Genomic DNA, 112,366 nt, shown 5'->3' on the forward strand with positions numbered 1-112,366 from the left:
CTGGCCGAACTCGTCCACGCCGAGCGGCACCGCCGGTGCGCCGACCGCCGAACCGAGCCAGGCCATCGCGTGCGACGCGGCGTCGTGCACTGTCACCACCGGCACCCGATCGGCGAACGCGGACCGCAGCGCGCCCGGCACGCTGGGCACCGTGGCCGTCCGTACGCCCTGGCGAAGGGTGCGCTGCCAGGCCCGGTAGAGCCGGTCCAGCGAGGTCACGTCCACCACGTGCGCGGCGATGCCCTCGTCGGCCAGCTCCGCCGCGGCGGCCAGCACCTCGGGCAGCACCGCGCCGGAGGCGGCCAGCTGCACCACCGGGGCGTCGACCAGGTGCGGGTACGCCTGGTGCGCGTCGACCAGCCGGTACGCCCCGGCGACGACCTGCCGGCGCAGCACCGCGTCGCCGAGCCGGGCCCGGGCCGCCTCGAACGGCGTCTGGTCCAGCGGTCGGGTGCTCAACCGGAAGTAGTACGCGCCGTCCTCGGCGGGTGCGGCGGTCGCGGTCGGGGCCGGCCCGCCGGCGATCTGACCGAGCGCGTCGCAGAGCAGCCAGTCGAGGGTGGCCGCGTACGCCGGCTCGACGAAGGTCACCCCGGGCAGCTCCAGGCCGACCGACGCGGTGATCGTGGACTGGTGGGCGCCGCCCTCCGGGGCGAGGGTGATGCCGGACGGGGTGCCCGCCACCACGAACCGGGAGCCGGAGTAGGTGCCGTACAGGAACGCGTCGAGGCCGCGCAGCACGAACGGGTCGTAGACCGTGCCCACCGGCAGCAGCGGCTGCCCGGACAGGTCCCAGGACAGCCCGAGCTGGCCGAGCAGCAGGAACAGGTTCATCTCCGAGATGCCCAGCTCGATGTGCTGCCCGGCGGGGCTCTCCGTCCAGCGCAGCATCCGGTCCTCGGTCCAGGAACGCTGCTCGGTCGGGGCGAACACCCCGGTCTTGTTGATGAACCCGGCGAGGTTGGTGGAGGTGGCCACGTCCGGGGCGGTGGTGACCAGGTAGCGGCCCACCTCCCGGTCCCGCGCCAGGTCCACCAGAACCCGACCGAAGACCTCCTGGGTGGAGATCGGCTTGTTGGCGCGTACTCCAGTGCTTTCCGGAACGGTGACCCCCAGCGCACGCTCGCGCGGCGCGCGGGACAGCGCCTCCCGGCGGGCGCCGGCCCGGATCCCGGCGGGCGACGCCGGATCGAGGCGGTCCCACTCGGTCTCGGCGGTCAACCCCTGCGCGGCGCGCAGCGTGTCGACCTGCTCCGAGCTGAGCAGCGCGGAATGGTTGCGCGGATTGCCGGCGATGGGCAATCCCCAACCCTTCACGGTGTACGCGAAGACGACGCTGGGCCGGTCGGTGACCGCGTCGCACTGGGCGTACGCGTCCAGCATCGCCTGAAGGTCGTGCCCGCCCAGGTCGGTGACGAGCGGGCCGAGCTCCTCGTCGGAGACGTCGGCGATCAGCTCGGCGATGCCGGCCGGAGCGCCGTCCAGGAACTGCTTGCGCAGCGCCGGCCCGACCAGCCCGAACAGCGACTGGTACTGCTCGTTCGGCATCGCGTCGATCCAGTCGCGCAGCGCCTCGCCGCCCGGCCGGGCGTACGCCTCGGCGAGCCGGCGGCCGTACTTGACCTCCACGACGTGCCAGCCGGCCGCCTCGAACTGGCCCCGCCACTGGTTGATCCGGATGCCGGGGACCACCCGGTCCAGCGACTGGCGGTTGAAGTCGACGAGCCACATGACGTTGCCCAGCCCGGTGGTCGCCGGGTCGGCCACCGCCTCCCAGATGTTGCCCTCGTCCAGCTCGGCGTCGCCGATCAACGCCACGAACCGGGAGTGCGGGCGGGCCCCGAAGTGCGCGTCGACGTACCGCCGGGTGGCGGCGGCGAAGAGCGGCGCCGCCGCGCCCAGGCCGACCGAACCGGTGGAGAAGTCCACCTCGTCCGGGTCCTTGGTGCGCGACGGGTACGACTGGAGGCCGCCACGGGCCCGCAGCCGGGGCAGGTAGGAGCGGTCCAGGTTGCCGAGCAGGTACTGGATGGCGTGGAACACCGGGGACGCGTGCGGCTTCACGGCGACCCGGTCCTCGGCGTCCAGGTGCGCGAACCAGAGCGCGGTCATCGCCGTGACCAGGGAGGCGCTGGACGCCTGGTGGCCGCCGACCTTCACACCGTCGCCGGTGGCCCGGTCATGGTTGGCGGCGTCCACGATCCGGGTGGCGAGCCAGAGCACCCGCCGCTGGATCTCGTCGAGGACATCGAGGTCGTGCTCGGTCACGGTGGCTCCATCCAGGCGTCGCCGTTGACGCCCTCGCGAGGGGTGCGGGGTGGCCGCGTAGTCGGCAGGGGGTGGCGGAAGGCCGCCGCCGGGTCGCGGCGGCGGCCTGCTCCGGGCGGGTCTCAGCCCTGGACGCCGAGGCGCTCCAGGATCAGCTCACGCAGGGTCTTCGCGTCGGCCTGACCACGGGTGGTCTTCATGACCGCGCCGACCAGCGCGCCGACCGCCGCGACCTTGCCGCTGCGGATCTTGTCGGCGATGCCGGGGTTCGCGGCGATCGCCTCGTCCACGGCGGCGGTGAGCGCGCCAGTGTCCGACACGACCTCCAGGCCCCGGTTGGTCATGATCTCGGTGGGCGAGCCCTCACCGTCGACCACGCCCTCCAGCACCGTGCGGGCCATCTTGTCGTTGAGCTTGCCGGCGTCGACCAGCCCCTGAAGCTCGGCGACCTGGGCGGGGGTGGCACCGATCTCGGCCAGCTCCACGCCACTCTCGTTGGCCCGGCGGGACAGCTCACCCAGCCACCACTTGCGGGCCGCGGCCGGGGTGGTGCCGGCGGCCACGGTGGCCTCGATCAGCTCGACCGCGCCGGCGTTCAGCACCGACTGCATGTCCAGGTCGGAGAGGCCCCACTGCTGCTGGAGGCGACGCCGGTGCACCCGGGGCAGCTCCGGCAGGGCGGCCTTCAGCTCGGCGACCCAGGCCGGGTCCGGGGCGATCGGCACCAGATCCGGCTCGGGGAAGTACCGGTAGTCGGTGGCCGTCTCCTTCGAGCGACCCGGGGTGGTGTCACCGGTGTCCTCGTGGAAGTGGCGCGTCTCCTGGGTGATCCGGCCGCCCGCGTCGAGCACCGACGCCTGCCGCAGCATCTCCGAGCGGACCGCCCGCTCCACCGACCGCAGCGAGTTGACGTTCTTGGTCTCGGTACGGGTGCCCCACTCCGCGCCCGGCAGGTTGAGCGAGGTGTTCACGTCACAGCGCAGCGAACCCTCCTCCATCCGCACGTCGGAGACGCCGAGGGTGCGGATCACGTCGCGCAGCTCGGCGACGTACGCCTTGGCCACGTCGGGGGCGAGCGCACCGGTGCCCGTGATCGGCTTGGTGACGATCTCGACCAGCGGGATGCCGGCCCGGTTGTAGTCGACGAGCGACTCCGTCGCGCCGTGGATGCGGCCGGTGGCGCCGCCGACGTGCAGCGTCTTGCCGGTGTCCTCCTCGAGGTGCACCCGCTCGATCTCGATCCGTACCGTCTCGCCGCCCACCTCGACGTCCAGGTAACCGTCGACGCAGATCGGCTCGTCGTACTGGCTGATCTGGAAGTTCTTCGGCATGTCCGGGTAGAAGTAGTTCTTCCGGGCGAACCGGCACCACTCGGCGATCGAGCAGTTCAACGCCAGGCCGATCCGGATGATCGCCTCGATGGCCGCCTTGTTGGCCACCGGCAGCGAACCGGGCAGGCCCAGGCACACCGGGCAGACCCGGGTGTTCGGCTCGCCGCCGAAGTCGGTCGGGCAACCGCAGAACATCTTGGTGTTCGTGCCCAGCTCGACGTGGGTCTCCAGGCCGATCACCGGTTCGAAGCGCGCAACGACCTCGTCGTACGCGGGCAGTGTCGTGGTCATGAGACGCTCCAGGCGCGATCCGGACAGAACCTGTCCAGCCTAATGGGGTTGCCCGATCAATCCTCGGCCGGGTTTCGTCCGGCGTGCGTGGCGTCACCGACGGCAGGGTACGGAGCGACCATGACGAATACGGGGAGAGAGCGAGGAGTGCAGGTCCGGCCGGTGCTCGTCGGGGTGGTCGCGGTGTGGGCGGTGGCCGTGGTGGTGACCCTGATCAGCTGGTTCGCCTCCGGGGTGGACCGCCAGCCGGACACGACCACCGAATTGGTGATCGGCATGGTGCTGCCCGGGGTGGTGGCGGTGGTGATCGCGTACGCAGTGGTGCACCTGGTGAACCGGCGTCGTCGGAATCGGGGGCGGCCGTGACGGGCGAGGGACGTGTCGCCGCTGACGAACAGGTGACGCGGGGGCGGCAACGCCGCAGCACCTACGTCGTCGCCGCGGTCGTCGTGGTCGGCGCGGCCGTGATGGGCACCGCCGCGATGACCGACGGCGACAGCGGGCGGTCCGACCTCCTCGTGTCGTTCGGGCTGATGCTCATCCCGCCGTTGGTCGGCGCGGTCGTCGCCCTCGCCTTCGGCCGCCGGCTGATCAGGCGGATACCTCGCCGGGCCGCCGAGCCAGCCCTGATCGACGCCCGAACCGTACAGACGCGCGATCGGCGCCGAGGGACATGTCCCTCGGCGCCGATGCGGTGACATCCGGTCTAGAGCGCCGGCGGGGTGAACGTGCCGACGGCGGACTCCAACGCGGCGGCGACCCGGTACATCCGGTCGTCGGCCATCGTCGGGGCCATCACCTGCAGACCGACCGGCAGCCCCTCGGAGAGCCCACAGGGCACCGAGATGCCCGGCCCGCCGTACAGGTTCGTCGGGATCGTGTAGAGGTCGGCCAGGTACATCTGGTACGGGTCCGCGGTCCGCGCACCCATCGGGAACGCCACCGACGGGGTGGTCGGCGAGATCAGCGCGTCGACCCGCTCGAACGCGGCGTTGAAATCCCGGGTGATCAGCGTCCGGACCTTCTGCGCCTGCCCGTAGTACGCGTCGTAGTAACCCGACGACAACGCGTACGTGCCGATCATGATGCGGCGCTTGACCTCCGGGCCGAAGCCGGCCTCCCTGGTCAGCGACATGACCTCCTCCAGCGACCGGTTGCCGTCGTCGCCGACCCGCAGGCCGAACCGGACGCCGTCGAACCGGGCCAGGTTGGAGGAGCACTCGCTCGGGGCGATCAGGTAGTACGCCGGCAGGGCGTACGCGAACGTCGGGCAGGACACCTCGACGACCTCGGCACCCATCTTGGTCAGCGCGTCCACCGACTCACGGAACGCGGCCATCACGCCCGGCTCGGCGCCCTCGCCCACGAACTCGGTCACGATGCCGAGCCGCACACCGGTCAGGTCGCCGGTAGCGCCGAGCTTCGCCGCCGCCACCACGTCCGGCACCGGCTGCGGGATCGAGGTGGAGTCGCGCGGGTCGTGCCCGCCGATCACCTGGTGCAGCAGGGCCGCGTCGAGCACCGTACGGGCACACGGGCCGGGGGTGTCGAGCGACGAGGAGAAGGCCACCAGCCCGTAACGGGAGGTGCCGCCGTAGGTGGGCTTGGCGCCCACGGTGCCGGTGACCGCGCCGGGCTGGCGGATCGAGCCGCCGGTGTCCGAGCCGATCGCCAGCGGCGCCTCGTACGCGGCCAGCGCGGCGGCGCTGCCACCACCCGAACCACCCGGGATCCGGCTCAGGTCCCACGGGTTGTGCGTCGGGCCGTACGCCGAGTATTCGGTGGAGGAGCCCATCGCGAACTCGTCCATGTTGGTCTTGCCGAGCATCACCGTGCCGGCCTCCCGCAGCCGCTGCACGATCGTCGCGTCGTACGGCGGGCGCCAGCCCTCCAGGATCTTCGACCCCACGGTGGTCGGTACGCCCCGGGTGGCGAGCACGTCCTTGACCGCGACCGGCACACCGGCGAGCGGGCCCAGCTCCTCGCCGGCGGCCCGGCGCTCGTCCACCGCGCGGGCCGCGGCGAGCGCGCCCTCGGTGTCGACGTGCAGGAAGGCGTGCACCCGGTCGTCGACCGCGGCGATCCGATCCAGATGCGCCTGGGTCACCTCGACGGCGGAGGTCTCGCCCCCGGCGACCAGGGCCGCGATCTCCGTCGCGGTCATGCTGATCAGATCGCTCATGCCGTCACTCCGCTTCGCTCCGCGACGCCATGAGGCACCACGGCGCTGCACTGCTGATTCGCTCGCTGGCGCTCGCTCATGAGGCCACATCCTCGGTCAGGATCCGCGGTACGCGGAACCGCTGGTCCTCGGCGTCGGGCGCGCCCGACAGCGCTTCCTCCGGGGTCAGGCACGGCGTGACGACGTCCTCGCGGAAGATGTTGGTCAGCGGCACCGAGTGCGAGGTCGGCGGGATGTCCGCGGCGGCGACCTCGCCAACCTGGGCGACCGCCTGGAGGATCACGTCGAGCTGGCCGGCGAACGTGTCCAGCTCCTCCTCGGTGACGGCGAGCCGCGACAGGCGCGCCAGGTGCGCGACCTCCTCGCGGGAGATGGCGGCCATCCGTGCCCCCTTCTGAATTCCTGCTGATCGGGCGGTGTGCCGGCCGCGCGACAGGTGGAGCGTGACACGCGGTGACCGGAGCGAGTCTATTGTTCCGCTCCGGTGCCGCGTCCCCGACTCCCCCTCCAGCGACCCTCGTGCCGGGTCAGCGGGTGGGGCGGCGAGCGACATCCGGCTGCGGGTGCCCGCCGGTCGGGCGGACCGGCCGGTACCGGGCCAGCCAGGTGACCAACTCCTCGGCCGGCATCGGCCGGGCGTAGAACCAGCCCTGGGCGGCGTCGCAGCCGGCGGCGTGCAGCATCCGCCAGGTCCGTTCGTCCTCGACACCCTCGGCCACCACCCGCAGCCCCAGCGCGCCGGCCAGCTCGATCATCGACCGGACGATCGCCGCGTCGTCGGCGTCGTCGGCCATGCCGAGGACGAACGACCGGTCCACCTTCACCTCGGACAGCGGCAGGCGGCGCAGGTGCTGGAGCGAGGAGTAGCCGGTGCCGAAGTCGTCCAGCGCGATGGCCACCCCGATCCGGTGCAGGCGGGAGATGGTGGCCAGCACCCGGCGCGGGTCGGCCATCAACGCGCCCTCGGTGATCTCGACCTGAAGCCGCTCGGCCGGCACCCCGTAGCGGGCCAGCCGGTCGGCGATCTGGTCGGCGATCTCGCCGGTGTGCAGGTCGCGCACGCTCACGTTCAGCGCCGCGCGCAGGCCGATGCCGGCCGCCGACCACTTGGCGAGCTGCTCCACCACGTCGTCGACGACACGGCGGGTGAGCAGTCGCATCACGGCGCTCTGCTCGGCGACCCGGATGAGTTCCTCCGGGTCGACCATGCCCCGCCGGGGGTGCCGCCACCGCAACAGGGCCTCGACACCGACCACCTCGCCGGTCGCGATGGCGATCTGCGGCTGGTAGTACATGGTGATTTCCCCGGCGTCGTCGGCCGGCTCATCGTCCGCGTGCGCCCACCCGGTCGATTCGAGTGGCTGCCCTGGCGTACCCGGCCCGACGTCCCGCCGAGCCCCGTTGCGCCCCTTGCCCGCCGCGCCCCCGTTCGGGGACCGCCGACCGATGCCGCCCTCGGCGCGCCGCTCCCGGACCGGGCCGGAACGGGCGCCGGCGACCGTGGCACGGGCGTTGCGGCCCCGGATCGGGTCGGCTCCGGTGGCGATCCGATTGATCAGCTCATCGGAGTGCACCAGCTCGGCGTCGGCGCGCCGACGGCGTGCCCACCACCGGGCAGCTCCCGGCCGTGCTGTGGCGACCGCCGACGCCGGGTCCGCCGCTGGCGCGGACCGGTCCGACGCCGCGGTGGGCAGCGCGCCCTCGGCCGGGGCGCCGGTGGGCAGCGCCGCCCCGTCACCGCCGCGAACCTCCGCCGACCCGACAAGGGGTACGTCGGCAGTCCGCTCGGCGTCGCTCGGCACGCCGTGCCGGCCGTTCCCGTCCGGCTGCGCACCCTCGCCCTGCCCCTGAACCGCCGACTCGGCGTCGGCGTCGAACGGCCCCTCGGCCGAGGGGCTGGTCTCCAGTACGCGGCGCAGGTCGGCGAGGAGGCCGAGTCGCTCGGCGGAATTGTGGTCGGACTCCGGGGCGTACACGGCCACCGTGTCGTTGCGGTGTTTGGCGTCGTACATCGCGACGTCGGCGTGCCGCATGAGGGTGGCGAAGTCCTCGCCGTGCTCCGGGAAGAAGGCGATCCCGATCGACCCGCCCACGTCCAACGGCAGCCCGTCGAGCGGCACCGGCTCGGCCAGCGCCTCAACCACCCGCTCGGCCAACTCCCGCGCCTGCCCGACGTCGGTCAGCCCGGTCATCACGATGGCGAACTCGTCACCGCCCAGCCGGGCGATCATCTGTGGTCGGGGCTGCATGTCGGTGAGCCGGGCGCTGACCTCGACCAGCAGCCGGTCGCCCACGGCGTGCCCGAGGGCGTCGTTGACGTTCTTGAAACGGTCCAGGTCGATCAGCAGGAGCGCGAGCTGCCCGTCGGGTTCACCACGGGCGGTCCGCTCGGCATGCAGGTGCACCTGCTCGGCCACCTCGGCCAGCAGGGCCTTGCGGTTGGGCAGCCCGGTCAGCGGGTCGGCGGCGGCGAGGTGCTGCTGTTCGTTTGTCAACCGCGCCATCCGGTAGACGGCGAAGAGCGGCACCAGCACCAGCGGGATCAGCGCGGCGCTGACCCGCGCCGCCGCGACCAGCACCGGGGCGAGCAGCAGCAGTGAGCCGGTGGAGAGCAACTCGAAGCCGAGGCCCTGGCGGACGGTGGGCCACCAGCGGTCCCCGAACCGCAGCCGCACCGCCCAGCTGACCAACCCGTAGTTGACGACGAACCAGGCCAGCGCGGCACCGCCGACGGCCGCCACGTCGGTCCAGTGCAACCGCCCACCGGAGAAGATGGTGCCCGAGCCGAGCTGGATCACCCCGTAGGCGGCGGCGAGGGCGCACGCGTACTGGCCGACGTTGAACGCCGTGCGCCACGCGGCGTGCCGCATCCGCCAACCCGAGACGACGACGCCCACCGCCTGCACCACCACCGCCGGGCCGAGACCCCAGCCGAGCAGGATCGCGAAGGTGAAGCAGGTGGACGGGAACACCGCCGAGGTCTGCCGGCGCCCCGGTGGCACGAACGGGCGCGCGTCGCAGACCACGGCGAGCGCGGCCATCGTCCAGAACGCCACCGGCAACTGGGACAACTCGCCGGGGAGCGTCGCGAGTGGAACGGCAGCGGTCAGCGCGGCGACCGCCAGGATGCCGGCGACGAAGGCAGCGAACGGTGCGACCCGTCCCGCAGGAAGCGAGTTGCGTGGGTCGGCGACCTCCACCACACCTCCCGACCGACCATCGGCGTGCCGGTGCGCGCGCCGTGACCCAATGAAACGCCCTCGGCCCCCAGTTTCCCGGTATGACAGTCACGAATCGGTCGTAGTCGTAATTAAGTTGGTATACGCGGTCAGTCGCCGTGCCCGGCCGCCGGCGGGGTCAGCCGCCCAGCTGAGCGACCCCCCGGGCGGCGTCCGGGCCCGCGTCCAGCAGGAGCCGGAACCCGTCCTCGTCGAGCACCGGCACCTTGAGACTGGCGGCCTTGTCGGCCTTCGACCCGGGGTTGTCCCCCACCACCACGAAGCTCGTCTTCTTGGAGACCGACCCGCTGACCTTGCCGCCCCGGCTCTGCACGGCCTCGGCGGCCTGGTCACGCGAATAGCCGGCGAGGGTGCCGGTCACCACCACTGTCAACCCCTCCAACGGGCGCGGCCCCTCGTCGACCGCCTCCTCGGCCATCCGTACGCCGGCCTCGGCCCACTTGCGGACCACCTCGCGGTGCCAGTCCACAGCGAACCACTCCCGGATGCTGGCCGCGATCGTCGGCCCGACTCCGTCGACCGAGGACAGCTCCTCCTCGGTGGCCGCGTCGATGGCGTCCATCGAGCGGAAGTGCCGGGCGAGCGCCTGGGCCGCGGTCGGGCCGACGTGCCGGATGGAGAGCGCCACCAGCACCCGCCACAGGTCCCGTTCCCGGGCGACCGCGAGATTGTCCAGCAACTTGGTGGCGTTGCTGCCCAGGCTGCCGTCCTTGTTGACGAAGAACGGCGACCGGGACAGCTGCTCGGCGTCGAGCTGGAAGAGGTCCCCCTCGTCGCTGATGATCTCCGCGTCGAGCAGGGCGGCCGCGCCCTTGTAGCCGAGCACCTCGATGTCGAACCCACCCCGGCCGGCGAGATGGAACACCCGCTCCCGCAACTGCGCCGGGCAGCTGCGGGTGTTGGGGCAACGGATGTCCACGTCGCCCTCCTTCGACGGTGCGAGCGGGGTGCCGCAGGCCGGGCAACTGGTCGGCATGACGAACGGCCGGGCATCGGCGGGCCGCAGGTCGACCACCGGGCCGAGCACCTCGGGAATCACGTCGCCGGCCTTGCGCAGCACCACCGTGTCGCCGATCAGTACCCCCTTGCGCTCCACCTCGCGGGCGTTGTGCAGGGTGGCGAGCGCGACAGTGGAACCGGCCACGCGCACCGGCTCGAGCACGGCGAACGGGGTGACCCGGCCGGTGCGCCCCACGTTGACGTCGATGTCGAGCAGCTTGGTGGTGACCTCCTCCGGCGGGTACTTGAAGGCGATCGCCCAGCGGGGGGCACGACTGGTGGACCCGAGCCGGCCCTGGATGGAGACCGGATCGACCTTGACCACCACACCGTCGATCTCGTGCTCGACGTCGTGCCGGTGCTCGGCGTAGTAGGCGATGAACTCCGCCACGCCGGCCAGGTCCGGGACGACCCGCCACCGGTCGCTGGTCGGCAAACCCCACGACTTGAGTGCCGCGTACGACTCGGACTGCGCCGTGGGCTGGAACCCACGGCGGGCGCCGATGCCGTGCACCACCAGGCGCAGCGGTCGGGTGGCGGTGACCCGTGGATCCTTCTGTCGCAAGCTGCCGGCGGCGGCGTTGCGGGGGTTGGCGAAGGGCGCCTTGCCCTGCTCCACCAGACCCGCGTTGAGGTCGGCGAACGCAGCGATCGGGAAGTAGATCTCGCCCCGGACCTCCACCAGCTCGGGAACGTCCGGGAATTCGGCGGACGGTACGAGCTGGCTGGGCACGTCCCGGATGCTGCGCACGTTTGCCGTGACATCCTCACCGGTGCGCCCGTCGCCTCGGGTGGCGGCCCGGACCAGCCGGCCGTTCTCGTAGGTCAGGTTGATCGCCAGCCCGTCGACCTTCAGCTCGCACAGGTAGGGCACCGGGCCGCCCGCGTCCCGTTCGACCCGCTCGGCCCAGGCCGCCAGCTCCTCGTCGGCGAAGGCGTTGTCGAGCGAGAGCATCCGTTCGGCATGGGTGACCGGGGTGAAGTCGGTGGAGAACGTGCCACCCACCCGCTGGGTCGGCGAGTCGGGCGTCCGCAGCGCCGGAAACTCCTCCTCCAGTGCCTCCAGCTCGCGCAACTGCCTGTCGAAATCGGCGTCGGGGATGGTCGGCGCGTCCAGCACGTAGTAGCGGTACTGGTGCTCGGTCAACTCCTGACTGAGCGCGGCATGCCGTTCCCGGGCCTGCGGCGTGGGCTCAGCCCCGGCCGCCGCCTCCTGCGCCGGGCTGACCTGCTGACCGATCTGTTCCTCGGACACACCGCCACCTTCGGACACGCCTGCGACCTCCCTGATCACGCTACTCCGGCACCGTATCGGGCCGGTGGGACAATCCGCCGCCCACCCGCGCCCGAAGCGACGTCGCCCTCAGCCGCATCCGGTGATCACGTGATGCTCAGTAGCCGTCGACGGGCCGATCCAGCTACTGACCATCAAGTGATCAAGGGTGACGGTCGAGTGCCAACGGGCGGCACGGGCGGCGGCGGTGTGGTTGGCGGGCGGCAAGGGCGGCGGCGTGCAAGGATCGCCGGACGGTGCGACCGGCGGGTCGCCGGGACGCGGAGGTACGGATGCCCGAGGCACTGCTCTGGGCGGTGGCGATCCTGCTGGCCGTCGCCGCCGGCTGGGCGTGGAACAGTTGGCGGCACCGGGTGGCCAACCGGCGTCCCGGTACCCGGCCAGGTCGGGGCGGCACCGGTGGCCGCCGTTCCACCCCGCCGCGGCCCCGTGGCGCCGAACGGCCGTCCACCAAACCCCGCTCACGCGACACCGACCGGCGCGGCGACGCCCCGGCGCCCGGCGATATCTGGTGGGCCGACGTGCCGTACGCCGACGGCAGCGGGTCGAAGGTGCGCCCGTGCCTGGTGCTGCGCGCCGACTCCCGGGGTGCCGACGTCCTGAAGATCACCAGCCAGGACAAGAGCGACCGGGACGACCACGTGCGGATTCCCACCCGGGACTGGGACCCGGGCGCGGAGCACGACAGCTACCTCAGCCTCACCGAGCCGATCCGACTCAGCTCGGCCGCCTTCGCCGACCACGCCGGCCGCTGCGACCCCGACCTGTGGCGAAAAGTGCGCAGCCTGCGCCACCTCCCCACCTCCTGACCACCCCTCGCGGCCGCCCGCCGACCACCCCTTCCCATCCTCGCGACGGGTGGCGTTCATGATCAACTCGGGTTCCTGGAAGTCGCGGTGTCCTGAGCTCCGGGATACCCCGGTCTACAGAAACCCGAGTTGATCATGTCGACGGGCCGCGGCAGGCCGGCCAGCCGACCAGGCGGGGCAGGCCGAGCCAAGCCGAGCCAGGCCGAGCCGAGCCAGGCCGAGCCGAGCCAGGCCGAGCCGAGCCAGGCCGAGCCGAGCCAGGCCGAGCCGAGCCGGGTCAGTCCCAGGTCGCGCCGAGCGTGGCCAGCTGGTCCGCGTACTCGATGCGGTTGGCCCAGTCGCGCGGCCAGGCGGTCATGCCGACGGCCGCGCCCACGAACGCGCCGGCCAGGGCGGCGATCGAGTCGGAGTCGCCGGCGGTGGTCGCGCCGCGGGCCAGCGCCGCCACCGGGTCGTCGGCGTGCCGTACGGCGCAGAGCAGCGCGGTGGCCAGCGCCTCCTCGGCCACCCAACCCTCCCCGGTGGCCTGACACGGGTCACCACCGTCGTCGGGTAGCGCCAGGGTGTTGGTCAGTCGGCCCAGCACCGCCAGACACTCGTCCCAGCCCTGGGCGATGAACTCCTGCGGAGAACCGGACCCGGCGCGCTGCCAGAGGTCTCCCAGCCACCGCTCGCGGTAGACCAGGCGCTGGGACAGTGCCCGCTCGGTGAGCAGCGCGGGAAGGTCGGGCAGCGAGGTGCCCGTGCGCAGCGCGAAGACCGCGTACGCGGTGAGTTCGCTGGCGGCCAGCCCGGTCGGGTGGCCGTGGGTCAGCCCGGCCTGCAACTGGGCCAACCCGGCGAGCGTGTCGAGGTCCACGTCGAGCAACCCGACCGGGGTGACCCGCATGTTCGCCCCGCAGCCCTTCGAGGCGACCACCGTCGCCTCCTGCCAGCGCACCCCACGGCTCAGCTCGGCGCAGGCGCGCAGGCACGTCATGCCCGGGGCACGGTTGTTGTCCGGACTGACCGCCCAGGCCAGGAAGCGTTGCCGTAGCAGTGGCTCCACCGCCTCCGGCGTGAACGACGGTGCCTCGTGCAGCGCCCAACCCACCGCCAGCGCCATCTGGGTGTCGTCGGTGACCAGTGCCGGCTCGCCGGACAGGTCACGCGGACCGGCCGGGCCGTACCGGCGCTCGATCTCGGCGACGGTCAGGAACTCGGTCGGCTTGCCCAGCGCGTCACCGTAGGCGAGGCCGAAGAGCGAACCGGAGGCGCGAAGCGCAGAGGTGGGGATCACGGCGGCCATGATGCCCGGCCGCCGCAACCCACGGCTCAGTCCCAGCAGAGGCAGAACGGGTGGCCGGCCGGATCGGCGTAGACCCGGAAGCCCTCGCCCTCACCTGGCAGCCGCCGAGCACCCAGCGCGAGCGCCGCCTTCTCGGCGGCCTCGATGTCGTCCACCGTCACGTCGAGGTGGAACTGCTGTGGGCGCTCGGGATCCGGCCAGGCCGGTGGGCGCAGGTTGAGCGCCTGTTGGAAGGCGAGGCGCGGCTGGTGACCGGGTGGGCCGCCCAGCACCACCCAGTCGTCATCGGAGTCGCCCTCGGCGAGCGGTACGCCGAGCAGCTCGGCATAGAACGCCGCCAACGCCCGCGGATCCGGGCAGTCGATCACCACTGAACGCAGCTGTCCAATCATGACCGTCATCCTGCCCACCGGGTACGACAGGAAACCTCAGTCCTCGGCGAGGCGCCGGCCGGCGTCCCGGCACGCGGCGAGCACCGCCCGCGCGTACTCCGGGGTGGCGCCGGCGAGGCCGCAGGCCGGGGTGATCACCACCTGCTCGGCGAGTTGGCGACGAGGGAAGCCGAGGCGGTCCCAGACCTGGCGTACCCGGTCGGCGATCTGCGCGGAGGTCGGCGCGCCACCGGCCGACGGCGGCCGGGTCGGCGCGGCCCCGGCCAGCAGCCCGAGGCCGGCGTCGATCGCCTCGCCCAGCGGGTCGAGCTTGGTGACCAGGTCCAGGTCGAGGGCGACCGCGACGGCGCCGGTGGAGCGGATCAGCTCCAGCGGCACGTCCGGGGCGCAGCAGTGCACCAGCGTCGGCACGCCGACCGCCTCGACGACGGTGCGCAGCAGGGCGGCGGCGTCCACCGAGTCGACCGCCCGGTACGCGCCCAGACCGCTCTCGGTCGGCACCCGCCCGGCCAGCACGGTCGGCAGTGACGGCTCGTCCAGTTGCAGCAGCACCGACGCCTGGGGCAGCCGGCGGGCGACCGCCGCGACGTGCGCGCGCAGCCCTTCGGCGAGGGAGCCGGTCAGGTCGCGGACCGCGCCGGGATCGCGCAGCAGTCGGCCGCCGATCGGCAACTCCAGGGAGGCGGCCAGCGTGAGCGGGCCGGCGGCCTGCACCTTGATCGGCCCGGCGTACCCCTCGGCCTGCTCGGCGAGCTGGTCCAGGTCGCGTTCCATCAGGTCACGGGCCCGGCGCAGGTCGCGGCCCGGGCGTGGGGCGACCCGCCACCGCCCCGCGTACACCTCGACCGGCAGCTCGACGAGCAGCCCGGCGGACCGGCCGATCATGTCCGCTCCGGGGCCACGGGCCGGCAACTCGGGCAGGTGGGGCAGCTCGGGAAGCTCACCGAGGACCACCCGCTGAGCCTCGCCGATGTCGGTGCCGGGCAGCGAACCAATTCCGGTTGCCGCGCCGGCCGGCCAGGGCCACGCCTGATCTGTCACGGGCGAAGGCTATCCCGCGAACACCCGGGCCGTGCGGTCAGCCGGTGATGGTCGCGGAGCCGAGGACCACGTCGCCGGCCGGGTCCGGTCGGTACGCCACCACTGCCTGACCGGCGGCGACGCCGCGAACCGGTCGGCGCAGCTCGGCGTGCAGCCGGTCACCGTCGAGGGCGACGGTCGCCGGCACCACGTCGCCGTGCGCGCGCAACTGCACCTCGCACTCGACCGGGGCGTCCGGGCGGGCGCCGCCGGTCCAGACCGGACGTACGGCGTGCACGTCGGACACGTCCAAGGCCTCGGCCGGGCCGACAGTCACCGTGTTGGTCTTCGGCGTGATGGAGAGCACGTAGCGTGGCCGGCCGTCCGCGGCGGGCCGGTCCAGGTGCAGCCCGCGACGCTGCCCCACCGTGTACGCGTACGCGCCGCTGTGACTGCCGACGACCGCGCCGGTGGACGCGTCCACCACGTCGCCGGGCGCCTCACCGAGCCGGCCGGCCAGGAAGCCGCGGGTATCCCCGTCGGCGATGAAGCAGATGTCGTGTGAGTCCGGCTTGTCGGCAACCGCCAGGCCGCGCTCGGCGGCCTCGGCGCGGACCTGCGCCTTGGTCGAGTCACCGAGCGGGAAGATCGACCGGTCGAGCTGCTCGCGGGTGAGCACGGCGAGCACGTACGACTGGTCCTTGGCCAGGTCGACACTGCGCCGCAGCAGCCCGTCCGCCCCGAGGCGGGCGTGGTGCCCGGTCACCACCGCGTCGAAGCCCAGCGCCACCGCCCGGTCCAGCACCGCCGCGAACTTGATCTTCTCGTTGCAGCGCAGGCAGGGGTTCGGCGTACGACCGGCGGCGTACTCGGCGACGAAGTCGTCGACCACGTCCTCGTGGAAGCGGTCGGCCATGTCCCACACGTAGAACGGGATGCCGATCACGTCGGCCGCCCGGCGGGCGTCCCGGGAATCCTCCAGGGTGCAGCAGCCGCGCGCCCCGGTCCGATAGGTCTGTGGGTTACGGGCGAGCGCCAGGTGCACGCCGGTCACATCGTGCCCGGCCGCCACCGCCCGCGCCGCCGCCACTGCCGAGTCAACCCCACCCGACATCGCCGCCAGAACCCTCACCGACCCACTCCCCTTCCCCGTCCCCACCACAACCCTATCCACCAGTCCCGCAAACCCCCCGAACAGCCGTGCCCGCCCAGCCCACCCACCTTCGCGATCGTGCAGTTTCTGCGGTGACATACGCCGCGCAAGGCGCGAAGCGCCAACCGAAAGTGCAAGATCGCGTGGGCTGGGCCCGGGTCAGCGGGGGGTGCGGAGGGCGGCGGCTCGGCGGGCTCGGTCGACCGCTGCCGGGAGGGCCGCGATGAGGGCGTCGATGTCGGCCTGGGTGCTGGTGTGGCCCACTGTGAAGCGCAGCGAGGAGCGGGCGCGGTCGTCGTCGGCGCCCATCGCCAGCAGCACGTGCGAGGGCTGGGCCACCCCGGCCGAGCAGGCGGAGCCGGTCGAGCAGGCGATCCCCTGCGCGTCGAGCAGGAGCAGCAGGGCGTCGCCCTCGCAGCCGGGGAATGAGAAGTGCGCGTTGCCGGGCAGCCGGTCGGTCGGGTCACCGTTGTAGATCACCTCGGGCACCGCCTGGCGGACCCGCTCGATCAGGTCGTCGCGGAGCGCGGCCACCCGGGCCGCGTACTCCTGCTGACCCTTCACGGCCGTCTCCACGGCGACCGCGAAGGCGACGATGCCGGCGGTGTCGAGGGTGCCGGAGCGGATGTCGCGTTCCTGGCCGCCGCCGTGCAGTAGCGGCGTGGCCGGCACGTCCCGGGCGAGCAGCAGCGCGCCCACCCCGGTCGGGCCGCCCAGCTTGTGCCCGGTGACGGTCAGTGCGGCGACCCCGCTGGCGCCGAAGTCGACGGGCACCTGACCGACCGCCTGGATGGCGTCGGTGTGGAAGGGCACACCGTGTTCGGCGGCGACGGCGGCCAGCTCGGCCACCGGCTGGACGGTGCCCACCTCGTTGTTCGCCCACATCGCGGTGACCACGGCCACCTGGTCGGCGTGCGCGTCCAGCTCGGCGCGCAGGGTCTGCGGGTCGAGCCGACCGACGGCGTCCACCGGCAGCCAGCCGACCTCGGCGCCCTCGTGCTGGGCCAGCCAGTCGACCGCGTCCAGCACCGCGTGGTGCTCGACGGCGCTGGAGACCACCCTGCGGCGGTCGGGCCGGGCTGCTCGCCGGGCCCAGAAGATGCCCTTGACCGCGAGGTTGTCGCTCTCCGTGCCACCACCGGTGAAGATCACCTCAGAGGGCCGGGCGCCCAGCACCGCGGCCACCCGTTCGCGTGACTCTTCGACCCGGCGACGGGCACGGCGGCCCGCCGCGTGCAGGGAGGACGCGTTGCCAACCTCGCGGGCGGTGGCGACGTACGCCTCCAGTGCCTCATCGAGCATGGGAGTCGTCGCCGCGTGATCCAGGTAAGCCATCGCCGTTCAGCGTACGGCCGACACCTTGGGGACCGGATGCCGGAGGGGACCGCACGCAAAGGCCGGGGTGGAACTCCACCCCGGCCCGATGCGCGCGGACCCGCTCAGGCGGGCACCGCGGTGACGACGATGTTGTCCCGGTACTTGCGCGCCTTGGCGTCGAACGGCCCACCACAGGTGATCAGGGTCAGCCGCGGCTTGCCGTCGCGGGCGAAGTACCGGTCCAGCGGGATCTTGGTCTTGGCGTACTCCTCCCGGGCGACGACCCGGTAGCGCCGCGCCTCGCCGTCGCTGCCGGTAGCGGTCAACGTGTCGCCCTGGTCCAGCTCACGCAGCCGGAAGAACGCCCCCTTGCCCTGTTTGGCGCTGTCCACGTGACCGGCGATGACCACCGAGCCGGCCTCCGTCTCCAGGCCGGGGCCGTAGCGGTACCAGCCGATCTGGTCGACGCTCGGCGGCACCTCGAACTCGTTGGTCCGCTCGTTGATGCCGACCGCGTTGACGGTGGCGGTGACGCCGATCTCCGGGATCAGCAGCCGCACCGGCGGAATGATCTTCGGACCGGCGGGCAGTTCACCCGCGGTCACCGGCACCGACGGGGCATTGGCAACCGACGGTGCGGGGCTGGCCAACGTGGTCGCCTCCTCGGCCCCCACCGTCCCGGCCGGCTGGTTGGCGCACGCCACCAGAGCGGCGGCGGTGAGCGCGGCAACGCCGGCGGCCAGGGCCGCCAGCGCGCCGCGATTGCGCACCGTCACTTGCGGCCGGTCCGCGCGGTCGCCATCCGCACCCCACCACCAAGCAGCAGGAGTACGCCGGCACCGGTGAGCACGTACCACCAGGTGTCCACGCCCGTGCCGGCCTGGCCGCCGTCACCGCTGGGCACGCCGCCCGGGGCGGAGTGCAGGCCGGTGATGGTCTGGGCCACCACGCCGAGGGTCTTGCCCTCGGCGGAGCCGATGGCGTAGACGATCGTGGCGGTGCCCTCCTTGAGGTTGAGGTCCGCCGGGCCGATGGCCACGGTGTCGGTGCCGGCCAGCACCACGTCCGCCTTCACCTCGCCCGCGTCGACGTCGCCCTTGGCCTCGTTCGGGTTGGTCAGGCCCTCGAAGACCGGGGTGCCACCGGCGCGGACGTCGACCGCCGGGGCGGCGGCGGTGTGCCGGACGATCAGCCGGGCCTTGCCGGCGTCGACCTTCGAGACGTCGTTCACGAACGGAGTGATCTTCGGCTGGCCGGCGGCGTCGAGGTGGGCCGCGATGCTGATGTTCGCACCGCCCGGCACCGCGGCGTTGTCGGCCTTGAGGATCGCGCTGCCGATCGGCTCGCCCGGCTTGGTGAGCGCGATGTCGTAGTCGCCCTCCTCCAGGTTCAGCGGGCCGGCGACGTCGCCGGGCTTGAAGTTGTCCAGCGTCTTCTTGCCGTTGACGTAGACGTCGACCGGGGTGTCCGGGATGCCGTGCACGACGGAGACCTTCGACGTGGCGGCGTACGCGGGGCCGGCGGCGAGGGCGCCGACACCGGCGAAGGCCAGCGCGGCGACCGCGCCGCCCGCGGCGACCCGACGGAAGTACGAGAACTGCATGTCTGCCTCCTGATATTTGGTGCTGATTCGTCAGGCCTGGCTTGCAGAACGGGTTACGCCGACTGTCGGACGGGTGGATGCGCCCCGGAGGCACTTTTCTTTTCCGGCCCAGACCGCATCCGGAACGGGGTCGGGAGACGAAGAGCTGGTGAGATGACATCGACCGGGGAAGTGGGGCGGGGACTGTGGCAGCTACAGTCGGGCATGCCCCATCGAAGGCGAGCCGCCCGATGACGGCGCTACGACAGGAACCGGACCCTCCGGTGGACGACCTCGACCGCAGGTTCCGCGCCGGTGACGACGTGGCGCTCCGCGAGGCGTACGACCGCTACGGTCGTGCCGTGCTCCACCTGGCCACGTCCATGCTGGCGAACCGCAGCGACGCCGAGGACGTCACCCAGGCGACGTTCGTCGCCGCCTGGCTGGGTCGCGACACGTTCGACCCGGCCAAGGGGTCGCTGATCGGCTGGTTGCTCGGCATCGGCCGGCGGAAGGTGATCGACCGGATGCGCGCCTCGGCCCGGGAGACCCGGGTGGTGGAGACGGTCCGGCAACTGCCCGAGCCGGCGCAGACCGAGCCGGATCCGGACCGCGTGGTGGACCGGTTGGTGATCGCCGACGAACTGGCTCGTCTCCCGGACGACCAGCGACGGATGCTGGAGCTGGCCTTCTACGACGACCTGACACACCAGCAGATAGCCACGGTGACAGGCGTGCCGTTGGGCACGGTGAAGAGTCACATCCGACGCGGTATGGCGAGCTTGAAGCGCAGATGGGAGGTGGACGGTGCAGCACCTGGACCACGACCGGCTGGTATTTCTGGCACTCGGTGAGAGCGAGGCGGACAACGGGGAGAGCACCCACCTCGGCACCTGCGCGCTCTGCCGGGCGGAGGTCGCGAGCCTTCGGCAGGTGGCGGGGCTCGGCACCGAGACGCAGGGCCTGGCCGACCTGCCCGACCCGCCGGAGCACGTCTGGCAGGGCATCGAAGCCCAGGTCAGGGCCGCGGAGGCCGGGCCGTTGCTGACCGAGACCCGTCGACACCGGGTGCCCGAGCAGCCCGACACCACGACGGCCGAGCAGACCGACGCCACGACGGCCGAGCAGACTTTCGGTGCGGCGGCCGAGTCGACGGTGACCCGACTGGACCCGACGCGGCGATCCCGTCGGAGTCGCGGCTGGTCCGGTTGGGTGGCCACCGCGGTGACCGCGGCCGCCGCCGCGGCGGTCGGCGTGGTGGGCACCGTCTCGGTGCTCCGACCGGACGATCCGACGCCCACCCCGCCGCCGGTGGTGGTGGCGAGCGCGCCGCTGGCGGCGTACGGGGCGACCCCGCCGACGGCCAAGGGTGACGCCCGGGTTTTGAAGGACGGCCAACTACATCTGCATGTGGCGAATCTCCCGAGCGTCGCGGGGTACTACGAGGTCTGGCTCATCAATCCGACGACGATGGAGATGTTCTCGGTCGGCACCCTGGGTGGCGGCTCGGACGCGCTGCTACCCCTGCCCCCGAATGTCGACCTCAAGAGCTACTCGGTGGTCGACGTCTCCGCCGAGCAGTACGACAACAACACCCGCCACTCGGGCGACAGTCTGCTGAGGGGCTCCCTGACGGGCTGATCGGCGGGCCGGCTCAGCTCCCCGGCTCGCCGATCAGCTCCCCATACGGCAGTGGCCGCCCGTTCGCACGGGCGGCCACTGACGTATCGCTGGCTTACTTGCGCTTGCGGATCTCCTCGGCGGCCTGCGGGACGATCTTGAACAGGTCGCCCACCACCCCGAAGTCGGCCAGCTCGAAGATCGGCGCCTCGCCGTCCTTGTTGACCGCGACGATGGTCTTCGAGGTCTGCATGCCGGCCCGGTGCTGGATGGCACCGGAGATGCCGAGGGCGACGTAGAGCTGCGGGGAGACCGTCTTACCGGTCTGGCCCACCTGGAACTGGTGTGGGTAGAAGCCGGAGTCGACGGCCGCGCGGGACGCGCCGACGGCGCCGCCGAGCAGGTCGGCCAGCTCCTCGACCAGCTTGAAGTTGTCGGCGTTGCCGACGCCGCGACCGCCGGAGACGACCACGCCGGCCTCGGTCAGCTCGGGGCGGGAGCCCTTCTGCTCGGCGACCCGCTCGACGACAGTGGCCAGCTTGTCGGTGTCGGTGACCGACACGCTGAGCTGCTCGATCGCCGGGGTGGCCGCCGCCGGGGCGGGGGTGACCGAGTTGGGCCGGACGGTGACCAACGGCAGGCCCTTGGTGACCTTGGACTTGACGATGGTGGAGCCGGCGAAGGCGACCTGGGTCGCGGTGCCGTCGGCGTCCAGGCCGACCACGTCGGTCAGGATGCCGTTGTCGAGCTTGACGGCGAGCCGGGCGGCGATCTCCTTGCCCTCCTGGGCCGACGCCAGCAGCACGGCGGCCGGCTGCACCCGCTTGACCAACTCGGCCAGCACTGTCGCCTTGGGGGCCACCAGGTAGCCGTCGATCTCGTCACCCTCGGCGGCGTAGATCTTCTCCGCGCCGTACTCGCCCAGCTTGCCGCTCAGCGCCTCGGCTGCGCCGGCGCCGCCCAGCACCACCGCGCTCGGGGTGCCCAGCTCACGCGCGAGGGTGAGCATTTCCAGGGTGACCTTCTTGACGCCGAATTCCTTGGTGGCTTCGACGACGACGAGAACCTCGGACATGTCAGACCCCCCTCTCACACGAACTTCTCGGTGGCGAGGAACTCGACCAGCTTGACGCCGCCCTCGCCCTCATCAGTGATCTTGGCGCCGCCGGAGCGCGGGGGGCGCTTGGTGTGCTCGACGACGGCACTGGTGGCGCCGTCGAAGCCCACCTCGTCGGCCGCGACCCCGAGGTCGGCCAGCGAGAGCGTCTGCACCGGCTTCTTCTTGGCGGCCATGATGCCCTTGAAGGAGGGGTAGCGCGGCTCGTTGATGGTGTCCCAGACGGAGACCACGGCCGGGGTGGCAGCGGTGACCACCTCGTAGCCCTCCTCGGTCTGCCGCTCGACGGTCAGCGTCGCGCCGTCGACGGTGAGCTTGCGGGCACCGGTGAGCGCCGCGACGCCCAGTCGCTCGGCGATCATGTGCGGCATGACCTGGACCCGACCGTCGGTGGACTCGGCACCGCAGATGACCAGGTCAGCATTGAGCTGACCGAGAGTGGCGGCGAGCACCTTCGAGGTGGCGACGGCGCACGAGCCGTGCAGGGCGTCGTCCAACACGTGCACGGCCTTGTCCGGGCCCATGGAGAGCGCCTTGCGGATCGACTCGGTCGCCCGGTCCGGACCCATGGTCAGGATGGTGACCTCGCCACCGTGCGCCTCCTTGATCTTCAGCGCCTCCTCGATGGCGTACTCGTCCATCTCGTTGATCACGTTGTTCGCCGAACCGCGGTCGACGGTGTTGTCGTCATTGCGCAGGTTGCGGTCCGCGCCCGAATCAGGCACCTGCTTGACGAGTACGACGATGTTCATCGCGCTTCGACGACCCTCCTGTGTGGTGTTGCGATTCGCTCGCCCGGTCTGGGGCGCAGCGTCGCGCGTCGGTCGACGCCAGGTCAACCGCGGGCGGTTGTGCAGTTGCCCACGGCGCAATGTTACCTGCCAGTAGGTTGCGCTCCCGCAGCACTCAGAGTGACACAGCTCACCGACGGGCAGCCGGTCAGGCCGGCTCGGTCAACGCGGCCCGGATCTGGTCGATGGCCGCCGCCTCGGCGGGCGCCACCCCGTCGTGCGCGCGGGCCACCTGGTCGGCCGCGGCCAACACCAGTTCGCGGTACGCGTCCACGTCCCGTGGGGACTTCTCGCGCAGGATCCGCACCGCCTGTCCCAGCGCCGGCAGCACCACCGACTCGATCTCCAGCTGCGAGTCCCGGGGAAGTCGCGGCAGCGGGCCGGTGGTCAACGCCTCCTTGACCGTGCCACTGGCGTCGGCCAGCGCGCCGGACGCGGCGATGCTCTCCCGGATCACTCCCAGGACACCGGGGTCGGCGTTGGAGACCAGGAAGACGGCGCCGAAGGCACCGGTCTTGAGGGTCAACCGCTCCTCGTCCGTCAACCGCTGCTCCATGATCACGGAGTGTAGACGTACGGGGTGGTGGTGGTGATCGGGACGAGGCCGAGTCGCTCCAGGATCGGCCGGCTGTCCTCGGAACAGTCGACCTGCATGAGCGTCCGACCTCGCTGCTCGGCCAGTCGCGCCCGGTAGTTGACCAACGCCCGGTAGATGCCCCTGCGCCGCCACTGCGGCAGGGTCGAGCCGCCCCACATGGTGGCGAAGCCGGTGTTCGCCGGGAACCGCACCCAGCCGGCACTCACCACCGTCTCGTCCGCCTCGGCCACCACGACGGTGATCGAGTTGGGGTCGGCGTCGATCTCCTTGGCCAGGCCCCACACCAGGTGCGAGCGGTCCTCCTGCCAGACCTCCTCCTCCATGGCGGCGATCCGCTCCAGGTCCTCCCGGGAGGTCACCTCACGCAGGCGTACCCCCTCGGGGGCGACGGGCAGCGCGGCGGCGAGCGGCGCGACCGGGCCGACCACGACGGTCTCCCGGTCCTCCGGCACGAAGCCGGCCGCGCGCAGCCGGTCCGCCAGGTCCGCCGGTTCGTCGTGCTCGTTGAGCTTCCACTCCGCCGACTCGCTCCGCTCACGGCACAAGCGCACCTGCCGGGCGATCAGCTCGTCCAGTGCGTCGCCGGTCAACCCGCCCAGGTCGCGGTAGGTGATGAAACCACCGGCATCGAGCCCGGAGATCCGGACCAACGGCCCGTCCCGCTCCACCGTGACCCCGGCCGGAACCGGGTCGGGAATCTCCGGGCGGAGCTGGTTGTCGTAGGCGGTCCGCAGCGTCTGTACGTCGAGATCAGTCACCGGCCCAGGCTAAGCCGGATGGGAAGCGGATAATCTCCCACTGTGTGGGAGGCGATCAGGCGGTGGTTCGACCCGGCGGAGCTGGGCTCGGTCGGTGAAACACCGGACTACCGCTTCTCCCTGGCCAACGAACGGACCTTCCTCGCCTGGCTGCGCACCGGGTTGGCGCTGGTCGGAGGCGGGTTGGCCGCCGCGCAGTTCCTGCCACCCCTGCCGATGAGCCACCTGCGCGAGGTGATCGCGGTGGCGTTGCTGCTGCTCGGCGCGGCGGTCGCGGTCCGCGCTGTGGACCACTGGGCGCGTACCGAGCGGGCCATCCGGCTCGGTCAGGAACTGCCCGCGTCCCGGTTCCCCGCCATCCTGGCGCTCGCCGTCGGCGTCGGCGCGTTGCTGCTGGTGGTCGCCGTCCTGATGCGGGCGGTCGGCGGGCGGTGAGCACCGGACGCGACCCGGGGCTGCAACCGGAGCGGACCCGGCTGGCCTGGCGGCGCACCCTGCTCACGGTGACCGTGGTGACAGTGCTCGCCGTCCGGCTGGCGGCGACGGGCGACCCGACCGATGCGCTGATCGCCGGCGGCACCGTTCTGGTGTGGGGCGCCCTGCTGGTGCTCTGCTGGCCCCGGGGCACGGGCACCGGTCCGGCCCGCACCGGCGGCCGGACACTGCCCCTGGTCACGGCCGGCACGGTGGTGCTGGCGTTACTGGGAGTGCTGCTGGTCCTGCGCGGACTAGGGTGACGCGATCCGGTGCGTCATCATGGGTGCATGGCCCGGCTTGGCGTACTCCTCTTCCTGGTGCAGATTGTCCTCGCCGTCTGCGCGCTGATCAGTTGCCTCTCCGCCGAGGAGGGCAAGATCCGCGCCCTTCCCCGGATCGCCTGGGTGCTGATCATCTTGTTCTTCCCGCTGGTCGGCTCGATCGCCTGGTTCATCGTCGGCCGGGAGCCCACCGCCGGCGTTCGCAAGGGCTGGCCGGGCGTCACCGGCGGCGGCGAGCGGCAGCGCCCTCGGCCGATGGCCCCCGACGACGACCCGGAGTTCCTGCGCTCCGTCGAGGAACGCGCCCAGCAGCAGGACCAGGAGCTGTTCCAACGCTGGGAGGAAGACCTGCGGCGACGCGAGGACGATCTGCGCCGCCGCGACGGTGAGCCGCCGCGCGAAGGTGACCGACCGGAGGTGTGAACGCGCCGCCGCCGCCGGCGCAGGAGCGACGGCGGCGGCGGGTGCGCCTCAGGCCAGGTTCGACGACCGGGGGTACGCGTCGGTCGGATCGGTGAGCACGTTCACCAGGTACGGCACTCCGGAGTCGAACGCCCGCTGGAGCGCCGGGCCCAGGTCGGCCGCCTTGGCGACCGTCTCCCCCGCCCCGCCGAGCGCGCTCACCACGGTGTCGTACCGCAGCTCCGGCTGGAGGTCGGCGGCCACGTCGTAGCCGTACATGGCCCGCATCGGGTGCTTCTCCAGCCCCCAGATGCCGTTGTTGCCGACGACGATCACCACCGGCAGCTTCTGGCGGACCAGCGACTCGACGTCCATCAGCGAGAAGCCGGCAGCGCCGTCGCCCATCAGCACGCAGATCTGCCGGTCCGGGTGACTGACCCGGGCGCCCATCGCGTAGCCCATGCCGGTGCCCAGGCAGCCGTACGGGCCCGGGTCCAGCCACGTGCCGGGCTGGGCGGGCTCCAGGTACCGCCCGGCGTACGACACGAAGTCGCCGCCGTCGCCGATGGTGATCGCGTCCGGGGCGAGCGCCCGACGCAGCTCGCCGTAGATCCGGGCCGGACGGATCGGGTCGGTCTCGGCGGCCATCTCCGCGGCGTCCCGGGCCTTCGCCGCGTCCTCGGCGACGCGCAGGTCGGCGATCCAGTCGGAGTGGTCGGCCCGGTCGCCGGAGTGGTCGGCCAGCGCGGACAGGATCAGGCGCAGGTCACCGGCGGGGGCGACGGCCGGCTGCACGTGCGTCGCCCGCTGGCTGGGGGCGTCGACGATGTGCACCACCTTGGCGTCGCCGAAGTCACCGAAGCTGAGCCGGAAGTCCAGCGGGGTGCCCACCACCACGACCACGTCGGCACCGGAGAGCGCGGCCCGGCGGGCCTTGGCGAACGCCAGCGGGTGCTCCGGCGGGAGCGAGCCGCGGCCCATGCCGTTGGTGAAGACCGGCACCTGCAACGCCTCGGCCGCCTCGCGCAGCGCGGCGACCGCGTCGCCCGCGTACACGTCGGAGCCGGCGATGATGACCGGCCGCTGTGCCCCGGCGATGAGCATCGCCGCGCGGCCGACCTCCTCCGGGTCCGGCGCGATCGGGTCGACACCCGTCACGGTCGGCAGCTCGGCCTCCGCGACCGAGAAGACCGTCTCCAGCGGAAAGTCGAGGAAGGCCGGGCCGCGGTGCGGGGTGAGCGCGGCGTTCAGCGCCGCACCCACCGCACGCGGGATGTCGTCGGTGCTGAACACCGTCTCGGCGTGCTTGGTGACCGGACTGACCAGCGGCAGGTGGTCCATCTCCTGGAGGCTGCCCGAGCCCCAGCGGAACGCGGGCGCGCGCCCGCCGAGCACCAGCACCGGCGAGGCGTTGAAGAACGCGCTGGTCATGCCGGAGATGCCGTTGGTCACACCGGGCCCGGCGGTGAGCACGGCGAGGCCTGGGCGGCGCTGGAGCTTGGCCACCGCCTCGGCGGCGAAGACCGCGGACTGCTCGTGCCGGACGTCGTAGATCGGGAAGTCGGTCTTGTACGCGGCGTCGTAGAGCGGGAAGACATGCCCACCGGACAGCGTGAACATCTCCCGTACGCCGTGCGCGCGTAGTGCCGCGAGCGCCAACTCGCCGCCGTGACCCTCGATCCGCTCCGTCATGTCGCTCCCATCGTCCGTGGCCGGGATCACAGGTTACCGGCCAGTCACTTGGCCCTGCGACCGTGGCCCCGGCCAGTGGACGTTGCTGAGGTCAGGGCCCGTCGGGCCGGGAAGCGACGGATCAGCGGCCGGTGAAACCCGGCTTGCGCTTCTCGACGAAGGCCGCCATGCCCTCGCGCCGGTCGTCGGTGGCGAAGAGCGCCGCGAAGAGCTGACTCTCCCAGGCCAGGCCCGAGTTCAGGTCCATGTCCAGGCCGCCGTCGACCGCCAGCTTCGCCGCGCGCAGCGCCTGCACCGGCCCGGTCAGGTACGGAGTGATCAGCGCGACGGCCGTGGCGTACACCTCGGCGGCCGGGGCGACCCGGTCGGCCAGGCCGATGCGCAGCGCCTCCTGTGCGTCCACCATCCGCCCCGACATGATCAGGTCCTTGGCGCGGGCCGGGCCGACCAGGCGGGCCAGCCGCTGGGTACCGCCCGCCCCCGGGATGATGCCCAGCTTGATCTCCGGCTGGCCGAGCTTCGCGTCCTCGGCGACCACCCGCCAGTCACAGGCCAACGCCAGCTCACAGCCGCCACCGAGGGCGTAACCGGTGATCGCGGCGACCACCGGCTTGGGGATCCGGGCGATCGCGCCGAGCGCGCTGGACAGGTTCGCCGCACGGTCGGCCATGTCCACGTAGGACATCTCGGCCATCTGCTTGATGTCGGCGCCGGCGGCGAAGACCTTCTCCCCGCCGTACACGATGACGGCGCGGACCTCGGGATCGGCGGTGGCCGCCGTGGCGGCGGCGCGCAACTCCTCCTGCACCTGGGTGTTGAGCGCGTTCATCGGCGGCCGCTCCAGCCGGATCGTGCCGATGCCGTCAGTGGTCTCCAGCCGAACGAACTCGCCCACGCTGCCCTCACTTCCTCGTCGAAGTCGCGTGCCAACCTTACGACCCGGCTCGTTTGGGTAAGTAGTGTGGTGTCAGCCCCGTGGGCGGGAGTCCAGCCATGATCACGTATTACGACGACAGGTCGGTGCAGGTCACCTCCACCACCGTCCGTGTCGACGGTCGCAGCTACAAGCTGGCCGACATCACCATGATCTGGCACCGCCGGGGCACCCGTTCCTGGCGTGTGCTGGTGGGACGGGGTGCGATCGGCGCCGCGCTCGCCGGCCCGCTGGTCGCGGCGGTGCTCGGCATCGGCGTGGCCGTCTGGCTGCACCGCTCACCCACCGTGACGATCGCGATCGTCGGCGCGTCGGTGCTGGTCGGGTTGGCCGTCGGGCCGGTCGCCGACTTCCTCTTCGAACACCTGGACCGCTCGTACGCCCGGGGCAGCCGCCAACTGGAGATCTGGGCCCGTTGGCGGGGTCAGCCGGTGCGTCTGCTGCGCACCGGTGACGCGCTGCGCTTCGGGCAGATCTACCGGGCGGTGCAGCGCGCGGTGGAGCACAGCCAACCGGCCCACCCCGTCACGCGCCGCTAGCCAGCCTGGGTGCCAAGCTCCGAGCGAGGCGAGGGTTGCCTCGCGGTGGTTAGGCTTAGTGATGACCCTCTATTACCGGGACGACGCGGTGCAGGTGACCTCCGAGTCGATCCGGGCGGGCGGTCACGTGATCGCCCTGTCCGACGTGACGTTCGTCTGGCACGACCGGGGGCAGAAAACCCTCGCAGTCCGGGGCCGTGTGCTGGGGCGCGGTGTCCTGGTCCTGCTGCTCTCGCTGCCGCCGCTGGTCGCCGTGGTCTGCGTGCTGTCGCTGGCCTGGTCGGCTCAGGACCGGGGCAACTGGCAGCTCGCGCTGATCATCCTCGCTGCCTGCGCGGTGGGGGCGCTGGCGTTGATGCCGTTCCTGGAAATCCCGTTGGGTTGGCTGGACCGCTCCTACGAGCGCGGCAACCATGTGCACGAGTTGTGGGTGCAGCACCACGGTCGGGAGGACCTGCTGGTGCGCACCCCGGACGCGCTACGGTTCGGGCAGATCTACCGGGCCGTGCAGCGCGCCGTCGAACAGCAGGGGGACCATCGATGACCACCCGCCGCGGCGAGGCCGTCGCGCTGGCCGGCCTGCTCGCGGCGGCCGGCGTCACCCACCTGCTGCGACCCGGCGTGTACGACCCGATCGTGCCAGGCGTGCTGCCCGGGCCGGCCCGCTTCTGGACGTACGCCAGCGGGGTGGCCGAGCTGGCGGTGGCGGCGGCCGTGGCGCATCCGACCACCCGGCGGGCCGGCGGTCGGGCCGCAGCCGCGCTCTTCGTCGCCGTCCTGCCGGCGAACGTGAAGATGGCCGTGGACTGGCGGCGCCGACGCCCGACGAAGCGGGCCATCGCGTACGGCCGGGTGCCGTTGCAGGTGCCGCTGATCTGGTGGGCGCTGCGGGTGGCCCGCGCCGACACCGTCGGTCGACGGCCCCGCTGACCGGCTCCGTCGGGCGGTTGTGGCACGGCCGACGCACACTTGATCCCATGGCGATTCCCCTCCCCACCCCGGCCGCCGTGGTCGGCCTGACCCGCTCCGCTCTCGACCAGGCGCTCGGCTCGGCCGCCTCGATGGCCGCCGTGCCCGCCCGCGCGTTCGCGGTGCTGGACGGGGTGGAGGCGCTGCTGGCCCGGATCAACGGCGTGGTCGACCGGATCGAGACGACCCTGGACCGGACCGACCAGGTGCTCACCGACGCCGAGGCCGCGGTCCGCGAGGTGGCCGTCATCAGCGCCGCCGCGACCACCGCCATCGACACGGCCACCGAGGTGGCCACCGCCGCCGCCGTGGTGGTCGCCGAGGCCGACCGGGTCTCCCGGGCGGCGGGCATTGTGGTCGCCGAGGCCGACCGTGTGGCGAACCGCGCCGCCACCACAGTGGGTACCGCGACGGAGGCCGCCGCCACGGCGGCCGAGCTGCTGGCGGCGTACGAGCCGGCGCTGCGCCGTGCTGCGCCGATGGCCGGCCGGTTCGTCGAGGAGCTGAGTCATGAGGAGATCAGCGCGGCGATCCACCTGATCGACGAGCTGCCGAAGCTCAAGGAACACCTGACGGCGGACATCCTGCCGATTCTGGCCACACTGGACCGGGTCGGGCCGGACCTGCACGACCTGCTCGACGTGACCCGCGACCTCAAGCTCGCCGTGGCCGGCATCCCCGGGCTGGGCATGCTGCGCCGACGCGGCGAGAAGCTCACCGACGAGCCCGTCGGCTGAGCCCTCGCCCGGCTGCGTCCCGGCTCAGCAGTCGCAGGTGATCGTCGTGCTGGGTGCGGTGAGGTCGTCGACCGGTCGCCGGGTCAGCCCGGCCTCCGTCACCACCGGCAGCCCCTCCCGCACCCAGTACTCGAACCCGCCGAGCATCTCCTTCACCGGATGACCGAGACGGGCGAACTCCAGCGCCGCCCGGGTCGCGCCGTTGCAGCCCGGACCCCAGCAGTAGGTCACCACCGCCGAGCCCGGCGGGATCAGGTCCGCCGCCCGGGTTGCGATCTCGGCGGTGGGCAGGTGCAGCGCGCCGGGGAGGTGCCCCTGCGCCCAGGCAGCCGCGCCCCGGGAGTCGACGACCACCAGACCCGGGGTACGGGCCGACAGGTCGGCATGCACGTCACTGACGTCGGTCTCGACGCTGAGCCGATTGCGGAAGTAGGCGGCGGCGGTGGCCGGATCGGCCGGCGGAACGGCGAAGGTGAAGGTCATGCACCGATCCTCGGCACGATGCCACCTCAGGACGAGTGGCGCGAACGACGTCCTGCGCTAACATCCCGCCATGCCGATCCCGGCCACGACAACCGGCCCGCTCCTGCTGCCAGCGCCCCGACGACCGGCAGCCGCGCACCGGGTCGCCGTGCTCGCGTACCCGGGGATGTCGGTGTTCGAGACCGGCATCGTCACCGAGGTGTTCGGGCTGGCCCGGCCGGAGTTCGACGTCGACTGGTACGACCTGGTTCTCTGCGCCGAGCAACCGGGGCCGGTACCGGTGGTCGGCGGGGCCAACCTGCACACCCCGTACGGTCTGGCCGAGCTGGCCACGGCGCGGACGGTGATCGTGCCCGGCGTGCCGGACGTGACCGCTGACCCGTCGCCCGAGCTGATCACCGCACTGCGCCAGGCACACCGGCGCGGTGCCCGGATCATGTCGATCTGCTCGGGCGCGTTCGCGCTGGCCGGGGCGGGGTTGCTGGACGGTCGGCGGGCCACTACCCACTGGCGGTACGCGGAACTGCTGGCGCGGCGGTACCCGCGGGTCGAGGTGGACGCGGACGTGCTCTACCTCGATGACGGTGACCTGCTCACCAGTGCTGGCAGCGCGGCCGGGCTGGACCTCTGCGTGCACGTGATCCGGCGCGACCATGGCGCGGCGATCGCCAACGCGGTCGCTCGACGGCTGGTGATCCCGCCGCACCGCGACGGCGGGCAGGCCCAGTTCGTTGAGGCGCCGGTACCCGCCGACCCGGACGACGACCGGATCGCGGGCAGCATCGACTGGGCGCTCGCCCATCTCGCCGAGCCGCTGAGCGTGGCCCAGCTCGCCGGGCGGGCGCACATGTCGTCCCGCACCTACCTGCGGCACTTCGCCCGGGCCACCGGGACCAGCCCGATCCGTTGGCTGATCGACCAGCGGATCCGCGCCAGCCTGGCCCTGCTGGAGGAGACCGACGCCTCGGTCGAGCAGGTCGCGCGCGCGGTGGGCTTCGACACGCCGGTGACCTATCGGCACCACTTCGGCCGGGTCATGCTGACCTCACCCTCGGCGTACCGCCGGGCCTTCCGCACCGGTGCGGGCCAGCGGGCGTAACCCGCCGACGCGCTCAGGCCGGTACAGCGCGGAACGCGCTCAGGCCGGTACGTACAGCTCGTCGATCTCGGCGCGTTGCGGTAGCGCCACCGAGGCGCCGAGCTTACGGACGCAGGCAGCACCGGCCGCCGACGCCCAGCGCACCGCGTCGACCAGGTCGCGCCCCTCGCCCCACCCGACGGCCAGCGCGGCGGTGAACGCGTCACCGGCGGCGGTGGAGTCGACCACGTCGACCCGTACCGCCGGCACGTGCACCTCGGTGCCGTCCCGGTCGACGTACCAGGCGCCCTCACCGCCGAGGGTGAGCACGGCCCGGGGGGCCAGGTCGAGCAGCGCGCGCGGCTCCTCCCGACCCCGGCCGGCGAGCGCCTGCGCCTCGCCCTCGTTGACGACCAGCAGGTCCACGGCGGCGAGCAGCTCGGGTGGGAGGTCCCGCGCGGGGGCGGCGTTCAGGATGACCCGCGTGCCGGCCTCGCGGGCGGCCACCGCGGCGGCCGTCACGGTCTGCACCGGGATCTCCAGTTGGGCGACGAGGACGTCCGCCGCGCGCACCGTGGCCAGCTCCTCCTCGGTGAGGCCGACCAGGGCGTCGTTCGCGCCGGGGGTGACCACGATGGCGTTCTCCCCCTGGGCGTTGACCATCACCAGCGCCACTCCGGAGGCGCCGTAGACCACGCGAAGCTGACTGGTGTCCACGCCGGCCGCGGTGATGCGGGCCTTGAGGGTGACGCCGAAGGCGTCCGAGCCGATCGCGCCGAGAAAGGCGCAGGAGGCGCCGGCCCGGACTGCGGCCACGGCCTGGTTGGCGCCCTTGCCGCCGGGCACCATCACGAAGTCGGTGCCGAGCATGGTCTCGCCCTGTCGAGGCAGCGCGGGTGCCATCGCGACCAGGTCCATGTTGGCGCTGCCCACCACGGCAACCCGGGTCTGCGGCACGGTCGTCTCCGCCTGTCCGGCGCTCAGGCGGCGCGAGCCGTGAAGCGGTCGCCCGACCGCTCGACAACAAGTGGCAGCCCGAAGGTCTTGGAGAGGTTGTCACCTGTCAGCGTCTCGGCGAGCAGGCCCTGGGCGACCACCCCACCCTCGCGCAGCAGCATCGCGTGGGTGAACCCGGGCGGGATCTCCTCGACGTGGTGGGTGACCAGCACCATCGCCGGGGCGTCGGGGTCGTACGCCAGCTCGGCCAGTCGGGCGACCAGGTCTTCCCGACCACCCAGGTCGAGCCCGGCGGCGGGCTCGTCGAGCAGCAGCAGCTCCGGGTCGGTCATCAGGGCACGGGCGATCTGCACCCGCTTGCGCTCACCCTCGGAGAGGGTGCCGTAGCGGCGTTCGGCGAGGCCACCGACGCCGAGTTGACTCAGCAGTGCCCGGGCCCGCGCCTCGTCGCCGCGGTCGTAGTTCTCCCGCCAACGGCCGACCACCGACCAGGCGGCGGTCACCACCACGTCGCTGACCCGTTCGTCGGCGGGCAGCCGCTCGGCGATCGCCGCGGTGGTGAGCCCGATCCGGGTACGCAGCTCGTTGACGTCGGTGCGGCCGATCCGCTCGCCGAGCACGTGCGCGACACCAGTGGTGGGGTGCAGTCGACCGGCGGCGAGGTTGAGCAGTGTGGTTTTGCCGGCACCGTTGGAGCCGAGCACGACCCACCGCTCGTCCAGTTCGACGCGCCAGGTCAGGTCCTGGAGGAGGGCGGTGCCAGAGCGGCGTACGCCGACGCCGTCGAGGCTGACCACCAGATCCGGGTCCACGAAAGCGGCGGCAGGCGCGGCGCCGGCAGCGCCAGGGATCAGGTCACCAGTCACCACACCATCCAACCACGCAGCGCGGGGTGCCCCCCACGGGCGGCACCCCGGCCATAGGGTGAAGCGCCGTGTCATTGATCACCAAGCCCGAAGGACGGCCCATGCCCCGCCGACGTACGGAGCCGCGCGGATGAGCGCGGTCATCGAGATCGAGGGTCTGCGCAAGACCTTCCGCAGCCTGCGCAGCGGCCGACGGGTGGCGGTGGACGGGTTCGACCTGCTGGTCGAGGCGGGCCAGGTCCACGGCTTCCTGGGCCCCAACGGCTCGGGCAAGACCACCACCCTGCGTGCGCTGCTCGGGCTGGTACGCGCCGACAGCGGCCGGATGACAGTGCTCGGCGAACCGTCGCCGGAGCTGCTGCCCCGGGTGGCGGGCCAGGTGGGCGCCATCGTGGAGAGCCCGCAGTTCTTCGGCAACTTCACCGGCTACCGGACGCTGCGGTTGTTGGCCCGCGCCGGCGGTGTGCCGGTCTCGCGGGTGGACGAGGTGCTGGAGCTGGTGGGCCTGCACGACCGGGGCGATGAGCGGGTGAAGGGCTACTCGCTGGGCATGAAGCAGCGTCTGGCGGTGGCGTCCGCGCTGTTGAAGGACCCGCGGTTGCTCATCCTGGACGAGCCGGCGAACGGGCTGGACCCGGCGGGCATCCGGGAGATGCGGGACCTGATGCGGTCGCTTGCGGCCAACGGGGTGACAGTGCTGGTGTCCAGTCACATCCTGGGCGAGATCCAGCTGATCTGCGACCACGTCACGATCATCTCTCGGGGGCGACGGGTCGCGACCGGTCGGGTGGACGAGGTGCTGGCGGGCCACGACCGGCACGAGTTCCTCGTCCGGGTGGCCGAGCCGGAGCGGGCCGTCGACTTGCTGCACGCGGCCGAGCTGACGGCGGTCGTGGACGGCGGAGCGTTGGTGGTGAGCGGGGTGAGCGACCCGACGGTGGTCAGCCGGGTGCTCGGTGAGCAGGGTCTGTGGGTGGGCGAGCTGACGCCGCTGCGGCCGGATCTGGAGAGTGTCTTCCTGGAGCTGACCGGCGCGTACGAGCATTCGTCGGTGCCCCGCCAGGTCGGCGACTCGTCGCTGCCGCAGGGCGAAGCTGTGATCGACCTCGATCGGGGAGTGGACGCGTGAACCTGGTGCGTGCCGAGTTGGAGCGACTGTCCGCGCGTCGCTTCGTGCAGCTCATGGTGGTCCTGTTGGTGTTGGCGTTCGCGGTCACGGCGGCAACCACCCTTGCTGGCTCCCACAAGCCGAGCGTCAGTGAGCTGAACTCGGCGCGGCAGCAGGCCACCGAGGCGCGGCAGAGCATGGAGGCCACGTTCCGGGAGTGCCTGGCCCGCCAGGGCGGCGCGCTTCCGACGGAGGACGGCGGAATGTACCTCCCCGCCGACTGCTCCGAGATCGACCCGGTCCTGCAGGATCGGCTGCCGATCGCCGCCGACTTCCTACCGGGTGTGTTCACCTTCGCCGAGCAGGCACAACCACTGCTGTACTTCCTCATCGCGTTCCTGGTGCTGTTCGGGTTCCTGGTCGGCGCCTCCTACATCGGCGCGGACCTGACCTCGGGCGGCGTGGTGAACCTGCTGCTCTGGCGACCGCGCCGGGTGACGGTGCTCGCGGCCAAGTTGGGCACCCTGCTCGGGACGGTGCTGGTGCTGGCCCTGCTGGCGTCGGTGGCCTACCTCGCCACGTTCTGGGTGATCGGGCAGGCCGCCGGGTTGCCGGGCCGGCTGGACGGTGACTTCTGGCGGTCGCTCGGCGCGGTGCACGGCCGTGGCCTGGTGCTGGTGCTGCTGGCCTCCGCGCTGGGCTTCGCGATCGCCACGCTGGGTCGGCACACGTCGGCGGCGCTCGGCGCGTTCGCCGCGTACGCGGTGGTCTGGGAGTTGGGCGCCCGGCTGGTCCTGGAGATCGTGGACGCGCGGAAGTCGGACCTGTTCATGCTCTCCAGCCACATCGGGGCGTGGCTCAACGGCGGTGCGCGCTTCTACGACGAACGGCTCTGCGCGGGCGGCCCCGGCCTCAACTGCGATTCGTTCTACACGATCACCTGGGGGTCGTCGCTGCTGGTGCTGCTCGTGCTCGCTGGCGGGCTGACCGCTGCGGCATTTGCCGTGTTCCGTCGCCGCGACCTGATCTGAGGCTTTCACCGGGCCGCCCATCCTCTGCTGGGCGGCCCGGTGGGCCGAGCCCGACCAGCAGGCGGCAAGAGCTTGCACCCTGCGGACGCGCGGTGAAATATTCCTTCACATGACCGCCGCAGCGGGCTCAGCCGACGGTGGAGCCGAACACCTCGTCGCGTACGGCGTCCAGCGCGGTGCGCAGCGCGCCCTGCAGGATCGGCTCCTCGGTCAGCCCGGTCGGCACCACTCGCGGCTGGACCAGCGTGATCGCCGCGACCTCCTGCTGCACCCGGTCGGCGAGCGCCGCGCCTCCGGCCTGGCCGACCTCGCCGGCGAGCACGACCAGCGGTGGGTCCAGCACCACGCAGGTGCTGGCCACGCCGAGCGCGAGCCGACGGGCCAGTTCGTCGAGCATCGGGCCGCCGTCGGCGCCGGCCGCGACGGCCGCGCGGACCGCCTCGGCGGCGTCGGCGTCCGGGTAGCCGTGCTCGCGGGCCACCGCGCGCACCGAGTCCGCACCGATCAGCTGCTGGAAGGCCGGCTTGGCGCGACGGGAGACGTCGCGCGGGATGGGCGCGCCGGGCACCGGCAGGTAGCCGATCTCGCCGGCGGCACCGCTGCTGCCGTGGTGCAACCTCCCGCCCAGCATGATCGCCAGGCCGACGCCGGCGCCCACCCAGACCAGCACGAAGTCCGACAGCCCCTGCGCTGCGCCGGACTGCGCCTCGGCCACCGCGGCCAGGTTGACGTCGTTCTCGAAGACCACCGGCGTGTGCAGGTCGTCCCGCAACGCGGCGAGCAGACCGCTGTGCCAGCGCGGCAGGTTGAAGGCGAAGGTGATGTCGCCGGTGCCGGGGTCGACCAGGCCCGGTGTGCCGAGCACGATCCGTCGTACGCTGCTCAGCTGCGCCTGGGCGCTGCTCGCCGCCTGCACGACGGCGTTGTGCACCACGCCCACCGGGTCGTCGGTGTCCCGGGTCGACTGCTCCACCCGGCCGATGACCGCACCGGTGATGTCGGCGCAGGCAGCCACCACCCGGTCCGGCCCGACGTCCACGCCGACCACGTGCGCGCTGCCCGGGCGGACGGCGTAGAGCTGGGCGTTCGGCCCTCGCCCGCCGGCCTGCTCGCCGACCCGCGCGACGAGGCCGCGCTCCTCCAGCCGCTCGACCAGTTGCGAGGCGGTGACCTTCGACAGGCCGGTCAGCTCGCCGAGTCGAGCTCGGGTCAGCGGGCCGCGTTCGAGGAGCAGCTCCAGCGCGGCACGGTCGTTGAGCGCCCGCAACAGACGGGGGGTGCCGGGCAGCCGGGTCGCACTCATGACACGTCCTCTAGTTTTAGTAAACTTTGCTAACTGTAAACCGACCTGCGAACGGGTAGCCGTAGCGTAACGGCCACTCGACGGTGGGACGCTCCGCCGAGTCGGCAGGGCCAGGACCACCACCGGTACGACGTCTCGTACTCGCGGGGGCACCGAAGGGGGAAGATCACGTGGGGTTGGATCCAGGACTGCGCCGGCTGGCGCTGGGCACGCTGCTGGCCGCGTACCCGGGACCGGTCCCGCCGGACTGGGCGGTTGACCTGCTGGCCGACGGGCTGGCCGGGCACACCCTGTTCGGCACCAACGTGCACGACCCCGCCCAGGTGGCGGCGAGCACCGCCGCGCTGCGCACCGGTCGGCCGGACGCGCTGATCGCCATCGACGAGGAGGGTGGCGACGTGACCCGGCTGGCGCACGCCACCGGCAGCCCGTACCCCGGCAACGCCGCCCTGGGTGCGATCGGCGACGTGGCCCTCACCCGACGGGTCTACCAGTCGATCGGCGCCGAACTGGCCGCGCTGGGCATCACCGTCAACCTCGCCCCCACTGTCGACGTCAACACCGCCGACGACAACCCGGTGATCGGCACCCGGTCCTTCGGCGCGGATCCGGTGCGGGTGGCCGCCCACTCGGCCGCCGCCGTGGCCGGTTTGCAGGCCGCCGGCGTGGCCGCCTGCGCCAAGCACTTCCCCGGGCACGGCGCCACAGTCACCGACTCCCACCACGAACTGCCCACGGTGGACGCTCCGCTGAGCCTGCTCCGCCAGCGGGACCTACCGCCCTTCGCGGCCATCGTCGCCGCCGGGGCGCGCGCCGTGATGACAGCGCACATCCGGGTGCCGGCGCTCACCGGCGCCGGCCCGGCCACCTTCAGCCGAGCCGTCCTGGTCGACCTGCTGCGCACCGAGTACGGCTTCACCGGCACCGTCATCACCGACGCGCTGGAGATGAAGGGTGCCGCGGTGGCCGCCGGCGGGGTCGGGCCGGCTGCGGTCCGGGCCCTGAGCGCGGGTGCCGACCTGCTCTGCATCGGCGCGAAGGTCGACGCCGAACTGGTCGAGCGGGTGGCCGCCGAGATCGTCGACGCGCTCGCCGACGGCCGGCTGGCGAGGGCGCGGGTCGAGGAGGCGGCCGGCCGCGCCGCCGATCTCGCCGCCTGGAGCCGGGCCGCCAGCGGGTCGCCGGCCACCGGCGACCCCGAGCTGGGGTACGCGGCGGCGCGTCGAGCGGTCCGGGTGGAGGGCCTGCTCACCGGCCTGGACCAGCCACTGGTGGTGCAACTGCACACCGAGTCGACGATCGCCGAGGGTCGGGTGCCGTGGGGCCTCGGTCCGCACCTGGACGGGGTGCCGGAGATCCGGGTGATCGCCGCCGAGACCGATCCGGCCACGCTGCGGGGATTGGCGGGCGACCGTCCCATCGTCCTGGTCGGACGGCACCTGCACCGGCTGCCCGGCGGCCCGGAGCTGATCGCCGACCTGGCGGCCCAGCACCCGGTGACAGTGGTGGAGATGGGCTGGCCGGCACAGTGGCGGCCCGCGGGCGTCCGCGCCTTTGTCACCACCTACGGCGCGAGCCACGCCAACGGTCGCGCGGCAGCCGAGGTGCTCGGCCTGGCCGGCTGAGCGACGGCGCCATCCGGCCGGGCCTCAGGCGCGGCCGGATGGCGCGCTCCAGCGCCGCCCCAGAGTGTCCACAGTCACTGGTCGCCCCTTATTGAACATGTTCAACATCGGTCCTAGTCTGATGACATCGGTAGTTGAACACGTTCAAGAAGGGCGTCCATATGGACATCAAGGTCTGGATGTACGTGATCTACCTCGCGGTCAGCGTCGGCCTGACCATCTGGGTGGCTCGAGCGCTGTCCCGCAACGGGCTGGTCTTCCTGGAGGAGGTGTTCGCCGAGAAACGACTCGCCCAAGCGGTCAACAGCCTCCTGGTGGTCGGCTTCTATCTGCTCAACCTCGGCTACGTCACTGTGGCGATGAAGCACTCCGACCCGGTCGGCTCAACCAGCCAGGCCATGGAGGAGCTGTCACTCAAGATCGGCTTGGTGCTGCTGGTGCTCGGCGCGCTGCACTTCTTCAACGTCTTCGCGCTCGGCCGCTACCGCCGGAACCGACTCCGCCAGCTCGCCACCCACCCCCCGCTCGCCCCGATCGGCCGACTCCCCATGCAATCCACCCCACCCGGATCGCAGCTGGTCGGCGCGTACCCGGGTGGACCACAGCCGACCGGCGCACACCCGGCCGGACCCCAGCCCGCTGGTCCGCGACCGGCCGGACCGCAACCGGGCGTCGGCCCGACGAACAACCCACCGACCCGATGACCATGCCCCCGGCCGATGGCGTCGGTCGGCTCCCGGATCCCACCGCTCACTCCGGCGGTGGGATCCGGGGGTTCACCGTCCTGTTCGACGCGGCCTGCCCACTCTGCCGCGCCGCCCGCCGCTGGTTGTCGTCCCGCGCCCAGCTCGTACCCCTGGAGTTCGTGCCGGCCGGGTCCGCCGAGGCCCGCCGGCGCTTCCCCGGCCTGGACCACGACGCGACGCTGCGCGACCTCACCGTGATCGCCGACACCGGCGAGGTGTACGCGGGCGACGGCGCCTGGTTCGCCTGCCTCTGGGCGCTGACCGACCATCGGTCCACGGCCGAGCGGCTGGCCCGACCGCACCTGCTGCCCCTCGCCCGGCAGACGGTGGCCGCCGCCTCGGCGATCCGGGAGCGGATCCGCGACCCGTGGGCCGAGCCGACCGACGAACCGGCGGGATACGGTGGCCCCGATGACCGAGCAGCCTGCGCAGACGACCACTGCGGGTGACCCTGCCACCGCCCGAGGCGAGCAGACCCGGCAGCTGATCCGGGACACCGCAATGCGGCTGTTCCGCGAGCGCGGCTACGCCCAGACCACCATGCGGGCGATCGCGCAGGAGGCCGGCGTGGCGGTCGGCAACGCCTACTACTACTTCGGATCCAAGGACCACCTGATTCAGGAGTTCTACGCCCAGTCCCAGGTCGAGCACCGGGCCGCCGCGCAGCCCGTGCTCGATCGGGAGGAGGCGTTCGGTCCCCGGCTCGCCGGAGTGCTGCACGCGGGGATCGACGTGTTGACGCCCTCACACGGATTCGCGGCGACCTTCTTCAAGACGGCGGCGGAGCCCACCTCCCCGCTGAGCCCCTTCTCCGCGGAGTCCTCCGGCCCCCGAGAGGCGGCCATCGACCTCTTCGGCGAGGTGTTGGCCGGCTCGACGGCCACTGTCGACGCCGAGCTGCGCCCACAGCTGCCCGAGCTGCTCTGGCTCGCGTACATGGGCGTGATCCTCTACTGGGTACACGACCGATCGCCGGGCCAGACCAAGACCCGCCAGCTCATCGACGGGGCCGTACCACTGATCGACCGGCTCGTGGCGCTGTCCCGGCTCCGGGTCCTGCGGCCGGTGACCCGACAGGTGCTCGACCTGATTCGCACGCTCCGTCACTGATCCGGCCGACACCTTCGGCCGGCGAAGCAGCAGGTCAAGTCCGCTTTTCGACACTCCGAACCGACAGCTTCAACCTTGCCCCGAGCCTGTTCGATACGTAGCGTGATCGACACGTAGCGGCACGCCGCCCGGCGGGGCCGCTACACCCGGAACCGGGGCCTGGGGGGAGGTTGCGGACCGTGGATCCGGCCCGGGATCCACGGTCCGCGCCCAATGCCCGCTCAGCGCGGATAGACCCCGTACGCGCGCCAGCCCCGGTCCGGAAAACCGGCCGCTTCGGCGACCCGGGCCGAGGCGTGATTGTCCCGCTCGTGCAGGTAGGTGGGGACCGCCCCCTCGTCGAGCACCCGCCGCGCCGCCTGGGCCACCAGTCGACGGGCCAGGCCGCGCCCCTGCGCGGTCGGCACGGTGCCGACGGCCAACTCGTGCCCGTACGCGTCGTGCCGCTTGATCCCGGCGCCGGCCAGATAGGCGCCGTCCGGGTCACGGACCACCAGCACCGGCCGGTCGAAGAGTCGCAGCCACGGCGGCAGCCCGGCGGCGGTCGGCTCGGTCCACTCCCCCACGTCGGGCAGCGGGGCGGGCGCCACGCTCCACCGGAAGGGGCCGTCGTGTACGCAGAATTCGGGCCGGCCGACGGCCTCCGGCAGCGCGGCGAGCAAGCGAGCCGGCGTACGGCGAACCAACGCGCGGACCGCCGCCACACGGTCCGGCGCCACGGAGAGCACGGCGCTCTGCCCGGTGTCCACGGCGAGCGCCGGGCGTAGCCGGCCATCCCAGGCCGGTTTGGCCCGCCGCTGCGAGGCGACCACGTGCAGCCCAGGCCCGGCCGGCCACTGGCCGAGCCAGGTGGCCAGGTGCAGGTGAAGTCGCCGGTCGAGCATGCGCACCTCCCCGTCACCCGACCCGTCGTCGATCACCGTACGCCGGACGGCAGGGCCGGGCGCAGGATACGTCAGGGCCGAGTGGGAAAGGGGTGCGGGAACCGGGCACGCGGATCGACCGTCATATGTATTTCCATATCTGGACACCTTTGTTTGGGACGGTGAACGCATGCCGATTCAGCCGAGCGACCACTACCAGCAGGACCCCGAGCGACTCTGGCACGCGGCGGAGGCCGTCGGAGGCAATCCGCCCCAGCCGCGCTACCGGAACCCTCGGACAATCGGCGGCGACTCCCTGTCGTGGGCCGGGCTGAACAAGCTGTCCGTCGGCAGCTCCAGTCGGCACCGTCTGAACACCCACTGAGGCACCACCGGTCGGTGGCACCGAAGGGCAGCCTCTGACGTTCGGGGCGACACACCCGAGGAGGTCCAGCGGCGGCTTTCGCACACCTGTCGGGTAATTTCTTGTGGTCCGCCATCCCGGCCTACGACAGGAGAAGCTCCGCGCATGGGCAAGAAGACGATCCACGTCTCCGACTTCACCGGCACGGTTCTGCAGCAGGACGACGAGGTGGTCCGCGTCGTCGTGCTGGAGCACCCGGACCTGGTCGCCGGGCCCGTGCAGTTGGACGCCACCCCGGGCGAGGTGGAGAACATCGACGACGCCGCGCTGGACGTGGCGGTGGTGGAGATCCACGACCGGCACGGTGGCGGCGAGCCCCGCCGGGTGGTGCTGACCGCCAGCGAGTTCGACGCGATGGCCACCGACGTGCCGATGGCGCAGCTGTTGAAGACGGCCGAGCGGGTTCGCCCGCCCAAGGCCCGTAAGACCACCGAGAAGATCGACTACGGCACGCTGGAGCATGCCGGCAAGCCCCATCGGGGCCGGGTCACCGAGGAGGAGGCCCGCCTGGTGCGCGAGCAACTCGACGAGGTCAACAAGCGCCTCGCCGACGCGGGCGTACGCCAGATCGACCCGGCCGATCCGGAGCACGCCCTGCGTTACGGCTTTCCTGAGGTCTCCTGACCCCGGGTTCTCACTTCTTTCCGACGGCGGCGGCGAGGGCGGCGGCCAGGTCGCTCTCGACCGTCGCCTTGTCCAGGCCGAGGTTGGTGAGCACGCCGGCGCCGTCCTCCTGCTCCAGCAGGGCGAGCAGCATGTGCTCGGTGCCGATGTAGTTGTGACCGAGGCGCAGCGCCTCCCGGAAGGTCAACTCCAGCGCCTTCTTGCCGCGCGCGTCGTACGGGATGAGGTCCGGAACCTGCTCCGCCCGCGGTGGAACGACGGCAGCGACCGCCTCCCGCACCGCCTCGGGGGTGGCGCCGCGACCAGCCATCACCCTGGCGGCCAGCCCTTCCGGCTCGGCCAGCAGGCCCAGCACCAGGTGCTCGGGGCCGATTTCGGCGTTGCCGCTGGCGCGAGCCTCCTCCTGCGAGGCCATCACCACGTTGCGGGCGCGAGGGGTGAACCGGCCGAATCCGGCGTTGGGGTCGAGCGCGGCCGCGTCGGTCGCCTTCGGCACGAAGCGCTTCTGGGCGGCCTGCTTGCTGACCCCCATGCTGCGGCCGATGTCGGTCCAGGACGCGCCCGAGCGCCGGGCCTGGTCGACGAAGTGTCCGATGAGGTGATCGGCCACCTCGCCGAGGTGGTCGGCGGCGATGACCGCGTCGGTGAGTTGGTCGAGCGCGTCGGTGTGCGCCGTCTTGATCGCCTGGATCAGGTCGTCGAGCTTGACGGGGTTACCCATCTGGAGAGGATCTGTCATGCGTCAACCATAGGTTGACGCATCCGTCGCGTCAACCTTGAGTTGACGACTACAGCTCGGCTCAGGCGGCGTACTCCGGCAGGAGTCGAGCGACGGCCGCCGGCGAGGGCATGGCGGCGATCTCCTCGGCGACAGCGCGGGGCGCGTCGCGCTGCTCGACGTTGCCGCGCTGCGGCAGCAGGCGATGGGCCTGCTCGGCGATGGCGCTCGCGTCCACCTCGCCGGGAAGAAGCCGCACTGCGACACCGGCGGCGGCGAGGGTGTCGGCGTTGGCGAACTGGTCGGCGCCCTGCGGCAGCAGCAACTGCGGTACGCCAGCCGCGAGCGCGCCGAGGGTGGTGCCGCTACCTGCGTGGTGCACCACCAGGTCGACGAGCGGCAGCAGCTCCGCCTGCGACACCCACGGATGCACGCTGACGTGGTCAGGGATCTCGCCCAGTTGTTCCAGGGGCACCCGGCCCGCCGCGACCACCACCTCGGCGTCCAGCGCCGCCAGGCCGGCGATGGCGGTGCGCAGCAGCTCCGGCGTGCCGAACGCGGTGCCGAGGGTCAGATAGATCAACGGTCGGGACGTTCGACGGCTCACCCGTTCGGGCAGCGGGGCCGGTGTGGAGAAGGCCACCGGTCGCAGCTCGATCCGACGTTCGGTGGCGAGGAAGTCCTTGTCCTGCAGCGAGGGCGGCCAGATGTCCAGGTGCGGCCGGCCGACGACCTCGGCGTTCCTGGTGGGCAGTTCCAGGCCGATACCCTCGGGATACATCCGGCCGAACCCGTGCCACAGGCCCGGGATCCCGGTCCGGTGAGCCGCCACTGCTGCCCCCGGCAGCCCCCACTCGTGCACCACCAGGTCGGGCCGCAGCCGCGCCAGCTCCGGTGCGAGATCCTCGGCGTACACCTCGTAGAAGGCGTCGCCGGGCCGGAACGGCCGCAGGCCGTGCGCGGCGAGCGGCGCGTGCACCTCCGGACCGGCGGCGAAGTGGACCTCGTGCCCGGCCTCCCGGGCGGCGATCGCCAGCGGGATCAGCGGATAGGTGTGACCAACGGACGCAAGACTGGCGAACAGCACGCGCATGGCGTCGGACCCTACCTGCCGCACCGTGGGCCCGGCGTGTTCGGCGGCCCGTATACGGTGGGCTCCGGTCGAACGCGGTCACCGGCGGGAAGGGCGGTCATGCGTCTGCACGTGGGGTGCGCGATGTGGAGTCACCGGTCGTGGCCGGGCCACCGGCTGCCGCCCACCGAGCGCCTGCGGCACTACTCCAGTTGGTGCGACGCCGTGGAGGGCAACACCACGTTCTACGCGACCCCGGCCCGGGACACCGTGGCCTCGTGGGCCGCCCAGACGGATCCCGAGTTCCGGTTCGTCCTCAAACTTCCCAAGGTCATCACGCACGAACGCCGGCTCACCAACGTCGACGAACCGCTGCGCGTCTTTCTGGACGCCATCGAACCGCTCGGCCCGCGCGCCCACGCCCTCTGGATCCAGCTGCCCGGCTCGTTCGCGCCCGCCGACGTCCCGGCCCTGGGCCGTTTCCTGGAGCAGCTTCCGCGGTCCCACCGGTACGCGGTGGAGGTCCGCCACCCCGCGTTCTTCACCGACGCCCGCGCGGCCCGACTGCTCGGGGCGACCCTCGCCGCCGTCCGCGCCGAGTGGATCCCCTTCGACACGACCGCCTTCTTCACGAGCCCGCCGACCAGCGACGCGGAGCGGGACGCCTGGACCAAGAAGCCGCGCCTGCCGCTCCGGTCCCTCGCGCTGACCGACCGACCCATCGTCCGCTACCTCGGTCGCGACGACCCGACGCGCACTGTCGAGGGCTGGCAGCGCTGGGTCGACGTGACAGTCACCTGGCTCCGCGAAGGGCGCTCGCCGACGGTGTTCATCCACACCCCGGATAACGCCGACGCGCCGGCACTCGCCCGCCGGTTCCACGACGAGGTACGGGCACGCGTACCCGGGCTCGACGCGTTGCCCGAGCCGATCCCGGTCGAGCCGCTGACGCTGTTCTGACCCGACGGGTCAGCGCTGCTGGTCGAGCAGGTCGTCGAGGTGAGTCGCTGTGCTGATCAACGACAGGTGACTGAAGGCCTGCGGGAAGTTGCCGATCTGCTCACCGGTCGGCGCGATTTCCTCGGAGTAAAGGCCGAGCGGGTTGCTGAAGGTGAGCATCTTCTCGAAGGTCAACCGCGCGTCGTCGATCCGGCCGGCCTGGGCGAGGGCCTGCACGTACCAGAAGGTGCACATGCTGAAGGTGCCCTCGGTGCCGGCGAGGCCGTCCGGCGAGGCGTTCGGGTCGTAGCGGTAGACGAGGCTGTCGGAGACCAACTCGGCGTCGATTGCCCGCAGTGTCGACTCCCACATCGGGTCCATCGGCGAGATGAAGCCGAGCCCGGGCATGGCAAGCAGCGAGGCGTCCAGGATGTCTGTGCGGTAGTGCTGCACGAAAGCTTGACGCCCCGGGTGGAAGCCACGCTTCATGACCTGCTCGTAGATGGTGTTGCGTTCGGTCGTCCAACGGGTGGTGTCACCGGGGCGCCCACGGCGCTGCGCGAGGCGGATGGCGCGGTCCAGCGCCACCCAGGACATCATCCGTCCGTACGTGAAGTCCTGCCGCCCGGACCGGGTCTCCCAGATGCCGTCCTCGGGCTGGTCCCAGTGCTCGCAGAGCCAGTCCATCAGCTCTGCCGTCTTCCGCCACCCTTCGTACGGCGCGATCAGGCCATTCCGGTCGGCGAGTTCCAGGGAGTTGAGCGCCTCGCCGTGAATGTCGAGTTGCAGTTGGCCCGACGCGCCGTTGCCAATGCGCACCGGTGCCGACCCGCGGTATCCCTCCAGATGGCTGAGCACTTCCTCGGGCAGGTCCGGTGAGCCGTCGATCCGGTACATGATCTGGAGGGGCAGATCGGGGTCCCGTGCGTCCCGGATGCGCGCGTCGAGCCAGAGCAGATACTTCTCGGCCTCGTCGGTGAAGCCCAGGCGGAGCAGCGCGTGCACGGAGAAGGACGCGTCCCGGATCCAGGTGTAGCGGTAGTCCCAATTCCGCTGCCCGCCGATCTGCTCGGGCAGCCCCGCGGTGGGCGCGGCGACCAGGGCGCCGGTCGGCGCGTACGTCATCAGCTTGAGAGTCATCGCCGACCGCTCGACCGCCTCCCTCCAACGGCCCCGATAGCGGGAACGGTCCACCCACCGCCGCCAGAAGTCGCGGGTTTCGGCGAGCAGTTCGCACGCCTCCTCGGTGCTGAGTGCTCGGGGCGCGTGCGGGCAGGCCGTCTCCAGGACCACTCCGCCGATGTCACCCGCGTGCAGCGTGAACCGAGCCGATACGCCCTGCGCGTCGCGGTGGATGGCCCCCGCGTCGATCAGCCCTTTCGCATCCTTGAAGAGCGTGAGGGTGAAGTTCAGTGTCTGGCTCCGGAAGACGTCGCCCTCGGGGTGCACCTCAAGCTCGAACGGATCGCGTCCGTAGTTGAACCGGGGCTGACAGACGAAGCGGAACGGCATGCTGCCCCGGATCATGCGAACCAGCCGGATCAACCGGTGCCGGTTGGTGGCCCGTTCACCCGTGACGGGCATGAAGTCCAACAATTCGCCCACGCCGTCGGCACTGTGAAAGCGGGTGATGAGGATCGGCGTACCGGGCAGGTAGAGCTGCTTGCTCGTGTAGTCGACGCCGTCGGGCGAGAGCTGGAAGTGGCCGCCGTTGCGGCGGTCCAGCAGCGCGCCGAAGACGCTCGGCGAGTCGAAGCGGGGCGCGCAGAACCAGTCGACCGTACCGTCCGTGCTGATCAGCGCCGCGGTCTGTAGATCACCGATCAGACCGTGGTCCTCGACTGCCGGGTAGCTGTCCACGCCATCCCCCGCCACTCGTACTGGCAATGGCGGCGACTACCCGGGCACCGACGAAAGATGCGGCCCCGGGCTCGACACCGCCGAGACCGGCAACTCATTGCGGAAGCAAACCTTCCGCAATCGTCGATAGCGTCGACACCAACGACATCGACGAGAGGACACCTGATGAGCCTGCGAGGATTCGCCACCCTGAACATCTGGGCGGACGACGTGACAGCCGCCACGGCCTGGTACGCGGACTTTCTTGGCATCGAGGCGTACTTCATGCGCCCTGGCCCCGACGGACGCCCGGCCTACACCGAGTTCCGCATCGGGGACTATCAGGCCGAGCTGGGCATCATCGACCGCAGGTATGCACCGGCCGGCGCGGCGGCCGGGCCCGGCGGCGCGATCATGCACTGGTGCGTCGACGACCTCGACGCGACCGTCGAGCGGCTGCTGGCGTTGGGCGCCACTGAGTACCAGCCGATCACTCCGCACGGGGACGAGGGGTTCATCACCGCAGCGGTGGTCGACCCGTTCGGCAACGTGCTGGGGGTCATGAGGAACCCGCACTACCTCGACGTCCTCGCGTCGCTGAAGGCGACCTGACGGGTGAACGGGGTTCAGTCCCACTCGTCCCGACCCGACGTCTGGCGCACCAGCGCTGCCGCCTCGTCGGTGTCCAACCCACTGGCGATGAGCAGGTCCTGGGCGGCCGTGCGGAATTCACCCGCGGCGATCATCCCCGAGTAGCCCAACCGGTGGGCGTGCGGACGGGTGGGATCCGGCGCGGGCTGCCCCTGCGCCTCTTCGACCAGCTTGAGAGCGGTCAGGATCTGCTGGCGCGCCTCCCGCGGGTCCGCCCGCTCGGGAGTGGTGGTGCGTCTCAGCGTATGCATGCTGGTGGCCAGCAGCTCGATGGCTGCTGCGAACTCCTCCGGTATCGGCTCATCCTCCCGGAGAGCCTTGGCCAGTCTCCGCGCAACGGCCCGACAGCCGTAGAGGCTCCGCTCAAGATGTTTGACGGCCCGGGTGTAGCGGGCCAGCAACCGACGTTGGTGCCACCGTAGCGGCGCCAGTCGCACCACCTCCTGGGCAGCCTCGACCCCTTCGTCCAGCGCGGTCACCCGCGACCCGAGGATCCGCAGGCCGGTCAGACTCTGCTCGGTGGTGTCAAGGTCCCGACGACGCAACGCCCCGCCCAGCTGTGCAGGGCGGCGATAGCCGGGTCGAGGACCGGTTCGGCCAGCCGCTGCACCGTCCGTTGCGGGTGGATGGGCACCACCAGCAGACCGACCGCCAACCCGACCAGTCCGCCGACCGCGGCATCGACGAAGCGAGGAACGGACAGGTCACGCACTGGCGGTTCCAGGGTGGCGATGAGCACCGCGGTGCCACCGGCCTGGGTGAGCAGGGAGCCACCGCCCTTGAGCAGGATGGCGACGATGATCGCCAGTACGACGACCAGGCCGGTCTGCCAGGGTCCGATGCCGAACAGCGGCATGACCGCGTCGCCGACGGCGAGCCCGAGGACGACCCCGACCAGCAGCTCGATGGTGCGCCGCAGGCGTGTGCCCATCGAGGCGGCCACGATGCCGACAGCTGTGGTGGGCGCGAGGACCGGGGAGGGATTGTCCAGGAACTGGGCCCCCACGAACCAGGCGATCGTCGCCGCGACGCCGGCCTGCACGGCGAGCAGCCCGTAGAGGCGGAACCGCCAGGCGCGGGAGCGCAACCCGTGCCGCACCGGATTGGGCAGGCTGGCCCAGGTTCGACCGGCCCGGGACACCCCGTGCGGGGGCGGGTCGTCGTCAGCTGCCGGCTCCTGTTTGGCGGGCATCCACGCCGCTTACCCAGCGGATACGAACCTATCCGGCGAGCGAGCCGAATCGTGCGGACGCCCCGTCAGTGGGCGGGGTTCGGTGTGTGCGGGAGTTTGCCGAGTTGGCGCCAGTTCGTCTCGGCGACGTCGACACCGTAGTGCTTGGCGGCGGCGAGGATGTTCTGGAAGGCCAGGTCCCGGTCCTTGTCGGTGACGCCCTGCACCTGATCGAACCGGGCGACGGCGTTGCGGACGTGGCTGGCGTCGGTCATCGGTTCCTTGCGTTTGCCGGGAAACGCGAAGACGGTCTCCGGCAGCTCGCGCTTGTCCTTGTCCGACAGGCCACCGTGCTTCTCGTGGGGCTTCCAGGTGGATTTCATCGCCCAGCATTACCCGCACGCTGCCCGGCAGCACCTCCGATGCCGACATTTTCCCGACCACCGCCACCGGCAAGATCCATATCATGCCGACACCTCTGGTCGAGGCCGAAGCCCTGCACACGCCGTCCTCTGTGGAGTGCGAGCATGGCCGGCATGGATATCTATGAGGACTCCCGTACGGTGTCACGCTCCGACCTGGCCGCCTGGCTGCGCCAACTGGCGAACCAGCTGGAGTCTGACGGGCGGCTCTTCTACGGCGCGGCGGGCGCGGTGACTGTCGCGGACACCGTGCGGTGCGAGCTGGAGATCGAGCGGGAGAACGAGACGGAGGTGTCCGTCGAGATCGAGTTCTCCTGGACCGAGCCCGCGCGCGTCAAGGTGGCGGACGAGGAGCAGCCCTCGAAGGACGACGAGGCCGCCGAGCCGACCGACGCCACCCCGCACGCCGCCTCCTAGCTACGGGTATCAGAAGTAGCCGGGGCCAGGCCCGTGTCGGCCTGGCCCCGGGGTCTGGTCGGGTCAGCTACGCAGCGTCCACCGCTGGTTCGTGCCGCCGTTGCAGGACCAGAGGATGAGCTTGGTGCCGTTGGCCGTGGCGGCGCCGTTGGCATCGAGGCAGAGCCCCGACTGGGCGTTCGTCACGGTGCCGTTGGTGTTGACGTTCCACTGCTGGTTGAGCCCACCGTGGCAGTCCCAGATGATGACCGCGGTGCCGTTGGCAGTGCCCGCCCCGGAGGCGTCCAGGCACTTGTTGCCGTACACGGTCAGCTGCTTGCTGGCGGTGTGGGTCCACCGCTGGTTGGTGCCGGTGGAGCAGTCCCAGAGCTGGGTCTGAGTGCCGTTGGTGGTCGAGGAGTTGGGCACCTCGACACAACGGCCGGACTGGCCACCCACGAGTTGTCCGCTTCCCGTACCGCTGCCGCCGCCCTGCTGCTGCCGGACGATCGAAGTCGACTCGGCCGACCGGTTGCCCTGTGCGTCGACGACGTAGAGCCGGTACTCGCCCTGAGTGGCCGGCACGGCGATGGACGTGGCGGTGCCGGCGGCCCTGGTCATCGTCGCCCCGGCGGTGAAGGTGGTCGTGCCGTACGGAGCCAACCAGACCGACCTGGTGGCGTCGCCGATGCTCCGGATCGGGATCGACGCGGTGGCACTGGTGACGAAGGTGCTGGCCGGCAGCACGTAGTTCGGCGCGGAGAAGTTGCTCGCCGGAATGATGTCCCGGTACGCGTCCTCAAGGCCGGAATTCGCGGCGATGCCGTACGCCACCGCCGGCCAGACATAGTCGGATGAGACGAGGATGTCGCCGACCGTGCTGTTCGGCAGATTCTTGTTCGAGACCTTGTTGATCGGGCCGTAGATCTGCGTGATGCTCAGATCGTGTTTCCGCCCGAAGTCGTCCGAGTTGATCATCCAGGTGACGTTCTTGTCGATACTCAGGACGTTGTCGCGGAAGGTGATGAAGGCCGAGCCCTCATCCGGGTGCAGTCCGTACTTGTGGCCCGACGGAACGCCCTGGAGGTAGTTGTTGGTAATGGTGGTGCCGGGCTGGCTCCCGAGCGTGTAAATGGGAGCCGTGTCGCTCAGGCGTTGCACCGTGTCGATGATGTGGTTGTAGCTGATGGTGTTGTTTCTTGCCGTGGTGGTCGGCCGGTTCGGCACGATCGAGCCCGACGATCCGTCGAAGTTCCACCAGCCCCAGCCGAGCGTGATGCCCGACCACGGGGTCTTCTCGATCCGGTTGCGCTGGATGGTGAGGGTGTCGGCGAAGTACGCGGAGATGGGGCTGTGCCCGTTGAACAGGACCGCGCTGTCGTAGAGGTAGTTGTTCTTGATGTCGATGTTCTTCGGTAGCCCCTCGACCGACGCGGAGTACTTCTCGCGGTTGGTCGACGTGCCATCCCCGATGTAGACGTGCTGCGGATGGCCCACGAGGATCGCGGACCCGGCAACGTCGTTGGTGTGGTTGCCGATCAACTGGGTGCCCTGCACGTCGTTGACCATGCTGATCCCGTCGGCACCGGTGTGTTGGATCCGGTTGCGTTGCAGGAGGATCCCGTCGGCGTTCTGCACCTGGACGATGCCGGGAACCACGTCGACGTTGCGGTAGTGATAGACGTGGAAGTTCCCCTTGGCATACACGTTCGCGCTGAGGTTGCCCTGCTGCGCCTGCTTGAAGGACGATCCTGCGACGTTGACCAGGTTCCAGTCGGAGTGCTGCACCGTCAGGCCGGAGAACGTGATGTTGCGCGCGTGGCTGCTCGTCGAGGTGCCGGCCACCCGCAACACGGTGGTCACGTTGTTCGGCGCGTAGACCGTCGCGGTCGACATGTTCTCGGCACTGGCCTTGTAGTAGTAGAGCGTCCGACTGGTCTTGTCGAAGTAGAACTCGCCGGGGGCGTCCAGGAACTCGTAGGCGTTCATCACCTTGTGGGTTCCACCAACCTGGGCGTTGCCGTTGAACGCGCCCTGCGCGATGGCCGCACCCGGTTGCTGGAAGAGGGCCACCCGGTTGGCGCCGTCGGAACTCGTGGTCACCTGGCGGACGCCCACGATGGCCGTGGTCCAGGTCGTTCCGGTCTCGATCTCGATGTCGTCCTGGTTGTTGGCGACGGCCGGGAAATCGTTCAGGCTGTATTTTGCGCCGTCGCACTGCGAGCCCGACTCCCAGGCCCACGAGGCCTGGTTGGCCGTGATGTTGTACGTCCCGTAACAGCCCGCCGAGCTGATCGTCTTCGACGCCATGAACGCGCGCTTGTCATTGACGTAGAGCGCCCGCAGCTTGTTGGCGCGGTCGAGCGGCGCCTTCCAGATGTTGCCGCTGTGCTGGCTCCATCCGGTCACCTGGACGCCGCCGTCGAGGACCGGCTTCTCATTGGCGTAGGCCGCGTAGCTGATCCGGAATCCGTTGGTACCGGAGTCGCTCGACCCGAATTCGACAGTGCTGCTCACCGGATAGGTTCCACCACGGAGGTAGACGTTCACGTCGCCGGTCATGTTCGTGTTCACCGTACGGACGACGTCCCGGGCACGTTGCAGAGTCCGGAATGGCGACTGCAGGGTGCCCGCATTGGCGTCGTTACCGTCCGGGGCGACATAGTAGGTCGCCTGGACCGCGGCCGAGGCCGGTAGTTGGTTTGTCAGCACTGCCGGCAGTGTGGCGGCGACAAGCGCCGCCACCGCCAACACTGACATTCGAGCGGTGGATATGGCTGACTTCACGTCTGTTCCTCTCACTGGTCGTCGATGTGGTGCCCAAAGTGCGTATCGAGCGACGAGTACGGAACAGCGACGCCACTAAGGGCCGGCGGGGACTTCCGTCGCCCCGACCGCACTCTTTGTTAACCGCCCCGAAATTCTTACTGGGAGCGTAGGTCACACGTCTGACCAATGCAACCGGCAATTGGAGGGCGTCTATGCAGAAATGCCCTCGGACCGGGCAGATCAACCCTGCCGGCCGCGCACCCCTGCTTACGTCGTCCGACGAATCCGCAGCGACGACGCGGGGCTCGTCGTCGCTGCCGGCGACCGCCACGGATCCCCTTGCCTGATTCGTTTGCGGCATCAGCTCCATAGGCACCGAAGTCACTGAGCCCCGCCCACCCTGGCGGTCACCAGAGGCTCAGCGGCCACCCCGGGCCGGACCGACGATCATCCCGCCCCAGGACCCGGTTAATCGAGACGCCGTAACGCCGAAAGGCTCCGAAAGTTTCGGCGGCCTTACGGGCCGCGGCGGCACCCCGAGCCTGCCCACGTCAGGCGCCCCGCACCCTCGCCGGCCGGCCCAGGGACCTGGATGCGCACACGGATCACACATTGACTTGCGTTAATGTTCTGCTTACAGTCACCAACGAAATACCGAAAGTTTACCGAAAAGTAGCCCGGAGGTCCGGCCACCTTCCGCAGGTCGCCACGCAGCGACGGCGGCTGGCGTCGGTCCGCTCCGGCGTGAACCAGGAGGAACCCCAGCGATGTCGCAGCTCGTCCTGTTCGCGATCGACATCTGCGCGGTGGCGCTGCTCGTCTTCGGGCTCTACTTCCCCCGACACCGCCGGCGCGACCTGGTCGTCGCCTATCTGGGGGTCAACGTCGGCGTCCTCGCGGTGGCGAGCGCGCTGAGCGCCAGTGACGTCGGGGCCGGGCTCGGGCTGGGGCTGGCGCTGTTCGGAGTGCTCTCCATCATCCGACTCCGGTCGACGGAGCTCGACCAGCACGAGGTCGCGTACTACTTCTCCGCTCTCGCACTGGGCATTCTCGGCGCACTCAGCACCACCTCGGTCTGGCTCAGCGGCGGCCTGATGGCACTCATCGTCGCGGTGATGTTCGTCGGCGATCACCGACGGCTGCTCCGGCACTACCGGCACCAGATCATGGTGCTCGACTCCGCCGTCACCGATCACGTCGCTCTCGTCGCCCAGTTGGAGCAACTGCTCAACGCCCGGGTGCACAACGCCATCGTCCAGCGGCTCGACATGGTCAATGAGACCACCGTGGTCGACGTCCGATACTCGGTCGCCCGGCGCAGCGCGGCGGCCGGCACCAGCAAGTCGGTACGGGCCGGAGCGCTCCGATGAGCGCGCCACCGCTGGCGACGCTGGCGCCGATCGCACTCGCCGAGGTGGTCGACCGGGCGGCGCTGCAGTGCAGGGTGGACCGCAAGTACGTGATCGCGGTGGACGAGTTGCCCTATCTGCTGGACCAGCTCACCCCGTACGCCCGCGTGCTGGACATCGACGGTGAGCGCAGCTTCCGGTACGAGTCCGTGTACTTCGACACGCCCTGCCTGGCCAGTTACCACTGCGCCGCGTACCGGCGGCGCAGGCGCTTCAAGGTACGGACCCGGACCTACCTCGACTCCGCGCAGTGCTGGCTGGAAGTGAAGATCAGCGGCGCACGCGGACGGGTCACCAAACACCGACTGCCGTATCTCGCCGAGGACCGCCGCACCGTCCGGTCCGGGCGCGGGTTCGTCAACGATGTGCTCGACCGGGAGTCGATCCTGTCCAATCTCAGCGGCAGCCCGCTCGAGCCGGTGCTGGTCACCAGCTACCGTCGCTCCACTCTGCTGCTGCCCGCAACCGCGAGCCGGGTCACCATCGACACGGGGCTCACCTGGCAGGACGGTGACCGCACCCTGCGACTGCCCGGCATCGCCGTGGTCGAGACCAAGACCAGCTCGGCCCCTTCGCTGGTCGACCGCGCGCTGTGGCAGCGCGGGACCCGGCCCGTACGCATCTCGAAGTACGCCACCGGTCTCGCGGCTCTCCGCCTGGACCTTCCCGATGTGCCGTGGCGACGGACGCTACGCCGCCACTTCCGCGCCGACCCGTCCTCGGCGCTCCTGGAGTTGCCCGTTCCCACCCGATCAGAACAGGAGGCATCGTGCGCATGACCACCCGCAACACCGGTCTTCCGGTGGCGGCCCTTCGTGCCGCCGGGATCGCCGCCACCGCCGTGTTCGTCGCAGGCCTCCTCGTGGTGTCTTCGCCACCGGCCGGCGCCGAACCCGTCGCCGCTGCCCAGGCCGCTCAACCGGTCACCGAACTCCTCGCCGGCACACCGGCCGCCGATGCCGCCGCCGCACCGGCCGCGGCAGACGACCTCGTCGGCGACATCACCTTCTCGGTGCCCAGCGGCACCTTCCAGGGCGAGGTGGCGGTGACGCTGAGCAGCACCGTCAGCGGTGCCCAGATCCGCTACACCACCAACGGGCAGCCGCCCACCGCCCAGTCGTCGCTCTATTCCGGCTCGGCGCTGCGCTTCACCCGCACCACCCAGTTGCGGGCGCAGGCGTTCGTCGGACAGACGCCGACGGGTGCGCCCGGCACCGCCATGTACGCCGCTCAGAACGTCACCACCGCACATGACCTGCCGGTGGTACTGATCGACTCGTACGGTGCCGGCCGGCCAGCCCGTGAGTACTTCGACGCCACCACCATGATCTTCGAACCGACGGGCGGCGGCACCACATCGTTGGCGGCCGCCCCGACGCTCAGCACCCGAGCCGGATTCCGGCTGCGCGGCAACTCGTCGGCGACGTTCGAGAAGACGCCGTTCCGCGTCGAGTTCTGGGACAACGAGGACGACGACGCCGACTACCCGGTGCTGGGCATGCCCGCCGACTCCGACTGGGTGTTGCGCGGCCCGTTCCCCGACAAGGCGCTGATCCGTGAGGCGCTCGTCTACGACCTCGGACGCGAGATGGGGCTGCCCGCCCCGCGCTACGCGTTCGCCGAGTTCTACCTCAACACGGACTCCGCACCGGTGGGTGCCAGTGACTACATGGGCGTCTACATGTTCATGGAGACGATCAAGAACTCCAAGGACCGCCTCGACCTCAAGCAGTTGGACTCCGACGACGTGACCCTGCCGAAGATCCAGGGCGGGTACATCTGGAAATTCGAGTGGATGGCAGCCGAGGAGCCGACGTTGCCGTGCACCGGGCCGGCGGCCACCTGCTGGAACTACCTTGAGGTAGCCGACCCGTCGCCCCTGCAACCACAGCAACGGGACTGGCTGCGCGGTCACCTCCAGGAGTTCAACGACGTGCTGCACTCGTCGAACTTCGCCGACCCGACCACCGGATACCGCAAGTACATCGACGTCGACTCCTTCATCGACCTCATGATCGTCAACGAGCTGAGCCGGGAGATGGACGCCTACGTCCGCAGCTCGCACTTCTACAAGGACCGGGACAGCAAGATCTTCGCGGGTCCGCTGTGGGACTTCGACCTCAGCTTCGGCGTCGGTGGATTCTTCGCCAACGACCAGGTGTCGGGCTGGCAGCACCAGCAGACCCGGCAGCCGTCGGCCAACGACTGGTTCGCCCAGTTGCTGCGCGACCCGGCGTTCGTCAACCAGGCCCGATCGCGCTGGCAGACGCTGCGACGGGGCCTGCTCTCCGACGCCGCGCTCCAGACCCGGATCAATGCTCTCGCGACCCCGCTGACCAACGCGGCCCAGCGCAACTTCCAACGCTGGCCCATTCTGACGGCACCGACGGTCAGCTTCTTCCGCACCCCGACCTCGCCCACCTGGCAGGGGCAGGTCCAGGTCATGCGGGACTGGATGCTGCGACGCGCCGCCTGGCTGGACTCCACAGCCGGCTGGGGTGGTTCCGTCACCACGCCACCGTCCACCACGCCACCGCCCACCACCCCGCCGCCCACCACCCCACCGCCGGCGGCCGGCTGCACCGCGACGTACGCGGTGACCAGCCAGTGGACCGGCGGCTTCCAGGGCGAGGTACGGGTCACCGCGGGAACCTCGGCGATCAGCAACTGGACCGTGACGTGGACCTTCGCGGGTGGCCAGAGCGTCGCCCAGGCCTGGAACGCGACAGTCACGAGCCAGGGGTCGGCGGTCACCGCCCGCAACGTCGCCTACAACGGGGCACTGGGCGCCGGCGCGAGCACCGCGTTCGGGTTCCTCGGCTCGTCGAGCGGCACGCCCAGTACACCGGCGCTGACCTGCACGGCGAGCTGACCAACCAACGGCCCGGGCCGGGTCGACGATCGACCCGGCCCGGGCTCCGGTCATCTGATGGAGAATTCCGCCAACCGCAGCGGGGAGTCGAACACCAGGTACACGTTGCGGGTGCCGACGGCCCGGGCCAACTCGGTGCTGGTGCTGACGTACCGGTAGTCGTCGCCTGTGCTGGGCACGGTGGCCGTGCCGAGCAGCCGGCCGGTGGGCGACCCCATCCGGATCTGGATCGTGCCGACGCCCGCACCGGCCTTGGCGACCTTCGCGGTGAAGGTGCGCGCGTCGGCTCTCAGCGCGGAACCGTCGAAGGAGATCCACTGACCGGCGGCGGTGGCACCGACCGCCGTACCGCTGGGTTTCGTCTCGTCGACGAGCCGGACGCCCGCGTACCGGTCGAAGGTCTCCGCCCTGGTGGGCCGGGACAGGTCGCGGGCCAGGATGGTCTCACCGCGGACCCGGACCGCGGCGCGGGCCCGGATGTCCTCGACGGACGCCCCGACCATCAGGTCGTGGACGGACGACTCGACGACCCACCGACTGCGGGTGACGTCCCAGTGCGCCAGGTCGGCCGCGGGCAGGCGCAAGGTCACCGTACGGGTCTGCCCGGGCGCGAGTTTCACCTGCTGGAACGCCTTGAGCTGGCGGATCGGGGTGGTGTCCCGCGAGGTGCGCTGGTGGGTGTAGAGCTGAACGACCTCGGTCCCCGCCCGGCTGCCGACGTTTGTCACGTCCACACTGGCCGTGATGGTGCCGTCGGCCGCGACCGACTGTGCACCGGCACGCAGCTGGCCGTACCGGAAGCGGGTGTACGACAGCCCGTGGCCGAACGGGTAGAGCGGCTTGGCGCGGCTGTACAGGTAGGTCTGCCCGGACGAGATGATGTCGTACTCCAGCAGGTCCGGCGGTAGTTGGGAGTCCGAGCGGTACCAGGTCTGGGTGAGCCGGCCGGACGGGTTGCGGTCGCCGAAGAGGACGTCGGCGACGGCGTGACCGGTCTCCGCGCCCGCGTGGGTGGTCCAGACGATGGCCGGTACGTGCTCCTGCTCCCATCGGATGGTGACCGGGTAGCTGGTCTGGAGCACGAGGACGGTCCGCGGGTTGGCAGTGGCCACGGCCTTGACCAGCGCTTCCTGGCCGGCGCTCAGCGCCGTTGAGGTCCGGTCGTGCGCCTCGCGGCCGTTGATGAACGGGTTGCTGCCGACCACCAGCACGGCGGTGTCGGCCGCCTTGGCTGCCGCCACGGCCCGGTCGATTCCGCTGCTGATCAGCTCGCGACTGAAGTGGGTCGCGGCGGCCGGGGTCGATGCGCCGAGCTTGAGGGCGCCGTCGTCACCGATGGTCACGTACGTGTCGGCGCCGAACCAGCTCTCCTTGGTCTCGTAGCCGACGTAGCGCAGCACCACTGTTCCGTCGGCCTGCGGCTCCAGCTTGAACTGCTGCTGGACGTACCAACCGTTCGGCTGCTCGTCGCGGGTGAGGAACGGCCCCCAGTTGTAGCCGAGGTAGCGGCCGTTGGCGGCGTTGCGCAGCGTCACCACATCCTGCCCCCAGTCGACCACGTCGAACTGGGCGACGAGCGCCGGGGTAGCGCCGGTCCCGAGGACGCGGTCGGCGTCGGTGGTGCCGGTGGCCGAGACATAACGGCCGGTCGACACGTCCTTCAGCGCGATCCGGTCCGCCCCGTCGAGCCCGCTCACACTGGCCGAGCTGCCCAGCCGTTCGCGGATGCCGCCGAGCGCCGTCACCTGGTACGGCAGGTCGCCGCCGTACCAGTCCGAGTAGAGGGTGTCGGCCAGCGGGCCGAGCACCGCCACCTTGCGGGTCCGGGCCGGGTCCAGCGGTAGCGCCTGCCGCTCGTTCTTCAGCAGCACCATCGCCTCGCCGGCGGCCTGCCGGGCCAGTCGCTGGTGTTCGGGGCTGTTGATGACGTCCGGGGTGATGGCGCCGTACCGGCCGCCGCCCGGGTCGAACTCACCCAACCGGAACCGGACGTTCAGGATCTCGCGGATCCGGGCGTCGATGTCCGCCTCGGTGAGCAGGCCGGTGGCGAGGGCCTGCTTGATGGCGGTGATGGTGGGCTGCGCGTTGGTGTCGTCGGTGATGAAGCTGTTGAGGCCGGCCTTGATGATCGCGGCGTTCCCCTCGGCCTGGGTGGGGTAGTACCCCTGCGAGGCGACGAGGTTGTTCGGCGCCCAGGCGTCGGTGACGTTCATCAGCGGCTGGTCGGTCCAGTCGCGTACCACGGTCGCCAGGTCCGGATCCACAGTGGCCGGACGGCCGTTGACCAGGTTGTACGCGGCCATCATCCCGGTCGCCGCGTCGGCCGCGATGGCCGGTTTGAAGGCGGCGCGGTCGTACTCGTTGAGCACCCGAGGCGGCACGTTCGAGGAGGTCACGTCGCGTCGGACCTCGTTGTTGTAGGCCAGGTAGTGCTTGAGGGTCGGCGCGCTCTTCAGGTGGTCGGGGTCACCGCCGGTCATTCCCGAGCCGTACGCGGTGGAGATCTCGGCGGTGAGCAGCGGGTCCTCGGAGTAGCCCTCCTCGTTGCGGCCCCACCGGGGGTCGCGCAGCAGGTTGACCACCGGCGCCCAGAGGTTGAGCCCCCAGACCCGGGGGTTCTGCGCGTGGTAGCCGCGCGCCTCGTCGCCGACGGCCGATCCGACCTGCCGGATCAGGTCGGTGTTCCAGGTGCTCGCCATGCCCACCGGCTGTGGGAAGACGGTGCCGCGAGCCTTGACCACCGCGCCGTTGTTGTCGATGTCGGTGGACCAGGCCACCCCGTGCAGCGCCTCGGTGCCGGTCTTGAACAGGCCGATGCCCAGCCGGGGAATGGCCGGCTGGTACTGGTGCAGCCAGGAGATCTTCTCGTCCTGGGTGAGCCGGCCGAGCAGGTCGTCGACCCGGACGTTCACGGGCAGGTCGGGATCTCGGAACGGGTAGGTGGGTTCGGCGAGCGCGGTGCCGGGAACGGCCGGTAGGGCTAGCAGGGCGAGCGCGAGCGCGGTGATTCCGCGCCGAAGGCGCCAGTTCCGCATGCGGTTCTCCTCATGTCGTACGACAGACGCCCAGCGGGGCGCCGAGACCGGCGTGACCAGGCTCGACACCCGGCTGACGGGCCTGAACGACGAATCGTCGAAGCGCTTCGACGACCCGGCCGCGTCACCACGGCCATGATTGTTGTGATCCGCGAACTATAGATGCACGCCTATGACAAGGCAATGCCGGCTCGCCCCTCGACGCCGACGCCCACGGTGCTTCTCACGTCGGAAGCTGGGGGTTCACCAGTGGTAGAGCACGTTCACTGTCAGTGCGGCCACCACGGTGACGAAGAAGACGGCCGGGCCCACCAGTTGGCGCGAGCCGACGCGCAGGTGCGCGATGAGTGCGCCGATGAAATACAGCACCAGCCCAGCAGCGGCGAGGGTGCCCAGCAGCGGTACGACGAAGCCGGCCAGCAGCCCCAACGAGCCTGCGGCCAGCGCCATGCCCAACCGCGGGACCCACGACCGTGGCACGCGCTTCATGTCCGCCTGGGCCTTTGGATAGTCGTGACCGATCAGGTAGGTGACGGCGGCGATGCCGGTGAAGATCGACGCGAGAATGGTGACCGTGACATAGGCAGCGAACATTTTTCCTCCGTTGTGTTTGCTCGCCCCCTGGACGATCTGGCGCGGCGGAATGTGACGACCGCCGGGTGCCCGGCGATCAACTCGCCGGTCGCAGCGAGCCGAACCGTACGCCGGTGGCCTGTTCGGACAGTTCCCACAGACGGCGGCCGTGCTCGGGGTCGGTCGCGGCGGTGGAGAGCTTCGCCGGCGCGGGGTGGCCGCGCAGTTCGCCCGGCCCGCCCGGGCCGACGAGCTGGCCCGGCTGCGCCCCGGGGTCGGTGGCGGCGAACAGCTGCGGCCAGACGCCGCGGTCGACCGGCTGGGCGAGGAGTGGGTTGCCGATCCGGCCCAGCAGCAGCCGCCAGATCGGCGTGGTGGCGGCGCTCTGCAAATTCGTCGCGGTGTAGCCGGGGTGGGCGAGGAAGCTGCCCAGGGGGCTCGCCACGGTGCTGAGCCGCCGGTGCAGCTCGTAGCCGAAGATGGCGTTGGCCAGCTTGGACGTGTTGTAGAAGCCCATCGGGGAGTAGCCCCGCTCGCCGGTCGGGTCGGCGAAGCGCATCGTCGCCTGCCGGTGGTTGACCGAGGTGACAGTGACCACCCGTGGATCCCGGCCGGCCAGCAGGAGGTCGAGCAGGAGCCCGGTGAGAGCGAAGTGCCCGAGGTGGTTCGTGGCGAACTGCACCTCGTGCCCCTGCGGGCTGAGGGTGCGGGGCAGAGCCATCACTCCGGCGTTGTTGATCAGCACGTCCACCCGGGAATGGTCGGCGTGCATCCCGTCGGCGAACTTCCGTACCGAGTCGAGGTCGGCGAGGTCGATCCGCCGGACTTCCAGGTCGACGCCGGGTCGGGTCGTGGCGATGTCGGCCGCCACCCGGCGGCCCCTCTCCTCGTCACGGACGGCCAGCACGACGCGCGCACCGCGGGCGGCGAGCGCCCGGGTGGTGACCAGGCCGAGGCCCGCCGTGGCACCGGTGACGACGAAGGTACGGCCACTCAGGTCGGGGATCTGTTCAGTGGACCAGCCATTGACAGTCATGCGACCCACTGTGCTATCGGTGGCACTCAGTGTCAAGCAGTGCGCATGATGCCAACAAGGGCATGATGTGCACCGGATGACGTAGCATCGGCGGATGAGATCTCGTGCGGACAACAGCCTGGCCGAACGCAAACGCCAGCTCGTTGCCGACGAGCTGCGCGACGCCGCCCTGATGCTGCTCGCCACCAAGGGTTTCGACGTGGTGACCGTCGACGACATCGTGGCGGCGGCCGGCATGTCGCGACGTACCTTCTTCCGCTACTTCGCGTCCAAGGAGGACGTCGTCGTCCGGTTCCTGGCCGACACCAGCGCGGACATCATCACCGAACTCGCCACCCGGCCACCCGCCGAGCCATCGTCGGTCGCGCTGCGGCACGCCCTCTGGGTGCCGCTGGCCGCCTGCAACGACCACCCGGAACACTCCGAGCGAGCCCGGGTCGTCGTCCGTCTCATCCTGGACACCCCCGCCCTGCACGCCCGCTGGCTGGAACGCCAGATCGAGTGGCGCGCCGAACTGGCCGCCGAGTTGGCCAACCGCAGCGGCCTCGACCCGCACACCGACCCCTACCCACGGATGGCCGCCGGGATGGCACTGCTGGCGCTCGACACGGTGCTCCAGCGGTGGCAGCCGGGCGACGACGAGCAGCACCTGGCCAAGCTGATGGACCAGGCGTTCGCCGTCGTGGCGCCGGCCCTCGACGCGCCTGCCGCGTCACCCGCCGCCGGCTGAGCGCCACCCTGCACGAATCAGCGCGGTTTCCGCGCCCTCATGGGCCTGCGCATCACCACGCGCCTGACCCACATCAACTGACCCAGGGGGCGTTACCGGCGTCTGCGGTCGCCGGCAACGCCTTGTGTCAGGTTCAGTGGCGTCCTGGTGATGATCACCACGTTCGGTGAACTCTCCTCTGACGGAAGGGTAGCTTCGCTGTCGGCTCTCAAGGCGAGGCCGCATGGCTCCCCCGGCGGCTGTGACGCGTCCGGGCAATGACGCCCTGAGGCCGCTCAACCGGCTGTCGCTGATCGGCGGGTAGCTGCCCGATCCAGGGCGGAGCTGAGCGCGTCCACAGGACGCCCGAGTGGAAATGGCTGTATGTCTTCTGTGCTGTCCGCGGTCAACCGGCCGCGTCTGTCCCGTCCGTCCTGGTTGTCGCCGAAGGTGTTCCGCACCGAGGTCCTCGCCGGTCTGGTCGTCGCCCTGGCGTTGATCCCGGAGGCGATCTCGTTCTCGATCCTCGCCGGTGTCGACCCCCGCGTGGGGCTGTTCGCCTCGTTCACGATGGCAGTCACCATCGCGATCTGCGGAGGACGTCCGGCGATGATCTCCGCCGCGACCGGAGCCATCGCCCTCGTCGTCGGGCCGCTGGCGAAGGAACACGGGCTGGACTACCTGATCGCGGCGGTGATCCTCGGCGGCGCGATCCAGATCCTGCTCGCCGTGCTCGGCGTGGCGAAGCTGATGCGGTTCATCCCGCGCAGCGTCATGGTGGGTTTCGTCAACGCCCTGGCCATCCTCATCTTCGCCGCCCAGGTCCCGCACCTGCTCGGCGTGCCGTGGCTGGTCTACCCGCTCGTCGCCGTCGCCCTGGCGATCATGGTGGGGCTCCCCCGGCTCACCCGCGCCATCCCGGCGCCGCTGGTCGCCATCGTGGTCCTGACCCTGGTCACCGTCTTCGCCAGCGTGGCGGTGCCGACCGTCGGCGACGAGGGAGCCCTGCCGGACAGCCTGCCCACCCTCGGCCTGCCGCAGATCCCCTGGACCATGAACACCCTCACCCTCGTCGCCCCCTACGCCCTGGGGATCGCGCTGGTCGGGCTGATGGAGTCGCTGATGACCGCCAAGCTCGTCGACGACATCACCGACACCCCCTCCAGCAAGACGCGCGAGTCCTGGGGTCAGGGCGTGGCCAACATCGTCACCGGTTTCTTCGGCGGCATGGGTGGCTGCGCCATGATCGGCCAGACGATGATCAACGTGAAGGCGTCCGGCGCCCGTACCCGGCTGTCGACGTTCCTGGCCGGCGTGTTCCTGCTGGTCCTGGTCGTCGTGCTCGGCGACGTGGTGGCGGTGATTCCGATGGCTGCCCTGGTCGCCGTGATGATCATCGTGGCGGTGTCGACGTTCGACTGGCACTCCGTCGCCCCGGCCACGCTGAAGCGGATGCCGTACGGCGAGACCATCGTCATGGTCGCCACCGTCGCCACCACCCTGGCCACCCACAACCTCGCCATCGGCGTCGTGATCGGCGTCCTCACCGCCATGGTGATCTTCGCCCGTCGAGTGGCCCACCTGGTCGAGGTCACCAGCGTCCTGGACCCGGACGGCACCACGAGGATCTACTCGGTGCGCGGCGAGCTGTTCTTCGCCTCCAGCAACGACCTGGTGGGCCAGTTCGACTACGCGAACGACCCCGAGACGGTGGTCATCGACATGACCCACGCCCACGTCTGGGACGCCTCATCCGTCGCCGCCCTCGACGCCATCACGCAGAAGTACGCCACCCGCGGCAAGACCGTCGAGATCATCGAACTGAACAAGCCCAGCGCCCGCATCCACGACACCCTCGCCGGTCAGCTCGGCGTCGGCCACTGATGGCCACCACCAGCCGGGAAACCGGGCCGGAGCAGCACGTCTCCGGCTCGGCCACCGGCCGCCTCATGCAGATCGGCGAGGCCGCCGAACGGGTCGGGCTGAGCATCCGCACCATCCGCCACTACGAGGAAGCCGGCCTGATCGTCCCCTCCGCCCGCAGCGAGGGCGGCTTCCGCCTCTACACCGAACCCGACCTCGACCGCCTCGCCGTCGTCAAACGCATGAAACCCCTCGGCTTCACCCTCGACGAGATGCGGGACCTCCTCACCGTCCTCGACGCCCTCGACACCGCCACCGGCGCCGACCGCGCCGCCCTGCTCGACCGGCTCGCCATGTTCCACACCGCCGCCACCACCCGCGTCACCGCCCTGCGCGACCAACTCGCCATGGCCGAAGGCTTCGCCGACACGCTCCGCGCCGAACTCGACCACCACGAAGGCCCCCCTGTCTGAACGCCCCTCATCGGTGGCCCTGAGCTGTGGTGACCGGTCGGCACGCCTGCTGAGCGTCGGGCTTGCATCCGGTACTCAGGTACACGCTTACCGTCGTCGGTATGACCACTGACTCCCAGGCGTGGGTGCCCGAGTCGTGCACCTTGCCGAGCGGACAACGGCCGCTGCGGCTGGCCGAATTCGACGACCTGTTCGCCACCGCCCTGCTGGCGCAGCAGCGGCTGTCCCCCACCGAACTGCGGTGGCGTCTCGACGCGACCGCCGAGGCGACCGCCCGGGACCTTATCGGCCGGGAAAGCTCCTGCTGCTCGTTCTTCTCGTTCACCCTCGCCGCCGACACCGGCACGCTGCGCCTCGACGTGCAGGTGCCGGCCGCGCACGTCGACGTCCTCGACGCGCTCGCGCTGCGAGCCGCCGCCGGGACGACGGCATGAGCGGATTGCGCAGCGGCCAGGTCGCCGCCGCAGCCGGGGTGAACCCGCAGACGCTGCGCTACTACGAACGCCGTGGACTGCTCGCCGAGCCAGACCGAAGTCTGGGCGGGCACCGCCTCTACCCAGCCGAAACGGTCACCGTGCTGAGGGTGATCAAAGCGGCGCAGCGGCTCGGGTTCACCCTCGACGAGGTCGCCGAACTCCTCGACGCGGGCCAGCACCGTCACGGTCGCCACCCCGACGCCGGCCTACGGGTCCGCGCCCAGGCAAAGCTCGCCGAGGTCGAGACGAAGATCGCTGACTTGCAGGTCATCGCCGGCACGCTGCGCGCCGCAGTGGAGGCCGGCTGCGACGACCTCGTCGAATGCGCCGGCCAGCCGTGCTGCCCCATCCCCTTCGCCACCATCGCTCCAGGGGGTGCCTGTTCGACCGGGTCACCGGCATGATCCGGCGCCGGGGGCGAATCGGTACGGTCCACGGATGACCGTCGTCCGCTCTGTCCTGCTGTTCGTCGTCGCCGCCCTGTTCGAGATCGGCGGGGCGTGGCTGATCTGGCAGGGCTGGCGCGAGCACCGCGGCCTGTGGTGGATCGCCGCCGGAGTCATCGCCCTCGGCGCGTACGGATTTGTCGCCACCTTCCAGCCCGACCCGAACTTCGGGCGCATCCTCGCCGCCTACGGCGGCGTGTTCGTGGCCGGATCCCTCGCCTGGGGCGTGATCGTCGACAAGTTCCGGCCCGACCGGTGGGACGTCATCGGCGCCGGCATCTGCCTGATCGGCGTGGCCCTGATCATGTACGCGCCGCGTTCGGCGGGCGGCTCCTGATCGTCACGGAGCCGATCCGGCACCTCAGGCCCTCGCCGAGGCGCACGCTTGGCCCCGCGCCGTAGCGTGGCAGGGTGGCAGCACCCCGCATGACACCGCCGTCGGGGATGAGCACCCGGCTGACGTTCCTGTTCGCGTTGGCGGCGGGAGTGGCCGTCGGCAACCTGTACTGGGCCCAGCCACTGCTCGGCTTCATCGCAGGCGATCTACGCGTCACGACCGCGACGGCCGGCTGGCTGGTCACCGCGACGCAGCTCGGGTACGCCGTCGGCGTGCTACTGCTCGTACCGCTCGGTGACGTCCTGGACCGCCGCCGGTTCGTCCCGATCATGCTGCTGACCTCGGCCGCCGCACTGCTGCTGTGCGCGCTGGCGCCGTCGATCGGCGTACTCCTGCTCGCACTCGGCGTGCTCGGTGTGACGACGATTTCCGGGCAGATCCTCACTCCGCTCGCCGGAGACCTTGCCGGCGACGCCCAGCGCGGTCGGATCGTCGGCGTCGTCGGATCCGGGACCCTCACCGGCATCCTGGCCTCCCGCACGATCAGCGGCCTCGTCGCCGACGCCGCCGGGTGGCGGACGATCTTCGCCCTCGCCGCGGTCCTCGCCGTCCTGCTCGCGATCGTGCTCTACCGCGCGATTCCGCCGCTGGCACCGCGGACACGCCTGCCCTACGCGCAGCTCATCGCCTCGGTCGGCGCGGTGGTCGTGCGCGAGCGGGCGGTCCGATGGACGCTGGTCCTGGGCGCCACCGGCTTCGCCGCGTTCTCACTGTTCTGGACGGCGCTGACGTTCCTCCTCAGCGGCCCGCCGTTCCGGTACCCGGCGGCGGTGATCGGGTTGTTCGGTCTGGCCGGCCTCGCTGGCGTCCTCTCCGGCCTGCGCGGCGGACGGCTGCACGATCGCGGTTGGTCGCTTCCGGCCACCGGCGCGGCCTGGGTACTGGCCCTCACGGCCTTCGTCGTCGCGGCGTTCGCCGTACGGTCCGTCGTCGTCATCATCATCGTGATCGTCATGCTCGACGTCGCCCTCCAGACGCAGGCCCTGCTGAACCGGGCGCGACTGTTCGCCCTCTCTCACGAGGCCCGGAGCCGGCTCAACACGGCGCTGGCCGCCGTCAACTTCGTCGGCGCCGCCATCGGCTCCGCCGCCGCGACCGTGCTCTGGTCCGCGGGCGGCTGGACAGCGGTCACCATCGCGGGAACAGCGCTCTGCTGCTTCGCGCTCATCGTGTGGGTGCGGGGACGTCGTGGTCCACTCGTGATCCGCGTTGCCCCGCCGGAGAACGCAATTCAGGGGGCATTGCCGATTGGCCATGCCCCCTGAATATCGCTGGTGCGCCGCCAGGGACTCGAACCCCGAACCCGCGGATTAAGAGTCCGCTGCTCTGCCAGTTGAGCTAGCGGCGCTCGTCGGCAACGGGACGAGACGTTAGCACGGTGCCGGAACAGGCTGTCGCCGGTGCTGGGCACGACGGCCGTGTCCAGCGGTCGGCCAGGTCCGGTTGATCAAGCGGGTACGCTCGTTACTGCTGCCTGCTGCGCTGACCGGCACCAACGGCGCTGAACGGCCGGCTCGGCCGCGAGCCCGCAGTGGATCCGAGGAACCTCGCGCCGCTCCAGGGCACCTTCGTGGTCGTCCTGGTGACACTCGTCGGGCAGGGCCTGACGTTCGCGCCGCTCGTGCGGATGCTGGGCCTGCGCGCCAACGAAACCGACCAGGCCCGGGTACGTAACGAGGCCCGCTCGGCGGCGGTCGAGGCCGCCCTGGCCCGCCTCGACGAGGTTGCCACTGCGGAGCCGGACAGCGCGGTGGCCGTCAACACCACCCGTACGCAGCTGCTGGCCCGACTGGCGCGCTACCGCGGGCGGCTGGACCTTCTGGAGCAGAGCGGCTCGTCCGAGCTGCCCACCTCACCGGCGTACGAGACGGCGCTTCGTGTCCGGCGGACAGCCATCGACGCGAAGCGCGAGGAGCTGGTGCGCTGGCGCGACTCCGGCCGACTGCCGGACGAGGAACTCCGCGTCCTGGAACGTGAACTCGATCACGAGGAGCTACTACTCCCGAGGCGGGCTTCCAGCTGACTTCACGGTGCCAACTGGTGCAGGATCACCGGATCCTTGATCTTCTTGTCGGCGGCCAACAGCAACGCCTTGCTGATGATTTCGCCGAGCCGGCTGTCGCCCTCGAAGGGCAGAAACATCTCCGGCTCCTTCGCCTTCGCCGAGTCGGGAATGATGCACAGGTACCGGTCGTCCGGGGCGATCAGGATGTTGCCCGAGCCGCAGTGGATGCGGTACGTGTGCAGGTCACCCCGTACTTCGAGGAACCGGTCGGTGAACGTGCACCGGTTGGCGATCGCCAGCCGGGGAATCAGCTCGGCCAGCACCTCCCGACGAGTCCTGGCGGTCGGGGTGAGGTCGCCGAAGCTGCTCTGCGACCAGTAGTCGCGGTACCGGCCCTGGGGACCACCGTCGTACCAGTTCGGGTCGTTGCCCACCCCGGCCGCAGCCACGAACAGGTCGACGTCGCGCATCACCTCGCTCAGCACGACCGCCGGAACCTCCTCCAGCGGCACCGGCGTGCGTTCCCCCCGGACGAACACCAGTTGGTCGGTCCCCATCGTGTCGAACATCAGGTCGTCGCCCTGATCCTCGATCCCGGCGATGTGCAGCACGGCGCGCAGCCCCCAGTCCGGAAGGGCCAGCCAGGGGTCCTGGTAGCTGGCGCCGTCGTTGCGGTGTCGAACGTGCGACCAGCCGCGCCGGGACAGCAGCGCGATGAGACGGTGCTGGCGCACGATGTGCGCGGCGAACCGGTTGGAGTACGTGCCGGTGGTCCGCTCCGCGTCGGTCAGCAGGTACTGCTCGCGGTGCGCCTGCTTGAACGGCTGGGTGATAGTGCGCCGGGCCAGGAATTCCCGCCACGCCAGGACGGCGGCCGGATCGTCGACCGGGTGCCACAGCCGTACCGTGGCGTCGCCGGCGGGCTCGAGCACCGTGTCGTCCACGGTCCGCAGGGCGTCGCCGCCCCAGCAGCAGGCGACGCCGTCGACGGTCCAGATCAGCCGTCTGGCCAGGATCCGGGCCAGCGGGTGGTCCAGGAACCGCTCCCGCCACTGCTCGACGGTCCACGTACGGTCGCGCCGCAGCAGCCCCTCCAGGCGGTCGCGGGTCCCGGTCAGCGTCGCGCCGATGTCCGCGACTGTCGCCTTCAGCTCCTTCAACTCCTCGCCGTGGTCCTTACGCACCTGCGCCGGAGGAGCCTTGACCACCTTGCCGTCGGAGTTGCGCCACACCACGACGGCATCGACGCCGCGCACCTCGACCTCGTACGAGCTGTCACCCAGCTTGTCCGCAAGCGGCAGCCCGAAGCCGGGCAGTGCCATCTCCTCGACGTCCTCACGGCCGATGCCGAGCGCCTCGGCGTGCGTGGTCAGGCCCTTCTCGACGATGCGCAGCGTGCTCTTGTAGGTCAGCCGCGACGCCAGCCGCGCCAGTTGCGCGAGGGCCGCGGGGTGATCGGTGTCGACCAGCACCGCGACCGCGACGTTCGCCAGCTTCGGGCTCGACGGACCGTGGCCGGGAACCTTGCGGGCGGCCCGTTCCGCGATGTGGCCGAGGCTGCGCAGGGTCTCCTCCGACGGCGGGCACATCGCTCGCGCCCAGAGCAGGCCCCACAGCACCCCGACGTTGTGGCGGTCGGCCAGCCGCGGCGGGAAATCGTCGCTGTGACCGGGGCAGCAGGTGGTCATCCGCAGCGGCAGACTGCGCGGCAGACCCACCAGCGGAAGCCAGTCGTCGAGCCGATCGGTGAACTCGTCGACACCGACCGCGTCGAGCAGAACCCGGGTGCTCTTCTGCCAGGCGGCCGTCGGCCGCGCCTTGTCCGCACCGAGCAGGCAGTGGGCAAGCAACGCCTGCCACTCGGACCGGCGCTCCTGCGGCATCGCCTCGATGTCCGCGACGGCCCGGTCAGCCCACTGCTCACCGACGTTGACGGTGGGCCACATCGCCTCGTCCTTGTCGCCCATGTCGGAGTAGACGCGCTCGATCCGCGTCCGCCGCCAGGTCGCCAGCGCCGCCGGGTGCGAACGCCCGGCGAGGTACTCGGCCTGTAGCGACTCCCGGGTGAAGCTCACGAGCGACGCGCTCCACCGACCGAATCCCAGCCACGCTTGACCGCCCAGCCGGTCCAGCCAGCCGGATCCAGTCAACCCGCCGGCCGAGCACAGAGCGCGGATCAGCCCGTTGCGCCCGTCGCTGTCCTGTCCTGGGACCGTCAAAGCATCGAACACCAACTGCCGCGCCCGCACCGGCTGGACGGTCAGGAGTTGCTTCGCCCGCTCCCAGATCTCGCCGCGGGCGACGTCCCACGGGGTGTCCCGGCTGCGGGGTAACCGCGGCAGATTGTCGATCACTGTCATCGCCGCGGCGGCCCGGCGGTCGTCATCCGCCCCGTCACCGTTCAGCGCCGCGACGGCGGCGCCGAGTTCCTCGGCCCGCCGCGTGGCGTCCGGCAGCAGTTCGATCTGCGGGGACGCCAGCTCGTACGGTCCGGCCGGGTCGTTGAGCGCGGTGAGCAGCGCCGGCCCGGTGCCGTCCGGTGCCCAGCCGCACACCATGCTCACCCGATTGACGAAGTCCCGCCCGTCGATCTCGTTGAGGGTGTCACCGCCCCGCTCGCACCACCCCCTGACCGTGGTGATCACGTCGCGCAGCGCCTGCTCCGGGTCGTACGTGTCCATCAGCCACCCACCAGCGGGACGAGCTTGAGGAACGTGATCCGGGACCCCGCGTGCAGGTGGACCTTGTCGTCCAGGGCCGTCACCTGCCGGTCGTCGACCAGCACCACGAAGCCGTTGCGGCCGAACGCCTTGAGCGTCGCCCGGGTCCGCTCCTCCGGATCGACATGCCCGCCGGACTCCGCGACCTCCAGGAAGACCCGCCGCCGAATCAGCTCGCCGAGACGTACCTCTTCCTCGAAGATGTCCATTGTCCATTTAGGACCACTCGGCGCTCCGGTCACTTCGTCGGCGAACGTGATCATCGGCATGGCGCTGAGGCTAACTGAGCACTCCGACAGCGTTCCGCTCTCGTTTCACCGCCCGCGGGCCGGTGAACGGGGCGCGATTGATCCGTCGCAGGCCGGGTAGCTGAACAGCATGCGACTACCAACCCTGGCCAGGACCGCGGCAGCGGTCACCGTGACAGCCGCCGCCGGGGCGACGGTCACCGACGCCTCCTCACGCTGGTACCAGCGGCTCCGCAAGCCGACCTGGCAACCCCCGCCAGTCGCGTTCCCGCTGGCATGGACGCCGCTGTACGCCCTGATCGCGGTGGCCGGCGCCCGCGTGCTGGACCGCACCAGCGGAACCGACCGCGCCGCGTTCACCCGCGCGTACGGGCTCAACCTGGCCCTCAACTTCGGTTGGAGCGCGCTGTTCTTCAAGGCCCACAGACCCACCATCGCGCTGGCCGAAATCGCCGCGCTCAACGTCTCCAACCTCGTGCTGCTCCGCCGAGCCGCACGGGCCGACCGCGTCGCGGGCGTCGCACTGGCCCCGTACGCCGCGTGGACGCTCTTCGCGACCGCCCTCAACGGCACCATCGTCCGCCTCAACACCAAGCGTTGAGCCGGAAGATCATCCTCGTACCGCGTGTCCGCCGGCTCCCGGGCGTACCGAAGACACAAAAAAAGGCCCCGACCCGGTGTGAACCACCAGGTCAGGACCTTGATCGTTGGTGCGCCGCCAGGGACTCGAACCCCGAACCCGCGGATTAAGAGTCCGCTGCTCTGCCAGTTGAGCTAGCGGCGCTCGTCGGCAACGGAGAGAACATTAGCACCCCCGGAAGGCGCGCTCCAATTCGGTTACCCGGGTCCCCCCTTCGGTCGAGCTTTGCCGGCAAAAAGCCCCAAACCGGCCACCATCGCCAAGGTCGGGGCGTGGGTTGGGGCGGTGATGCGGCACGATGTCCGCCAGGTACGCGAGAACAGAGGTGGGCATGGCACGGTTCACGCGAGCCGGGGCGGTGGTGGGCGCCCTGACTCTGGCGGCGTCGCTGGCACTGACCGGATGCGGCGGCGGCGAGAAGAAGCCGGAATTCGTTGGCGGGGCGTCCTCGGACGTGAGCGCCACCCCTGACTCAGCCGCACCTTCGACGCCGAGCACACCGAGCGGGCCGCCGCTCACACTGAGCCCGGCCGACGGCACGAAGAACCGGCCGGTGAGCACGGAGATCAGCGCGAAACTCCCGGACGGCGGGAAGGTGTCGGCGGTCACCCTGACGGCGGACGGCGGCGGCTCGGTCGAGGGCAAGCTGCGTACCGATGGCTCGGCCTGGGTGCCGTCCGCTCCGCTGAAGTGGGGCACCCGCTACACGGCCACGGTGACGGCGAGCGCGTCGGACGGCACGAGCAGCCAGGGCACCAGCAGCTTCACCACGATGGCCAAGCCGAAGTCGACGATCGGTTCCGGCCTGTACCTCTTCGACGACAAGAGTTACGGGGTGGCCATGCCGGTGGTCACCGAGTTCCACCCGGGCATCCCGAAGAAGGACCGGGCGGCGGTGCAGAAGCGGATGTTCGTCCGGACCGACCCGCCGCAGCCGGGCGCATGGCACTGGGTCAGCAATGGCACGCAGGCCTACTACCGGGCCCCGGAGTACTGGAAGCCGGGCACCACCATCACCGTGCGGATCGCCCTGGCCGGGGTGCCGCTGAGCAACGGCAAGTACGGCGACGTCGACCGCAAGGCCACCGCCAAGATCGGCCGGTCGTTCGAGATGAAGGTCGACAACGCCAACAAGAAGATGACGGTGTACGAGAACGGCGCGCCGGTGCGCACCATCCCGGTGAGCCTCGGCAAGAAGAGCACACCGTCGTCGAGCGGCACGATGGTGGTGATGGAGAAGAAGGAAGCCACTGTCTTCGACACCCGCGACGACCCGGATCCGGCCAACCGCTACGTGACCGACATCCAGTTCGCCCAGCGGCTCACCTGGGGTGGCGAGTACATCCACGCCGCGCCCTGGTCGGAGCACGTGCAGGGGCGGCAGAACGTCTCGCACGGGTGCGTGAACGTGTCCATGGCGAACGCCAGGTGGTTGTTCGACAAGACCCGGATCGGTGACCCGATCACGATCAAGGGCACCGAGCGCAGGATCGCCGCCGGTAACGGTTGGACGGCGTGGAGCGTGAGCTGGTCGGAGTTCATCAAGGGCAGCGCGTTGCCGGTGCCCAGTGGTGGGGCCGGCCCGGCGGTCTGAGCCGTCGACCTCGTTGCGCCGGCTCGGCCGTTGGCCGGGTCGGCGTACCCTTGCACTCCCGCCGCTCGATGACAGCGCGGCGACCCCCGCACTCCCGTACGGAGACGAACCAGGCTCACGAAACGCCGGATAGTAGCAGGATTCGGGCACTATTGATGGCGTGTTTCGGTTCACCCTCGGCAACCGGGGCCGGCTCTGGCGCGTCAATAAGAGACGATGGGGCAGCGACCACAACTGTGAGGGAATTCATGCGAGCTAGCCAGGACCAGCTGATCAGGCCCGGTGGGCGACGCCGCGTGTTCGCGGCGGGCCTTCTCGCCGTGGCGCTGGCCTTCACCTCGGCCTGCACCGACAGCGACGGCGGCAAGCCGTCCTCGTGGCACGGCGGCGGCGAGAACCCGGCGCCGAAGGCCGCCGCGACGATCAGTGAGCCGGCGGCCGACGCCAAGGACGTGCCGGCGTCCACCGGCATCACCTTCACCACAAAGGACGCCGTCGAGACCGCTGTCGAGCTGAAGGACGCCGCCGGCAAGACGGTCGAGGGCGCCCTCGCCAAGGACGGCAAGTCGTGGCTGCCGACCGGTGCGCTGGCCTACGGCACGAGCTACACGGCCACCGTGACCGCCAAGGGCGACGACGGACGTCCGGCCACCGCGACGAGCACCTTCACCACCATGGCCAAGCCCGGCAATCAGGTACGGGTGAGCAGCTTCCTCGGTGACAACCAGGTGGTCGGGGTGGGCATGCCGCTGATCGTGAAGTTCAGCCGGGCCATCCCGGAGGACTACCGCGACGACGTGCAGCGTCGGATGACCGTCACCTCGACCCCGGCGCAGGAGGGGATCTGGCACTGGGTCAGCCCCACCGAGATCCGGTACCGGCCGAAGGAGTTCTGGAAGCCCGACAGCAAGGTCTCCTACCGGGTGCAGGCCGGCGGCCTGCCGATGGGTGCGGGTTGGTACGGCCGCGCCGACCTCGCGGTGGACGTCAAGATCGGCGCGGCGGTGGTCATGACGGTGGACAACAAGACCAAGCGGATGACGGTGACCCGCAACGGCTCTGTGATCAAGACCATCCCGGTCAGCCTGGGCAAGAAGAGCACGCCCTCGTCCAGCGGCACCATGGTCGTGATCGAGAAGCTGCGCAAGACGGTCTTCGACACGTTCGAGGAGCTGGGCCCGGAGGAGGGCTACCGCACCAAGATCGACTTCGCTCAGCGCCTCACCTGGGGCGGGGAGTTCATCCACGCGGCACCCTGGTCCGAGGGCCAGCAGGGCACCACGAACGTGTCGCACGGCTGCGTGAACGTGTCGATGGCCAACGGCGACTGGCTCTTCAAGAACACCCAGATCGGCGACCCGATCACGGTCAAGGGCACCGAGCGCAAGCTGCAGAACGGCAACGGCTGGACCGACTGGAACATGAGCTGGGACGAGTACGTCAAGGGCAGCGCCCTTCCGTACGAGCCTCCGGCCGACCCGGACGCCACCACCCCGACCCCGGACGGGACGGTCACCCCGTCCCCCACGCCGACCGCCTGAGCCAGCCGACGGAAGCCCCCTCCTCGGAGGGGGCTTTCGCGTGCCCGCCTGTTTCGCCCCTACAACGACTCAGGCCCCCTCCGAGGAGGGGGCCTGAGCAGTAAAACCAGTGGGGTGACTGATGGGAATTGAACCCACGACAACCGGGACCACAACCCGGTGCTCTGCCAACTGAGCTACAGCCACCATGCCGCCGTCGCCCGGTCGATCGCTCCGGGCGGGGTGCGGACCAATAATAGCCACACCGCGACGCACCTCGTCCAGCGGGTTCCCTGCTCCCCGGGACGAGCCGGCGCGGTCAGAGTTCGGCGGCGATGGCCTTGGCGGTCTCGACATCCGGGCCGGGTAGCGGAACGAAGACGGTGCGCCGGTAGTACTCCAACTCGCGGATGCTCTCCCGGATGTCGGCCAGCGCCCGGTGCGCGAGACCCTTCTGCGGCTGACCGAAGTACACCCGGGGGTACCAGCGGCGGCAGAGTTCCTTGATCGACGACACGTCGATCATCCGGTAGTGCAGGTGCGCGTCGAGGCGGGGCATGTCCCGGGCGATGAAGCCCCGGTCGGTGGCGATCGAGTTGCCGCAGAGCGGAGCCGTACGCGGATCCTTGACGAAGGTGCGGACGTAGTCCAGGACCAGGTCTTCGGCCTCGGCGAGGGTGACCGCCGAACGACGGACCTCCTCGGTGAGGCCGGACTTGGCATGCATGGTCTGCACGATCTCCGGCATCCCCTCCAGTGCCGCCTCGTCGGCGTGGATGACCACGTCGACACCATCACCCAGCACGTTGAGGTCGGGATCGGTGACCAGTGCCGCAACCTCGATCAGTTTGTCCCTGCCGAGGTCCAACCCAGTCATCTCACAGTCGATCCAGACGAGGAGATCAGCCACCGGGACAGCCTACGCGCAGCCCACACCCCGCGGCTGCGCGCTCTCGGCGGACCGGCCCGCTAGGGTTTCGGGGTGCCAGCAGAACCCGTCGCACCGCCCGCCGTCACCGAAGACGATCCCGGCGGCCGTACGGTCCGTCGTCTGGTCGCGGTGGTGGCCCTCGGGGCTGTGCTGCCAGCGCTGTACCTGCCCGGCCTCGTGCACAACTTCTTCGATCTCAAGATTTACATGTCCGCGATGGACTGGTGGCGCGTCGGCCACCCGCTCTACGACTACGTCCAGCCCGATCGGGTGCAGGGCGAGCTGTACTTCACCTACCCACCATTCAGCGCGCTGCTGCTGTGGCCGTTCGGTCTGCTGCGGCTCGGCGCCACCGTGGCGATCTTCACGGCGCTCACCGTGCTGGCCGTGGTGCTGACCACCCGGTGGCTGGTGGCGCCGGTGATCGCCCGACACGACCTGCCCCGAAGGTTCACCCTGGTCGCCGCCGTACTGCTGGTGCTGGCGGTGGAGAGCATCCGCGAGACGATCACCTTCGGCCAGATCAACATGCTGTTGGTCGTGCTGATCCTGGCCGACCTGCTGTTCGCGGTACCGCAGGCGCGACGCTGGGCCGGGGTGGGCGTGGGGCTGGCGACGGCGCTCAAGCTCTTTCCCGGCATCTTCATCGTGTACCTGCTGGCCACCCGGCGGTGGCGGGCCGCGGCGGTGGCGAGCGCGACCGCGGCGGCGGCGACCCTGCTCGCGGCGGCGATCGCCCCTCGTGACTCGTGGCGGTTCTGGACGCACGAGCTGTGGACCACCGAGCGGGTGGGACGCACCGACATCGTCGGCAACCAGTCGCTGTTCGGCCTTCTCAGCCGGTTCACCGAGCCGGAGAAGCCGGACCGGGTGCTCTGGCTGCTGCTCGTCGCCGCGGTCGCCGCCTACGGGCTGTGGCGGGCCGCCCGCGCGGCGCGGGCCGGTGACCCGTTGACGGGCCTGACGTTGACCGGGTTGGTCGGCTCCCTGGCCAGCCCGATCACCTGGACCCACCACATCTACTGGTTCGTGCCGGCGGTGGTGCTGCTCGCCGACGCGGCGTTGAGCGCGGACCGCCCGGACGAGGCACGCCGGCGTCGCTGGCTGGCCGGGCTCGCGCTGGGCATCACCGCCGTGACCATCTACGGCGTGGTGACGTTCCAGGCCTGGGGCGCGGGACCGGTCCGCACTCACGACCCGGTGGACTTCGTCGTGCAGAACACCTACGTGCTGCTCAGCCTGCTGCTGCTGGTGGCGTTGCCGGTGCGCTCGGGGTTCGGTGCGGAAAATCGCACCAATTGGACAGACCTCCCGAGTAGCCATGTTCGGCGCTAACCTGTCCTCATCTACCTCAAGCGTCGCTCGGGTAGCACCGATCCCCCGGTGAGGGTGGCCCTCCGCGTCGGCAGCGCGGAGGGCCACTCGCCGTCTCACCCACCGCCACCGGCCAGGCCGTCACCCGACAGGGCCCGCCACTGACCCTGTCGTCACCCGACCGGGCCGCCACGGGCCGGCTCGTCGCCCGGTGCGGCCGGCACCGGCCGGGCCGTTGGCTCGTCCACGTCGGCCGGCGGCCAGGCGAGACTCAGCGTCACCTCCGGCGGGCGGGGCAGCCGGACCGGTTCGTCCAGGTCGGCGAGGGTGGTCGCGCGGGCCGCGCCGATCGCCGGCCGGGCGGGTTCCGGGGCCCCGGAGCCAACCGGGGCGAGTTGTCGCGCCGGCAACGGTGGGGTCGGATCGGGTTGCCGGAGGCCCAGCCCACTCAGCGAGGTGACCCCGAGCCGGCCGGCGAGCACCGGCACCTGGTCCGGCTCGACCACGAAGATCACCTCGCGTGGCCGTAGCGGCCGCAGCAGGAGCAGCGCCGCGCACACCACCAGCAGCACGCCGACGGTCAGCAGACCCCAGGTGGCCAGGCCGGTCCACCCGACCCGCAACTCGGCGCGCAGGTCCAGGGCCAGGTCGGCCTCGCCGTCGGGGCGCATCACCACCAGGCTCATGGGTTCACCGGCGAGGTCATCGGCGCTCCACTCCAGCGAGCCGATCCCCTCGCGTACCCAGAAGGGCCGGCCCAGCGGTGTGACAGGCCCGTCTGCCGTCGCGACGCCCGGAGTGTCGGCGGCCGGTCCGGCTGGATCGAGCCGGACCGGCAGCGGACCCCGGGCCAGCGCCACCCGGCGGACCGTGGCGTGCGGCACCGCCTCCAGCCAGCCCCGCACCTCGGCGGTGGGCGCCAACCCGACGAAGGCCGGCCCGCCGGTGCTGCGGGCTTCCAGGCGCAGTCGGGTCTGCGCGGTACGCGCGAAGGGCGCCTCCTGCCGCAGCAACCGGTCGAGGTCGGTGACGACGATCGCGTGACCGGGCGTGCGGACCGTTTCGAAACGGGCGGCGAAGGACCCGCCGGGGTCGGCGTGTCGACTCACCAGCCACAGCCCGCCACCGGCGAACAGCGCCGGAATTCCCACGACCAACAGCAGCACTCCGGCGATCATCCGCACGAACCGCATCCGCACCGTCCCCCTCCGTAGCCAAATACCCGGCCGACCTTACCGACGTACACCGTCTGATCAGGGGATATCCACGGCACGGTCGGCATCGGCTCCGGAAAGCGCGCTGGCCCGCCGGATGATCCGGCGGGCCAGCGGGTGGAACAGGGTCAGGCCTTGGCGACCGGCTCCCGGCGGGTACGCGCGAACGCCAGCCCGCCCAGCACCAGGCCGGCCAGACCGGCGACGAGACCGGCCACACCGAGGCCGACCGCGAGCCCGTTACCGTCGTCGTCGTCATCGTCGTCGGGCGACGCGACGGCTGCGGTCGGCGTGGCCGAACCCGACGGCGCCGCGGCGGCGGCCAGGGTGAGCACCGGAGCCGGGTGCTCCGGCTCCTCGGCACCCGGCGCCGGGTCGTCGATCCAGCGCGAGATGTTGCCGTCCGAGTAGGTCTGCAGGGTCTTGAAGACCATCGAGTCGACCTGCGGCAGCGGCCCCATCGAGACGGGGAACTCCTGGAACTGACCCGGCTTCACCCCCGCGTCACCCGAGGCCGTCCAGGTGATCTTGGAGACCGCTTCGGTGAGCTGACTGCCGTGCACCTCGATCGGCGGGTCCACCTTGCGCTTCTCCGTGGTGACCGTCCAGCCGGGCACCGGCATCGTCGACACCGAGCCGACCGGGGCGTTCTCCGGCAGCACCACCTCCAGCTTGGTGGTCGACGCGGTGTCGCTCTCGTTGGGCACCCGGAACGCCACCCGGGCGTAGCCACCCTGGGTCGCCTCCTTCGGGTTCACCGTGACGTGTGCGGACGCCGGTCCGGCGAAGCCGAGCACAGCGGTGGCGGCGGTGAACGCCAGGGCGGCAGCGGCGGTTGCGGTACGCCGGAGTCGGGTCATGGGTTTCGCGAACCTCTCTAACGGATGGGCACGGTGGCGGTCACCGTGGCCTGGTCGATGTCGGTCGTTCGGGCGGTGATCTTCAGCTGCCACTCGCCGGGGGTCGGCAGGCTGATGTCGCCGTAGGCGTGACTGTCCGTCAACCGCAGCAACGGCACCTCGATCGGCTCGATCCCGGCCGAGGGCAGCGCGACTGTGGCCTTCCACTCCGCGACCAGCAGTGGCTGGTTGGCCTTGTCGTACGCGTACAGGTGCACCGAGTTGTTGCCCCGCTCGGCCGGGCTCACCTCGACCTCGACGGTCAGGAGCGGGCTGGAGAGTCTGGTGCTGAAGAAGCCGGACTCGGCCCCGGAGGAGGGGCCGGCCGCGGCGGTACGCGCGGGAGTGGTCTGGACGAGCGTGGCGGACACGGCCAGCACCACCACGGTGACTGCCAACTCCACCAGGACCGCCCGGCGCACCGGTGCCGGGCGTTGCGCCGCGACCCGGCTACGCACCAACTTCCGGGAGTACGCGGCCACGGCGATGACAATCGCGAACAGCCCGATCTTGGCGAGCAGCAAACGCCCGTACGTGGTGTCGAACAGCGCCTGCGGGGTGGCCACCTCGATCAGCGCCTGGACGGTGCCGGCCAGCAGCAGCGCCGAGACGGCGAGCGCCGCCCAGCGCGACCAGATCGGCAGGATCGCGCCCAACTCCCGCTCGTCGGCCTGGCGCAGCAGGAAGACGGCGAGCATGAGCAGACCGCCCAGCCAGACCGCCATGCTGCCCAGGTGGACCGCGTCGACCACCACGGAGACCGCCGGCGCCGGGGAGGCCGCCGGGTGCCCGGCCAGTGGCCAGGTCAGCAGGGCGGCGCCGCCGAGCACGGCCAGGATGATCGCGTCCGCGCGGCCGGCGGGCCGGGCCAGCAGAGGGCGGAGCAGGAAGACGGACGCCGCCAGCAGGCCGAGTCGGACCAGGTGGGCGGCGCCGAAGGCGCTGCCGAACACGCTGCCGAACCCCTCGCCGGTGACGTCGAAGAGACCACCACCGGCCGTGTAGGGCACCTGCAACCACAGGTCGGCGAGGGTGGCGAAGGCAACCAGACCGAGGCCGGTCCAGGCCAGCCGGGTCGGCCCCCGCCGGGACAGCCGTCGCGGCCAGAGCGCCGCGAGCACCAGCGCCGGCCCGACCAGCAGCACCAGGCCCGCGTAGCCCAGGAAGCGGGCCACCTTCACCGCCGTGCCCACCACCGGGTTGGCGCGGCTGTCCGTGCCGGAGTCGACGGGTGGGGTCGAGGGTGCGCCGACCGAGTAGGTGTACGCACCGGAGACCGGATGGCTGTCGGCGGAGATCACCCGGAAGCTGACCAGGTAGGTGCCGCGGGCGCCGGCCGGGTCCACCGGAATGGTCACCACACCGCCGCTGAACGACGGTTCACCCCGGTCGGCCCGGGAACCATCCGGCGCGATGACGCGGATCTTGCCCGGCACCTTGCGGACCGACTCGCTGAACGTGAGGACCACCTCGGACGGCCCGCTCGGCACGATGGAGGCGGCGGCCGGGCTGCTGCTCTCCAGCACCGCGTGGGCGCTGGCGGAGGTCGCTGGCGCGATCAACAAGGCGACGACGGTGACCAGGAGGCCGGCGGCTGCGGCCAGCCTGGCGGCCCAGCGGCGGGGGGCGACAGTCATGCCGGCCATGGTCGCCGATGGGTGTCCCATTCGGCGACCCGAGGGGGGTGGTCGCTTCCGTGGTCGCACGTCATGAACTGGTAGTCGGCCCGGGTCGGGGAAAAGTTCCCGACGTGGCGCAGACCATCCAAGGGCTGAACGACCCTGACGCGCCGCCGACTGCCGCGTAACCTGGTGTGTCGTGATCCCTGTCCCGCGTGACTCCGGTGCCGCCGGTCCGGCAGAGCCGGTCGACGAGGTCGCCCGGGACCCGGCAACCGAGTGGGCGCTGACCGCCCGCGACGGTGACCCCACCGCCCAGGCGGCGTTCGTCCGGCTGACCCAGGCCGAGGTCTGGCGGTTCGCCGCCGCCCTGGTCGACCCGGACAGCGCCGACGACCTGACCCAGGAGACCTACCTGCGGGCGTTCCGGGCACTGCCCGCCTTCGAGGGTCGCTCCAGCGCCCGCACCTGGCTGCTCGGCATCGCCCGGCGGGCCTGCGCCGACCACCTGCGCACGGTCGTCAGGCGGCGGCGGCTCGACGAGCGCCTGGCGGCGAACGCGTACACCGACCGACCGCACCCGGACCCGGCCGGCCAGTTCGGTGCCGCCGACCTGGTCCGTCGCCTCGGCCCCGAGCGGCGCTCCGCGTTCGTGCTCACCCAACTGCTCGGCCTGTCGTACGCCGAGGCCGCCGCCGTCGAAGGGGTGCCGGTGGGCACCATCCGGTCCCGGGTCGCCCGCGCCCGAGACGACCTGGTCGAGGCGGTCGGCGACGCCCTGGCCGGCTGAACGCGGAACTTCCGGCGCGGATGGGACGACAAATGAGCGTGACAGCACCTTCCACCCGAGGCCACCGTTGGCCAGTGGTCCGCCCGTGGCTCGGCATCGCGGCCCGACTCGGCCTCGCCGCCGTCTGGCTGGTCGCCGGCGCGTCGAAGGTCAGCGACCTCGCCGCCTCCGGGCGGGCGGTCAACGCGTACCAGGTGATGCCGTACGACGTGGCGACCGTGATCGGCGCGGCGCTGCCCTTCGTCGAACTGGCGTTGGGCGTGCTGCTGCTGCTCGGGCTGGCCACCCGGCTCGTCGCCGGGGTGTCCGCCGCGCTGCTGGTGGTCTTCATCGCGGGGATCGCCTCGGCCTGGGCGCGTGGGTTGGCCATCGACTGCGGCTGCTTCGGCAGCGGCGGGCAGCTGGCCGCAGGGCAGGCACCCAGTTACCTCCCGGAGATCCTCCGGGACCTGGGATTCTTGGTTCTGGCCGGATTTCTGCTGATCTGGCCACGTACGCCGGTATCGGTGGACGGGTGGGTGTCCGGCGAACCCGTTGTGGAGGACGAGGATGAGTAGTCGCAAGGGGCAGCGGGACGCCGCCCGGGTGGTCCGCGAGCAGTTGGCCCGCGAGCGGCGCCGCCGCCGCACGATCTGGGTCTCCGCCGCCGCGGTCGTCGTCCTGGTCATCGCCGGCGTCATCGGCTGGGCCGTCTGGTCCAACCAGCGCTCCGACAGCTTCACCACCCCACCCGGCGCCAACGCGGAGGGCACCGGCATCGTCACCGGCGGCGGGCCGGTCACCGTCGACGTCTACGAGGACTTCCTCTGCCCGGCCTGCAAGCAGTTCGAGCAGGCCAGCGGGTCCACGCTCGAACAGTTGGTGGCCGAGAACAAGGCGAAGGTGGTCTACCACCCGGTCGCGTACCTCAACCGTTTCTCCACCACCGACTACTCCACCCGCTCCTCGGCCGCCTCCGGCTGCGCGGCGGCGGGCGGCAAGTACCACGAGTACGCCAAGGCGCTCTTCGCCCAGCAGCCGCCGGAGGGCAGCGCCGGGCTCACCGACGACAAGCTCATCGACATCGGCACCAGCGTGGGCCTCGACCGGGGCTCCTTCGGCAGCTGCGTCAAGGACGGCACGTACAAGAGTTGGACCGAACACGTCACCGAAGACGCCAGCCAGAGCAACGTCACCGGCACGCCAACCGTCAAGGTCAACGGTCAACCCGTCGAGAACCCCACCCCGGACGCTCTCACCGCAGCCGTGGCGGCGGCCGGCAAGTGATCCGTACCCTGCTGGGCCGCGCCGGCCTGATCGCCGCCGCAGCCGGCCTGGTGACAGTGATCAGCGCGGCGCCCGCCGCCGCGCACGGCGCGGACGCACCGGACGGCACCGACTACCGCACCCGGACCACCGGAGTCGCACCCGCGCGGCCGGGGCTTGAGGTACGCGTCATCGAGGCGGGCGCCCGACTGGAGCTGACCAACCGCACCGGCCGCACCATCGAGGTCATCGGCTACTCCGGCGAGCCGTACCTGCGCGTCGGCCCGGACGGGGTCTTCGAGAACAGCCACTCCCCCGCCACGTACCTGAACCGCACCATCGCCGGGGACACCTCGCTCCCGGCCGAGGCGGACCCGGCCGCCGCACCCTCCTGGCAACGGATCGACGACGGCACCACGGCCCGCTGGCACGACCAGCGCGCGCTGTGGCAGGAGTCGGCACCACCGGCCGCGGTACGCGCCGCACCGGACCGCGAGCACCGGGTCCGGGACTGGACGATCCCGCTGCGCGACGGCACCGACCCGGTGGTGATCGGCGGCACGCTGGACTGGGTGCCGCCGCCGGACGCGTACACCTGGTGGGCCGTGACCATCGTTGGGCTGCTCGCGGTGGGCGCCCTCGGCCTGTTCGCCGCCACCGCCTCGGCCGGCCCACGCGCGCTGTCCGCGCTCGGCGCGTTGCTGATCGTCGGCGGCGCGCTGGCCGTCGGGTACCCGGTGGGACGGGAGTTGGACGCGGGCGCCCAGGGCGTGGGCGGGGTGCTGGTCGGGCTGCTCTCCGGGCAGATCTGGTCCCTGTTCACCGGCCTCGGCGCGATCGCCGCCGGTTGGTACGCGCTGAGCCGCCGCCCGGCCGCCGACTTCGTGGTCGCGTTGGCAGGGGCCTGCCTGGCGCTCTTCGCCGGAGCGTCGAACGCCGCCGTGTTCTCCCGCGCCATCGCCCCGGTGCCCTGGTCACCCGCGGCCGCCCGGGTGATGGTGGCGCTCTTCCTGATCACCGGCGCCGGCGCGACAGCCGCCGGCATCCTGCGCCTACACGCAACTTCCCGCACCACCACCGCGGCACCGCGGGTGGAGACAGCCGAGAGTGGGTCTACTGCTGCGGGGTGAACCCGTAGGGCAGTTCCAGGCGGTGTCTTGCCAGCAGGGGGGCGTCGCTCAGCAGACTGCGGGTGGGGGCGTCGGCGACGATCCGGCCGTTGTCCAGGATCACCGAGCGCTCGCACAGCTCCGCCGCGTACGGCAGGTCGTGCGTGACCATCAGCAGAGTCACCGGCAGGCCGCGCAGGATCTCGGCGAGCTCCCGACGGGCCGCCGGGTCCAGGTTCGACGACGGCTCGTCGAGCACCAGGATCTCCGGGTGCATGGCGAGCACCGTGGCCACCGCCACCCGGCGGCGCTGCCCGAACGACAGGTGCTGCGGGGCCCGGTCCCGGTGCTCACTCATCCCCACTGCGGCGAGTGCCTCGTCCACCCGGGCGGCCAACTCGGCCCCCCGCAGACCCAGGTTCGCCGGCCCGAACGCCACATCCTCCGCCACAGTGGGCAGGAACAACTGGTCGTCCGGGTCCTGGAAGACGATGCCCACCCGGCGGCGTACCTCGGCCAGGGTGGCCCGATCCGGGGTGACCGTCAGCCCGCCGACGCTCACGCTGCCCTCGGTCGGGGTGAGGATGCCGTTGAGGTGCAGCACCAGCGTGGTCTTGCCGGCGCCGTTGGGCCCGAGCAGCGCCACCCGGTCGCCACGCGGCACGTTCAGGTCGACCCCCTGAAGGGCGACGTGCCCGTCCGGGTACGCGTAACGAACGCCCCGAACGTCCAGCGAGACAGCGGTCTGCACGACACCGATCATGACAGCACGACGGCGGTGGCGGCGATGGAGGCCGCCAACACCGGCACTGTCGCCGCGACCAGCCACTGACCGGCGCTCGCCGCACCCTCGCCCTGCCACACGGCGGGCATCCGCCCGGTGTAACCCCGGGACAGCATCGCCAGATAGACCCGCTCGCCACGCTCGAAGGCGCGCAGGAACAACGCCCCGATCCCGGCGGCGAAGCCGCGCAGCTGCCACAGGAAACGCGGGTCGTCGCCCCGGGAGATCCGGGCCACCCGCATCCGCCGCGCCTCGCCGACCAGCACGTCGAGGTAGCGCAGCATGAACGTGGCGATCTGGGTGAACACCTGCGGGCAGTGCAGCCGGTCCAGCCCCACGATCAGGTCCCGTGTCGTGGTGGTCGCGGCGAGCAGCAGCGAGGCGAGCACCCCCAGGGTGCCCTTGGCCAGGATGTTCCACGCGCCGTGCAGCCCGTCCTCGGACAGCCGCAGGCCCAGCACCTCGACCCGGTCGCCGCTGCCGAGGAACGGCAGGGCGACCGCGAACAGCACGAACGGCAGCTCGATCAACGCCCGGCTGAGCAACCACCGTGGGCCCACCCGGGCCAGCGCCGCCACCGCCGCCACCAGCACGGCGTACGCGCCGAAGGCCCAGAACGCCTCGCGTGGAGTGGCCACCACGGCGAGGGTGAAGACCACCATCGCCACGATCTTGACCTCGGGCGGGAGCCGGTGCACCGGCGAGTCCGACTCGCGGTACAGCACGTGCCCGTGACCGGCCCCCATCCGCGTACCCCTGCTCAGCTGGCCGCGTCGGCGCGGCGCCGGACGTCGGCGGACGTCGCGGGGTCGCTCCCGGTGGGCGTCGCCGAGTCAGCGTCGGTCGGCGTGCCGCCGCGACGGCGCAGCAGCCAGAACCCGCCGGCCCCGATCGCGAAGGTGACCAGCACTCCGAGCACCCCGGACAGGCCGGTGGAGACGAAGCTGTTCCGCACGCCCCGTACGCCGTAGTCGGCGAGCGGACTGTCGGCCAACTCGTGGTCACGGGCCTGCTGAGCCGGGCAACTCCCCCCGACGATGTTGTCGTCGGCGTCGACGGTGCAGCCCTTGAGCAGGGACGAGTCCAGTCCATCCGGGTGGGAGGAGGCGTAGTTGCTCACCACGCCGGCGAGCAGCAGGGCGACCAGCAGGCCACCGGCCAGGAAGGCCCAGGAGCGGTTCTTCATCGGACACCTCCGGCGACCGGGACGGCGGGGGCGGCGGGCGCGCGCAGGGATCGCAGCGCGTACACCAGGTCGGGGCGGACCTTCGCGACGGTGAGCACCGTGGTCGCGGTGATCAGGCCCTCGCCGATGCCGATCAGCAGGTGGACGCCGGCCATCGTGCCGGCCAGGCCACCAAGGTTGTTGCCCAGGTCGGTGGTGCCACCCAGCCAGTACTCCAGGACGAAGCCCTGCGACGCCACCACCACGCTGACCGTCGCGGCGACGAACGCGGTCACGGCCAGACCGGCCCGCGTGCGGGGCAGCACCCGCAACATCAGCGCGATCAGCGCGTACGCCGCGGCGGTACCGAGCAACGCCATGTTCGTGATGTTGAGGCCGAGCATCGCCACGCCGCCGTCGCCGAAGATCAGTGCCTGTACGACCAGCACCACGGCCACGCAGAGCGCGCCGACCCACGGGCCGACCAGCATGGCGGCGAGCGCGCCACCGAGCAGGTGACCACTGACACCGGCCGTGAAGATCGGGAAGTTGAGCATCTGGACGGCGAAGATGAACGCCGCCACCAGGCCGGCCATCGGGGCCAGCCGGTCGTCCAGGTCGCGCCGGCCGCGCAGAACGCAGGCGGTGAGCGCGGCAAGAGCGAGCGCAGCGAAGATCGCTGCCACGGGACCGTCGATGATCCCGTTCGAGATGTGCATCGCCAGTGTCTCCACGCGACCTCCCACGCGTCAGCGGGCCCGACCGGGCCGGCGTGGGTCAGCCTATTTCCCAACCATCGTTGTTGCCAGACTCTGGCAACAACGATGGGCTTGATCACTCCAGGTCAGGCCCCGCGGCCCGCGCCGTACCCCCACACGCCGACGCGTCGCGCCGGCCGCGGCGCTCGCCGGCACGGCGGTAGGGTCGGGGCCATGACCTCGCCCGACCGCCTCTCCCCCGGTGACCCCGCGCCCGAGTTCACCCTCGCCACCGACACCGGCGACCAGCTCTCCCTCGCCGACCTACGAGGTCGCAAGGTCGTCCTGTACGCCTACCCGGCCGCGATGACCCCCGGCTGCACCAAGCAGGCCTGCGACTTCCGCGACTCGCTCGCCTCACTCCAGGCCGCCGGCTACGAGGTCGTCGGCATCTCCCCGGACAAGCCGGAGAAGCTGGCGAAGTTCCGCGAGCGCGACGCCATCACCTTCCCGCTCGTGTCGGACCCGGACAAGTCGGTGCTGACCGCCTACGGCGCGTACGGCGAGAAGCAGCTCTACGGCAAGACCGTCACCGGCGTGATCCGCTCGACGTTCGTGATCGACGCCGACGGCAAGGTCGAGCGGGCGCTCTACAACGTCAAGGCCACCGGGCACGTCGCCAAGCTTCGCCGCGACCTCGGCCTGGACTGACCTGTCGTACCGGATCGCTACGGTCCGTCAGTGGTTCGATACAAGTACACGCCCGAAGCGCTGGCCGCCGCTGCCGCCGTCGCCCGCAACATCACCGAGGTGATGCGGTTGCTCGGCGTACGCGTCAGCGGTGGCTCGCACGCGCACATCAGCCGGCAGCTCAAGCGGTTCGGCATCGACACGTCGCACTTCACGAGGCAGGCCCACAACAAGGGGCGGCGTGGCGAACGGCGCACCACATCCGCGCAGCTCCTGGTTGTGCTGCCCGACGGGTCCCGCCGGACGCCCGGCGTGCGGTTGAAGTGGGCGCTGGGCACACTCGGCGTGCCGGAGGAGTGCGAGGGCTGTGGGATAGGGCCGGTCTGGCAAGGCGCGTCGCTCATCCTGCACGTCGACCACATCAACGGGGACTTCCTCGACAACCGGCCACCGAACCTGCGGCTCCTCTGCCCGAACTGCCACAGCCAGACCGCGACCTACGCCGGGCGAGGAAAACGGCCTTCCGACCTCCCCATCCTCACGACGCCAACCGATGGGGAGGAACGCTACGGCGGGACGACCGGCTCCGATCGCCGACCGGCCACCCGGAGGGAACTCGTCGACCTGTTCGGTCGGGTCGACGCACAGCAGGTGACGGCCCTGGAGGCGGCACGGCAGTTGGGCTGGACTCCGGCGTGTCTGCACAAGGTTCGGCGAAGGCTCGAGCAGGACGGCCTGTTGAAGCCGCGTCCGAGCCGCGGTTGGCGTTCGATGGCTCATCGCGACGCGGTGATAGAACAGGCACTGGCGCACCCGGATGTCGGACCGAAGCGGCTGTCCGCCGTTCTGCGCAATCTCCCTGGTGGGGGATGCAGAGTTGGTCACGGCACGATCTCGACCATCCTCAAGGAGGCCGGGCTCAACACCGCCGAAGCCAGACACTCTAAACTCAGGGAGTTGGCGGGAGTGGCGTAACGGCAGCCGCGCAGGTCTTAGGAACCTGTATCCGGAAGGATGTGGGGGTTCGAATCCCCTCTCCCGCACAGGGCAACGAAAACCACGTGCTGAACGGCGGTTGTCGGGCGCGTCACTGTCGCGGGTCGTGGCCCTGGTCGTTGGGTCAGGATGGCGAGCGTGAGTCTGCGCTTCGTCCTCGATCCTGACCTGACCCCGCAGCTGCGTGCCGAGATCGTCGACCTCTGGGTGGACGTCAGCAACGCCGGCGGGGCGGTCGGTTTCGTGCCACCGGTCACCGCCACCGACGTGCACGTCACCGCCGATCCGACCTTCGCCGGCATCGCGGACGGACCGGACCGGCTGCTGGTCGGCTACTCCGGGGACCGGCTGGCGGCAATGCTGATCTTCAGTGACAACCGTTTTCCGCTCACGGCGCACTGGTGTGTGGTGAAGCGGGTCATGGTCCACCCGGACGCCCAGGGTGCCGGCTACGGCTCGGCGCTGATGATGGAGGCCACCCGGCTGGGCAGGGCGTTGGGCCACGAGGCGCTGCACGTCACGGTGCGCGACGGCCTGGGGTTGGACAAGTTCTACGGTCGCCTCGGGTACCGGGAGATCGGCCGGCTGCCGGGCGCGCTGCGGGTGGCCCCCGATGACGACCGGGACGAGATTCTGATGTGGCTCGATCTGACGGTTGCCGACTGAGCGGTCAGCCCCCGCACCACCGGGCGTTCGCCCGGGGCGAGCTGGTGATCGGCGCGTCGGTGGCCGGAGCGCTCGTCCTCGCCACCTCGACCGAGCGACGGGTCGGCGTCGGCGTGACGGCGGGTCGGCTGCTCGGCGGTCGGGTCGAGGCCGGCGTACGGCGTGTGGCGGCCCCGGCACCGGGTGCGTACATCCGGACGGTGCTGTTCTGCACCTGGCCCGGTGCCATCCGGATGCCGCCGACGGTGGCCCGGTTGCCGTACACGTCGGTGACCCGGACGTTGAACGGGCCCGGCCCGGCGCCGGAGGCGATCAGCCAGTAGTTGTAGTCCTGCCGGGCGGCCGACTGCCAGGGGTCGCTGTCACGCTGCCGGACCTCGACGGACCGCAGCGGGTTGCCGTGGTTGCCGACGCGGACGGCGAACCACCACTGCGACGCGCCCTCCTTGATCCGGAAGGTGAGTGGTCCGGGCAGCGGCGGGTTGACCACCGCGCGGTAGGTGACCGGAACGAGGCCCTGGACCGGGTCGGCGATCCGGGCGAACGCCTCGCGGGACAGGTCGAGGTGCCCGGGCTCGCACTCCGGGCACTGGTCCATGATGAGCACCCGGACGGTGCCCTTGGGGCCGACGACGTCGAGGAATCCGCCGCAGGCGGCACCGGCGGAGTATTCGGTCGGACCGAGCGCGACGTAGAGCCGGTTGGCCGGGGCGGCCGGGTTCGAGCAGTTGCCGCCGGCGCCCTTGGAGTCGTAGAAGGTGGCCTTGCCGGTGTGTGTGGCGTTGCCGGTGGGCGGCGCTGCGGCCAGCGTCCGGCCGGCGGCGCAGGCCGGGGTGGAGCCGGAGCGCAGGGTGAGGGTGAGCCCGAGCGTCGCCGCGAGGACTGTGACGCCGGTGGCGACCAGCCAGGGCTTCGCGCCGGACGACGGCGCGGGCCGGTCCTCTGGAGGATGGTCCAGGTCGATGTTGATGTCGACAGCGCTTCCGTCCGTCACGACGGCGATGCTGCCGGACCCGGTCGGGTACCGACAAGCGGGCTAAGCCAAAGCTAAGACAGCATCGACGGACGGTGACCGTGGGGTGCCGATTGCTGGTCGGCGGCCGGTCAGGGCGCGACGGCGATCGGGGCGTGCACCGCCAGGGGTCCGGTGTCGAGCGGTACCAGGTTCAGTCCGAAGAGGAGTTTCTGCTTGACGTTGCGGTGCCGCCCGAGGGTGCGCAGCGGCTCCTTGGTGCGTACCCCGGTCTCCTGGTCGGTGGTGGTCACCACGCAGCGGTCGCACGGCCCGGCGGCCTGGAACATCCGGTCGCCGATGCGCAGCCGCCGACCCACCCAGTCGTCCTCGGCCCAGGCCGGCGCACCGCCGACGACCAGGTTGGGTCGGAACCGGGTCATCGGCACCGGTTCCTCGCCCGCCTCGGCCAGCCAGTCGTTGAGGGCGTCGAGGGAGGCGGCGTTCGCCAGCAGCACCGGGTAGGCGTCGGCAAAACTGACCTGGTCACCGGTGTCGTGTTCGCGGGTCCCGGCGGCCAGGTGGCGGGTCGGCTGGGCCAGCCAGACCAGTCGGACCGGTCGGCCGAGCAGGGCGCCGAGCCACTCGTCGGCCGCTTGGCCGGCCGGCAGCGCGGGAACCGGGAAGGTGCGGCTGCGAAAGGTACGGACCGCGACCGGTTCGCCGCCGGCCGGTTCGGGCACGTCGAGGTCGGGTTGCCCGTCGGCGCGCAGCGACACACCCCCAGGGCGCACGGAGGCGCGCAGGTCGACGAGCCGGGTCGTGTCCCGCTGGGTGACGCCGACTCCGTCGGCGTCCACGACCATCCAGCGCCGGTCGCCGGCCAGGCCCCACTGGTGCACGAACGCGCCGTCGTGGTCGAGCCGGTGACAACCCTTGATGGGGTACGTGTGAATCGAGGTCAGCCGCACCCGGCTACCATGCCACGCCGATCCCGTCGCCCGGGTACCAGTGGTTGGCCGGGCTCTCCCGGTAGGCGAGGAACCGCCGGCCGGTGCGTTCGGCGTGTTCGGCGAGCACGTTGGTGCTGGTGACGTTGTCGGTGAGCAGGATCGCGCCGGGGGCGAGCTTGGGCTCCACGGCGTCGAACTCGCGCTTCTCGTGGGCGCGGCTGTGGTCGCTGTCGTGCAGGAACAGGTCGACCGGGCGGTCCAGCGCGCCGATCGAGGCGATCGAGTCGCCGATCACCAGGTCGACGACCTCCGACCACGGCGCGACCCGGGCGAGGTAGCCGGCCTCGGGGTTGATGTCCAGGGAGGTGACCCGGCCCGGGTGCCCCTCCTGCGCGTTGCGCAGCAGGGCGGACGCCAGGACGACGCTGCCGAGTCCCTTGTCGACACCGGTCTCGACGACGTGGGCGGGGCGGGTGGCACGGACGATGGCGTACCAGCCGATCCGCCGGGCGTAGCGGATCTCCTTGTCGGCGAGACCCCGCCGGTCGGAGGCGGCGATCGCCGCCAGAAGGTGCTGGCGCAGGCCGTCGTCCGACTCGATCTCGCCGAGGTACGCCCGTACCTGTTTGACCGGGATGTCGCAGACCACGCTGACGAACCAGGCGAGGTGGTTGCGGCTCAACGAGGTGAGGTCGTACGTGTAGTTGTGGTGCTCGCGGGAGGTCAGCAGCCAGCGCGCCGAGTGGCGCAGCACCTTCGCGTCGTGCCGCGCGATCGTGCGAAGCCTCTTGGGAAAGGCGGCGATCGGGGCGAGTGGGGTACGCGCGACGGCCCGTCGGAGCTTGATTCGATCCACGGGTGCCGTTGTAGCAGGGTTCGGACGGCAGCGGGAGGGTCATCGCGAAAGCCGATGGTTACGTTGTTCCCGCCCTCCCGTCGAGGCAGCAGAATAGGGCCTGGGAAGCGCTCCCGGGCCGGCGTTACCGGCAGTCCGTCCGGACGCAGGGCCGGGTTGGCCGCACCGGTCGGCAGGCGTGCGATACCCGAAAGGACGAGGGTGCACGGCAGGCACGCGCAATCAGTAGCATCGCCGGCATGTCTGGTGCTCAGCGGTACACCGATGCCGACACCGAATTCTTCGATCCACACGCAGCCGATCCGCACGAGGATGTCCCGGCCGGGGGCAAGCGGCGACGTCGTGGCCCTCGCTGGCGTCGCGTCCTCGTCACCTGCCTGGTAGTCGCGGCGATCCTGGGCGGCGGCAGCATGATCGGTGGCGCCCTCTATCTCCGCTCTGTCGAGAAGGACATCGACCGGGTGGATGCCTTCGCCGACGTTCCCGAGGAGGGGCGTCCGCAGGCGGTGGCAAACGGCGCGATGAACATCCTGATCCTGGGGAGCGATTCCCGCGACCCGGAGAGCACTGGCGGCTCGCGCACGGACACCATCATCGTCGCGCACATCCCGAAGGACCGGTCCAGCGCGCAACTCGTCTCGATCCCTCGGGACACATGGGTGAACGTGCCGAAGGCGAAGAACGGGGGGCACGGCGGCCGCGACGCGAAGATCAACGCAGCGTACGCCTGGGGTGGCATTCCGCTGATGGTGCAAACAGTCGAATCGTTCACCACGGTGCGAATCGACCACGTCATGATTGTGGACTTCGCCGGCTTCAAGGAAATCATCGACGCCCTGGACGGCGTCGACATCAACGCGGAGAAGTCGTTCACGTCGATCCACCCGCCGTTCCGCAAGTTCGAGCAGGGAATGCAGCGGATGGACGGTGAGACGGCCCTGGACTACTCCCGCCAGCGCAAACAGTTCGCCGACGGCGACTTCGCCCGCATCCGTCACCAGCAGCAGGTCATCAAGGCCATCCTCGACAAGGCCGTGTCCGGCGGCATCGTCACCAATCCCGGGCGGCTCAACTCCTTCGTCAAGGCGACCTCGAGCGCCGTGTCGGTGGACGAGAAGATGTCGCTCGTCAGCATGGCGACAGACCTGCGGAACCTTCGCGGCCGTAACCTCACCTTCGTCACCAGCCCGACGAAGGGCACCGGCCGAGTGGGCAGCGAGAGCGTCGTCTTCGCGAACACCGAGAAGGCGAAGACCTTCTACGATGCCGTGCGCCGGGACTCCGTCGACGAGATTCTCGCCAGTTCCAAGTAACACCCCAGGCCGGTGGCTGTTGCCGGCCACCTTGTCTCGAATTACGGACCGGCCAGGTCAGCCGGCCCTCACGGGGAGGTCCATAATGTCCAATCAGCCCGCCATGTGGCATCGGCCGGCACCGGCCGATGACCGCGACGGCAACGCCACCGATGCCCAGGGCGACGGTGAGGGGGACGACGAGGGGAGCCTCGGCGGGAGTCGCCCTCCCGCCTACCAATCTCCCGGCTATCAGTCTGCCGGTTACCAGACGCCCGGTTACCAGACTTCCGGTCACCAGACTCCTGGTTACCAGACTCCCGGCTACCAGACTCCGGCCTTCCCCTCGCCCGCCGACCGGCGCTCGGCCCCGCCCGCACCCGCGCCTGCGCCTGCGCCTGCGCCTGCGCCTGAAGAGCACGAGCCTCGCGCCGGCCTGGACACGACCGCTGTCCTGCCGTACGCCGGCTCGCGCGCCTCGACCCGGACCCGGTGGCTGCGGGCCTGGATGATGACCGCGCCGGTCGACGTCCTGGCGCTGCTGACGCCGCTGCTGGTCACTCAGCAGTACTGGCGCGGCACCCTGGCCATGACGGTCCTGACCGTGATCGTCTTCGCCAGCGGCGGCCTCTACCGGGCACGACGGCACGTGAGCTTCCTCGACGAGTTGCCGAGCCTCTGCGGGCGTCTGTTGGCCGCGGCGTCCGCGGTCGCCATCGTCGCGGCGATGCGCCACGAATCCGCCGAGTACGTCTTCAGCTTCACCCGCGGTGTCGCCGCGTCGGCGGGGCTGGTCATCCTCGGGCGGGCTGTCACCCGCGAATTCGCCATCGTCGCCCGCAAGCGCCGGTGGGTCGAGCACAACACCATCATCGTCGGCAGTGGCCCCACCGCCGTGGAACTCGCCCGGCTCCTGCGCCGATACCCCCAGTACGGCCTGCGCTTCGTGGGTTGTGTCGACACCCCGGACGGCCCGTCGGCGCTGCCGCTGATCGGATCCCTCGACGACCTCGACAGCCTCGTACGGCTGCGCGAGTGCGACGTGGTGATCGTCGCGGACGCGAGCTGCTCCGAGACCTCACTCATGGAGATCCTGGCCCGGCCACGGACGGCGGAGTGCGACCTGTGGGCGGCCACCCCCCTCTGGGGGTCCCGTTCGCACGGCGACCACATCGGCGCGGTTCCGGTCGTCAGCATCGGCGACATCACCCTCTCCGGCCCGCAGTCCGCGCTCAAGCGCGCGTCGGACATCGCGTTCGCCTCGGTGGCGCTGCTCCTGCTGAGCCCGGTGCTCCTCGTCTGCGCGGTCGCCACGCTCATCGACGGCGGCCCCGGCATCTTCTTCTACCAGGAGCGCATCGGTCGGCACGGCCGACCTTTCAACATCATCAAGTTCCGGTCCATGCGCCCCGTCGACGAGCACGAGTCGCAGACCAACTGGTCCATCGCCAACGACCGGCGGGTGGGGCCGATCGGTCGGATCATGCGCAGGACCTCCCTCGACGAACTGCCGCAGCTCTGGAACATCCTCCGTGGCGACATGAGCGTGGTCGGCCCCCGGCCCGAGCGCCCCTACTTCGTCGAGAAGTTCTCGGCCGAATACCCCCAGTACGCGATGCGCCACCGCGTCCCGGTCGGGCTCACCGGCCTGGCGCAGGTCAGCGGGTTGCGCGGCGACACCCCGATCTCCGACCGGGCCCGCTTCGACAACTACTACATCGAGAACTGGTCCCTCTGGCTCGACGTCAAGGTGGTGCTCCGTACGGTGACCGAGGTGTTCCGCGCCGGCGGCCGCTGATCCGCCCACGCACCGAGACACCGCCGGGTACGGCCGTTGGCCGTACCCGGCGGTGTGCCGGTCGTACCCCCAACGCATGGAGAACGCAATGCCGAACGTATCCGTCGTGATCCCCACCACGGGCCGCCCCAGCATCGCCGACGCGGTGCTCTCCGCCCGATCCCAGCAGGGCGCATCCGTACACATCGTGGTCGTCTGTGACACCCCGGAGGTGCCGCAGACGGTGCGGGACCTGGGGCAGCACATCGACCGGGTGGTCTGCACCGGCGGCGGCCGGCGCGGGTCGTACGCCCGCAACCTCGGAGTCACCCACGCCATCCCGGGCAGCCACGTCGCGTTCCTCGACGACGACGACACCTGGCTGCCGACCAAGCTCGCGGCACAGGTTCCCGCGCTCGAACGGGTCGCGGCGGCCGGGTTCCGCCCCGTCGTGTCATCCCGGATCCTGCAACGGAAGGACGGCGCCGAGCCGCTGCCGGCACCGGCCCCCGCCGAGGTGATCCCCGACGGCATGCTGCCGGAGGACTACCTGTTCCGCCGCCGTCACCTCGGCATCGGCCGGCAGTCGCTGCCCACGTCGACGCTCCTGACCACGTACGAGTTGGCGACCGAGTGCCGTTGGGACGAGACGCTCCCCCGGCACCAGGACTGGGACTGGCTGGTCCGGGTCGCCCGGCTGCCCCGGGTGAAGATCGTCCAGGTGGAGGAGGCGACAGCCGTCTACACGGTGGGCAGCCCCGGGTCGATCTCGGCCGGCGCCGACTGGCGTACCTCGTGGCACTGGGCGCAGCGCTGGGAGGGGGTGTGGGCGCCGGGGACCTTCTCGGACTTCATCGCGGCCCAGACCCTCCGCTACGCTCTCCAGGCCCGAGACCGGGAGGGCGTGCGGGAGATGGTGCGGGCGATCCGCCGCAACTCACCTCCGTCCGCCCGGAACGCGGTGCTGGCGGCGCTCGGGCTCGTACCCCGGTCGACCCTGGAACGGGTCGCCATGCGCAAGTCGAAGGCCTCCAGCAGCCCCACTCGACCGCTCGAGACCGAACGGCCACACTGATGCGTCTGCACTTCGTACTGCCGCAGCTCGAACCGCTCTACGGCATGGAGCTGGCGGCGGCGCTCCTGATCCGCGGCCTCCAGGCCCAGGGCGTCGAGGTCTCGGCAACTGTCGTGTCCCGGGGGGTCCCCGCCGAACTGGCCGACCTGACCGTCGACACCCTGGGCCTCGGTTCCCGGATCACCCGGTTGATGGAGTCTGTTCCGCCGCTGCGGCGGCGCCTACAGAACCTGGCACCGGACGTCCAGATCGTGGCCAGCGGCCTGTGGGGCAGCGTGCCCGTCGGTGCCGCCCTCGCCGGGTCCGGCCGCAGCTACGTCGCCTGGGAGCACTCCCTGCTGCCGGAACGTCTGCGGATCGACCGACGGGTGCGCACGCTCGCCCGGTTCTCGCGGCTCAAGGGCCTGCGTCCACGGCTCGTCGTCGCCGTCTCCAACGGTGTCGCCCGCACGGTCCAGGAGCTGGCGCCGGGGCAGCCGGTGGTCGCCATCACCAACCCGATGCCACCTCGGCCCTTCGTCGCACCACGCGAGGTGGTGGACCGCCGGCGGATCAACCTCCTCACCACGGCCGCCTTCCGCCCGTACAAGAACCACTCCTGCGCCATTTCCGCGCTGGCCCTGCTGCCGGAGGCGTACCACCTCACGCTCGCCGGCGACGGCGAGGAGCGGGACCTGCTGCACGCGAAGGCCCAGGAACTGGGTGTGCAACACCGGACCTCGTTCCTCGGACGGGTGCCGGGTGTCGCCCAGCTACTCGCCGAAGCGGACCTCCTGGTCCACCCGTCTCGGGCCGAGACCTTCGGGTTCAGCCTGGTCGAGGCCGCCGAGGCGGGCCTGCCGGTGGCGGCCCTCCCGGTGCCCGCGCTGGACGAGATGATCCCGACCTTCGTGCCTGGCGCGTTGGCGGCGGACACGTCGCCGGCCGCCCTCGCGGACACGGTGCTCCGGCTGACCGGTGCCCAGCGGCCGACACTGGCCGACTTCGAGAAGTCCTGGCACGCCCGGTGCGCGGCACTGGACCCCGCCGAGGTCGGCCGCCAGTGGGTGGAGGCGTTGAACCGGTGAGTACGCCCTCCGGTGCGGTCGGCTCCGTCGAGCCGACCGCACCGCGGCCACGGTCGCATCGGCGTCCCCCGAGCGGACGCGACACCTTCCTGAAGCGGTCCGGGAAGTTCTTCACCGGCACACTGCTACGGACCCTCGCGCAGGGCGTGCTCTTCGTCCTGCTGGCCCGGGAGATGTCGATCGACACCTACGGGCTCTTCGTCGGCGTCACCGCCCTCGTCGCCGTGGTCTCCCCGTTCGCGTCCGCCGGCGCACCGAGTCTGATCTTCCAGAGCTACGCCGAGGCCCCCGGCGAGTGGGCCCGACACCTCACGCGGGGCCTGGTCCTGACCGTCGTCTTCGGTGTGGGCGCGACCGTGTTGGTGAGCGCGGCCGGGGTGGCGATCTGGGGTAGCGAGGTCAGTGCGCTCGACATGCTCTGCCTCGCTGCCGCCGACCTGGTGGCCTGGCGGCTCATCGAGGCCGTGGCCGCGTCGGTGCAGGCCCGGGGCAAGGTCTTCGTCGCCTCGGTCATCCCCGCCCTGCTGCACGTGTTCCGGCTGGTCGGCGCGCTGGTCCTCGCCGCGGCGGACGAGCCGATCTCCCTTCGGAACTGGGCTCTCACCGCGCTGGCGGTCTCCGTCGTGGTCTGCCTGCTGACGACCTGGTACGGATTGCGCGGCGGCGGAGGCGGTTCCTGGTCCGTCGGGCCGGCGCTCAGCCAGGCCCGCAGCGGCCTGCTGTTCGCCGTCGGCCTTTCCGCCCAGACGGTCTACAACGACATCGACAAGGTCATGCTGTCCCGGATCGGCACCACCGAGGCTGCGGCGATCTACGCGGCGGCCTACCGGGTGGTGGACTTCGCGTACACGCCGGCCCGGTCGATGTCCGCGGTCGCCTACCCCCGCTTCTTCGAGGTCGGCCGCGAGGGACCCCGGGCGGCGCTCGGGCTCGCCCGTCGCCTTCTGCCTCGCTTCCTGATGTTCAGCGTGCCGAGCAGCCTGCTGCTGGTCGCGATGGCCTGGACCATGCCGCTGATCTTCGGACCGGAGTACGAGGCCGCGACCCTGGCACTGCAGGGCCTCAGCGCGATCCTGGTCCTGAAGTCGATCCACTACCTGGCCGCGGACGCCCTCTCAGGAAGCCGACTCCAGGGCCGTCGTACGGTGTGCCAGATCGCGGTCGGCGTCGTCAACGCGGGGCTCAACGTGTGGCTCATCCCCGCCTACGGATGGCAGGGCGCGGTCGTGTCGAGCCTCCTGTGCGACGCTCTGCTCGGCATCCTGCTGTGGGGGTGCCTCGTCATCGCCCTGCGGCGACACCCGCACCGCGATGCCGTCGTCGAACCGGCAGCGGTACCTGACCGAGAAAGGGTCTGACGTGACCACCATCTTCGGTGTCCTACTGACCGTCGGTGGCGTAGCGGTGGCTCTGTGGTTGATCCGAATGCGGCGGTCCGTCGCCACCGCGTTCGGCGACCCCGCATCGGCGGTCGCCCTGGTCGGATTCGCGGTGCTCACCAACGCGGCGCCGGCGCTCGCCGGCAGCCACAGCTCGATGCTGATCGGCGTGCTGGTGGTCGCCCTGCTGGCCTGGCTGGTGCTCTCTGGCCGTGGTGTCCTCCGCGGCCCGTCCGACCTGTGGCTCCGGATCTCGCTGGCGATGGCCGGCGGCCTGCTCGTCTGGTGCGCCTTCATCGACGTCGTCACCGGCACCGGGATCTACGGGTCGCGGTTGCCGGCGTACGGGGCGGCCGGGCTCCTGCTGGTCGCCGTCTGGCTGATGGCCGCCCGCACCACCGTCAGCGTACGGGCGATGGCCTACACCGGGTTGGCGGTCCTGGCGCTGCTGACCATTCCGACCGCTCTGTACGGGCAGGCGTGGCGGGCGTGCACCGGCGGGAAGCTGGAGAAGTGCTCTCTGGCCGGTGCGCTGTTCAAGAGCTTCTACAACTCCGAGAACTACGCGGCGATGCTGGCGTCGTTCACCCTGGTCGCCGCGTTCTGCGCGATGCGCCGCGCCGAACTGGTGGCGACGGCGTCGTTCTGCCTGCTGGTGATCGTCGCCACCGGGTCCCGCACCAGCTATCTGGCCGTCGGCGCGGTAGCCGTCTGGATGGTGGGCGCACTGCTCGTGCAGCGCCTGCGACCGAGCCCGCGGATTCCCTTCGCGCTCTGCGTGGCGCTCGTCATCGGCGCACTGACAGCCGCCACATATCTGATGTGGAGCGCGTCGAAGACCACGCTGAGCAACCGCGGCAACATCTGGGTCGCCGCCCGCGAGTACCTCAGCGGCCGGGAGGCCGTCGGTGTGGGCGTCTCGAAGTGGTACTACCTGCAGGACATCGAGAAGGCACCGACCCACTTCTTCCACTCCGGGTACGTCCTGGTCATCTTCTCCGGCGGGTTGGTCGCGCTGACCCTGTTCGGTCTGTGGATGGCCACCCTGCTGCACCGCGACGTCGAGGACGGGAACGCCTTCACCGCCAAGGCACCGGTGGTGCTCCTCGTCGTCTACTCGTTTACCGAGGTCGTCTGGAACCCGCTGTCGGTGGACGGGCTGACCTGGATCATCGTGCTGCTGGCCCTCACCGCGTCGGCGTCGGCGGCCCCGGCCCGCACCCCGGCACCGGGACCGGTGGACCTGGTGGACCGCCCAGGTCGGTTCGCCGCCCTCAAGCGGTTGACGGGACGGCACGACGCCGCCGCCGTCGCGCCGTACGGACCGAGGACGCCAACGCCGGTCGGTGCGACGGCTTCCAGTTTCCGCCCGGACATCCAGGGGCTCCGAGCCTTCGCCGTTGTCGTGGTGATCGCCGATCACGTCTTCCACTGGCCGGCCGGCGGCTTCATCGGGGTCGATGTCTTCTTCGTCATCTCCGGCTTTCTGATCAGCGGCCTCCTCCTCAAGGAGCACCAGCGGACCGGCCGGATCTCCTTCACGGACTTCTACCGTCGCCGGGTCCGGCGGATTCTCCCGCTGGCGCTGCTCGTGCTGGTCACCACCTACCTCGCGGCGTCACTGCTGTTCATCGGTGAGCGCCTGCGCTCGATCGCCTGGGACGCGCTGGCCGCCGGTCTGTTCTCGGCCAACTGGCGCTTCGCCGCCGCCGGCACGGACTACTTCCAGGCGGACGGACCGGTGTCGCCACTTCGGCACTACTGGTCCCTCTCCGTCGAGGAGCAGTTCTACTTCGTCTGGCCGGTCCTGATCACGCTGGTCCTCGGCCTCGCCGCCCAGCGCTTCGGATGGACCGCGCCGAGGGCCAGGTGGGTTCTCGGCGGCATCATGGCGGTGCTGGCCCTCGCGTCGGTGGGCTTTGGCCTGTGGCAGACGGGCCACGCTCCCACGGATGCTTACTACTCGACCTTCTCCCGGGCCTGGGAACTGGCCGTCGGCGGTCTGATCGCGCTGACGGCACCCTGGTGGGCGGCGCTACCGGCTCGGGTTCGGCTCGCGATGCAGTGGGTCGGCCTCGGAGGTCTGGTCGCCTCCCTCTTCGTCGTGGGCCCGCAGACACCGTTCCCGGTTCCGGGTGCGGTGCTGCCGGTGCTCTCCGCGGTGTTGGTCGTGGCCGGTGGGGCCGGCGGTGTACGGCGAATGTTCCCGCTCACGAACCCGGCGTCCCGGTACATCGGCGACATCTCCTACTCGCTCTACCTCTGGCACTTCCCGCTGATCGTCCTGGTCGGTGCGATGCTGCCGCCGGAGAGCACCAGGACGTACCTCGTCGTCCTCGCCGGCACCACGCTGCTGTCCGTCGCCTCGTACCACTTCCTGGAGGACCCGATCCGGCGCTCCTCCTGGCTGGACAGCAAACCGCGCGAGTCGGGCCGCCCTCGTTCCCGGGTGCGCGCTGTGGTGTGGGGCGCTCCCGTCGCGGCCCTCGCCGCAGGTGTCGTCCTCGTCACCACTGTCGCCTTCGGGCCCGGATCCCGCCCAGCCGCGCCCGACCCCGCCGCGTTCAACAGCGTGACCGCGCTCTCCGCCGAGGTCCAGGAGGCATTGCGGGCAAAGGAGTGGCCGCCGGTCACCCCGGCCCTGTCCGAGGTGGGTCGGCAGGGCTTCGCCCGGGAGGACTCCCAGGGTTGCCGACCGGCCACACCGCGCGGCCGCGACTGCTCCGCCGGCACCCTGGATCCGGAACGTCTCGCGGTGGTGGTCGGCGACTCGACAGCGGTCGCCTGGCTGCCGGCCATCCGTGCCGTCCTGGAGCCTGAGGGCTGGACCGTCCACCCGCTGACCTACGTCGGTTGCCCGCTGCTCGCGACGACCACCATCGCCGAGGACGACAGCATCACCCGGGCCTGCCCGGCACACAAGGAAATCGTGCGGTCGTTCATCGCCGACACGAAGCCGGCGCTGGTCATCGTGACGAACACCTACGCACAGCGGCTGCAGACGGAGGGTGGTAAGCCCTCGCTGCCAGCCTGGGAGGCAGCGGCCAGGAAAGCCCGGGAGTGGCTTGCGCCCGCCGGCCAGGTGGTCGCGCTTCAGCCCCCACCCCCGGCGATGAACCCGACCGCCTGCGCCACGCGCTTCTCCACGCCGGAGGACTGCGTGGCGAAGATTTCGCCGCTCTGGCAGTCGTACGCCGATGCCGATGAACGCGTGTGGAACGCGTCGGGGTCCGCGTACGTGGCGACGCGATCGTGGTTCTGCGCCCTGGACGACCGTTGTCCGGCATTCGTCAACGGCGTGGTCGTGCGCCGAGACGCGTCCCACATCACCAGCGAGTACGCCCGCAGCGTCGCGCCCCTGTTGACGACGGCCCTGCGGCCCTCACTGACCAAGGCGCTGGCTGCCTCCGCCGTCCTGACCAGTGACTAGGCAGCAGCGATCGGCAGGCCCTTGAAGGCCAGCAGACCGACCCCGGTGGCGTTGACGCACCAGGGCCCGGCGTCGCCCCGGTAACTCAGCCCGGTCGCGCCGTCGGCCGGGCCGGACAGGCTCAGCACGAGCCGCCCTCCCTCGCGGTACTCGACGCCGGTGACGGTGGCGGTGCTGCCGTCGATAGTGAAGTCGGTGCCCGCGCCAGCCCGGACGGTCAGCGGGTCAACGCTACGAAGCTGAACCACCACCTGGGTACGCCGAGCGTCGGCGAAGGCGGCCGACCGAGGGTTCGGGGCAGACACGCCCTCGCTGGGGCCGCGGTGGATGTCGCGGGCCAGCACGGCGAACGCCTGATCGCCCAACTCGCGGTAGCCCCCTTCCCAGGCGAAGTGGCACGCCTCCCGGCCGGTCAGAGCGCTGGTGGACAGCAGCGTCACCTTCAGGGTGTCGGCCATCCGCCGTTGCGCCTCGCGCAGCGGCCCGCCGGAGGTGTCTCCGCACGGTGAGCCGCCGACCTGGACGACGTAGTAGCGGGCGCCTCCGTCCACCCGGAAGCCCACCTCCCGGCGCCAGTCGCTCAACAACGCGGTGAACCCGGTGACATGCCTGGCAGCGTCGTTGTTGTCGGCCTCACCCTGGTACCAGAACACCCCGCGTACCTCACCGATGACGTTGGCGGCGATGAGCCGTTGCCGCAACCGACCGTAGTTGGTGCGCAAGTCACCGGGATTGGCGTCGTTGCGCCGGAAGAACGACACCACCCTGCCGTTCTCCGCGCCGTTGATCACTGCCACCGGCACCTGGTAGGTGTCCATGAGTCGGTGGGCCGCGCGGATCCCCCACTGGCCGACCGAACCGGGCTGCCTGATCGCACCGGAGACGGCGTAGTTCCAGGTACGGTCCGCGCCGGAGAGGATCCGGTCCCCGCTCGCCGAGCCGAAACTACGGACGTACGGGGACTCCTCGCCGATCGACGATCCCCGGTAACTGGCCGCCACCGCGTTGGACTGGCCCTGGATGACGTACACGTCGCCGGACACCACGCCCTCCCACAGGGCGGCCCGTCGGGCAACACCGTCGCCGAGCACGTGCAACTCGAATCGGTACTCCCGCAGCGCGGCGGTGATCCGCTGCCGGAACGCGAACTCACCCCCGGCCCCGACGGGCACCGTCTCGTCCCAGGCGTCAGCCCCGCTGACGACCTTGAGGCGTACGGCCTTGACCCGTGGGTCGGTCGCCTTGCCGGCCACCGGCACGACCGCACCGCCGGCCGCGTCCCGGGGGTACAGCTGCCGATCCCGTGGGTGCTGACCGACGGTGAGGACCGAGGCGCGGGCGTAGACCGTCAGCCGACGTTGGGTGTACGTGCCGGCGTTACCGGCGGCCGTCCAGTCGGGCTGACCGGTGGGGGCGGTCCCGATGCCCACCGACAGCGGCTGGACGTCCGAGGTGAAGCCGTTGACCGCGAGAACCGTCTGCGGTGCCGCCGTGGCCGGGCGGGTGGCCGCGACCGTGTGCACCTGGAAGGAGCCGTACCCGATCGACGAGTACACATCGTCGTCGGCGTCGAACCGGTCGGCGGTGGCGCCGGGGACCTGGCCGGAGTTGACCGGCCCGTACTTGTTCGGCCACATCTCCAGGTAGCCGGTGAGACCGGTGCCGGTGGCCAGGCCCGGCGCGTTGGTGGCGACCTCCAGATCGGCGATCCGTTGCCGGACGATCTGACCGGCCCGGGTCGGTAGGCCGAGGCGTCGGGCGTCGGCCGTGAACGGCGACATGGCGGTCCACACCCACTGCGTACCGGTGGGGCCGGTCAACTCCAGGCAGTAGCCGATCCGGTCGAACCCGCCGGCCACCACGCCGGCTCGGTCGAACGAGAGGGCAAGCGGCCTCTTGGGGTCGTTCCGCTCGGGCAGGTCGAGGGCGCTGACCGGGGTGAAGCCGGCCATACCGTGGGCGTTGGCGGCACAGGAGGTGCCGTCGATGGGCGCGACGGGCGGTGGGGTGTCCGCGTCGGCTGCCGACCAGGCCGCGTCCGGTGAGCCGGTCCTCGACGGCGACCAGCCGAGTACGGGGACGGCCGCCAGGATCAGGGCGACCACCCCGAAGCCGATCCAGGCCGGTCGGGGCACCGATCGGAGGCGGGCCCACGGAGGGTGGGGACGAGACACCCGGAGAACCTCCACAGTGTGGGCAGCGTGTCGTGCCCCAGATTAGGCGATGCGCCATACCCGACGACGCCGGCACGACCTCCGGCCGAACCGGTGCCGATCCGGGGCGTAGGTCGGTCCCGCTGTCTGAAATGATGCCCGCCATGGCCGCAACGAGCACGACAACGGCGGCGGGTAACCGCTCCGCCGGTGTCGACCTCCTCCGGATTGTCGGAATCGCCGCGGTTGTCGCGGGCCACGTCTGGAGCGACAGCCTGACCCGCGCGTCCATCTACACCTGGCACGTGCCCGTGTTCTTCGTCCTCACCGGCTATTTCTGGTCGCCCGGTCGACCGCTCGGTGGGGAGCTGCGCAAGCGGTGGACGACCCTGGGCGTGCCCTACGTGGTGTGGTTCCTCATCCTGGTCGCGGCGCTGCTCGCCGCGGACGCCGCGACAGGCCAGGTCGCACCGGGGACCATCGGTGACGCGCTCTACGGCGGCACGGCTGCGGTCCGACCGTTCTCGGCCTTCTGGTTCGTCTCGGTGCTCTTCATCGCGGCGGTCGCGTTCCGGTGGCTGGAGCGGTTCCCCGCCGCGGTCGCCTGGACGGTCGCGGTGGTCGGCCTGGTCATGGCGTACCTCGCGCCCGGCGTTGTCACCGCCGGCCCGCTCGGGCTCTTCCTGGTCCCGGCGTGCCTGGTCTTCGTGCTGGCCGGGCGGCTGCTGCGGCGACTCCGCCCGCGCCTTCCCGCCAGCGCCGGTGCGGCGTCACTCTCGATCGGCGTCGGCTTCGTGCTCCTCGGCCTCAACCGGGACCTGGACCTCAAGGCCGGCGACTTCGGCTCCCCGGTGCTGGGGGTGCTGACCGCGATCCTGATCAGCGTCGGTCTCATCCGGCTCGCGGAGGAACTCGACCTGCGCATCGGCGTGCGGGCGTCGCGGGTGATCAGTCGACTGGCCGGCTGCGGCATCGCCGTCGTGCTGAGTCACGCGGGCATCCTGTGGGTGCTGAAGACGCCCAGGTCCGGTGGGGTGGTCGACCTGGTCGCCGCTCTCGTGGTCCCTTGGGCGTTCGCGTGGATCGTCATCAGCACGCCGCTGGGCCCCTGGTTGGCCGGCACCCGGATCGGCGGTTCCGCGCGGGCCGCCAGCGGTGTGGCGCCTCGGCCGGGCGCCGCCCAGACGCACTAGAAACGGCTGTTGCGCCGCCGCGCCAGGAGCATCGCCACCGCCACCACGACGGCCACCGCGAGCGCGCCTCCGGCCGCGGCGATCACCGGCACGGCCCAGCTCGACCCGCCTGAATCGTCGCCGGGCCCCCGACTGTCGACGGCGGCCTGTCGATACGACTGGGCCAGCAGGTTGGCCGGGGAGTTCCGCGCGGCCTCGTCGAACCGGGCGATGGCGGTCGACTCGTCTCCGGCGAAGTACGCGTCGAGGCCGCTGCGGTACTGGTTGTCGGCCTTGCCGAGCGCGTTGGTGACGCCGGCAGCCTGGAGCAGGGCGGTCATGGCGGAGACCGGCACGACGAGGCGGTTCGCCTTGTCGGGCCGCAGAACGTCGTTGTCCAGCATGCCGACCACCCGGCCGCTCGGGTCGATGGCGATCCCGCCCCGCGAATAGAGCCCCAGATCCTCATTGATCCGGTACGGGTTCAGCGGAGTCGAGGAGTCGATCCCGGTCACTGTCACCGTCTTCGACAGCACGGTGTAGGTGGCGGCGCGGAAGCTGGTGTCGGTGGTGCCGTAGCCCAGGACGAGCAGTGACGTCTCCGGGTTGACGCTGGCCGACGTGTTCAGCTCCGACGTTGGCAGGTTCTTCTGCTCCAGCTTGATCAGGGCGACGTTTCCCGCCTCGATCGGGAGGGCCCGGACGACGGTGCCGGCGATCGCCGGGCTGTCGGTCACCTCGCCCTTGGCGATGTTGAGCTGCCCGTACAGCCGGGTCTCTGGCTGATCGCCGGCATTCGCGCCGGTCAGGACCGAGGTGTTCAACCGGGTGCGGGTGTAGGTGCTGATGTCCTTGGCCTGCAGGCTGCCCTCGGCGACGAGCCGGTTGGCCACGGCGTTCAGCGCACCCCCGACCAGGACGTCCGGGGTGGGCTGCACGCACTGGCTGTTGCTGAGGACGTACCCCTCGTGTTGGACGACCACGCCGCTGCAGCGCCGGCTGAAGGTCACCGGGGCCTTGTCCAGCAGGGCGCCACCGGCCTTGTTGCGGACGTACCCGGTGAACATGACTTCCACGAAGACCATGGACGGCCCGGCCACGGCCAGTGCCCGCTCCTCGGGGCTGCGCAGGGCGGCCTGCGCCCAGGGCTTGAGGCCGGGGGCGAGCGGGGTCGCGGCGGGGAAGCCGCTGGAGGTGGCGGTCGGCGGCGTTTCCGGCTCGCCGGGCTCGTCCGAGCTGAGGGCGTAGATTCCGGCGCCGCCACCGACCACGGCCACCAGGGCCAGCGCGGCCACACCGGCCCAGAGGCCGGTACGCCGCTTGGGCGGCGCCGAGGGCTTGATCCGTCGCACCGGGGCGGCGTACGGGTCGAACGGGGGCACGTCGGCCGGCGGGCCCGACACGGTGGCCGGCGTCGGGGCGACGTCGTGGCCGGCCGGCCCGGCGGGCGAGGCGGGTGCGCTCGACGCCGGCGCGGCCGAGACGGGGTGGGCAGGCGGCTGGTTCGGGATCGCGGCCGACTGCACCGCCCACGGGGCATGCGGCATGTCGACGACCGGCTGCGGCACACCCGACACGGGCTGCGGCACACCGGACACGGGCTGCGGGACACCCGACACCGGCTGCGGGACACCGGACACGGGCTGGGGAGGGGCGGAGACGGGTCGGGGGGCGGCGGGCACCGGTTGGTACTCCACGCCGAGCGCGCGGAACAGCTTCTCCGGGGCGGGCCCGGCCTCGGCGGCGTACGCCACCCAGGGCGCGGCGGCCGAGAAGTCGGCGTACGTGATCGGGGGCCCGTCGGGTGACTGGGCGAGCGCGTTCGCGACCTCGGCGAACGCCTCCCGCCACCCGGGGGCGGCGGCAACCGTCGCGTCCAGCACGGCCACGCTCACGAACCGGCCCTGCTCGTCGATGGCGGCCCAGGCCTTACCCACCGGTGAACCGCCCAGCAAGTGGGTGAACCTGTAGGGGCCTTCCGGCTGCATGCCAACTCCTCCGCTCGACCGCCAGGCGCATGGTACCGACCGGTGCCACAGTCAGTCGCCCGGCGGTCACCCGTCAGCTCGTCGCCGCCGTCACCTTTTGCTGATCACGACCACTGGCTCCGGTCCGGACGTGACGCGTTGCACGCGATAGTCGGCGAGCGCGGCCTGCCACACCGGCTCACTCGGGTGGGTGTACGTGCGGACCAGCCAGACCCGGGTGCCGGGCGGCCGTTTCGCGGCCCCGGCCAGAATCTCGTCGAGGGCGTCCTTGATGGACGGCACATCGGCGGCTTTCGGGAGGATCACATCGTCGCGGGTGGGCATGGTGAGGGTCCAACCGACGGTGCCGGTGACCGGCGCGACCAGCTTCAGTGGATCCTGGTCGGAGTAGAGCGTGAACCCGAACCAGGCGGGCCCACTGACCACGACGAGGTCGTGAGGCCCCTTGTGGGCCGCGACGTACCGGGTCGACGACCCGATGTCGGTGATGGCCTGGTGTGCCTGCCAGACCCCGGGTTCGTTGCCGTCCGTGCGGTACCAGCGGTGGTTGACGGCGGCGAAGCCGGCGAGCAGGACGGCGCAGGTCGCGGCGGCCACCACGCCCGGTGGTAGCCGGGGCAGCCCGCGGCGGACCAGGGCGACGGCCAGGTCGGCCAGACCGACGATGCCGATCCCGGCCACCAGGCCCGCCACCACGATCAGGAAGTGGGACGTGCGCGGGTCGAGCAGGGGGTAGATCCCCGCGACGCCCAGCCCGATGGCCGCCACCGGCAGCAGGAGTACGGCGATTGCCGGGGCGGCGTGTCCGCGTCGGAACAGCGTGAGGACGCCGAACAGGAGGAGGACGGCGAGGATCGGCACGGGTGCGCCGAGCATCGGCGACAGGGCCTTGGTCTGCCGCACGAGGTGTGCGGGCAGTTCGGAGACGCTCGGCAGGAAGGCGTCCCAGTAGTCCCGCATGGCATCGCTGTTGCCCCGGGCGGACACTCCGAAGTAGACGGCGGCGACGAGCGCGCCGGCTACCAGGCCGGCGACGGTCGCCTCGACCGTCCTCGCCCACTCCCGGCGCACAGCGACGGAGAGCAGCAGCCCGCCGAGTACGCAGACCGAGACGATGGCGGTGGTGTGACTCAGCAGCATGCCCAGACCCACCGCGGCCACCACCACCGCGAGTCGTCGCCGAGACCAGGAGCGTTCCGTCCAGGTGGCCAGGGCGAGCAGGCAGACCGCCACGGCGGCGTCCGCGGTGTACTGCTTCAGGTCGTGACGGGTCTGCTGTACCGGCAGGAGCAGGACGGTGAGCCCGGTGACGACGCCGATGAGGATGCCCTGGGCCCGCTCGGACGCCAACGAGCGGCCCAGCAGGTAGGCCGCGATCACGGTCAGCAGTTGGAAACCCAGGGGTACGACCCGAAGGTGGTCGATGTCCGGGACCAGTCGGAGCAGGAAACTCCACCCGATCGGGCTTGACGAGGTCGTCACCGGCAGATCGGCGAGGGGGAAGCGGACCGAGAGCGCGACCCACGCCTCGTCGCCCCAGTACTGGGCTGTCAGCCACGACCGGATGTCGTTGACGACGAAGAAGGCCCCGACAAGGGCGACGACCGGCACCGTCTCCCCGACCGCCGCCCGGACGCGTCGAGGAGGGGCCGGACGAGAGGCGCGAATGGGCGGGGCGTCCTCGACTGCGACCACGGCGCTCCTTCTCGACGACGCGAATCCTGCTCACGCTGGCCGCCCGCATGTTACGAGTCGCGACGGCGGAACGGGGGGCGGGGTGACCCGAGGGTGGTTGTCTATGAAAGTTTCTATGCATAGAGTCAGCTCATGAATGAAGGAGCTGTCGCGGCACCCGCTGACCGGGTGCTCGACCTGTTCCAAGGGGTGCGGCTCACCCCCACCCAGCGCCGAATCGCGCACTGTCTGGTGCAGCACGCCCCCGGCGTGGCGTACCTGTCCGCCGCCGAGGTCGCCGAACTGGCCGGCGTGAGTCAGCCGTCGGTCACCCGGTTCGCCGTCGCGCTCGGCCACGACGGCTACCCGGCGCTGCGCCGCCGGCTGCGGGACCTCACCGGCTCGACTCCAGGCGGATCGACGGACGCCGGAAACGAACTCCAGCAGGCGGTACGTGCGGAGATGGGCAACCTGGACCGACTGGCCGGTCAGCTCGCCGACCGGGACCGGATCGCCGAGACCGGGCGGTTGCTCGCCGAGAGTCGCCCACTGCCGGTGCTCGGCCTGCGCGCCGCCGCGCCGCTGGCCGCGTACTTCGCCTACTTCGCTGCGAAGGTGCACCCGGACGTACGGGTCCTCGACGACGGCGGCAGCCTGCTCACCGACCGCCTGGAGCAGGCGGCCGAGGCCGGGGCGTCCGCCGTTCTGGCCTTCGTGCTGCCCCGCTACCCCCGGGAAACCCTGGACGCGCTGCGCGACGCCCGCCACGCCGGGTTGACAGTGGTGGCGATCACCGACTCGCCGGTCAGCCCGGCCACCGAGCACGCCGACGTGGTGCTCGCCGCCGCGGTCGGCGCGCAGCTCGTCTTCGACCTGCACACCGCCCCGATGACCCTGGCCATGGTGCTGTTGCAGGCGATCTGCGACGCCGCGCCGGCCGACACCCAGCGCCGACTGGAGGCGTTCGAAGCCTCCGCGGCCCGCCGACAGTTGTTCCTCGGTTGACCGGAGGAGAACCAGAGATGACCCAACCCATTCGTGCCGCACGGGGCAGCCAGCTCACCACCCGCGGGTGGCAGCAGGAGGGCGCCCTGCGGATGTTGATGAACAACCTCGACCCCGAGGTGGCCGAACGCCCCGACGACCTGGTGGTCTACGGCGGCACCGGCAAGGCGGCGCGGGACTGGCCGTCGTACCACGCGTTGGTCCGCACGCTGACCGACCTGCGCGAGGACGAGACGATGCTGGTGCAGTCGGGCCGCCCGGTCGGGGTGATGCGCACCCACGAGTGGGCGCCCCGGGTGCTGCTGGCCAACTCGAACCTGGTCGGGGACTGGGCGACCTGGCCGGAGTTCCGCCGCCTCGAACAGCTCGGCCTGACCATGTACGGGCAGATGACGGCCGGCTCGTGGATCTACATCGGCACCCAGGGCATCCTCCAGGGCACCTACGAGACGTTCGCGGCGGTGGCCGCCAAGAGGTTCGACAGCACCCTCGCCGGCACGCTGACGCTGACCGCCGGCTGCGGCGGAATGGGCGGCGCGCAGCCACTCGCGGTCACCATGAATGGCGGCGTCTGCCTGATCGTGGACGTGGACCGCACCCGGCTCGACCGTCGGGTGCACGACCGCTACCTGGATGAGGTCGCCGACTCCCTGGACGACGCGATCGCTCGGGTCCGCGCCGCGAAGCGGGAGCGCCGGGCATTGAGCGTGGGAGTGGTCGGCAACGCCGCCGAGGTCTTCCCGGAGCTGCTGAACCGGGGCGTCGAGATCGACATCGTGACCGACCAGACCAGCGCGCACGACCCACTGGCGTACCTGCCGGTGGGTGTGGAGCTGGCCGAGGCCCGGGACTACGCCGCCGCGAAGCCGGCCGAGTTCACCGACCGGGCCCGCGTGTCGATGGCGAAGCACGTCGAGGCGATGGTCGGCTTCCTCGACGCCGGCGCCGAGGTGTTCGACTACGGCAACTCGATCCGGGGTGAGGCGCAGCTCGGCGGCTACCAGCGCGCCTTCGACTTCCCGGGCTTCGTGCCCGCGTACATCCGGCCGTTGTTCTGTGAGGGCAGGGGCCCGTTCCGGTGGGCGGCGCTCTCCGGCGACCCGGCCGACATCGCGGCCACCGACCGGGCCATCCTCGACCTGTTCCCGGAGAACGAGTCGCTGGCCCGCTGGATCAAGCTGGCCGGTGAGCGGGTCGCCTTCCAGGGCCTGCCGGCCCGGATCTGCTGGCTCGGTCAGGGCGAACGGGACAGGGCGGGCGTGCGGTTCAACGACATGGTCGCCTCCGGCGAACTCTCCGCCCCGGTGGTGATCGGCCGGGACCACCTGGACACCGGCAGCGTCGCGAGCCCGTACCGGGAGACCGAGGGGATGGCCGACGGCTCCGACGCCATCGCCGACTGGCCGCTGCTCAACGCCCTGGTCAACACGGCCAGCGGGGCTTCCTGGGTGTCCATTCACCACGGCGGCGGCGTGGGCATCGGCCGGTCGATCCACGCCGGGCAGGTGTGCGTGGCCGACGGCACCGCCCTCGCCGGTCAGAAGATCGAGCGGGTGCTCACCAACGACCCGGCGATGGGCGTCATCCGGCACGTCGACGCCGGCTACGAGAGCGCCCGCGAGGTCGCCGACCGCACCGGGGTCCGGGTCCCGATGACCGAGGGCGAGCCCGCGTGACCGACGACCTTTCCGCCCGGTTCCGGGCGCTGTGGGACGAGATCGCGCCGGTCGGGCGCGACGCCGACAGCGGCGGCTATCTGCGGTACGCGTTGACCGAGCCGGAGCGGGAGCTGCGCGCCTGGTTCCGGGCGCAGGCCGAGCGCCGTGCCATGCCGGTCACCGAGGACGGCAACGGCAACCTCTTCGCCCACTGGGGCGACCCGGAGGCGTCCGACGCGGTGCTCACCGGCAGCCACTTCGACTCCGTGCCGCACGGCGGGGCGTACGACGGCCCGCTCGGCATCGTGAGCGCGTTCCTCGCCGTGGACGAACTGCGCGCCGCGGGCGTCACCCCCGGCCGGCCACTGGTGCTGGGTGCCTTCGTCGAGGAGGAGGGGGCGCGCTTCGGCGTACCGTGTCTGGGGTCGCGGCTGCTCACCGGGGCGCTGTCGGCCGAACGCGCGGCCGGCCTGCGCGACGCGGCCGGGGTGAGCTTCGCCGAGGCGCTCGGTGACCGGCCGGCGGGCGCCCGCCCGGAGTTGCTGGGCCGGTTCGGCGCCTTCGTGGAGTTGCACGTCGAACAGGGCCGGGCGCTCGTCGACACGGACGCGCCGGTCGCGGTGGCCAGCGCGATCTGGCCGCACGGGCGGTGGCGCTTCGACGTCGTCGGCGAGGGCAACCACGCGGGCACCACCCGGATGGCCGACCGCCGCGACCCGATGCTGACCTACGCGTTCACGGTGCTGGCGGCCAACAAGGAGGCCCGGCTGCGCGGGGCGCACGCCACAGTGGGCCGGGTCGCCGTCGAACCCAACGCCACCAACGCGATCCCGTCGAAGGTGACCGGCTGGCTGGACGCCCGGGCGGCTGACCCGGAGACGCTGACCGGGCTGGTCGACGCGGTCCGCGGCAAGCTCGTCGAGCGGGCCCGCCGCGACGGTACGACGGTGACCGTCACCGAGGAGTCGGCCACCCCGGTGGTCGCCTTCGACGGCGGGCTGGCCAAACGGCTGGCCACCCTGCTCGACGCGCCAGTGCTGCCCACCGGGGCGGGGCACGACGCCGGGGTGCTCGCCGCGTACCTGCCCACCGCGATGCTCTTCGTGCGCAACCCGACCGGCGTCTCGCACTCCCCCGCCGAGGCCGCCACCGACGACGACTGCGCGGCCGGAGTCCGGGCGCTGGCCCGGGTGCTGGAGGAGCTGACATGCCGGTGACACCGACCCGTTGGCTCGCCGAGTACGCCTGGCTGCCCGAGCATGCCGAACCCACACCCGACGTGCTGATCGAGGTCGAGGGCGGCCGGATCACCGCGGTGACGCCGCTGACCCCCGGCAGCAGGCCACCGGCCGGGGTCGAGGTGCACGCCGACGCGGTGCCGCTGCCCGGCCTCACAGTGCCCGGCCTCGCGAACGCGCACTCGCACGCCTTCCACCGGGCGCTGCGCGGGCGCACCCACGGTGGGCGGGGTGACTTCTGGACCTGGCGGGACCAGATGTACGCCGTCGCGGACCGGCTGGACCC

107 protein-coding genes and 4 tRNA genes (2 of these 111 running past the window's edge) are annotated in these 112,366 nt (G+C 71.2%); 58 read left to right on the forward strand and 53 right to left on the reverse strand.

Annotated features, from left to right (window positions below):
- A protein-coding gene (locus GA0070561_RS00525; RefSeq protein ID WP_091393243.1) for a transketolase-like TK C-terminal-containing protein crosses the window boundary here: on the reverse strand, positions 1-2,268 show its 5' portion. It extends 90 nt beyond the left edge of the window; 2,268 of the gene's 2,358 nt are visible here — the first part of the coding sequence; its start codon is at positions 2,266-2,268; its stop codon lies beyond the left edge, outside the window.
- Positions 2,269-2,390: 122 nt separating this feature from the next.
- Complete coding sequence (gatB, locus tag GA0070561_RS00530; RefSeq protein ID WP_091393246.1) at positions 2,391-3,890, reverse strand: Asp-tRNA(Asn)/Glu-tRNA(Gln) amidotransferase subunit GatB; 1,500 nt, start codon at positions 3,888-3,890, stop codon at positions 2,391-2,393.
- A 120-nt stretch (positions 3,891-4,010) separates the two neighbouring features.
- Between gatB and GA0070561_RS00535 the strand changes: the two genes are divergently transcribed.
- Entirely contained in the window at positions 4,011-4,256 is a 246-nt protein-coding gene (locus tag GA0070561_RS00535) for a hypothetical protein (RefSeq protein ID WP_141710290.1), read from the forward strand.
- Positions 4,253-4,588: a hypothetical protein gene (locus GA0070561_RS00540; protein ID WP_091393251.1), complete on the forward strand. Its 336-nt coding sequence runs from the start codon at positions 4,253-4,255 to the stop codon at positions 4,586-4,588. The genes GA0070561_RS00535 and GA0070561_RS00540 overlap by 4 nt, the downstream gene beginning before the upstream one ends.
- Positions 4,589-4,596: 8 nt before the next feature.
- Here the strand turns inward: GA0070561_RS00540 and gatA are convergent, their stop codons facing one another.
- The 4 genes from gatA to ligA form a co-directional block, all read right to left on the reverse strand.
- On the reverse strand, positions 4,597-6,072 hold the full coding sequence (gene gatA, locus GA0070561_RS00545; protein ID WP_091393254.1) for an Asp-tRNA(Asn)/Glu-tRNA(Gln) amidotransferase subunit GatA: 1,476 nt from the start codon (positions 6,070-6,072) through the stop codon (positions 4,597-4,599).
- A 76-nt stretch (positions 6,073-6,148) separates the two neighbouring features.
- Positions 6,149-6,454, reverse strand: a complete 306-nt coding sequence (gene gatC / locus GA0070561_RS00550; RefSeq protein WP_091393256.1) for an Asp-tRNA(Asn)/Glu-tRNA(Gln) amidotransferase subunit GatC — start codon at positions 6,452-6,454, stop codon at positions 6,149-6,151.
- 145 nt (positions 6,455-6,599) lie between these two features.
- On the reverse strand, positions 6,600-9,272 hold the full coding sequence (locus GA0070561_RS00555; RefSeq protein WP_091397093.1) for a putative bifunctional diguanylate cyclase/phosphodiesterase: 2,673 nt from the start codon (positions 9,270-9,272) through the stop codon (positions 6,600-6,602).
- Between the two features lie 157 nt (positions 9,273-9,429).
- Complete coding sequence (gene ligA / locus GA0070561_RS00560) at positions 9,430-11,565, reverse strand: NAD-dependent DNA ligase LigA (protein ID WP_091393259.1); 2,136 nt, start codon at positions 11,563-11,565, stop codon at positions 9,430-9,432.
- A 311-nt stretch (positions 11,566-11,876) separates the two neighbouring features.
- Here ligA and GA0070561_RS00565 point away from each other — a divergent pair, with 311 nt between their 5' ends.
- On the forward strand, positions 11,877-12,413 hold the full coding sequence (locus GA0070561_RS00565; RefSeq protein ID WP_091397096.1) for a type II toxin-antitoxin system PemK/MazF family toxin: 537 nt from the start codon (positions 11,877-11,879) through the stop codon (positions 12,411-12,413).
- Between the two features lie 277 nt (positions 12,414-12,690).
- Here the strand turns inward: GA0070561_RS00565 and GA0070561_RS00570 are convergent, their stop codons facing one another.
- The 7 genes from GA0070561_RS00570 to GA0070561_RS00600 all read right to left on the reverse strand — a co-directional run bounded on the left by GA0070561_RS00570 (position 12,691) and on the right by GA0070561_RS00600 (position 19,186).
- Positions 12,691-13,701: an ADP-ribosylglycohydrolase family protein gene (locus tag GA0070561_RS00570; protein WP_208603665.1), complete on the reverse strand. Its 1,011-nt coding sequence runs from the start codon at positions 13,699-13,701 to the stop codon at positions 12,691-12,693.
- 26 nt (positions 13,702-13,727) lie between these two features.
- A complete protein-coding gene (locus GA0070561_RS00575; RefSeq protein ID WP_181539234.1) occupies positions 13,728-14,093 on the reverse strand; it encodes a VOC family protein in 366 nt (121 codons plus the stop codon).
- Positions 14,094-14,129: 36 nt separating this feature from the next.
- A complete protein-coding gene (locus GA0070561_RS00580) occupies positions 14,130-15,134 on the reverse strand; it encodes a methionine synthase (protein ID WP_091393263.1) in 1,005 nt (334 codons plus the stop codon).
- Between the two features lie 37 nt (positions 15,135-15,171).
- Complete coding sequence (gene mnmA / locus GA0070561_RS00585; protein WP_208603666.1) at positions 15,172-16,245, reverse strand: tRNA 2-thiouridine(34) synthase MnmA; 1,074 nt, start codon at positions 16,243-16,245, stop codon at positions 15,172-15,174.
- Positions 16,246-16,425: 180 nt separating this feature from the next.
- On the reverse strand, positions 16,426-17,601 hold the full coding sequence (locus GA0070561_RS00590) for a cysteine desulfurase family protein (RefSeq protein WP_091393269.1): 1,176 nt from the start codon (positions 17,599-17,601) through the stop codon (positions 16,426-16,428).
- A 104-nt stretch (positions 17,602-17,705) separates the two neighbouring features.
- A complete protein-coding gene (locus tag GA0070561_RS00595; RefSeq protein WP_091393272.1) occupies positions 17,706-18,359 on the reverse strand; it encodes a class F sortase in 654 nt (217 codons plus the stop codon).
- Positions 18,356-19,186, reverse strand: coding sequence for a DUF4397 domain-containing protein (locus tag GA0070561_RS00600; protein WP_091393275.1), 831 nt, complete (start codon positions 19,184-19,186; stop codon positions 18,356-18,358). The genes GA0070561_RS00595 and GA0070561_RS00600 overlap by 4 nt, the downstream gene beginning before the upstream one ends.
- Before the next feature lie 230 nt (positions 19,187-19,416).
- On the opposite strand from GA0070561_RS00600, the gene GA0070561_RS00605 reads away from it, so the two are divergent.
- Entirely contained in the window at positions 19,417-20,019 is a 603-nt protein-coding gene (locus GA0070561_RS00605) for an RNA polymerase sigma factor (protein WP_091393278.1), read from the forward strand.
- A complete protein-coding gene (locus tag GA0070561_RS00610) occupies positions 19,973-20,806 on the forward strand; it encodes an anti-sigma factor (RefSeq protein ID WP_091393281.1) in 834 nt (277 codons plus the stop codon). The genes GA0070561_RS00605 and GA0070561_RS00610 overlap by 47 nt, the downstream gene beginning before the upstream one ends.
- A gap of 94 nt (positions 20,807-20,900) precedes the next feature.
- On the opposite strand, the gene GA0070561_RS00615 is transcribed toward GA0070561_RS00610, so the two are convergent.
- The 4 genes from GA0070561_RS00615 to GA0070561_RS00630 all read right to left on the reverse strand — a co-directional run bounded on the left by GA0070561_RS00615 (position 20,901) and on the right by GA0070561_RS00630 (position 24,049).
- The gene (locus GA0070561_RS00615; RefSeq protein ID WP_091393283.1) at positions 20,901-21,860 is read right to left on the reverse strand and encodes an electron transfer flavoprotein subunit alpha/FixB family protein; all 960 of its coding nucleotides are present in this window, start codon (positions 21,858-21,860) and stop codon (positions 20,901-20,903) included.
- 14 nt (positions 21,861-21,874) lie between these two features.
- On the reverse strand, positions 21,875-22,654 hold the full coding sequence (locus GA0070561_RS00620; RefSeq protein WP_091393286.1) for an electron transfer flavoprotein subunit beta/FixA family protein: 780 nt from the start codon (positions 22,652-22,654) through the stop codon (positions 21,875-21,877).
- Positions 22,655-22,841: 187 nt separating this feature from the next.
- Positions 22,842-23,255, reverse strand: a complete 414-nt coding sequence (locus GA0070561_RS00625) for a hypothetical protein (RefSeq protein WP_091393289.1) — start codon at positions 23,253-23,255, stop codon at positions 22,842-22,844.
- Positions 23,252-24,049 carry a GNAT family N-acetyltransferase gene (locus GA0070561_RS00630; protein ID WP_091393293.1) on the reverse strand — a complete coding sequence of 266 codons (798 nt, stop codon included), beginning with the start codon at positions 24,047-24,049 and terminating at the stop codon, positions 23,252-23,254. Before GA0070561_RS00630 ends, GA0070561_RS00625 begins: the two co-directional genes overlap by 4 nt.
- 42 nt (positions 24,050-24,091) lie before the next feature.
- On the opposite strand from GA0070561_RS00630, the gene GA0070561_RS00635 reads away from it, so the two are divergent.
- From GA0070561_RS00635 to GA0070561_RS00645, 3 genes are read left to right on the forward strand one after another with little or no spacing between them, the layout of a single operon-like run.
- The gene (locus GA0070561_RS00635; protein WP_091393297.1) at positions 24,092-24,484 is read left to right on the forward strand and encodes a YidH family protein; all 393 of its coding nucleotides are present in this window, start codon (positions 24,092-24,094) and stop codon (positions 24,482-24,484) included.
- Positions 24,481-24,786 carry a DUF202 domain-containing protein gene (locus GA0070561_RS00640; RefSeq protein WP_091393301.1) on the forward strand — a complete coding sequence of 102 codons (306 nt, stop codon included), beginning with the start codon at positions 24,481-24,483 and terminating at the stop codon, positions 24,784-24,786. Before GA0070561_RS00635 ends, GA0070561_RS00640 begins: the two co-directional genes overlap by 4 nt.
- Before the next feature lie 27 nt (positions 24,787-24,813).
- A complete protein-coding gene (locus GA0070561_RS00645) occupies positions 24,814-25,230 on the forward strand; it encodes a PLD nuclease N-terminal domain-containing protein (RefSeq protein WP_091393305.1) in 417 nt (138 codons plus the stop codon).
- A gap of 48 nt (positions 25,231-25,278) precedes the next feature.
- On the opposite strand, the gene GA0070561_RS00650 is transcribed toward GA0070561_RS00645, so the two are convergent.
- Both GA0070561_RS00650 and GA0070561_RS00655 read right to left on the reverse strand, forming a co-directional pair.
- Positions 25,279-26,901, reverse strand: coding sequence for an acetolactate synthase (locus GA0070561_RS00650; protein ID WP_091393309.1), 1,623 nt, complete (start codon positions 26,899-26,901; stop codon positions 25,279-25,281).
- A 121-nt stretch (positions 26,902-27,022) separates the two neighbouring features.
- A complete protein-coding gene (locus GA0070561_RS00655; RefSeq protein WP_091393313.1) occupies positions 27,023-27,796 on the reverse strand; it encodes an enoyl-CoA hydratase/isomerase family protein in 774 nt (257 codons plus the stop codon).
- A gap of 98 nt (positions 27,797-27,894) precedes the next feature.
- On the opposite strand from GA0070561_RS00655, the gene GA0070561_RS00660 reads away from it, so the two are divergent.
- The 4 genes from GA0070561_RS00660 to GA0070561_RS00675 all read left to right on the forward strand — a co-directional run bounded on the left by GA0070561_RS00660 (position 27,895) and on the right by GA0070561_RS00675 (position 30,080).
- Positions 27,895-28,374, forward strand: a complete 480-nt coding sequence (locus GA0070561_RS00660) for a DUF6232 family protein (RefSeq protein WP_091393316.1) — start codon at positions 27,895-27,897, stop codon at positions 28,372-28,374.
- Positions 28,375-28,435: 61 nt separating this feature from the next.
- Positions 28,436-28,918, forward strand: coding sequence for a DUF6232 family protein (locus GA0070561_RS00665; protein WP_091393319.1), 483 nt, complete (start codon positions 28,436-28,438; stop codon positions 28,916-28,918).
- On the forward strand, positions 28,915-29,304 hold the full coding sequence (locus GA0070561_RS00670) for a DoxX family protein (protein WP_091393323.1): 390 nt from the start codon (positions 28,915-28,917) through the stop codon (positions 29,302-29,304). Before GA0070561_RS00665 ends, GA0070561_RS00670 begins: the two co-directional genes overlap by 4 nt.
- A gap of 47 nt (positions 29,305-29,351) precedes the next feature.
- Entirely contained in the window at positions 29,352-30,080 is a 729-nt protein-coding gene (locus GA0070561_RS00675; RefSeq protein ID WP_091393326.1) for a hypothetical protein, read from the forward strand.
- 24 nt (positions 30,081-30,104) lie between these two features.
- On the opposite strand, the gene GA0070561_RS00680 is transcribed toward GA0070561_RS00675, so the two are convergent.
- A complete protein-coding gene (locus GA0070561_RS00680; protein ID WP_091393330.1) occupies positions 30,105-30,563 on the reverse strand; it encodes a rhodanese-like domain-containing protein in 459 nt (152 codons plus the stop codon).
- A 70-nt stretch (positions 30,564-30,633) separates the two neighbouring features.
- Between GA0070561_RS00680 and ftrA the strand changes: the two genes are divergently transcribed.
- Entirely contained in the window at positions 30,634-31,662 is a 1,029-nt protein-coding gene (gene ftrA, locus GA0070561_RS00685; RefSeq protein ID WP_091393333.1) for a transcriptional regulator FtrA, read from the forward strand.
- 39 nt (positions 31,663-31,701) lie between these two features.
- Here the strand turns inward: ftrA and GA0070561_RS00690 are convergent, their stop codons facing one another.
- Both GA0070561_RS00690 and GA0070561_RS00695 read right to left on the reverse strand, forming a co-directional pair.
- Positions 31,702-32,598 (reverse strand): ribokinase, encoded by an 897-nt coding sequence (locus GA0070561_RS00690; RefSeq protein ID WP_091393337.1) that lies wholly within the window; start codon positions 32,596-32,598, stop codon positions 31,702-31,704.
- A 23-nt stretch (positions 32,599-32,621) separates the two neighbouring features.
- Positions 32,622-33,539, reverse strand: coding sequence for an ABC transporter ATP-binding protein (locus GA0070561_RS00695; protein ID WP_181539236.1), 918 nt, complete (start codon positions 33,537-33,539; stop codon positions 32,622-32,624).
- Between the two features lie 55 nt (positions 33,540-33,594).
- On the opposite strand from GA0070561_RS00695, the gene GA0070561_RS00700 reads away from it, so the two are divergent.
- On the forward strand, positions 33,595-34,593 hold the full coding sequence (locus GA0070561_RS00700) for an ABC transporter ATP-binding protein (protein ID WP_091393340.1): 999 nt from the start codon (positions 33,595-33,597) through the stop codon (positions 34,591-34,593).
- Positions 34,590-35,603 (forward strand): ABC transporter permease subunit, encoded by a 1,014-nt coding sequence (locus GA0070561_RS00705; RefSeq protein ID WP_091393343.1) that lies wholly within the window; start codon positions 34,590-34,592, stop codon positions 35,601-35,603. Before GA0070561_RS00700 ends, GA0070561_RS00705 begins: the two co-directional genes overlap by 4 nt.
- Before the next feature lie 127 nt (positions 35,604-35,730).
- Here GA0070561_RS00705 and GA0070561_RS00710 read toward each other — a convergent pair whose 3' ends face one another.
- A complete protein-coding gene (locus tag GA0070561_RS00710) occupies positions 35,731-36,906 on the reverse strand; it encodes an ROK family transcriptional regulator (RefSeq protein WP_091393347.1) in 1,176 nt (391 codons plus the stop codon).
- Between the two features lie 170 nt (positions 36,907-37,076).
- Between GA0070561_RS00710 and GA0070561_RS00715 the strand changes: the two genes are divergently transcribed.
- From GA0070561_RS00715 to GA0070561_RS00730, 4 genes are all read left to right on the forward strand, one after another.
- A complete protein-coding gene (locus GA0070561_RS00715) occupies positions 37,077-38,531 on the forward strand; it encodes a glycoside hydrolase family 3 N-terminal domain-containing protein (protein ID WP_091393350.1) in 1,455 nt (484 codons plus the stop codon).
- A 134-nt stretch (positions 38,532-38,665) separates the two neighbouring features.
- On the forward strand, positions 38,666-39,235 hold the full coding sequence (locus GA0070561_RS00720; protein ID WP_244166013.1) for a hypothetical protein: 570 nt from the start codon (positions 38,666-38,668) through the stop codon (positions 39,233-39,235).
- A complete protein-coding gene (locus GA0070561_RS00725) occupies positions 39,232-39,726 on the forward strand; it encodes a thiol-disulfide oxidoreductase DCC family protein (protein ID WP_091393356.1) in 495 nt (164 codons plus the stop codon). Before GA0070561_RS00720 ends, GA0070561_RS00725 begins: the two co-directional genes overlap by 4 nt.
- Entirely contained in the window at positions 39,689-40,387 is a 699-nt protein-coding gene (locus GA0070561_RS00730) for a TetR family transcriptional regulator (RefSeq protein ID WP_091393359.1), read from the forward strand. Before GA0070561_RS00725 ends, GA0070561_RS00730 begins: the two co-directional genes overlap by 38 nt.
- 221 nt (positions 40,388-40,608) lie before the next feature.
- On the opposite strand, the gene GA0070561_RS00735 is transcribed toward GA0070561_RS00730, so the two are convergent.
- Complete coding sequence (locus GA0070561_RS00735) at positions 40,609-41,271, reverse strand: GNAT family N-acetyltransferase (protein ID WP_091397104.1); 663 nt, start codon at positions 41,269-41,271, stop codon at positions 40,609-40,611.
- Positions 41,272-41,440: 169 nt separating this feature from the next.
- Between GA0070561_RS00735 and GA0070561_RS00740 the strand changes: the two genes are divergently transcribed.
- Together GA0070561_RS00740 and GA0070561_RS00745 are read left to right on the forward strand one after the other, a co-directional pair.
- Complete coding sequence (locus tag GA0070561_RS00740; protein ID WP_091393362.1) at positions 41,441-41,635, forward strand: hypothetical protein; 195 nt, start codon at positions 41,441-41,443, stop codon at positions 41,633-41,635.
- 144 nt (positions 41,636-41,779) lie between these two features.
- Positions 41,780-42,298 carry a hypothetical protein gene (locus tag GA0070561_RS00745; protein WP_091393365.1) on the forward strand — a complete coding sequence of 173 codons (519 nt, stop codon included), beginning with the start codon at positions 41,780-41,782 and terminating at the stop codon, positions 42,296-42,298.
- 10 nt (positions 42,299-42,308) lie between these two features.
- On the opposite strand, the gene GA0070561_RS00750 is transcribed toward GA0070561_RS00745, so the two are convergent.
- Both GA0070561_RS00750 and GA0070561_RS00755 read right to left on the reverse strand, forming a co-directional pair.
- Positions 42,309-43,037 (reverse strand): Clp protease N-terminal domain-containing protein, encoded by a 729-nt coding sequence (locus GA0070561_RS00750; protein ID WP_091393369.1) that lies wholly within the window; start codon positions 43,035-43,037, stop codon positions 42,309-42,311.
- A gap of 61 nt (positions 43,038-43,098) precedes the next feature.
- The gene (locus GA0070561_RS00755; protein WP_091393372.1) at positions 43,099-44,109 is read right to left on the reverse strand and encodes a glycosyltransferase; all 1,011 of its coding nucleotides are present in this window, start codon (positions 44,107-44,109) and stop codon (positions 43,099-43,101) included.
- A 123-nt stretch (positions 44,110-44,232) separates the two neighbouring features.
- Between GA0070561_RS00755 and GA0070561_RS00760 the strand changes: the two genes are divergently transcribed.
- The gene (locus tag GA0070561_RS00760; RefSeq protein WP_208603696.1) at positions 44,233-45,048 is read left to right on the forward strand and encodes a DUF72 domain-containing protein; all 816 of its coding nucleotides are present in this window, start codon (positions 44,233-44,235) and stop codon (positions 45,046-45,048) included.
- Positions 45,049-45,057: 9 nt separating this feature from the next.
- On the opposite strand, the gene GA0070561_RS00765 is transcribed toward GA0070561_RS00760, so the two are convergent.
- Positions 45,058-46,887: a glycoside hydrolase family 15 protein gene (locus tag GA0070561_RS00765; RefSeq protein ID WP_091393379.1), complete on the reverse strand. Its 1,830-nt coding sequence runs from the start codon at positions 46,885-46,887 to the stop codon at positions 45,058-45,060.
- Between the two features lie 165 nt (positions 46,888-47,052).
- Between GA0070561_RS00765 and GA0070561_RS00770 the strand changes: the two genes are divergently transcribed.
- A complete protein-coding gene (locus GA0070561_RS00770) occupies positions 47,053-47,478 on the forward strand; it encodes a VOC family protein (RefSeq protein WP_091393382.1) in 426 nt (141 codons plus the stop codon).
- 14 nt (positions 47,479-47,492) lie between these two features.
- Here GA0070561_RS00770 and GA0070561_RS00775 read toward each other — a convergent pair whose 3' ends face one another.
- The 3 genes from GA0070561_RS00775 to GA0070561_RS00785 all read right to left on the reverse strand — a co-directional run bounded on the left by GA0070561_RS00775 (position 47,493) and on the right by GA0070561_RS00785 (position 49,071).
- On the reverse strand, positions 47,493-48,062 hold the full coding sequence (locus GA0070561_RS00775; RefSeq protein WP_141710291.1) for a hypothetical protein: 570 nt from the start codon (positions 48,060-48,062) through the stop codon (positions 47,493-47,495).
- On the reverse strand, positions 48,023-48,709 hold the full coding sequence (locus GA0070561_RS00780) for an FUSC family protein (RefSeq protein WP_091393388.1): 687 nt from the start codon (positions 48,707-48,709) through the stop codon (positions 48,023-48,025). Before GA0070561_RS00780 ends, GA0070561_RS00775 begins: the two co-directional genes overlap by 40 nt.
- Positions 48,710-48,774: 65 nt before the next feature.
- Positions 48,775-49,071 (reverse strand): DUF6582 domain-containing protein, encoded by a 297-nt coding sequence (locus GA0070561_RS00785; protein ID WP_091393391.1) that lies wholly within the window; start codon positions 49,069-49,071, stop codon positions 48,775-48,777.
- Positions 49,072-49,224: 153 nt separating this feature from the next.
- Between GA0070561_RS00785 and GA0070561_RS00790 the strand changes: the two genes are divergently transcribed.
- Entirely contained in the window at positions 49,225-49,527 is a 303-nt protein-coding gene (locus GA0070561_RS00790) for an amphi-Trp domain-containing protein (protein ID WP_167362316.1), read from the forward strand.
- A gap of 63 nt (positions 49,528-49,590) precedes the next feature.
- Here GA0070561_RS00790 and GA0070561_RS00795 read toward each other — a convergent pair whose 3' ends face one another.
- On the reverse strand, positions 49,591-52,266 hold the full coding sequence (locus tag GA0070561_RS00795; RefSeq protein WP_244166014.1) for an RICIN domain-containing protein: 2,676 nt from the start codon (positions 52,264-52,266) through the stop codon (positions 49,591-49,593).
- Between the two features lie 776 nt (positions 52,267-53,042).
- Between GA0070561_RS00795 and GA0070561_RS00800 the strand changes: the two genes are divergently transcribed.
- From GA0070561_RS00800 to GA0070561_RS00810, 3 genes are read left to right on the forward strand one after another with little or no spacing between them, the layout of a single operon-like run.
- On the forward strand, positions 53,043-53,645 hold the full coding sequence (locus GA0070561_RS00800; RefSeq protein ID WP_091393400.1) for a DUF4956 domain-containing protein: 603 nt from the start codon (positions 53,043-53,045) through the stop codon (positions 53,643-53,645).
- Positions 53,642-54,463, forward strand: a complete 822-nt coding sequence (locus GA0070561_RS00805; RefSeq protein ID WP_091393404.1) for a polyphosphate polymerase domain-containing protein — start codon at positions 53,642-53,644, stop codon at positions 54,461-54,463. Before GA0070561_RS00800 ends, GA0070561_RS00805 begins: the two co-directional genes overlap by 4 nt.
- Positions 54,460-56,556 (forward strand): CotH kinase family protein, encoded by a 2,097-nt coding sequence (locus GA0070561_RS00810; protein WP_091397107.1) that lies wholly within the window; start codon positions 54,460-54,462, stop codon positions 56,554-56,556. The genes GA0070561_RS00805 and GA0070561_RS00810 overlap by 4 nt, the downstream gene beginning before the upstream one ends.
- 50 nt (positions 56,557-56,606) lie before the next feature.
- On the opposite strand, the gene GA0070561_RS00815 is transcribed toward GA0070561_RS00810, so the two are convergent.
- From GA0070561_RS00815 to GA0070561_RS00825, 3 genes are all read right to left on the reverse strand, one after another.
- Positions 56,607-59,591: a glycoside hydrolase family 3 protein gene (locus GA0070561_RS00815; RefSeq protein WP_091393408.1), complete on the reverse strand. Its 2,985-nt coding sequence runs from the start codon at positions 59,589-59,591 to the stop codon at positions 56,607-56,609.
- Between the two features lie 243 nt (positions 59,592-59,834).
- Positions 59,835-60,185: a DoxX family protein gene (locus GA0070561_RS00820; protein WP_091393411.1), complete on the reverse strand. Its 351-nt coding sequence runs from the start codon at positions 60,183-60,185 to the stop codon at positions 59,835-59,837.
- 76 nt (positions 60,186-60,261) lie between these two features.
- Complete coding sequence (locus GA0070561_RS00825) at positions 60,262-61,200, reverse strand: oxidoreductase (RefSeq protein WP_091393414.1); 939 nt, start codon at positions 61,198-61,200, stop codon at positions 60,262-60,264.
- A 94-nt stretch (positions 61,201-61,294) separates the two neighbouring features.
- Here GA0070561_RS00825 and GA0070561_RS00830 point away from each other — a divergent pair, with 94 nt between their 5' ends.
- The 7 genes from GA0070561_RS00830 (at position 61,295) to GA0070561_RS00860 (ending at position 66,829) form a co-directional block, all read left to right on the forward strand.
- On the forward strand, positions 61,295-61,930 hold the full coding sequence (locus GA0070561_RS00830; protein ID WP_091393417.1) for an acyl-CoA-like ligand-binding transcription factor: 636 nt from the start codon (positions 61,295-61,297) through the stop codon (positions 61,928-61,930).
- 363 nt (positions 61,931-62,293) lie between these two features.
- On the forward strand, positions 62,294-63,793 hold the full coding sequence (locus tag GA0070561_RS00835; protein WP_091393420.1) for a SulP family inorganic anion transporter: 1,500 nt from the start codon (positions 62,294-62,296) through the stop codon (positions 63,791-63,793).
- Positions 63,793-64,245 (forward strand): MerR family transcriptional regulator, encoded by a 453-nt coding sequence (locus tag GA0070561_RS00840; RefSeq protein ID WP_091393423.1) that lies wholly within the window; start codon positions 63,793-63,795, stop codon positions 64,243-64,245. Before GA0070561_RS00835 ends, GA0070561_RS00840 begins: the two co-directional genes overlap by 1 nt.
- Before the next feature lie 101 nt (positions 64,246-64,346).
- The gene (locus tag GA0070561_RS00845) at positions 64,347-64,679 is read left to right on the forward strand and encodes a hypothetical protein (protein WP_091393428.1); all 333 of its coding nucleotides are present in this window, start codon (positions 64,347-64,349) and stop codon (positions 64,677-64,679) included.
- Positions 64,676-65,125, forward strand: coding sequence for a MerR family transcriptional regulator (locus GA0070561_RS00850; RefSeq protein WP_091393430.1), 450 nt, complete (start codon positions 64,676-64,678; stop codon positions 65,123-65,125). The genes GA0070561_RS00845 and GA0070561_RS00850 overlap by 4 nt, the downstream gene beginning before the upstream one ends.
- A 34-nt stretch (positions 65,126-65,159) precedes the next feature.
- Positions 65,160-65,504: a YnfA family protein gene (locus GA0070561_RS00855; protein WP_091393433.1), complete on the forward strand. Its 345-nt coding sequence runs from the start codon at positions 65,160-65,162 to the stop codon at positions 65,502-65,504.
- 74 nt (positions 65,505-65,578) lie between these two features.
- Positions 65,579-66,829, forward strand: a complete 1,251-nt coding sequence (locus GA0070561_RS00860; protein ID WP_244166015.1) for an MFS transporter — start codon at positions 65,579-65,581, stop codon at positions 66,827-66,829.
- Between the two features lie 7 nt (positions 66,830-66,836).
- On the opposite strand, the gene GA0070561_RS00865 is transcribed toward GA0070561_RS00860, so the two are convergent.
- A tRNA-Lys gene (locus GA0070561_RS00865) sits at positions 66,837-66,912 on the reverse strand.
- Between the two features lie 183 nt (positions 66,913-67,095).
- On the opposite strand from GA0070561_RS00865, the gene GA0070561_RS00870 reads away from it, so the two are divergent.
- Positions 67,096-67,587, forward strand: a complete 492-nt coding sequence (locus GA0070561_RS00870) for a cation:proton antiporter (protein ID WP_244166016.1) — start codon at positions 67,096-67,098, stop codon at positions 67,585-67,587.
- 2 nt (positions 67,588-67,589) lie between these two features.
- Here GA0070561_RS00870 and GA0070561_RS00875 read toward each other — a convergent pair whose 3' ends face one another.
- Together GA0070561_RS00875 and GA0070561_RS00880 are read right to left on the reverse strand one after the other, a co-directional pair.
- Complete coding sequence (locus tag GA0070561_RS00875; RefSeq protein ID WP_091393438.1) at positions 67,590-70,250, reverse strand: DUF4132 domain-containing protein; 2,661 nt, start codon at positions 70,248-70,250, stop codon at positions 67,590-67,592.
- Entirely contained in the window at positions 70,250-70,558 is a 309-nt protein-coding gene (locus GA0070561_RS00880; protein WP_091393441.1) for a hypothetical protein, read from the reverse strand. The genes GA0070561_RS00875 and GA0070561_RS00880 overlap by 1 nt, the downstream gene beginning before the upstream one ends.
- A 109-nt stretch (positions 70,559-70,667) precedes the next feature.
- Between GA0070561_RS00880 and GA0070561_RS00885 the strand changes: the two genes are divergently transcribed.
- Positions 70,668-71,138, forward strand: a complete 471-nt coding sequence (locus GA0070561_RS00885) for a TspO/MBR family protein (RefSeq protein WP_091393444.1) — start codon at positions 70,668-70,670, stop codon at positions 71,136-71,138.
- Positions 71,139-71,245: 107 nt separating this feature from the next.
- On the opposite strand, the gene GA0070561_RS00890 is transcribed toward GA0070561_RS00885, so the two are convergent.
- Positions 71,246-71,321, reverse strand: a tRNA-Lys gene (locus GA0070561_RS00890).
- A 187-nt stretch (positions 71,322-71,508) separates the two neighbouring features.
- Here GA0070561_RS00890 and GA0070561_RS00895 point away from each other — a divergent pair.
- Together GA0070561_RS00895 and GA0070561_RS00900 are read left to right on the forward strand one after the other, a co-directional pair.
- Positions 71,509-72,771, forward strand: a complete 1,263-nt coding sequence (locus GA0070561_RS00895; protein ID WP_091393447.1) for a L,D-transpeptidase — start codon at positions 71,509-71,511, stop codon at positions 72,769-72,771.
- A 248-nt stretch (positions 72,772-73,019) separates the two neighbouring features.
- On the forward strand, positions 73,020-74,312 hold the full coding sequence (locus GA0070561_RS00900; RefSeq protein WP_091393450.1) for a L,D-transpeptidase: 1,293 nt from the start codon (positions 73,020-73,022) through the stop codon (positions 74,310-74,312).
- Between the two features lie 110 nt (positions 74,313-74,422).
- Here the strand turns inward: GA0070561_RS00900 and GA0070561_RS00905 are convergent.
- Positions 74,423-74,498: transfer RNA gene (locus GA0070561_RS00905), tRNA-His, on the reverse strand.
- Positions 74,499-74,610: 112 nt separating this feature from the next.
- Positions 74,611-75,201 carry an oligoribonuclease gene (gene orn, locus GA0070561_RS00910; protein ID WP_091393455.1) on the reverse strand — a complete coding sequence of 197 codons (591 nt, stop codon included), beginning with the start codon at positions 75,199-75,201 and terminating at the stop codon, positions 74,611-74,613.
- A gap of 72 nt (positions 75,202-75,273) precedes the next feature.
- Between orn and GA0070561_RS00915 the strand changes: the two genes are divergently transcribed.
- On the forward strand, positions 75,274-76,557 hold the full coding sequence (locus tag GA0070561_RS00915; RefSeq protein ID WP_091393459.1) for a glycosyltransferase 87 family protein: 1,284 nt from the start codon (positions 75,274-75,276) through the stop codon (positions 76,555-76,557).
- A gap of 152 nt (positions 76,558-76,709) precedes the next feature.
- On the opposite strand, the gene GA0070561_RS34675 is transcribed toward GA0070561_RS00915, so the two are convergent.
- The 3 genes from GA0070561_RS34675 to GA0070561_RS00930 all read right to left on the reverse strand — a co-directional run bounded on the left by GA0070561_RS34675 (position 76,710) and on the right by GA0070561_RS00930 (position 80,295).
- Positions 76,710-77,729 carry a hypothetical protein gene (locus tag GA0070561_RS34675; protein ID WP_091393462.1) on the reverse strand — a complete coding sequence of 340 codons (1,020 nt, stop codon included), beginning with the start codon at positions 77,727-77,729 and terminating at the stop codon, positions 76,710-76,712.
- A 149-nt stretch (positions 77,730-77,878) separates the two neighbouring features.
- Positions 77,879-78,610, reverse strand: a complete 732-nt coding sequence (locus GA0070561_RS00925; RefSeq protein ID WP_091393466.1) for a YcnI family copper-binding membrane protein — start codon at positions 78,608-78,610, stop codon at positions 77,879-77,881.
- A gap of 17 nt (positions 78,611-78,627) precedes the next feature.
- On the reverse strand, positions 78,628-80,295 hold the full coding sequence (locus GA0070561_RS00930; protein ID WP_091393470.1) for a copper resistance CopC/CopD family protein: 1,668 nt from the start codon (positions 80,293-80,295) through the stop codon (positions 78,628-78,630).
- Between the two features lie 172 nt (positions 80,296-80,467).
- Between GA0070561_RS00930 and GA0070561_RS00935 the strand changes: the two genes are divergently transcribed.
- Genes GA0070561_RS00935 through GA0070561_RS00950 form a run of 4 tightly spaced genes read left to right on the forward strand, consistent with a single transcriptional unit; the run spans position 80,468 to position 83,433 of the window.
- Positions 80,468-81,058 carry a sigma-70 family RNA polymerase sigma factor gene (locus GA0070561_RS00935; RefSeq protein WP_091393473.1) on the forward strand — a complete coding sequence of 197 codons (591 nt, stop codon included), beginning with the start codon at positions 80,468-80,470 and terminating at the stop codon, positions 81,056-81,058.
- 32 nt (positions 81,059-81,090) lie between these two features.
- Complete coding sequence (locus GA0070561_RS00940; RefSeq protein WP_091393477.1) at positions 81,091-81,615, forward strand: MauE/DoxX family redox-associated membrane protein; 525 nt, start codon at positions 81,091-81,093, stop codon at positions 81,613-81,615.
- The gene (locus GA0070561_RS00945) at positions 81,608-82,324 is read left to right on the forward strand and encodes a DsbA family protein (RefSeq protein ID WP_091393479.1); all 717 of its coding nucleotides are present in this window, start codon (positions 81,608-81,610) and stop codon (positions 82,322-82,324) included. The genes GA0070561_RS00940 and GA0070561_RS00945 overlap by 8 nt, the downstream gene beginning before the upstream one ends.
- Positions 82,321-83,433 (forward strand): hypothetical protein, encoded by a 1,113-nt coding sequence (locus GA0070561_RS00950; RefSeq protein WP_091393482.1) that lies wholly within the window; start codon positions 82,321-82,323, stop codon positions 83,431-83,433. Before GA0070561_RS00945 ends, GA0070561_RS00950 begins: the two co-directional genes overlap by 4 nt.
- Here the strand turns inward: GA0070561_RS00950 and GA0070561_RS00955 are convergent.
- Genes GA0070561_RS00955 through GA0070561_RS00970 form a run of 4 tightly spaced genes read right to left on the reverse strand, consistent with a single transcriptional unit; the run spans position 83,417 to position 86,095 of the window.
- Positions 83,417-84,175 (reverse strand): energy-coupling factor ABC transporter ATP-binding protein, encoded by a 759-nt coding sequence (locus GA0070561_RS00955; protein WP_091393485.1) that lies wholly within the window; start codon positions 84,173-84,175, stop codon positions 83,417-83,419. The genes GA0070561_RS00950 and GA0070561_RS00955 overlap by 17 nt on opposite strands.
- Positions 84,172-84,942, reverse strand: a complete 771-nt coding sequence (gene cbiQ / locus GA0070561_RS00960; RefSeq protein WP_091393488.1) for a cobalt ECF transporter T component CbiQ — start codon at positions 84,940-84,942, stop codon at positions 84,172-84,174. Before cbiQ ends, GA0070561_RS00955 begins: the two co-directional genes overlap by 4 nt.
- Before the next feature lie 14 nt (positions 84,943-84,956).
- On the reverse strand, positions 84,957-85,382 hold the full coding sequence (locus GA0070561_RS00965) for a PDGLE domain-containing protein (RefSeq protein ID WP_091393491.1): 426 nt from the start codon (positions 85,380-85,382) through the stop codon (positions 84,957-84,959).
- Positions 85,379-86,095, reverse strand: coding sequence for an energy-coupling factor ABC transporter permease (locus tag GA0070561_RS00970; RefSeq protein ID WP_091393494.1), 717 nt, complete (start codon positions 86,093-86,095; stop codon positions 85,379-85,381). The genes GA0070561_RS00965 and GA0070561_RS00970 overlap by 4 nt, the downstream gene beginning before the upstream one ends.
- Before the next feature lie 198 nt (positions 86,096-86,293).
- Here GA0070561_RS00970 and bcp point away from each other — a divergent pair, with 198 nt between their 5' ends.
- From bcp to GA0070561_RS00990, 4 genes are all read left to right on the forward strand, one after another.
- On the forward strand, positions 86,294-86,770 hold the full coding sequence (gene bcp, locus GA0070561_RS00975) for a thioredoxin-dependent thiol peroxidase (RefSeq protein ID WP_091393498.1): 477 nt from the start codon (positions 86,294-86,296) through the stop codon (positions 86,768-86,770).
- 30 nt (positions 86,771-86,800) lie between these two features.
- Positions 86,801-87,724 carry an HNH endonuclease signature motif containing protein gene (locus GA0070561_RS33430; protein WP_208603667.1) on the forward strand — a complete coding sequence of 308 codons (924 nt, stop codon included), beginning with the start codon at positions 86,801-86,803 and terminating at the stop codon, positions 87,722-87,724.
- Positions 87,710-87,792, forward strand: a tRNA-Leu gene (locus GA0070561_RS00985). The genes GA0070561_RS33430 and GA0070561_RS00985 overlap by 15 nt, the downstream gene beginning before the upstream one ends.
- 91 nt (positions 87,793-87,883) lie before the next feature.
- Positions 87,884-88,411, forward strand: coding sequence for a GNAT family N-acetyltransferase (locus GA0070561_RS00990; RefSeq protein ID WP_181541201.1), 528 nt, complete (start codon positions 87,884-87,886; stop codon positions 88,409-88,411).
- Between the two features lie 4 nt (positions 88,412-88,415).
- Here GA0070561_RS00990 and GA0070561_RS00995 read toward each other — a convergent pair whose 3' ends face one another.
- From GA0070561_RS00995 to GA0070561_RS01005, 3 genes are all read right to left on the reverse strand, one after another.
- Positions 88,416-89,405, reverse strand: coding sequence for an expansin EXLX1 family cellulose-binding protein (locus tag GA0070561_RS00995; protein ID WP_244166017.1), 990 nt, complete (start codon positions 89,403-89,405; stop codon positions 88,416-88,418).
- A gap of 110 nt (positions 89,406-89,515) precedes the next feature.
- Positions 89,516-90,334, reverse strand: a complete 819-nt coding sequence (locus GA0070561_RS01000) for an MOSC domain-containing protein (RefSeq protein ID WP_091393510.1) — start codon at positions 90,332-90,334, stop codon at positions 89,516-89,518.
- Between the two features lie 4 nt (positions 90,335-90,338).
- Positions 90,339-91,172 (reverse strand): O-methyltransferase, encoded by an 834-nt coding sequence (locus tag GA0070561_RS01005; protein WP_091393514.1) that lies wholly within the window; start codon positions 91,170-91,172, stop codon positions 90,339-90,341.
- Between the two features lie 239 nt (positions 91,173-91,411).
- Here GA0070561_RS01005 and GA0070561_RS01010 point away from each other — a divergent pair, with 239 nt between their 5' ends.
- From GA0070561_RS01010 to GA0070561_RS01035, 6 genes are all read left to right on the forward strand, one after another.
- The gene (locus tag GA0070561_RS01010) at positions 91,412-92,485 is read left to right on the forward strand and encodes an LCP family protein (protein ID WP_091393517.1); all 1,074 of its coding nucleotides are present in this window, start codon (positions 91,412-91,414) and stop codon (positions 92,483-92,485) included.
- Between the two features lie 85 nt (positions 92,486-92,570).
- The gene (locus tag GA0070561_RS01015; RefSeq protein ID WP_244166018.1) at positions 92,571-94,262 is read left to right on the forward strand and encodes an exopolysaccharide biosynthesis polyprenyl glycosylphosphotransferase; all 1,692 of its coding nucleotides are present in this window, start codon (positions 92,571-92,573) and stop codon (positions 94,260-94,262) included.
- Between the two features lie 88 nt (positions 94,263-94,350).
- Positions 94,351-95,316, forward strand: coding sequence for a glycosyltransferase family 2 protein (locus GA0070561_RS01020; RefSeq protein ID WP_167362317.1), 966 nt, complete (start codon positions 94,351-94,353; stop codon positions 95,314-95,316).
- Positions 95,316-96,383 (forward strand): glycosyltransferase, encoded by a 1,068-nt coding sequence (locus GA0070561_RS01025; RefSeq protein ID WP_091393525.1) that lies wholly within the window; start codon positions 95,316-95,318, stop codon positions 96,381-96,383. Before GA0070561_RS01020 ends, GA0070561_RS01025 begins: the two co-directional genes overlap by 1 nt.
- Entirely contained in the window at positions 96,380-97,741 is a 1,362-nt protein-coding gene (locus GA0070561_RS01030) for a lipopolysaccharide biosynthesis protein (protein ID WP_167362318.1), read from the forward strand. Before GA0070561_RS01025 ends, GA0070561_RS01030 begins: the two co-directional genes overlap by 4 nt.
- Before the next feature lies 1 nt (position 97,742).
- Positions 97,743-101,192, forward strand: a complete 3,450-nt coding sequence (locus GA0070561_RS01035; RefSeq protein ID WP_167362319.1) for an acyltransferase family protein — start codon at positions 97,743-97,745, stop codon at positions 101,190-101,192.
- Here GA0070561_RS01035 and GA0070561_RS01040 read toward each other — a convergent pair.
- Entirely contained in the window at positions 101,189-103,327 is a 2,139-nt protein-coding gene (locus tag GA0070561_RS01040; protein WP_091393532.1) for a sialate O-acetylesterase, read from the reverse strand. The two genes, GA0070561_RS01035 and GA0070561_RS01040, sit on opposite strands and share 4 nt — an antisense overlap.
- A 182-nt stretch (positions 103,328-103,509) precedes the next feature.
- Here GA0070561_RS01040 and GA0070561_RS01045 point away from each other — a divergent pair, with 182 nt between their 5' ends.
- Positions 103,510-104,538: an acyltransferase family protein gene (locus GA0070561_RS01045; protein WP_167362320.1), complete on the forward strand. Its 1,029-nt coding sequence runs from the start codon at positions 103,510-103,512 to the stop codon at positions 104,536-104,538.
- Here GA0070561_RS01045 and GA0070561_RS01050 read toward each other — a convergent pair.
- Both GA0070561_RS01050 and GA0070561_RS01055 read right to left on the reverse strand, forming a co-directional pair.
- Positions 104,535-106,454, reverse strand: coding sequence for a trypsin-like peptidase domain-containing protein (locus GA0070561_RS01050; protein WP_141710292.1), 1,920 nt, complete (start codon positions 106,452-106,454; stop codon positions 104,535-104,537). The two genes, GA0070561_RS01045 and GA0070561_RS01050, sit on opposite strands and share 4 nt — an antisense overlap.
- A 141-nt stretch (positions 106,455-106,595) precedes the next feature.
- Entirely contained in the window at positions 106,596-108,200 is a 1,605-nt protein-coding gene (locus tag GA0070561_RS01055) for a DUF6541 family protein (protein WP_141710293.1), read from the reverse strand.
- Positions 108,201-108,332: 132 nt separating this feature from the next.
- Here GA0070561_RS01055 and GA0070561_RS01060 point away from each other — a divergent pair, with 132 nt between their 5' ends.
- The 4 genes in view from GA0070561_RS01060 to GA0070561_RS01075 are tightly spaced (at most 17 nt apart) and all read left to right on the forward strand, a layout consistent with a single transcriptional unit that may run on beyond the window.
- A complete protein-coding gene (locus tag GA0070561_RS01060; RefSeq protein ID WP_091393544.1) occupies positions 108,333-109,184 on the forward strand; it encodes a MurR/RpiR family transcriptional regulator in 852 nt (283 codons plus the stop codon).
- Positions 109,185-109,201: 17 nt separating this feature from the next.
- Positions 109,202-110,860 carry a urocanate hydratase gene (hutU, locus tag GA0070561_RS01065; protein WP_091393547.1) on the forward strand — a complete coding sequence of 553 codons (1,659 nt, stop codon included), beginning with the start codon at positions 109,202-109,204 and terminating at the stop codon, positions 110,858-110,860.
- Positions 110,857-112,059: an allantoate amidohydrolase gene (locus tag GA0070561_RS01070; RefSeq protein ID WP_091393550.1), complete on the forward strand. Its 1,203-nt coding sequence runs from the start codon at positions 110,857-110,859 to the stop codon at positions 112,057-112,059. Before hutU ends, GA0070561_RS01070 begins: the two co-directional genes overlap by 4 nt.
- Positions 112,050-112,366, forward strand: the 5' portion of a protein-coding gene (locus GA0070561_RS01075) for a formimidoylglutamate deiminase (RefSeq protein WP_091393553.1). 1,051 nt of this gene lie beyond the right edge of the window; the window shows 317 of its 1,368 coding nt (coding positions 1-317); its start codon is at positions 112,050-112,052; its stop codon lies off the right edge, out of view. Before GA0070561_RS01070 ends, GA0070561_RS01075 begins: the two co-directional genes overlap by 10 nt.

Origin of the sequence: Micromonospora saelicesensis (genome assembly GCF_900091575.1) — a bacterium.
Lineage (GTDB): Bacteria > Actinomycetota > Actinomycetes > Mycobacteriales > Micromonosporaceae > Micromonospora > Micromonospora saelicesensis.

Bases quoted from the DNA above. Each gene is read 5' to 3' on its own strand.
- GA0070561_RS00875 (WP_091393438.1), bottom strand. From the start codon at position 70,250: ATGGACACGTACGACCCGGAGCAGGCGCTGCGCGACGTGATCACCACG.
- GA0070561_RS00670 (WP_091393323.1), top strand. From the start codon at position 28,915: ATGACCACCCGCCGCGGCGAGGCCGTCGCGCTGGCCGGCCTGCTCGCG.
- GA0070561_RS01045 (WP_167362320.1), top strand. From the start codon at position 103,510: ATGGCCGCAACGAGCACGACAACGGCGGCGGGTAACCGCTCCGCCGGT.
- GA0070561_RS00930 (WP_091393470.1), bottom strand. From the start codon at position 80,295: ATGGCCGGCATGACTGTCGCCCCCCGCCGCTGGGCCGCCAGGCTGGCC.
- cbiQ (WP_091393488.1), bottom strand. From the start codon at position 84,942: ATGGGGGCCGGTCACGGGCACGTGCTGTACCGCGAGTCGGACTCGCCG.
- GA0070561_RS00700 (WP_091393340.1), top strand. From the start codon at position 33,595: ATGAGCGCGGTCATCGAGATCGAGGGTCTGCGCAAGACCTTCCGCAGC.
- GA0070561_RS00820 (WP_091393411.1), bottom strand. From the start codon at position 60,185: ATGTTCGCTGCCTATGTCACGGTCACCATTCTCGCGTCGATCTTCACC.
- GA0070561_RS00645 (WP_091393305.1), top strand. From the start codon at position 24,814: ATGGCCCGGCTTGGCGTACTCCTCTTCCTGGTGCAGATTGTCCTCGCC.
- GA0070561_RS00850 (WP_091393430.1), top strand. From the start codon at position 64,676: ATGAGCGGATTGCGCAGCGGCCAGGTCGCCGCCGCAGCCGGGGTGAAC.
- GA0070561_RS00710 (WP_091393347.1), bottom strand. From the start codon at position 36,906: ATGAGTGCGACCCGGCTGCCCGGCACCCCCCGTCTGTTGCGGGCGCTC.
- GA0070561_RS34675 (WP_091393462.1), bottom strand. From the start codon at position 77,729: ATGCGGTTCGTGCGGATGATCGCCGGAGTGCTGCTGTTGGTCGTGGGA.
- GA0070561_RS00565 (WP_091397096.1), top strand. From the start codon at position 11,877: ATGCCCGAGGCACTGCTCTGGGCGGTGGCGATCCTGCTGGCCGTCGCC.
- GA0070561_RS00615 (WP_091393283.1), bottom strand. From the start codon at position 21,860: ATGTCCGAGGTTCTCGTCGTCGTCGAAGCCACCAAGGAATTCGGCGTC.
- GA0070561_RS00830 (WP_091393417.1), top strand. From the start codon at position 61,295: ATGAGATCTCGTGCGGACAACAGCCTGGCCGAACGCAAACGCCAGCTC.
- GA0070561_RS00790 (WP_167362316.1), top strand. From the start codon at position 49,225: ATGGATATCTATGAGGACTCCCGTACGGTGTCACGCTCCGACCTGGCC.
- GA0070561_RS00570 (WP_208603665.1), bottom strand. From the start codon at position 13,701: ATGGCCGCCGTGATCCCCACCTCTGCGCTTCGCGCCTCCGGTTCGCTC.
- GA0070561_RS00695 (WP_181539236.1), bottom strand. From the start codon at position 33,539: ATGACACGGCGCTTCACCCTATGGCCGGGGTGCCGCCCGTGGGGGGCA.
- GA0070561_RS00800 (WP_091393400.1), top strand. From the start codon at position 53,043: ATGTCGCAGCTCGTCCTGTTCGCGATCGACATCTGCGCGGTGGCGCTG.
- GA0070561_RS00650 (WP_091393309.1), bottom strand. From the start codon at position 26,901: ATGACGGAGCGGATCGAGGGTCACGGCGGCGAGTTGGCGCTCGCGGCA.
- GA0070561_RS00660 (WP_091393316.1), top strand. From the start codon at position 27,895: ATGATCACGTATTACGACGACAGGTCGGTGCAGGTCACCTCCACCACC.
- GA0070561_RS00810 (WP_091397107.1), top strand. From the start codon at position 54,460: ATGACCACCCGCAACACCGGTCTTCCGGTGGCGGCCCTTCGTGCCGCC.
- bcp (WP_091393498.1), top strand. From the start codon at position 86,294: ATGACCTCGCCCGACCGCCTCTCCCCCGGTGACCCCGCGCCCGAGTTC.
- GA0070561_RS00845 (WP_091393428.1), top strand. From the start codon at position 64,347: ATGACCACTGACTCCCAGGCGTGGGTGCCCGAGTCGTGCACCTTGCCG.
- GA0070561_RS00955 (WP_091393485.1), bottom strand. From the start codon at position 84,175: ATGATCGGTGTCGTGCAGACCGCTGTCTCGCTGGACGTTCGGGGCGTT.
- GA0070561_RS00575 (WP_181539234.1), bottom strand. From the start codon at position 14,093: ATGATTGGACAGCTGCGTTCAGTGGTGATCGACTGCCCGGATCCGCGG.
- GA0070561_RS00900 (WP_091393450.1), top strand. From the start codon at position 73,020: ATGCGAGCTAGCCAGGACCAGCTGATCAGGCCCGGTGGGCGACGCCGC.
- GA0070561_RS00880 (WP_091393441.1), bottom strand. From the start codon at position 70,558: ATGCCGATGATCACGTTCGCCGACGAAGTGACCGGAGCGCCGAGTGGT.
- GA0070561_RS00885 (WP_091393444.1), top strand. From the start codon at position 70,668: ATGCGACTACCAACCCTGGCCAGGACCGCGGCAGCGGTCACCGTGACA.
- gatB (WP_091393246.1), bottom strand. From the start codon at position 3,890: ATGACCACGACACTGCCCGCGTACGACGAGGTCGTTGCGCGCTTCGAA.
- hutU (WP_091393547.1), top strand. From the start codon at position 109,202: ATGACCCAACCCATTCGTGCCGCACGGGGCAGCCAGCTCACCACCCGC.
- GA0070561_RS00840 (WP_091393423.1), top strand. From the start codon at position 63,793: ATGGCCACCACCAGCCGGGAAACCGGGCCGGAGCAGCACGTCTCCGGC.
- GA0070561_RS00895 (WP_091393447.1), top strand. From the start codon at position 71,509: ATGGCACGGTTCACGCGAGCCGGGGCGGTGGTGGGCGCCCTGACTCTG.
- GA0070561_RS01010 (WP_091393517.1), top strand. From the start codon at position 91,412: ATGTCTGGTGCTCAGCGGTACACCGATGCCGACACCGAATTCTTCGAT.
- GA0070561_RS00535 (WP_141710290.1), top strand. From the start codon at position 4,011: ATGACGAATACGGGGAGAGAGCGAGGAGTGCAGGTCCGGCCGGTGCTC.
- GA0070561_RS00815 (WP_091393408.1), bottom strand. From the start codon at position 59,591: ATGCGGAACTGGCGCCTTCGGCGCGGAATCACCGCGCTCGCGCTCGCC.
- GA0070561_RS00925 (WP_091393466.1), bottom strand. From the start codon at position 78,610: ATGACCCGACTCCGGCGTACCGCAACCGCCGCTGCCGCCCTGGCGTTC.
- gatA (WP_091393254.1), bottom strand. From the start codon at position 6,072: ATGAGCGATCTGATCAGCATGACCGCGACGGAGATCGCGGCCCTGGTC.
- GA0070561_RS00755 (WP_091393372.1), bottom strand. From the start codon at position 44,109: ATGCGCGTGCTGTTCGCCAGTCTTGCGTCCGTTGGTCACACCTATCCG.
- GA0070561_RS00740 (WP_091393362.1), top strand. From the start codon at position 41,441: ATGCCGATTCAGCCGAGCGACCACTACCAGCAGGACCCCGAGCGACTC.
- GA0070561_RS00605 (WP_091393278.1), top strand. From the start codon at position 19,417: ATGACGGCGCTACGACAGGAACCGGACCCTCCGGTGGACGACCTCGAC.
- GA0070561_RS00725 (WP_091393356.1), top strand. From the start codon at position 39,232: ATGACCATGCCCCCGGCCGATGGCGTCGGTCGGCTCCCGGATCCCACC.
- GA0070561_RS00760 (WP_208603696.1), top strand. From the start codon at position 44,233: ATGTGGAGTCACCGGTCGTGGCCGGGCCACCGGCTGCCGCCCACCGAG.
- GA0070561_RS00805 (WP_091393404.1), top strand. From the start codon at position 53,642: ATGAGCGCGCCACCGCTGGCGACGCTGGCGCCGATCGCACTCGCCGAG.
- GA0070561_RS00940 (WP_091393477.1), top strand. From the start codon at position 81,091: ATGAGCGTGACAGCACCTTCCACCCGAGGCCACCGTTGGCCAGTGGTC.
- GA0070561_RS01015 (WP_244166018.1), top strand. From the start codon at position 92,571: ATGTCCAATCAGCCCGCCATGTGGCATCGGCCGGCACCGGCCGATGAC.
- GA0070561_RS00945 (WP_091393479.1), top strand. From the start codon at position 81,608: ATGAGTAGTCGCAAGGGGCAGCGGGACGCCGCCCGGGTGGTCCGCGAG.
- GA0070561_RS00780 (WP_091393388.1), bottom strand. From the start codon at position 48,709: ATGCCCGCCAAACAGGAGCCGGCAGCTGACGACGACCCGCCCCCGCAC.
- GA0070561_RS00835 (WP_091393420.1), top strand. From the start codon at position 62,294: ATGTCTTCTGTGCTGTCCGCGGTCAACCGGCCGCGTCTGTCCCGTCCG.
- GA0070561_RS00965 (WP_091393491.1), bottom strand. From the start codon at position 85,382: ATGAAGAACCGCTCCTGGGCCTTCCTGGCCGGTGGCCTGCTGGTCGCC.
- GA0070561_RS00795 (WP_244166014.1), bottom strand. From the start codon at position 52,266: ATGTCAGTGTTGGCGGTGGCGGCGCTTGTCGCCGCCACACTGCCGGCA.
- ftrA (WP_091393333.1), top strand. From the start codon at position 30,634: ATGCCGATCCCGGCCACGACAACCGGCCCGCTCCTGCTGCCAGCGCCC.
- GA0070561_RS00770 (WP_091393382.1), top strand. From the start codon at position 47,053: ATGAGCCTGCGAGGATTCGCCACCCTGAACATCTGGGCGGACGACGTG.
- GA0070561_RS00785 (WP_091393391.1), bottom strand. From the start codon at position 49,071: ATGAAATCCACCTGGAAGCCCCACGAGAAGCACGGTGGCCTGTCGGAC.
- GA0070561_RS00730 (WP_091393359.1), top strand. From the start codon at position 39,689: ATGACCGAGCAGCCTGCGCAGACGACCACTGCGGGTGACCCTGCCACC.
- GA0070561_RS00590 (WP_091393269.1), bottom strand. From the start codon at position 17,601: ATGGCTTACCTGGATCACGCGGCGACGACTCCCATGCTCGATGAGGCA.
- GA0070561_RS00825 (WP_091393414.1), bottom strand. From the start codon at position 61,200: ATGACTGTCAATGGCTGGTCCACTGAACAGATCCCCGACCTGAGTGGC.
- GA0070561_RS00855 (WP_091393433.1), top strand. From the start codon at position 65,160: ATGACCGTCGTCCGCTCTGTCCTGCTGTTCGTCGTCGCCGCCCTGTTC.
- GA0070561_RS01025 (WP_091393525.1), top strand. From the start codon at position 95,316: ATGCGTCTGCACTTCGTACTGCCGCAGCTCGAACCGCTCTACGGCATG.
- GA0070561_RS01020 (WP_167362317.1), top strand. From the start codon at position 94,351: ATGCCGAACGTATCCGTCGTGATCCCCACCACGGGCCGCCCCAGCATC.
- GA0070561_RS00750 (WP_091393369.1), bottom strand. From the start codon at position 43,037: ATGACAGATCCTCTCCAGATGGGTAACCCCGTCAAGCTCGACGACCTG.
- GA0070561_RS00675 (WP_091393326.1), top strand. From the start codon at position 29,352: ATGGCGATTCCCCTCCCCACCCCGGCCGCCGTGGTCGGCCTGACCCGC.
- GA0070561_RS00620 (WP_091393286.1), bottom strand. From the start codon at position 22,654: ATGAACATCGTCGTACTCGTCAAGCAGGTGCCTGATTCGGGCGCGGAC.
- GA0070561_RS00600 (WP_091393275.1), bottom strand. From the start codon at position 19,186: ATGCAGTTCTCGTACTTCCGTCGGGTCGCCGCGGGCGGCGCGGTCGCC.
- GA0070561_RS00665 (WP_091393319.1), top strand. From the start codon at position 28,436: ATGACCCTCTATTACCGGGACGACGCGGTGCAGGTGACCTCCGAGTCG.
- GA0070561_RS00735 (WP_091397104.1), bottom strand. From the start codon at position 41,271: ATGCTCGACCGGCGACTTCACCTGCACCTGGCCACCTGGCTCGGCCAG.
- GA0070561_RS00745 (WP_091393365.1), top strand. From the start codon at position 41,780: ATGGGCAAGAAGACGATCCACGTCTCCGACTTCACCGGCACGGTTCTG.
- gatC (WP_091393256.1), bottom strand. From the start codon at position 6,454: ATGGCCGCCATCTCCCGCGAGGAGGTCGCGCACCTGGCGCGCCTGTCG.
- GA0070561_RS00680 (WP_091393330.1), bottom strand. From the start codon at position 30,563: ATGACCTTCACCTTCGCCGTTCCGCCGGCCGATCCGGCCACCGCCGCC.
- GA0070561_RS01060 (WP_091393544.1), top strand. From the start codon at position 108,333: ATGAATGAAGGAGCTGTCGCGGCACCCGCTGACCGGGTGCTCGACCTG.